The following is a 106081-nucleotide window of genomic DNA, read 5'->3' on the forward strand; positions in this document are numbered from 1 at the left end:
GTCCGGCGATTGAGGACGAGCGCGTTCAGCGCGAAAGGGGGGTCTGGGGGCGCAGCCCCCAGGGGATGGGAACGGGTAAGGGCGGCGGGGGCGAAGAAACTCCCCGCCTCAGCCACCCCCCTTGTTGGCCGTCGCCGCGTCCAGGAACGCCGGCCGCTCCCCACCGCCGTGCACCAACAGACTCGCCCCACTGATGTACGCCGCCGCGTCCGACGCGAGGAACACCGCCGCCGCGCCGATGTCGGACGGGCCGGCCAGGCGGCCCAGCGGCACCGTGCGGGCGACCGCGTCGAGGCCGTCGGTGCCGCCGTAGTGCAGGTGGGACAGCTCGGTCCTGACCATGCCGACGACGAGGGTGTTGACCCGCACGTCGGGCGCCCACTCCACGGCCATCGACCGGGCGAGATGCTCCAGCCCTGCCTTGGCGGCGCCATACGCGGCGGTCCCCGGCGACGGACGGCTCCCGCTGACGCTGCCGATCATCACGACGGAGCCCCGGGCCCGTTTCAGGTGCTCGTACGCCGCGAGGGACACAGTGAGCGGCGTGATCAGGTTCAGCTCGATGACACGCGCGTGCCGCTCCACATCAGCGCCACCGTCACCGTCACCACCCAGCGGCCGATAAGGACTGCCCCCCACGTTGTTCACCAGCACGTCGAGCCGCGGCAGCCCCCCGACGAAGTCGTGCACGGCGGTCCGGTCCCGCAGGTCCACAGCCGTGAACTCCACGCCGGGCAACGGGACTTCGGGCGGCCGACGAGCGCACACCACGACCTCCGCACCGGCCTCGACAAGGGCCCGGGCGATACCAGCGCCGACTCCACGCGTACCGCCGGTGACAAGAGCGACACGCCCCTTCAAATCAGCCACCGAGGCGTTCAAAGCCGCTCGATGATCGTCACGTTCGCCTGTCCCCCGCCCTCGCACATCGTCTGCAGCCCGAACCGGCCCCCCGTGCGCTCCAGTTCATGCAACAGCGTCGTCATCAGCTTCACGCCGGTCGCGCCGAGCGGGTGCCCCAGGGCTATCGCCCCGCCGTTCACATTGACCCTCGCCGGATCCGCACCCGTCTCCTTCAGCCACGCCAGGACGACCGGCGCGAAGGCCTCGTTGATCTCGACCAGGTCGATGTCGTCGATGGACAGGCCGGTCTTCTTGAGGGCGTGGGCGGTGGCCGGGATCGGCGCCGACAGCATCCGGATCGGGTCCTCGCCCCGTACGGAGAGATGGTGGATCCGAGCCCGCGGGCGCAGCCCGTGCTCGCGTACCGCCCGCTCGGAGGCGAGCAGCATCGCGGCGGCGCCGTCGGACACCTGGGAGGAGCAGGCGGCGGTGATGGTTCCGCCGTCGATGACGGGCTTCAGCCCGGCCATCTTGGCCAGGGAGGTGTCCCGGCGCGGTCCCTCGTCCACGGTCACCGTCTCGTAGGCCACGGTCTCGCGCGCGAAGCGGCCCTCGTCGATGGCCCGCACCGCCCGTTCGTGCGAGAGCAGCGCGAACTCCTCCTGGTCCAGCCTGCTGATGCCCCACTTGGCGGCGATCATCTCGGCACCGGCGAACTGGTTCACCGCCCGGTCCCCGTACCGCGCCCGCCAGCCGATGCTGCCCGCGAACGGGCCCTCCGTCAGCCCCAGGGGCAGGGCGGCCTGGCGGGAGGCGAAGGCGATCGGGATCATCGACATGTTCTGGACGCCGCCCGCGACGACCAGGTCCTGGGTGCCGGACAGCACGGCCTGCGCGGCGAAGTGGACGGCCTGCTGCGAGGACCCGCACTGCCGGTCGACGGTCACCCCCGGCACCTCCTCGGGCAGCCCGGCGGCCAGCCAGCAGGTGCGGGCGATGTCCCCGGCCTGCGGCCCCACCGTGTCCAGGCACCCGAAGACGACGTCCTCCACGGCGGCCGGGTCCACCCCGGCCCGCGACATCAGCGCCGTCAGCGCGTGCGCGCCCAGGTCGGCGGGATGCACCCCGCTCAGACCACCTCCGCGCCGCCCGACGGGCGTACGGACCGCTTCGACGACATAGGCCTCGGCCATGGCAACTCCCCAGACTCCCCTATGAGTTACACGAGTTGTGGACTTATGTGCGGACGGCGATCCCGTCCAGCACCATCGACAGGTACTGCCGGGCGATCTCCTCCGGGCTGTGCTGTCCGCCGGGCCGGTACCAGGACGCGGCGACCCACACGGTGTCGCGCACGAAGCGGTAGGTGAGACGGATGTCGAGGTCGGCGCGGAAGACCTCGGCGGCGACTCCGCGTTCCAGCGTGGACAGCCACGCCTTCTCGAACTTGCGCTGCGACTCGGCCAGGAACGCGAACCGCTCCTGCACCACCAGTTGCCTGCTCTCCTTCTGGTAGATCGCGACGGCTGCGCGGTGCCGGTCGATCTCCCGGAACGACTCGGTGACCAGCGCCTCCAGCGTCTCGCGCGGCCCGGACTCGGCGTCCAGGACGGCGTCGTAGCCGTGCCACAGCTCGTCGAGGAACGTGCGCAGGATCTCCTCCAGCATCGATTCCTTGGAGTCGAAGTGGTAGTAGAGGCTGCCCGCGAGCATGCCGGCGTGGTCCGCGATCTTGCGTACGGTGGTGGCGTTGTAGCCCTGCTCGGCGAAGACCTCGGCGGCGGTGTCGAGGAGTTCGCGACGGCGGGCCGGTACGGCGGTCACCTGGGGCTTCTTCTTCGTAGGAGGCACGTGTCCATTGTGGTCCCAGACATAAGTCGTCCTAAGCGTGCTGGCTGCTGACGGAGACGACTTCTCCGGTCAGGTACGAGGAGTAGCCGGACGCCAGGAACACGATCACGTTGGCCACCTCCCAGGGCTCGGCGTACCGCCCGAAGGCCTCGCGGGCCGTCAGTTCCGCCAGGAGTTCGGGGGTCGTCACCTTCACGAGGTGGGGATGCATGGCGAGGCTCGGTGACACCGCGTTGACCCGGACGCCGTACTCCGCCGCCTCGATCGCCGCGCTCCGGGTCAGCGCCATCACGCCCGCCTTGGCGGCGGCGTAGTGCGCCTGCCCGGCCTGGGCCCGCCAGCCGACGACGGACGCGTTGTTGACGACCACACCTCCGGAACCGCTCTCCCTGAAGGCCCGCAACGCGGCCCGTACGCACCGGAACGTGCCGTTGAGTGTCACGTCCAGCACCCTCGACCACTGCTCGTCCGTCATGTCGACGAGGGCCGAAGTGCCGCCGAGACCGGCGTTGTTGACGACTATGTCGAGCCGCCCGTGCGCCTCCACAGCCGCGTCGAACAGAGCCCGCACCTGACCCTCGTCGGTGACGTCGCACGGCAGCGAGTCGACGGCGCCCTCGAACTCGGCGGCCAGCTCCCCCTCGTACTCCTTGAGCCGTCGCGCGTGCGCGTCGCTGATCAGCACGCGCGCACCCTCCTCCAGGAACCGGCGGGCGGTGGCCCCGCCGATCCCCGCGCCCGCGGCTGCCGTGATCACGGCGGTGCGCCCCTTCAGCAGCCCATGCCCGGATACGTACGCCGGACTGTCGACGTCTCCCATGGAGCCACCGTAACCTACCAAACACTTGTTAGAGAAGGTCTAGTGGGAGTGATCACCGCTGGTGATCTCCTGGTACTCCTCGACCGTCGGCTTCGGAATCCGCGTGTCGGGGCCGAACATCGACCGCGCCAGCCGGGCCCGCAGCCGCTGCCCGGGGCTGACCTTGCGGCGGACGCCATTCGCGTCGACGAGCGGGCCGATCTCGTACGGCGGGGCCTGTTCGTGCTGGGTGAGGGTGAACAGCGCGTCCTGCGGGAGGGGTTCGTGGATCTCGACGTACTCGCCGTGCGGGAGGCGTTTGATCGTGCCGGTCTCCCTGCCGTGCAGCACCTTGTCGCGGTCGCCGCGCTGGAGCCCCAGACAGATCCGCTTCGTCACGACGAAGGCGAGCACCGGCACCACGAAGAACCCGATCCGTACGAACCAGGTGATCGCGTTGATCGACAGATGCAGATGCGTGGCCACGATGTCGTTGCCGCCGCCGATCAGCAGCACGGCGTACAGACTCAGCCAGGCCACACCAAGTCCCGTACGGACAGGGACATTTCGTGGCCGGTCGAGGATGTGGTGCTCGCGTTTGTCGCCGGTGATCCAGGCCTCGATGAACGGGTACACACCGATGGCCGCCATGATCAGCGGGAAGAGGGAGAAGGGGATGAAGACGCCCAGCGCCAGGGTGTGGCCCCAGGCGTTGATCTCCCATCCCGGCATCACCCGGATCAGCCCTTCGGAGAAGCCGAGGTACCAGTCCGGCTGGGCGCCGGTGGTGACCAGGTCGGCGCGGTAGGGGCCGAACGCCCATACGGGGTTGATGCTGGCGATGCCGCCCAGGACCGCCAGCACACCGAAGGTGAGGAAGAAGAAGCCGCCCGCCTTGGCCATGTAGACCGGCAGGAAGGGCATGCCGACGACCGACTTCTGGTCGCGGCCGGGCCCCGGGTACTGCGTGTGCTTGTGGTAGAAGACCAGGATCAGATGGGCGACGACCAGCCCCAGCATGATCCCCGGCAGCAGCAGCACATGGATCGGGAAGAGCCGCGAGATGATGTCGTGGCCCGGGAACTCCCCGCCGAACAGGAACATCGAGAGGTACGTCCCCACGACCGGGACGGACAGGATCGCGCCGTCGGCGAAGCGGAGGCCGGTGCCGGAGAGCAGGTCGTCGGGGAGCGAGTAGCCGGTCAGACCGGTGATGATGCCGAGGAACAACAGGGTCCAGCCGAACGCCCAGTTGAGCTCGCGCGGCTTGCGGAACGCGCCGGTGAAGAAGACGCGCATCATGTGGATGAGCATCCCGGCGACGAAGACGAGCGCCGCCCAGTGGTGGATCTGCCGGATCAGCAGTCCGCCGCGTACGTCGAAGCTGATGTCGAGCGTGGACTCGTACGCCCTGGTCATGATGACGCCGTTGAGCGGGGTGTACGAGCCGTTGTAGACGACCTCGACGCCGCTCGGTTCGAAGAAGAGGGTGAGGTAGACGCCGGTGAGGATCAGGATGAGGAAGCTGTAGAGGCAGATCTCGCCGAGCATGAAGGACCAGTGGTCCGGGAAGACCTTGCGCATGTTGGCCTTGGCGAGGGCGTAGAGGCCCAGCCGTCCGTCGGCCCAGTCGGCCAGCTTCTCGCCCTTGGGGGCCTCACCCCTGCGCGCTGAACTCCCTTTGCCCACAGCCGTGTTCATCCGTACTGCCTCCCCCTCGGATCATCCTCAGGGTGGCACGACGGAGCACCTGTGCCAACGGGTCGTACGCCGGTGTCAGCCGACGATCCCTGCCGCCCGCGCCGCGACCAGCCACTTCGGGAACTCGCCCACCAGCCGGTCGTACAACTCGTCGTCGGACACGGCGCGCGGATCGGAACCGGCGTGGAAGAACCCGGCGTTGTCGACGACCCGCCGGTCCGGCACCGCCAGTTCGTCGAGCTTCCGCAGGAAGTCGAACTGCTTGCTCGTGGCGTCCCCGAACCCGATGAACTGCCAGAACAGCGGCAGCCGGGCCGACTTGCAGACGTACCGTTCGGCGGCGAGCTTGTTGACGGGGCCGCCGTCGGTCTGGAAGACGACGAGCGCGGGGGCCGTCGACCCGCTGTCGAGGTAGTGCTCGATGACGGCGTCCATGGCGAGGTGATAGCTGGTCTTGCCCATGTGTCCGAGCCCGGCCACGATCCGGTCGACGCTCCCCGCGTGGTCGTCGAGCGCGATACCGGTCACGGCGTCGATGTCGGTGGAGAAGAAGACGACGGGAACCGTTCCGTCGTCGTCGAAATGGGCCGCCAGCCCCAACACCCGGTCGGCGAGCGCCTGCACGCTGCCGTCCTTGTAGTACGGCTTCATGGAGCCGGAGTGGTCGACCACCAGATAGACGGCGGCCGGTTGCCCGCCGAGCCCGTGCCGGTCCACGGCCGCCCCGGCGCTCTTGTACAGGCTGACCAGCGCGGGAGCGCTCTCCTCCACCTTGGTGAGACTGATCGCGGCCACGGGTTGGCTCCTTACCGGAATGCGCCGGACTGACGCAAATGCTGAGAGTACGTCACCCGGACGAGCGAGGGCCCCACGTACCCTTTGCCCATGAAACGAACCGGCGTTCTCCTCCTCGCCGTGGCACCGCTGTTGGCAACGACCGCCTGTCTGTCCGTCGCCTCGGACGACTCTCGCGGGCCCGACGCCAGGCGGATGGAGACCGGCTCGCTCGACGCGGAGGCCACGCTCGCGGACCCGGCGAAGAAGGAGCTGGCCCAGCAGATCGTGGCGAGCGCCGAGAACAGCACGCTCGACTGGCGCAGCGCATACGGCTATGTCGAGGACATCGGGGACGGGCAGGGTTACACGGCCGGCATCATCGGCTTCTGCACAGGCACCCATGACCTCCTCACCCTCGTCGAGGCCTACACGAAGGAGCACCCGGACAACGCCCTCGCGTCCTACCTTCCGGCACTGCGCGCGGTCGACGGCACGGACTCGCACGAGGGTCTGGATCCCGGGTTCCCGGCTGCCTGGAAGCAGGAGTCGAAGGTCGCCGCGTTCCGCGAGGCCCAGGACGAGAAGCGGGACAAGGGCTACTTCGAACCGGCGCTGCGGCTCGCCGTCCGCGACGGGCTGGGGCTGCTGGGCCAGTTCGTCTACTACGACGCGATGGTCTACCACGGCCCGGGCACCGACTGGTTCAGCGTGGGCGGCATCCGTACCGCCGCCCTGAAGAAGGCCGACAGCCCGGCGGAGGGCGGCGACGAGAAGGCGTACCTGGGCGCGTTCCTCGACGCCCGCCGCAAGGCGATGCTGGACAAGCGGCCGGGCGTGAACACCAGCCGCGTCGACACGGCCCAACGGCGCTTCCTCGACGAGGGGAACCTGGACCTTCGTACACCGCTGGAGTGGAAGGTGTACGGGGACACGTACAAGGTGCCTCAGTCCGAGCGGTCTTGACGCCGAACGCGCCGCGGCGCCCGCCACGTCCGGTCGGGGACTGTGGCGAGCGCCGCGGTTTGTTCGTACCGTACGCCGTTGTACGGGACGTCTTCTGAGGGGCCGTCAGGTCTCCCTCGTGACCCTCAGACCATCAGGGAACGGTCCGTCGGGCGGATCGGGGCCGGGAGTTCGCTCACGCCCGTGAGGAAGCGGTCGACTCCGCGAGCCGCCGAGCGGCCCTCGGCGATGGCCCACACGATGAGCGACTGGCCGCGGCCGGCGTCACCGGCGACGTACACGCCCGGGACGTTGGTCGCGAAGTCGGCGTCGCGGGCGATGTTGCCGCGCTCGTCGAGGTCCAGGCCGAACTGGTCGACGAGGCCGTTGTCGCGGTCGGTGCCCGTGAAGCCCATGGCGAGGGTGACCAGCTGGGCGGGGATCTTCCGCTCCGTGCCCGGATTCTGCGTCAGCTTGCCGTCGATGAACTCGACCTCGGTGAGGTGCAGCCACTGCACGTCGCCGTGCTCGTCGCCCTCGAAGTGGGTGGTCGAGACGGAGTAGACGCGCTCGCCGCCCTCCTCGTGCGCCGAGGTGACCTTGTAGAGCATGGGGAAGGTCGGCCAGGGCTGGTTCGGGTTCCGCTCCTCGCCCGGCTGCGGCATGATCTCCAGCTGCGTGACGGAGGCCGCGCCCTGGCGGTGGGCGGTACCCACGCAGTCCGCGCCCGTGTCGCCGCCGCCGATGACCACGACGTGCTTGCCCTCGGCGGAGACCGGCGGGGCCACGAAGTCGCCCTCCTGGACCTTGTTCGCCAGGGGCAGGTACTCCATCGCCTGGTAGACGCCCTTCAACTCCCGCCCGGGGACGGGGAGATTACGGGCGGTCGTCGCACCGGCGGCGATCACGACGGCGTCGTACCGCTTGCGCAGGTCGGTCGCCTTGAGGTCGCGGCCGATCTCGATGCCCGTACGGAAGCGGGTGCCCTCCGCGCGCATCTGCTCGATACGGCGGTTGATGTGCCGCTTCTCCATCTTGAACTCGGGGATGCCGTAGCGCAGGAGGCCGCCGATGCGGTCCGCGCGCTCGTACACGGCGACTGTGTGACCGGCCCGGGTCAGCTGCTGGGCGGCGGCGAGACCGGCGGGACCCGAGCCGATGACCGCGACCGTCTTGCCGGAGAGGCGCTCCGGGGCCTGGGGGGCGACATCGCCCGTCTCCCAGGCCTTGTCGATGATCGAGACCTCGACGTTCTTGATGGTGACCGCGGGCTGGTTGATGCCCAGCACGCACGCCGACTCGCACGGAGCCGGGCACAGCCGGCCGGTGAACTCCGGGAAGTTGTTGGTGGCGTGCAGGCGCTCGGACGCCGAGGTCCAGTCCTCGCGGTAGGCGTAGTCGTTCCACTCGGGGATCAGGTTCCCCAGCGGACAGCCGTTGTGGCAGAACGGGATACCGCAGTCCATGCAGCGGGACGCCTGCTTGCTGATGATCGGCAGGAGCGAACCGGGGACGTAGACCTCGTTCCAGTCCTTGAGACGTACGTCCACCGGGCGGGACTGGGCGACCTCGCGGCCGTGGTTCAGAAAGCCCTTGGGATCAGCCATTGGTCGCCGCCTCCATCATCTTCTCGGTGATCTCGGTCTCGGTGAGACCGGCCTGCTCGGCGGCGGCCTTGGCGGCGAGCACTGCCTTGTACGTACTGGGGATGATCTTGCTGAAGCGCTCGACGGCGACGTCCCACTCGGCCAGAAGCTTCTCGGCGACCGTCGAGCCGCTCTCCTCCTGGTGGCGGCGCACGACATCGTGCAGCCAGACCTTGTCGGAGTCGTCGAGGGCCTCGACGGCGTCCGCGTTACCGACGTTGACGTTGTCGCGGTCCAGGTCGATGACGTACGCGATACCGCCCGACATACCGGCCGCGAAGTTGCGGCCCGTCGTGCCGAGGACGACCGCGTGACCGCCGGTCATGTACTCGCAGCCGTGGTCGCCCACGCCCTCCGAGACCACCGTGGCACCGGAGTTGCGGACACAGAACCGCTCGCCCGTCCGGCCGCGCAGGAACAGCTCGCCGCCGGTCGCGCCGTACGCGATGGTGTTGCCCGCGATGGTGGAGAACTCGGCGAGGTGGTCGGCGCCCCGGTCCGGGCGGACGATGACACGGCCGCCCGACAGACCCTTGCCGACGTAGTCGTTGGCGTCGCCTTCGAGGCGCAGCGTGACTCCGCGCGGCAGGAAGGCGCCGAAGGACTGGCCGGCGCTGCCGGTGAAGGTGATGTCGATGGTGTCGTCGGGCAGACCGGCCCCGCCGAACTTCTTCGTCACCTCGTGGCCGAGCATCGTGCCGACCGTGCGGTTGATGTTGCGGATGGCGACCTGGGCGCGGACCGGCTGGGCGTCGGTGGCGCTGTTCGCGGCGAGGGCGTCGGCGGCGCGCTTGATCAGCTCGTTGTCGAGCGCCTTCTGCAAACCGTGGTCCTGCTTGATGACCTGGTGGAGCGGGGTGCCCTCGGGCAGCTCCGGCACGTAGAAGAGCGGGGCCAGGTCCAGACCCTGCGCCTTCCAGTGGTTGACGGCCCGCTCGACGTCGAGGGTCTCGGCGTGGCCGACGGCCTCCTCGATCGTGCGGAAGCCCAGCTCGGCGAGGATCTCGCGGACCTCTTCGGCAATGAACTGGAAGAAGTTCACGACGTACTCGGCCTTGCCGGCGAACCGGTCGCGGAGCACCGGGTTCTGGGTGGCGATGCCGACCGGGCAGGTGTCGAGGTGGCAGACGCGCATCATGACGCAGCCGGAGACGACGAGCGGCGCGGTCGCGAAACCGAACTCCTCGGCGCCGAGCAGCGCGGCGATGACGACATCGCGGCCGGTCTTCAGCTGGCCGTCGGTCTGGACGACGATCCGGTCGCGCAGCCCGTTGAGCAGCAGGGTCTGCTGGGTCTCGGCGAGGCCCAGTTCCCAGGGACCGCCCGCGTGCTTGAGCGAGGTGAGCGGCGAGGCGCCCGTTCCGCCGTCGTGGCCGGAGATGAGGACGACGTCCGCGTGCGCCTTGGAGACACCGGCGGCGACCGTGCCGACGCCGACCTCCGAGACCAGCTTCACGTGGATCCGCGCCTGCGGGTTCGCGTTCTTCAGGTCGTGGATGAGCTGGGCGAGGTCCTCGATGGAGTAGATGTCGTGGTGCGGCGGCGGCGAGATGAGGCCCACGCCGGGGGTGCTGTGCCGGGTCTTGGCGACCCACGGGTACACCTTGTGGCCGGGCAGCTGGCCGCCCTCGCCGGGCTTGGCGCCCTGGGCCATTTTGATCTGGATGTCGTCCGCGTTGACCAGGTACTCGCTGGTCACACCGAAGCGGCCGGACGCGACCTGCTTGATGCTGGAGCGGCGCGCGGGGTCGTACAGACGGTCCGCGTCCTCGCCGCCCTCACCGGTGTTGGACTTGGCGCCCAGCTGGTTCATGGCGATGGCGAGCGTCTCGTGCGCCTCCAGGGAGATGGAGCCGTACGACATGGCACCGGTGGAGAACCGCTTGACGATCTCGCTGACGGGCTCGACCTCGTCGATGGAGATCGACGGCCGGTCCGACTTGAAGCCGAAAAGCCCACGGAGGGTCATGAGCCGCTCGGACTGCTCGTTCACCCGGTCCGTGTACTTCTTGAAGATGTCGTAGCGGCGGGTGCGCGTGGAGTGCTGGAGGCGGAAGACCGTCTCCGGGTCGAACAGGTGCGGCTCGCCCTCGCGGCGCCACTGGTACTCGCCGCCTATGTCGAGAGCGCGGTGCGCGGGCGCGATGCCGGAGGCGGGGTACGCCTTGGCGTGCCGGGCAGCGACCTCCTTGGCGATGACGTCGATGCCGACGCCGCCGATCTTGGTGGCGGTGCCGAGGAAGTACTTCCCGACGAAGGCCGTGTCGAGACCGACGGCCTCGAAGACCTGGGCGCCCCGGTAGGAGGCGACGGTCGAGATGCCCATCTTGGACATGACCTTGAGGACGCCCTTGCCGAGCGCGTAGATCAGGTTGCGGATGGCCTGCTCGGGCTCGATACCGGGCAGGAAGGTACCGGCGCGGACCAGGTCCTCGACGGACTCCATCGCCAGGTACGGGTTCACGGCGGCGGCGCCGAAGCCTATGAGCAGGGCGACGTGGTGGACCTCGCGGACGTCACCGGCCTCGACCAGCAGGCCCACCTGGGTGCGCTGCTTGGTGCGGATGAGGTGGTGGTGGACGGCGGCGGTGAGCAGCAGCGAGGGGATCGGCGCGTGCTCGGCGTCCGAGTGCCGGTCCGACAGGACGATCAGACGGGCGCCGTTGTCGATGGCCGCGTCGGCCTCGGCGCAGATCTCGTCAATGCGGGCGGCGAGGGAGTCGCCGCCGCCACTGACCCGGTAGAGGCCGGAGAGGGTCGCGGCCTTCATGCCGGGCATGTCGCCGTCGGCGTTGATGTGGATGAGCTTCGCCAGCTCGTCGTTGTCGATCACCGGGAAGGGCAGGGTGACGCTACGACAGGAGGCCGCGCTCGGCTCCAGCAGGTTGCTGGCGGGGCCGAGGGAGGAGCGCAGACTGGTGACCAGTTCCTCACGGATGGCGTCCAGCGGCGGGTTGGTGACCTGCGCGAACAGCTGGGTGAAGTAGTCGAAGAGCAGTCGCGGACGCTCGCTCAGCGCGGCGATAGGCGAGTCGGTGCCCATGGAACCGAGCGGCTCGCCGCCGGTCTTGGCCATCGGCGCGATGATGACGCGCAGCTCCTCCTCCGTGTAGCCGAAGGTCTGCTGGCGGCGGGTGACCGAGGCGTGGGTGTGCACGATGTGCTCGCGCTCGGGCAGGTCGGACAGCTCGATCTCGCCGGCTTCGAGCCACTCCGCGTACGGCTGCTCGGCGGCGAGGCCGGCCTTGATCTCGTCGTCCTCGATGATGCGGTGCTCGGCGGTGTCGACGAGGAACATCCTGCCGGGCTGCAGGCGGCCCTTGCGGACGACCTTCGCGGGGTCGATGTCGAGAACGCCGACCTCGGAGCCGAGGACGACGAGGCCGTCGTCGGTGACCCAGTAGCGGCCGGGGCGCAGACCGTTGCGGTCGAGGACCGCGCCGACCTGGACGCCGTCGGTGAAGGTGACACAGGCCGGGCCGTCCCAGGGCTCCATCATCGTGGCGTGGAACTGGTAGAAGGCGCGCTGGGCCGGATCCATCGTGGTGTGGTTCTCCCACGCCTCCGGGATCATCATCAGCACGGAGTGCGGCAGCGAACGCCCACCGAGGTGGAGCAGTTCGAGCACCTCGTCGAAGGACGCGGAGTCGGAGGCGTCGGGCGTACAGATCGGGAAGACCCGCTCCAGGCCCTTGTCCCCGAACAGGTCGCTGACCAGCTGCGACTCACGCGCGGCCATCCAGTTGCGGTTGCCCTTGACCGTGTTGATCTCGCCGTTGTGCGCGACGAAGCGGTACGGGTGGGCGAGCGGCCACGACGGGAAGGTGTTCGTGGAGAAACGCGAGTGGACGAGCGCGACGGCCGACGCGAAGCGGCGGTCGGACAGGTCGGGGAAGAAGGGCTCCAGCTGGCCGGTGGTCAGCATGCCCTTGTAGACGATGGTCCGCGCGGAGAGCGAGGGGAAGTAGACGCCGACCTCGCGCTCGGCGCGCTTGCGCAGCGCGAAGGCCTTGCGGTCGAGGTCGATGCCCTTGGCGGGCACCGCGGCGCTGTCCGCGACGAAGATCTGCCGGAAGGCGGGCATCGTCGAGCGGGCGGTGGCGCCGAGGAGTCCGGGGGCGACAGGCACCTCGCGCCAGCCGAGGACGGTCAGGCCCTCGTCGGCGGCGATCGTCTCGATACGGGCGATCGTCTCGGTACGTGAGACGGCCTCGTCGATGTTCGGGTCCGCGTCGGTCGCCGTCTCCTCCGGGAGGAAGGCGATACCGACCGCGTAGGAGCCCGCCTCGGGCAGCTCGAATCCGGCCACCTCACGGAAGAACGCGTCCGGGACCTGAGAGAGAATGCCGGCGCCGTCACCGGAGTCGGGCTCGGAGCCGGTGGCACCGCGGTGCTCCAGGTTGCGAAGAACCGTGAGTGCCTGCTCGACCAGCGCATGGCTCGCCTCGCCGGTGAGGGTGGCCACGAAGCCGACGCCACAGGCGTCGTGCTCGTTACGGGGGTCGTACATACCCTGCGCAGCAGGGCGAGCATCCATGAAGGACCGCTTCTGGCCATTCTCGGAATGCTGGGACGGCTGGCGCGGCGTACGCATCGGCTCTCCCGTCGTCGTCGTGTGGCATATGCATTAAGCCGAGGGACGACGTTGGCCCTCTTGGAGTGCAAAATTTCGTGCAGGTTACATGATGGGACGGTTCTCGGGAACCGGATACTACGTACCAACATGCGGACACCGTGACGCGCGGTGTGATGACCGCGCTCCGGTGGAAGTAATGGGGGTCGAAGCGGACAGATCGATGTCCTCCGACCCATGGCAAGGGGAGCGTCGTCGCCCACCTCGCGGGTGCGCCGCAGGCTTCGTTGCCCACAGCGCTTACGGCTCATGCCCAGTGGTTAAGCGTTCGAAACCAGCGAGTAACAGCTACTTATGCGGCCCAACGCATAAGTGCACGATTTCCTATCCTACGGCCGCGCCGAACAGACCGCCCAGGGCATACGTCACACCGGCCGCCGCACCCCCCAGCGCGAGCTGCCTGAGCCCGCTGAACCACCAGGTTCGCGCGGTCACCCGGGCCACCACGGCCCCACACCCGAAGAGCCCGACGAGCGCGACCAGCACGGCGGGCCACAGCGCGGTCGCCCCGAGCAGATAAGGGAGTACGGGAAGCAGCGCCCCGAGCGCGAACGCCCCGAAGGACGAACCCGCGGCGACGACAGGCGAGGGAAGCCCACCAGGGTCGACACCCAACTCCTCACGGGCGTGTATCTCCAGCGCCTGCTCGGGATCGCGCGAGAGCTGCCGGGCGACTTCACGGGCAAGCTCGGGCTGGACACCCCGGGACTCGTAGAGCGCGGCGAGCTCACGCTGCTCGTCCACCGGATGCTTCCTCAACTCCCGCCGCTCGACATCAAGTTCGGCCTCGACGAGTTCCCTCTGGGAGGCGACGGAGGTGTACTCACCGGCGGCCATCGAAAAGGCCCCGGCGGCAAGACCGGCGAGCCCGGTGATGACGACGGTCTGATGCGCAACAGCCCCGCCGGCCACACCGGTCATCAGAGCGAGGTTCGAAACAAGCCCGTCCATGGCCCCGAAAACGGCGGGCCGCAGCCACCCCCCGCTCACATCCCGGTGGGTGTGATTGTCCCGGTGCGCCTCATGCAACACCGCCTCGTTCTCGATGATGGCCACACCGTCCCCCATCCCGCTCCGGACATTGCCGAAGCAAACCTAGACTGATTCCAACCCTCGACAACACCAAAAATACGCCGCGAATTCCTCCCTTGCCAGCAAGGAAAGGCTGCCCTCACCTGCACATTCACCGTGATCGCTCATCCGTAGGAGTGCTCGCACAAATGTCGACCGGGTGATGCTGGGGCGCCAGAGGCTCGCGCGAAGGCCTCCGGTGGGACAGTTCCGCAAAGGGTTCCGCTCCCCCGCGAGGGAGCCCCCGGAACCCTCCGGAGGAGAGGCCGCGTATGGCATCGATCGCCTGCATTCCCTCGGTCCCGGCACCCGGCGACGCCGCCGTCCTGCGCGACAGAGCACGCGGCGCCCTGCTCGGTCTGGCCGTGGGGGACGCGCTCGGCGCCCCCGCCGAGAACATGAAGCCCTCGGAGATCCGCGCCCGCTGGGGCCGCATCACCGGATACGTGGCCGAAAACCCCTCCGGCACGGACGACACGGAGTACGCGATCTTCTCGGGCCTCCTCCTGGCCCGGCACGGCTCGGCCCTCACCCCGGCCCATGTGGAGGCGGCCTGGCACCAGTGGATCGCCGACCTGGACGAGGGCCCGTTCCGGGGCGCGGGTTTCTCCGAACGCGGCACCCTGGAAAACCTGCGCCGGGGCCTGGCAGCCCCGATCTCAGCTCAACACCGCCACGCGTGGAGCGACGGTCTCGCCATGCGGGCAGCCCCCTTCGGCGTCTTCGCGGCGGGCCGCCCGGCCGAGGCGGCCCGCCTGGTGGCGATCGACGGTTCGGTGAGCCACGACGGCGAGGGCATCTACGGCGGCCAGGCGGTGGCGGCGGGCGTGGCGGCGGCGATGGCGGGCGCACCGACGATCGCGGTGGTGGCATCGGCGTTGGCGGTAGTCCCCGACGACTCCTGGACGGCCCGCTCCCTCCGCCGGGCGGTGGCGGTGGCCCACCGCGGCGAACGGGCGGTCCGCTCCGCGGTGGTGATCGGCGGCTATCCCTGGACCGACCTGGCCCCGGAAGCCGTAGCCCTGGCCTTCGGTGCGTACGCGGCGGCCGACGGCGACTTCAAGGAATCGGTCCTCACAGCCGTCAACATGGGCCGCGACGCGGACACGACGGCAGCGGTGGCAGGCGCCTTGGCGGGCGCGACACACGGCGCCTCGGCCATCCCACCCGACTGGGCGGAGGCAATCGGCCCGGCCCGCGGCACCTGCCTCCCCTCCATGGCGGGCCACCACGTACTCGACGTGGCGGAGCTACTGACTCCGGGCGAGGGCGGCAAGTGGGGCGCGAAGCCGGTCGTACGAGATGCGGTGGATGCGGTACGGGATCCCGCCCCGGCACCGGACCAGGCGGCGTACGTCCTGGCCTCGGACGAAGACCCGACGGCCAAAACCGAGGTGCTGCCGTGAACCCACGTCTCCGACGTTCGAGGACAGGACACGTCCACCGCACATTCAACCCAGCCCCTGCCATCTCAGCCCGCCCGACGTTCGAGGACAAGGCCGCCCAGGCCAAGCCATGCTCCCCACGCACCTTCACCCCAACCCCAGCCATCTCAGCCCGTCCGGCGTTTGAGGACGAGGCCGTTCAGGCCGACAGCGGGGGTCTGGGGGCGCAGCCCCCAGGGATGGGACGGGTAAGGGCGGCGGGGGCGAAACACACCACCCGAGCCAAAGCCGAGGTCCACCCATGACCACCCGCCGCATCGAGGGCCTACTCCTGGGCCTAGCCGCAGGCGACGCCGCCGGCTGGCCCGCCGCCCGCCACAGAGCCGCCCGCATGCCCGACTGGACCCGCCGCCTCACCCGAGAACTCGACACCTTCGCCGAGCAGAACGCAACAACCACCCTCCCCGTCCCCATCGCCCTCAACCAACCCCCGGAACCCCTCCGCCTCGGCCCCTCGGACGACGCCGAGTGGGCGGCATTCGCAGCCGAGGCCCTCCTACGGGCCGGCGACGACACCGTGCTCGGAGACCTGAGCCGCGAGCGCCGAGCCCGCGCCGCCATCGACCTGTCCTGGAACGCCGTCGCCAGCGAGGTTGCCGCAGCAGCGGAACGCGCCCCCGAGGTCGAGTCGGCAGTACTCCCCCTGCGCGCCCGCATCTCCGTACGGGCCGGCCTCGGCAACCTCGCCGCCGGCCTGCGCCCACCCGCCACCGGCCACGACAACCCGCACTACTTCGACGACGCGGCCTGCGTACGAGCGTGCGTGCTGGCCGTGGCCCACCCCGGCGACCCCCGACTCGCCGCCGAACTGGCCGAGTTCGACGCCCGCTACACCCAGGACGGCGACGGCGTGCACGGCGCCCGAGCGATGGCGGCGGCCCTCGCCCTGGCACTGGCCGGCGAGGAGGTCGAGGGCTGCGTGAACGCGGCCCTGGCGGAACTGCCCGAGTGCACGGAGATCGGCCGCAACACCCGCCACGCGCTGAAGCTCGCCCAGGACACGGACGGCGCGTTCGCCCTGGTCCCGCTCCTGGAACACCAGATCGTGGACCACGTCTACAGCTACGGAATCGCCGCCGCCGAGACGGTCCCGGTCGCGCTGGCACTGGCCACCGCCGCGCACGGCCGGATCGCGGAAGCGGTTCCCGCAGCGGCCTGCCTCTCCCGGGTCGCGGACTCGGCCCCGGCCCTCGCGGGCGCCCTGACCGGCGCGTTGGGCGGCGGCGCCGCGATCCCGACGGCCTGGCGGGACGCGTGCCGCACCCTCTCCGGCTGCGCCCTCCCCCGTCTGACCGGCACCGACCTGGTGGAACTCGCCGAACTCCTGGAAGCCACGCAACGGACCGCCCCAAGAGGATGATTCGCAACATGACGCCCAAAGCAACAGAAACCCACGAGGCACGCCAAGTACTGGGCCTGGACGAGCGGATCACCGCTGCCCTGGTCGGCGCGGCCGTCGGAGACGCGCTCGGCGGCCCCGTCGAGGGCTACACCCCCGAGCAGATCCTCGAACGCCACGCGGGCCGCGTCCACGGCATCGTCGGCCCCTGGAACGGGGACGCCTGGCGCACGGCCCGCCCGATCGCCCCGTACCACAAGGGTGACGGCCACGTCACCGACGACACCTTGATGACCCATGCGCTGGTACGGGTGTACGCCCAGGTCAGAGACCATCTGGACGCGTACGCGGTCGCCGGCCACCTGGTCCCGGACCTGATGACGAACCCGCGCTGGATCCCGGAGCTGGAGGCCGAGGCACTCCCCCTCCAACGCATCTTCCTCGCGGAGAAATGGCTGGTGGCCCGGATCCACTACGGCCACATCGACCCCCGCGAGGCAGGCGTGGGCAACATCGTCAACTGCGGTGCGGCGATGTACATGGCCCCGGTCGGCCTGGTCAACGCTGCCAACCCGGCGGGCGCGTACGCCGAGGCCCTCGACATCGCGGGCGCCCACCAGTCCTCGTACGGCAGGGAGGCGGCGGCGGTCTTCGCGGCAGGGGTGGCAGCGGCGTGCGCCCCTGACTCGACGCCCGACTCGGTGATCGAGGCATGCCTCTCCCTGGCGAAGGACGGCACCCGGGCGGCGATCGAGACGGTGTGCGAGGTGGCCTCCCGCTACTCGGACTTCGAGTCGGCGCTGCGCCCACTGCGGGAGGCGGTGACGCCCTACGACACGGTGGGCCCGGACTACCGCACCCCGTCGCTGGGCGCCCGTCGCCCGTCCCGTCTGCACACGATCGAGGAACTCCCGGTGGCGCTGGGCATGTTGACGGTGGCGGGCGGCGACTTCCGCCACGCGGTACTGGGTTCGGTGAACTACGGCCGCGACTGCGACTCGATCGCAACGATGGCGGGGGCGCTCGCCGGCGCGCTGGGCTCCGAGGCGCCGTCCGACTGGTCGAAGACGGTCGCGGAGGCGAGCCGCCTGGACCTCTGGGAACCGGCCCGCACACTGACCGAGGTGACCCGGGAGGTCTTCGAACGGGACGTCCACCGACGCCGTTCCCACGAGGGGGCGTTCGCCCAGCTCAGGAGCGCGGGATGCTCCGACTGACCTGGGTCCAGCCGGAGGACCTGATCGGCCACGAACTGCGCCAGGCAACCCAGGACGGCCGAGAGCCCAGCAGAATCGCCGCCCGCTGGAGGGCAGCGGGCGGCCCGGAGGCCCCGCAACGAGCAGGCGCGTCCCCAGACCGGGCATCGCGCTACTTGCGACAACTGGCAGAGGACTTGCTGGACGAACTGGCAGACCTGCCCAGCAGTTCGGCGGACGACGAGCCGACCGACCTGAACCAGATCCGGGCGCTGTGCCTCGACTGGCCTTCGGGGGGTCCGGGGGCGGAGCCCCCGGTTTCGGGAAGGGGTGGGCTTGGGGAAGAGATCCGCCCCACCTCAGCCCCCACCCCCCTCCGCCTGGAGGCAGCCTGGCTGGGCAGAGCCGCAGGCTGCCTCCTAGGCAAACCGGTAGAAAAACTCCCCCTGACCGCCATCCGCCACCTCGCCCAGGCAACCGGCAACTGGCCCCTGAACACCTGGTTCACAGCCAGAGGAGTCCCGGAGGAACTCACAACAGCCCACCCCTGGAACCGCCGCTCAGCCACAACCTCCCTCGCCGAGAACATCAACGGCATGCCCGAGGACGACGACCTCAACTACCCCCTCCTCAACCTCCTCCTGCTCCAACGCCACGGCCCCCACTTCACCACCACGGACGTGGCGAAACTCTGGCTGGACGAACTCCCCGCAGGCCGCACCTTCACGGCCGAACGCATCGCCTATCGCAACCTCCTCTCCGGCCTCGAACCCCCACTCACGGCCCGCCACCGCAACCCGTTCCGCGAGTGGATCGGCGCCCTGATCCGCGCCGACGTCCACGGCTGGACCAACCCCGGCGACCCGGCCACCGCAGCCGAACAGGCGTACCGCGACGCGACCCTCACCCACACCGCGAACGGCGTCTACGCGGCCATGTTCACGGCGGCCACCATCGCCCAGGCCGCCACCGCCACCGGCACCCACGACATCCACACCTGCCTGCGCACCGGCCTGACAGTGATCCCCCCACGCTCCCGCCTGGCGAAAGCCATCCACCACGGCATCCAACTGGCCGAAACCCAGCCCGACTTCACCACCGTCGTGGACGAACTGCACGCGACCCACTCACCCACCTACCACTGGGTCCACGCCATCCCCAACACCGCCCTGATCGCCGCCGCCCTCACCCACGCCGACGGCGACTTCACCGGCTCCATCTGCCGTGCCGTGTCCGGCGGTTGGGACACCGACTCCAACGGCGCGACGGCCGGCAGCATCGCCGCCCTCCTCGCAGGCTCCCCCGCCGCCCTCCCCGACCGCTGGACCACACCCCTGAAGAACCAACTCGCCACCTCCGTCGCGGACTTCAACGGCACCGGCTTCGACGACCTCGCCCAACTGACGTACTCCCTCACCCACTTGGAGGCAGCCCACCCATGACCCATATCGCCGTGCTGGGCAGCACGAACATGGACCTCGTCGCGTACGTCGGCAAGGCCCCGCAGCGCGGGGAGACGGTGACGGGACGTGAGTTCCGTACGATCCCCGGCGGCAAGGGCGCCAACCAGGCTGTGGCGGCGGCCCGTTCGGGCGCCGACGTCTCGATGATCGGCGCGGTGGGCAACGACACGTACGGCACCCAGCTCCGCTCCACGCTCGAGCACTCGGGCGTCGACACCGACCACCTCCGCACCGTCGAGGGCGCCTCCGGCACCGCGCACATCGTCGTGGACGACGAGGGCGGCAACGCGATCGTCGTCATCCCCGCCGCCAACGGCACCGTCACCGCCCTCGCCCCCGGCGACGAGGGCCTGATCGCCACCGCCGACGTTCTGCTGCTCCAGCTGGAGATCCCGCTCACGGCGGTGATCGAGGGCGCCCAGGCCGCTCACCGCCACAGCGTCCGTACGATCCTCACCCCGGCCCCCGCCCAACCCCTGCCACCCGAACTCCTCGCCGCCACCGACCTGTTGGTGCCGAACCAGCACGAGGCCACAGCCCTCACCGGCCTGACCGACCCTCACCAGGCAGCCACCGCACTCCTCGACCAGGTACCGGAGGTCGTGGTCACCCTGGGCCCGGCCGGCAGCCTGTACGCAACCCGAGGCTCCGAATCCATCACCGTCCCCGCGCCGCCCGTCACCGCCGTGGACTCGACCGGCGCCGGCGACACCTTCGTCGGCGCCCTCGCGGTGGCCCTGGCCGAAGGGCGCCCGATGCCCGACGCCCTGGCATGGGCCGCGGCGGCGGGCGCACTCTCCGTACAACGGCCGGGCGCGTCGGCATCGATGCCGTACCGCTCGGAGATCGAGGCCAGGTACGCATCATGAACGCACCCAAGCCCCCCACCACCGCACCCGGCACGACCACGGCCACCACACCCGGCACGGCCACCACGGCCACCGCGGCCCCCCTCACGGGCCTCCGCGTCCTCGACCTGGCCACCCTCTTCGCGGGCCCGCTCGCCGCCACCATGCTCGGCGACTTCGGCGCCGAGGTGATCAAGATCGAGCACCCGGTGAAGCCCGATCCCTCCCGGGGCCACGGCCCGTCCAAGGACGGCATCGGCCTCTGGTGGAAGCTGCTGGGCCGCAACAAGCGCACGATGACCCTGGATCTGTCGAAGCCCGGAGGCCGCGCCACCCTGCTCCACCTCGCCACGACAGCCGACGTGATCATCGAGAACTTCCGCCCGGGCACCCTGGAGAAATGGGACCTGGGCTGGCCGGAGCTGTCCGCCGCCAACCCGCGGCTGGTCCTGGCCCGGGTCACCGGCTTCGGCCAGTTCGGCCCGTACGCCCATCGCCCCGGCTTCGGCACCCTCGCCGAGGCGATGAGCGGCTTCGCCGCGATCACCGGCGAACCGGACGCACCCCCGACGCTCCCGCCCTTCGGCCTCGCCGACTCGATCGCGGGCCTGGCGACCGCGTACGCCGTGATGACGGCACTCGCCGCCCGCGACCGCACCGGCGAGGGCCAGGTCGTCGACATGGCGATCATCGAGCCGATCCTCACCGTCCTCGGTCCGCAGCCGCTCTGGTACGACCAGTTGGGCCACGTCCAGCCGCGCACCGGCAACCGCTCGCAGAACAACGCCCCCCGCAACACCTACCGCACGGCCGACGGCACCTGGGTCGCCGTGTCGACCTCGGCCCAGTCGATCGCCGAGCGCGTGATGCGTCTGGTCGGCCGCCCGGAGCTGATCGACGAGCCCTGGTTCACCACGGGCGCCGACCGCGCCCGCCACTCGGACGTCCTCGACGAGGCGGTCGGCTCGTGGATCGCCCGCCACTCCCACTCCGAGGTCATGGCGGCCTTCGAGAAGGCGGAGGCGGCGGTGGCCCCGATCCAGGACGTACGGGAGGTCATGACCGACCCGCAGTACCAGGCCCTCGACACCATCACCACGGTCGACGACCCCGACCTCGGCCCGATCCGTATGCAGAACGTCCTCTTCCGGCTCTCCGCGACCCCCGGCGCGATCCGCTGGGCGGGCCGCCCGCACGGCGCCGACACCACGGCCGTCCTCACCGAACTGGGCCTGACCGAACCCGAGATCGACACCCTGCGCACCGAGGGCGCCCTATGACAGCCACCCCTCTGACCTGGCTGTACGTCCCCGGCGACCGCCCCGAGGTGGTCACCAAGGCCCTCGCCTCCGGCGCCGACGTGGTCGTCGTCGACCTGGAGGACGCGGTCGCCCCCGACCGCAAGGAGTACGCCCGCACAGCCACCGCCGAACGCCTCACCGACCCCCAGCCGGTCCCGGTCCACGTCCGGATCAACGCCCTGGACGGCCCCCTGGCCACCCCCGACCTCCGGTCCCTCGAAGGCCTCCCCGGCGTCGCGGGCCTACGCCTCCCGAAGGTGACGACACCCCAGGACGTCGTACGAGTGGCCACCCGAACCCGCGAAAAGGCGCTCCCGCTCCACGCCCTCCTCGAAACCGCCCTCGGCATCGAACACGCCTTCGCCATCGCGACCGCCCACCCCGCCCTGCACGGCATCGCGCTCGGCGAAGCCGACCTCCGGGCCGATCTGGGAGTACGAGGAGACGCGGGCCTCGACTGGTGCCGCTCCCGGGTCGTCGTGGCCGCACGAGCGGCCGGACTCACCCCGCCGCCCCAGTCGGTCCACCCGGACACCCGGGACCTCGACACCCTCGCCGCGTCCTGCGCCCACGGCCGCGCCCTGGGCTTCCTGGGCCGGGCGGCGATCCACCCCCGCCAGCTCCCGGTCATCGAACGCGCCTATCTGCCCACCCCGGAGGAGATCGAGGAGGCCGAGCAGATCGTCAAGGCGGCGGCCACGGACGAGGGCGCCCAGGCCCTCCCGGACGGCCGCTTCATCGACGCGGCGGTGGTCGCGTCGGCCCGCAGAACCCTGTCCCTGGCCGACCGAACCCGCCCCTGACCCGCACAACAGATGAGGGCGCCCCGGTCCGACCGGGGCGCCCTCATCCTCGTACAACCAACAATCAGCTCTTCTTGGTCGGCTCCGCCTCGGCCTTGTCTTCGGCCTTGTCCTCGGACTCGGAGTCGGCCTTGTTCTCGCCCTCGCCCTCGCCGTCGTCCTCGGTCTTGGCCGTGCCGTCCGTATCGGCCTCGGCCTTCACCTCCGCCGATTCCCCGTCGCCCTCGGCAGCATCCTCCGCTGAACCGTCGGAGACATCGTCACCCGGCTCCACGACTTCCTCCCGGCCCGGCCGCATCCGTGCCGAGAGCACGAAGTAGACCACCGCGAGGATGAAGACGAGGATCGCGGTCCAGTTGTTCAGCCGCATGCCGAGGATGTGGTGGGCCTCGTCGACGCGCAGGTACTCGATCCAGAAGCGGCCTACGCAGTAGGCGGCGACGTACAGCGCGAACGCCCGTCCGTGCCCCAGCGTGAAGCGGCGGTCGGCCCAGATGACAAGCAGCGCGACGCCGACGCACCACAGGGACTCGTACAGGAACGTCGGGTGGTAGTAGCCCGGGACCCGGCCGTCGGTCGAGGAGGTGATGTGGACGGCCCAGGGGACGGTCGTCTCGCGCCCGTACAGCTCCTGGTTGAGCCAGTTGCCCCACCGCCCGCACGCCTGTGCGAGAGCGATACCGGGGGCGAGGGCGTCGGCCCACGCCGGCAGCGGGATACCGCGCCGACGGCAGCCGATCCACGCGCCCAGGGCGCCGAGGGCGATCGCGCCCCAGATGCCGAGGCCGCCCTCCCAGATCTTGAAGGCGTCCACCCAGTCGCGGCCCTCGCTGAAGTACAGCTCGTAGTCCGTGATCACGTGGTAGAGGCGACCACCGACCAGGCCGAAGGGCACGGCCCAGACCGCGATGTCGGCCACCGTGCCGGGTCGGCCACCGCGGGCGAGCCAGCGCTTGTTGCCGAGCCAGACCGCGACGAAGACACCGATGATGATGCAGAACGCGTAGCCGCGCAGCGGAATGGGTCCAAGGTGCAGCACCCCGCGCGCCGGACTGGGAATGTAGGCGATATTCATGGCAGTCCCGACGCTACCTTGACGGGCGCGGCGGATGTGAGCCGCCCCGGGCAACGGCTCCATAACGGGCGGTGCCTCCGGTTCCGCTCACGACGCCGAACCGGAGGCCCCCGGGAAACCCGGAAAGCGCCCAGGCCCTACGCCTTGTCGGCGGCCTCCACCATCTGCTTCAGCTTCGCCGGGGTCATCGTCTGGTCCTGGTAGATGTTCTTCTCGTTGAGCAGGACGGTCGGTGTGCCGCCGAAGCCACCGCTCTGGAAGGCCTGGTTCGACTTCGCGACCCAGCTGTTGTGCGTGCCCTCCTCGACACACGTCCGGAACGCGGGCGTGTCGAGTCCGTCGACCTTCGCCGCCAGCTCGATGAGTCTGCTGTCCTTCGCGAAGGCGTCGTCGGTCTCCTGCGGCTGGTTCTCGTACAGCACGTCGTGGTACGCGGTGAACTTGCCGGTGTCCTGGGCGCACGCGGCGGCGTTGGCCGCGTGCCGGGAGCCGCTGCCGCCCATGTTGCCGTCGATGATCGTCGCCAGGTGGTAGTTCACCTTCAGCTTGCCCGCGGCCGTCAGCTCATGGATGGTCGAGCGGTAGTTGGTCTCGAAGGACTGGCAGGCCGGACAGCGGAAGTCCTCCCACACCGTGAGCGTCGACTTGGCGCTCTCCTCGCCCACCGGGATCGCGAGGCTGTCCTTGCCCTGCGCACCCGAGGGCGCCACGACCGGACCGGCGCTGTCGCTCTTGCTGTCCTTGCCGGAGTTCGCGGCGACGACGCCGATCACCGCCGCGAGGCCCAGCACGCAGACGACACTGGCGCCCACGATCAACGCCCGCCGCCGCTTCTCCGCGGACTTCTGCTTCTCACGCTCGACCGCCAGCCGCTCGCGGGCGGTGCGCTTTCCGTCACGATTCTTCTCGCTCACACCCGCAGAACGAACCGGGGAGACGCATTGCGCCTCCCCGGCCCCAGGTCCACCCGTTCGGGCGACCTGTACGAAAAATGTCCGGCCTGCGTGTCCGGCTCGTAGTCCTGCCCTTTTACGCCGTGCCGCGCACGCCCTTCGCGAGGTCGGCGGCGAGTTCCCGCACGGCCTCGACACCGGCCGCGTGGTCCGGGGCGTCGAGCATCCGCTTGACGAAGGCCGAGCCGACGATCACACCGTCGGCGAAGCCGGCGACCTCGGCGGCCTGGGTCGCGTTGGAGACACCGAGCCCGACACAGACCGGCAGGTCGGTACCGGTGCCCCGGGTGCGCTCGACCAGCTTCTCGGCCTGGGCGCCGACCGACGCCCGGGTCCCCGTGACGCCCATGAGCGAGGCGGCGTACACGAACCCGCTGCCCGCCGCGGTGATCTCGGCGAGCCGCCCGTCCTTGCTGCTGGGCGCGACGACGAAGACGGTCGCGAGGCCGTGCTTCTGGGCGTGCTCCCTCCACAGCGCCGACTCCTGCACGGGCAGATCGGGCAGGATGCACCCGGCGCCGCCCGCCTCCGCCAGTTCGGCGGTGAACCGCTCGACGCCGTAGCGGTCGATCGGGTTCCAGTACGTCATGACGAGCACCGGCTTCCCGCTGGCCTCGTAGGCCTCCCGGACCGTACGGATGACATCCGCGATCTTGACGCCACCACGCAGGGCGATGTCGTCGGCGGTCTGGATGACGGGCCCGTCGAGCACCGGGTCGCTGTGCGGCAGCCCGACCTCGACGATGTCGGCGCCGCCCTCGAACACGGCCTTGACGGCGTCGATCCCGCCGTCGACGGTCGGGAACCCGGCGGGGAGGTACGCGATGAGCGCGGCCCGCCCCTCGGCCTTGGCACCGGCGAGGGTGTCCGACAGCAGCTGAATGTTCCCGCTCACTTGGCGTCCCCCTCGATCTCGGCGGTGTCGGCCGCGTTCGCGGCGACCTCGGCGTCGGTGTCGTACAGGCCGAAGTACCGGGCGGCGGTGTCCATGTCCTTGTCGCCGCGCCCGGAGAGGTTGACGACGATCAGGCCGTCCTTGCCCAGCTCCTTGCCGACCTCCAGCGCACCGGCCAGCGCGTGCGCGCTCTCGATGGCCGGAATGATGCCCTCGGTGCGCGACAGCAGGCGCAGCGCCTGCATGGCGGCGTCGTCGGTGACCGCGCGGTACTCGGCGCGGCCGGTGTCCTTGAGGTAGGAGTGCTCGGGCCCGATGCCCGGGTAGTCCAGCCCGGCGGAGATGGAATAGGGCTCGGTGATCTGCCCCTCCTCGTCCTGGAGGACGTACGACCGCGACCCGTGCAGGATGCCGGGCTCACCGGCGGTGAGGGTGGCGGCGTGCTCGCCGGTCTCGACACCGTGCCCGCCGGGCTCGCACCCGATGAGGCGGACGGAGGCGTCGGGGATGAAGGCGTGGAAGAGCCCGATGGCGTTGGATCCGCCGCCCACACAGGCGACGGCGGCGTCGGGGAGCCGTCCGGCCTGCTCCAGGAGCTGCCTGCGGGCCTCCACACCGATCACCCGGTGGAAGTCGCGCACCATGGCCGGGAAGGGGTGGGGTCCGGCGACGGTCCCGAACAGGTAGTGCGTGTGGTCGACGTTGGCGACCCAGTCGCGGAACGCCTCGTTGATGGCGTCCTTGAGGGTGCGGCTACCGGACTTCACGGCGATGACCTCAGCGCCGAGCATGCGCATCCGGGCGACGTTGAGGGCCTGGCGCTGGGTGTCGATCTCGCCCATGTAGATGGTGCATTCGAGCCCGAACAGCGCACAGGCGGTCGCGGTGGCGACCCCGTGCTGACCGGCACCGGTCTCGGCGATGACCCGGGTCTTGCCCATCCTCTTGGTGAGGAGGGCCTGGCCGAGCACGTTGTTGATCTTGTGGGACCCGGTGTGGTTCAGGTCCTCCCGCTTGAGGAAGACCCGGGCGCCACCGGCGTGCTCGGCGAACCGGGGCACCTCGGTGAGGGAGCTGGGGCGGCCGGTGTAGTGGACGAGCAGGTCGTCCAGCTCGCGGGCGAACTCCGGGTCGGACTTCGCCTTGTCGTACTCGACGGCGACCTCGTCCACGGCGGCGACGAGGGCCTCCGGGATGAACTTGCCGCCGAACGCGCCGAAGTAGCCTTCGGCGCTTGGGATTTGACCCTCGGGGTCGGGGATGAAGAACTCGCTGGGCATGACTGAACCTCACGGTGAGTTTGTGTTGGGCACTCGTCGCCGTGGGGCGGGGGGTTGTTAGTTGGCTGCGGGCCCGTTGGGGCTTGTCGCGCAGTTCCCCGCGCCCCTGAAAACCCGCCATCGCTGCCCGTTGACCTGCCCAGGCTCGTCACCGATGACGTAGCGGACCCGGCGGCCGTGCACGCGGCGTGCCGGTGCACGGCAGCCACGGGGGCGGCAGCCGCGCGCGAGGCGGGCGTACCTGTCCGTGGGCGTCATGGTGAGAGTCATCGGGGCAAACTCTAGCCGGTGATCAGCCTCGGCCGTGCCGCAATGCCGGGTGCTCGCCGGCCGCCACCAGGTCGGAGACCGCTGTCTTCGGGTCCTTGCCCGTCACCAGGGACTCGCCGACCAGGACGGCGTCGGCGCCCGCGTTGGCGTACGCGATCAGGTCGTGCGGGCCTCGGACGCCCGACTCGGCGATCTTGACGATGCTGTCGGGGATCTCGGGGGCGACCCGCTCGAACGTGGAGCGGTCGACCTCCAGGGTCTTCAGGTTGCGCGCGTTGACACCGATGACCCGGGCCCCCGCGTCCACCGCCCGCTCGACCTCGTCCTCGTCGTGCACCTCGACGAGGGGGGTGAGCCCGATGGACTCGGCGCGCTCGATGAGGGACTCCAGGGCGGGCTGGTCGAGGGCCGCGACGATCAGCAGGGCCAGGTCGGCGCCGTACGCCCGTGCCTCCCACAGCTGGTACGACGTGACGATGAAGTCCTTGCGCAGCACCGGGATGTCCACCCGCGCGCGTACGGCCTCCAGGTCGGCCAGGGAGCCGCCGAAGCGGCGCTGTTCGGTGAGGACGGAGATGACGGCCGCGCCGCCCGCCTCGTAGTCCGCCGCGAGGCCGGCCGGGTCGGCGATGGCCGCGAGCGCGCCCTTGGAGGGGCTGGACCGCTTGACCTCGCAGATGACCTTGACGCCGTCACCGCGCAGGGCGGCGACCCCGTCCTTGGCTGCGGGAGCCTTCGCCGCGCGTTCCTTGAGCTCGTCGAGGCTGACGCGCGCCTGCCGCTCCGCGAGGTCGGCACGGACTCCGTCGATGATCTCGTCGAGCACACTCACGCGAGCGGCCCCCTTCCAGACGGTAGGCGATTGACTGTTCAAGCCATTCACTGCATTGAAGCTGCACAAACTGTCAAAGCTGGTCACTCCGATGGTATCCGGAGGAGGCCATGCCCCTCACATCCGGTTGACACCGGTCCCACTACCTGGACATTCATCATTTGATCAAGGGTGTAGCCAGCCACCGAACGGCAGGTTCCGGACAACCGTGAAGACCAGCACCAACGTCCCCAGGCTCCACAGATGCACCGGCCCGAGATCGATCCGCATCGGCCGTCCGCGCACCGCGCGGACCACCCAGACGGTCCATACGGCGGCGAAGGCCAGGTATCCCGCCACGGCGAGCGCGTTGGCCCCGAGGGCCGTCACCCAGTCCCCGTGCACGAAGGCGTAGGCGCTGCGCAGACCGCCGCAGCCGGGGCAGTACACGCCGGTCAGACGCAGAAGCGGGCAGACGGGGTAGTGCCCGGGTTCGTTGGGGTCGACCGTCCCGACGTACGCGAAGGCCCCGGCGACGGCCGCGAGCACCCCGGCGGGCACGGCCACCCGTCCCAGGACGGCACCGGCGCCCGAGGGCACGCCTTGCTGAGCCCGCTCGGTGTTCACCCCACGCATTCTGCCCCCTGCGGGGCGTACACGCGCGAGAGGCGGCCCCGGCGCTGTCGCCGTGCCGCCCCTCGAAGTCCTGAAACCCACTCCCGTACGGGAGTACGGGGAATCAGCTCTCGGCGCCCGCCGGTTCACGCGTCGACGCGAGCTGCCGGGCCGTCTTCTGCTTGCCGAGGCCCATCGCGGCCATGATCCAGCCGACGACACCGCCGAGGACCACGACCACCATGCCGGCCCAGAAGCCCAGCGGCTCGGCCATCACCATGAAGGCGCCCGCGACGCAGAAGCCGATGATGGAGATGGTGACGCCGGTCCAGGCGGCCAGAGTGTGACCGTGGCTAGTGCCCGCCATGACTTGCTCCTCGTTGCTGAGTTGCTGGTTGTTGAATGCAGGACGTCGTGAGCCGGAAGCTCGTCGTCCATTGTCCCGCACGCGCGTGGGTGCAGAACCCCGGGGGTCACGCCAGCGAGTCGCGCCCCAAAGGGGCGCGGGGAACTGCGCGACCAGCCACAACGAACCCGCAGACAACACACCGCCCTCCCAGCGGAGCGCTACGCCCCGGTGGGATCCTCACCCCGGTCCAGCGCCTTCCAGATCTCCTCGGGCCGATCCGGGTCGACGGCCGCCGCCCGTCGGCGCGGACGCGGCGCACCGCCGCGCTCGTACCGCCCGGACATGGCCGGCCACAGACGGCCGTACCGCAGGGCGAGCAGGCCGGCGAGCATGATCAGCGCGCCGCCGACAGCCGCCGCATACGGCCAGGCCGTGTGGCTGAGGGTGCTCACGGTGGCCGCCGTGTCCCCGCTGGCCTGGGCGGCCTTCTCGTCGAGCGCGGAACTGTCGGAGGCGCCGAGGACGGCCGCGGCGACCGTACCGGCGCCGGACAGCGCGAGCAGGCCGGCGACCAGGAGGCGGCCGGAGCGGCGGACGGCGAAGACGGCGACGAGCGCGGCGAGGCCCACTATCGCCAGGGCCGCGGGCACGCCCGTGACGTCGCTGCCGCTGGCGGTCAGCGGGAAGGCGCCGCCGGCGACCGTCGCGGTGCCCTCCGACCAGCGCTGGCGGGTGGCGAGCAGCGCGACGGCCGCGCCGAGCGCACCGGCCGACAGGGCGACGGCGAGGCTGAGCCGGCCGGCCCGGCCGGGGAGGGGGGCGTCGGAACGCGCGGAAGGTACGGGTACGGCTGTCACGTACCCCACTATCGCCTGAACCCTGGGCGAACCGGCACCCGGGGTTGGCGTGAGAAGCGCCCCATTCGGCCACCCATCGGGCGCCTATGGGCCGAAAACTGCCGGGAAACCGCCTACTGTCCGAGCCGGTTCGCCGTGTGGACGGCGCGCAGGACCGCCGCCGCCTTGTTGCGGCACTCGTTGTCCTCCGCGACCGGGTCGGAGTCGGCGACGACGCCGGCGCCCGCCTGGACGTACGCCGTGCCGTCGCGCAGCAGGGCCGTGCGGATGGCGATGGCGGTGTCGGAGTCGCCCGCGAAGTCGAGGTAGCCGACGGCACCGCCGTACAACCCCCGCCTGGACGGCTCCAGTTCGTCGATGATCTGCATCGCGCGCGGCTTGGGCGCCCCGGAGAGCGTGCCGGCCGGGAAGCAGGCCGTCAGGACGTCGAAGGCGGTGCGGCCCGGCGCCACCCGGCCGGTGACGGTCGAGACGATGTGCATGACGTGCGAGTACCGCTCGACGGACATGAAGTCGACGACCTCGACGGAGCCGGGCTCGCAGACCCGGCCGAGGTCGTTGCGCCCGAGGTCGACGAGCATGAGGTGCTCGGCGCGCTCCTTGGGGTCGGCGAGGAGTTCCTCGGCGAGGGCCTGGTCCTCCTGCGGGGTCGCCCCGCGGTGCCGGGTGCCCGCGATGGGGTGGACCATCGCGCTTCCGTCCTCGACCTTGACGAGGGCCTCGGGGGACGAGCCGACGACGTCGAACCCGTCGAAGCGGAACAGGTACATGTACGGGGACGGGTTGGTGGCCCGCAGGACCCGGTAGACGTCCAGCGCGCTCGCCGTGCACGGGGTTTCGAAGCGCTGGGAGGGGACGACCTGGAAGGCCTCGCCCGCGCGGATGCGCTCCTTGATGTCCTCGACGGCGACCTGGTAGTCGGGGCCGCCCCACAGGGCCGTGTACTCGGGGAGTTCGGAGGGCGGGAGCACGGCGGGCGGCTGGGAGACCGCGCGCGAGAGGTCGGCCTGCATGGCGTCGAGCCGGGCCACGGCGTCCGCGTAGGCCTCGTCGACGCCCGTGTCGAGGTCGTTGTGGTTGATCGCGTTGGCGATCAGCAGGACCGAGCCCTCCCAGTGGTCCATGACGGCCAGGTCGCTGGTGAGCAGCATGGTCAGCTCGGGCAGCTGGAGGTCGTCGCGCTCGCCGGGGCCGATCTTCTCCAGGCGGCGCACGATGTCGTACCCGAGGTAGCCGACCATGCCCCCGGTGAAGGGCGGCAGTCCCTCCTGGTGGGGCGTGTGGAGGGCCTCGATGGTGGCGCGCAGGGCGGCGAGCGGGTCGCCGTCGACGGGGACGCCGACGGGCGGGGTGCCGAGCCAGTGGGCCTCGCCGTCGCGGGCGGTGAGGGTGGCGCTGGAGCGGACGCCGACGAAGGAGTAGCGGGACCAGGAGAGACCGTTCTCGGCGGACTCCAGCAGGAACGTGCCGGGGCGTTCGGCGGCGAGCTTGCGGTAGAGCGCGACCGGGGTGTCGCCGTCGACGAGGAGCTTGCGGGTGACGGGGATGACGCGCCGGTCGGTGGCCAGCTTGCGGAAGGTCTCGAGGTCCATGGCGGCTGACCTTACTGACCCTGCGGGAGTACGCCGGAATCGGCGTCCTCGAACGACACGTCGAGCAGGACGTCGGCGTCGAAGCAGGTCCGCGCGCCGGTGTGGCAGGCGGCGCCCACCTGGTCGACCCTGACGAGCACGGTGTCGGCGTCGCAGTCGAGGGCGACGGACTTCACGTGCTGGAAGTGGCCGGAGGTGTCGCCCTTGACCCAGTACTCCTGGCGGCTGCGCGACCAGTAGGTACAGCGGCCGGTGGTCAGGGTGCGGTGCAGCGCCTCGTCGTCCATCCAGCCGAGCATGAGCACCTCACCGGTGTCGTACTGCTGGGCGATGGCGGGAACGAGCCCGTCGGGGCCGCGCTTGAGGCGCGCGGCGATCTCCGGGGCCAGGGGGCTGGGGGCGCCGGTCCTGCTGGGCGGGGGCGTGCTGCTGGTCATGGGGCTATTGTGCCGCGCCCCACTGACAGTCCCCCGGGATGTCCACTGGGCGGACCTTGTGGACGGTCGTAGGCTTGCTGACATGTCGACCCATGCGAAGCGTGAACGACTTCTCCTCGCCGACCTGTTGGAAACGACGGGTCCGGACGCCCCCACCCTGTGCGAGGGCTGGCACACCCGTGACCTCGCCGCGCACGTGGTGGTGCGCGAGCGCCGCGCGGACGCCGCCGGAGGAACCTGGATCAAACAGCTCGCTCCTCGTCTGGAGCGGGTGATGGCCGAATTCGCCGAGAAGCCCTACGAAGAGCTGATCCAGCTGATCCGTACGGGCCCACCGCGTTTCTCGCCGTTCTCCCTGAAGCAGATCGACGAGGCGGCGAACACGATCGAGTTCTACGTCCACACCGAGGACGTACGCCGCGCACAGCCCGACTGGACACCCCGCGAGCTGGACCCGGTCTTCCAGGACGCCCTCTGGTCCCGCCTGGAACGCACAGCCCGCCTGACGGGCCGCGGCGCCCCGACGGGCCTGGTCCTACGCCGCCCGGACGGCCGCACAGCGGTGGCCCACCGCGGCGTCCCGGTGGTCACGGTGACAGGCGAACCGTCGGAGCTGCTCCTGTTCGCCTACGGCCGCCAGAACGCCGCAGACGTGGAGCTGGAGGGCGACAAAGAAGCGATCACCAAGCTCCACGAATCAAAGCAACTGGGCATCTGAGACGCGCCCTGTTTTTAGGGGCGCGAGGAACTGCGCGACCAGCCACGACGGACCCGCAGTCAAAAAACCACGCGTCACCGAACAGGATGCCCAGCCTCCCGCAACACATCCTTCACCTGCCCGATCCGAAGATCCCCGAAGTGAAAGACGGAGGCGGCCAGGACGGCGTCGGCCCCCGCCGCGACAGCCGGCGGGAAGTCGGCCAACCGCCCCGCTCCCCCACTGGCGATCAACGGCACGCGCACATGCTTGCGCACAGCCTCGATCATCTCGATGTCGTACCCGTCCTTCGTCCCGTCCGCGTCCATCGAGTTGAGCAGAATCTCCCCGGCGCCCAGTTCAGCGGCCTGGTGAGCCCACTCCACCGCGTCGATACCGGTGCCGCGCCGCCCCCCATGGGTGGTGACCTCGAAGGACCCGTACGAGCTGTTGCGGGAAGGGGTGCGCCGCGCGTCCACGGACAGCACCAGCACCTGCCGCCCGAACCGCTCCGCGATCTCCCGGATCAGCTCCGGACGCGCGATGGCGGCCGTGTTGACGCCCACCTTGTCCGCCCCGGCCCGCAGCAGCTTGTCGACGTCCTCGGCCGCGCGTACCCCGCCGCCCACGGTGAGCGGGATGAACACCTGCTCGGCGGTGCGCCGGACCACGTCGTAGGTGGTCTCGCGGTTGCCCGACGAGGCGGTGATGTCCAGGAACGTCAGTTCGTCGGCGCCCTCGGCGTCGTACACCTTGGCCATCTCGACGGGGTCGCCCGCGTCGCGCAGGTTCTGGAAGTTGACGCCCTTGACGACCCGGCCGTTGTCGACGTCCAGGCAGGGGATGACTCGTACGGCAAGGGTCATGCTGCGGTCTCTCCGTCTCCTCCGCCGGGGCGGTACGCCTCCACCTCGACCTCGACGACCAGGCTGGGGTCCACGAGACCGGAGACGATGATCATCGATGCGGCGGGCCGGACGGCGTCGAACAGCTCCTTGTGGGCGCGTCCGACGTCGTCCACGTCCCGCGCGTGGGTGATGTACATGCGCGTACGCACGACGTGGTCACGGCCGAGCCCGAGCTGCTCCAGCGCCGCGAACGCGACGTTGAAGGAGTTGACCGCCTGCTCGTACGGTCCGCCTCCGGCGATCTCGCCGTCGACGATGGACGTGCAGCCTGAGACCAGCACCAGGCCGTTGGGCAGCTCCACCGCGCGGGAGTAGCCGAAGGCATCCTCCCAGGGGGCACCGGTCGTGACACGCCGTACGTCGCTCACTTGGCCACCGCCTCCAGGGCCTCTTCCAGGGTGAACGCCTTCGCGTAGAGGGCCTTCCCGACGATGGAGCCCTCGACGCCGAGCGGCACCAGCTCGGCGATGGCACGGAGGTCGTCCAGGGAGGACACGCCGCCGGAGGCCACGACCGGGCGGTCGGTCGCCGCGCAGACGTTGCGCAGCAGCTCCAGGTTGGGGCCCTGGAGCGTGCCGTCCTTGGCGATGTCGGTCACGACATAGCGCGCGCAGCCCTCGCCGTTGAGCCGCTCCAGCGTCTCGTAGAGGTCGCCGCCGTCCCGGGTCCAGCCGCGTCCGCGGAGGGTGGTTCCGCGGACGTCCAGGCCGACCGCGATCTTGTCGCCGTGCTCGGCGATGACCTTGGCGACCCACTCCGGGGTCTCCAGGGCGGCCGTACCGAGGTTCACGCGCGTGCAGCCCGTCGCCAGGGCGGCGGCCAGCGTGTCGTCGTCGCGGATGCCGCCGGACAGCTCCACCTTGATGTCCATCGCGCCGGCGACCTCGGCGATCAGCTTGCGGTTGTCGCCGGTGCCGAAGGCCGCGTCCAGGTCGACCAGGTGCAGCCACTCGGCGCCCGAGCGCTGCCAGGCGAGGGCGGCCTCCAGGGGGGAGCCGTACGAGGTCTCCGTGCCGGACTCGCCGTGCACGAGGCGGACGGCCTGGCCGTCGCGGACGTCGACGGCGGGGAGGAGTTCGAGCTTCGAGGGCATCAGAGGGTTCCGATCCAGTTGTTCAGCAGCTGCGCTCCGGCGTCGCCGGACTTCTCGGGGTGGAACTGGGTGGCCCACAGGGCGCCGTTCTCCACGGCGGCCACGAAGGGCTTGCCGTGTGTCGACCAGGTGACCCCGGGGGCGCGCATCAGCGGGTTCGTGATCTCCAGGGACCAGTCGTGGACGGCGTACGAGTGGACGAAGTAGAAGCGCGCGTCGGCGTCCAGGCCCGCGAAGAGCTGGGAGTCCGCCGGGGCGTCGACGGTGTTCCAGCCCATGTGGGGCACGATGTCGGCCTGGAGCGGCTCGACCGAACCGGGCCACTCGTCGAGGCCCTCGGTCTCGACGCCGTGCTCGATCCCGCGCGCGAACAGGATCTGCATGCCCACGCAGATGCCCATCACGGGACGCCCGCCGGCCAACCGGCGCCCGACGATCCAGTCGCCGCGCGCCTCCTTGAGGCCCCGCATACAGGCGGCGAAGGCGCCGACGCCCGGCACCAGCAGCCCGTCCGCGTTCATGGCCTTGTCGAAGTCACGCGTTATCTCGACGTCGGCACCCGCGCGCGCGAGAGCGCGTTCGGCGGACCGGACATTGCCGAAGCCGTAGTCGAAGACGACCACTCGTTGCCGTTTCTTGCCGGAGCTACTCAATTCCAGACCTCCAGCCTCAGCACGCCGGCGACGAGACACATCCCGGCGCCTATCGACAGCAACACGATGAGGCTCGCGGGCATCTTCTGCTTGGCGAAGGAGTAGACCCCGCCGGCCAGGAAGAGCCCGACGACGATCAGTACGGTGGAGAGGCCGCTCATGGCTTACAGGGCGCCCTTCGTGGAGGGGAGGATGCCCACCGCGCGCGGGTCGCGCTCCGAGGCGTACCGCAGTGCCCGCGCGAGGGCCTTGAACTGGCACTCCACGATGTGGTGGGCGTTGCGTCCATAGGGCACGTGCACGTGCAGGGCGATCTGGGCCTGGGCGACGAAGGACTCCAGGATGTGCCGGGTCATCGTGGTGTCGTACTCGCCGATCATCGGCGCCATCTTCTCGGGCTCGGTGTGCACGAGGTAGGGGCGGCCGGACAGGTCGACGGTGACCTGGGCGAGGGACTCGTCCAGGGGGACCGTGCAGTTGCCGAAGCGGTAGATGCCCACCTTGTCGCCGAGGGCCTGCTTGAAGGCGGCGCCGAGGGCGAGGGCGGTGTCCTCGATGGTGTGGTGCGAGTCGATGTGCAGGTCGCCCTCGGTCTTCACGGTCAGGTCGAACAGACCGTGCCGGCCGAGCTGGTCGAGCATGTGGTCGTAGAAGCCGACACCCGTCGACACCTCGACCTTGCCGGTGCCGTCGAGGTCGATCTCGACGAGGACCGACGTCTCCTTGGTGGTGCGCTCCACGCGTCCGACGCGGCTCATGACTCGTCCTGCTCCTTCTTCAGTTCACGTACCGCGTCGAGGAACGCGTCGTTTTCGGCGGGGGTTCCGGCGCTGACCCGCAGCCATCCCGGTACGCCGTTGTCCCGGACCAGGACGCCCTGGTCGAGGATGTACTGCCAGGCGGTGTGCGAGTCGGCGAAGGTGCCGAACTGCACGAAGTTGGCGTCGGAGTCGGTGACGTCGAACCCGATGGCGCGCAGTTCGGCGACCAGCCGGTCCCGCTCGGCCTTCAGCTGCTCGACGTACTTCAGCAGCGTGTCGGTGTGCTCCAGAGCGGCCAGGGCGGTCGCCTGGGCCACGGCCGACAGGTGGTAGGGCAGCCGTACGAGCTGTACGGCGTCGACGACGGCCGGGTGCGCGGCGAGATAGCCGAGGCGCAGGCCCGCCGCCCCGAACGCCTTGGACATGGTCCGCGAGACGACGAGATTCGGCCGACCTTCGATGAGGGGCAGCAGCGAGTCGCCGTGGCTGAACTCGATGTACGCCTCGTCGACCACGACCATCGACGGCTTGGCGGCCTGCGCGGCCTCGTACAGCGCGAGGACCGTCCCGCGCGGGACCGCGTTCCCGGTCGGGTTGTTGGGCGTGGTGATGAACACGACGTCCGGCCTGTGCTCGGCGATGGCCTGCTCGGCCGCCGCGCGATCGATCGTGAAGTCGGCGTTCCGGGGGCCGGAGATCCAGCCGGTGCCCGTCCCGCGCGCGATGAGGCCGTGCATCGAGTACGAGGGCTCGAAGCCGATCGCGGTACGCCCGGGTCCGCCGAAGGTCTGCAGCAGCTGCTGGATGACCTCGTTGGAGCCGTTGGCGGCCCACACGTTGGCGAGGCCGACCTCGTGCCCGGAGGTGTCCGTCAGGTACTTGGCGAGCTGCGTACGCAGCTCCACGGCGTCCCGGTCGGGGTAGCGGTTGAGGTTCCGGGCCGCCTCGCGCACCCGCTCGGCGATCCGCTCGACGAGCGCTTCGGGCAGCGGGTAAGGGTTCTCGTTGGTGTTCAGCCGTACGGGGACGTCGAGCTGGGGCGCGCCGTACGGCGACTTGCCGCGCAGCTCGTCCCGTACGGGGAGATCGTCGATGCCAGTCACTTGCTTCCGGGTACCTTCCAACCGAACCGAGCCTTGATCGCCGCCCCGTGGGCCGGCAGGTCCTCCGCCTCCGCCAGCGTCACCACGTGCTGCGCCACGTCGGCCAGCGCGTCCCGCGTGTAGTCGACGATGTGGATGCCGCGCAGGAAGGACTGGACGGAGAGACCGGAGGAGTGGCAGGCGCAGCCGCCGGTCGGCAGGACGTGGTTGGAGCCGGCCGCGTAGTCGCCCAGGGACACGGGTGCCCAGGGGCCGATGAAGATCGCGCCCGCGTTGCGCACCCGGTCGGCCACCGCGACGGCGTCGGCCGTCTGGATCTCCAGGTGCTCCGCGCCGTACGCGTCGACGACCCTCAGGCCCTCGTCGATGCCGTCGACGAGGACGATCGCTGACTGCCTGCCGTTGAGGGCCGGGACGATCCGGTCCTCGATGTGCTTGGAGGCCGCGACCTGGGGCTCCAGCTCCTTCTCGACCGCGTCCGCGAGCGCGACGGAGTCCGTGACCAGGACGGCGGCGGCCAGCGGGTCGTGCTCGGCCTGGCTGATCAGGTCGGCGGCGACGTGCACCGGGTCGGCGGTGTCGTCCGCGAGGACCGCGATCTCGGTGGGTCCGGCCTCCGAGTCGATGCCGATCTTGCCGGTGAAGAAGCGCTTGGCGGCGACGACCCAGATGTTGCCGGGGCCGGTCACCATGTTGGCGGGCGGGCAGGACTCGGTGCCGTACGCGAACATCGCGACGGCGGTGGCGCCACCGGCCGCGTACACCTCGTCGACGCCGAGCAGCGCGCAGGCGGCGAGGATGGTGGGGTGCGGCAGCCCGTCGAACTCGGCCTGCGCCGGGGAGGCGAGGGCGATCGACTCGACCCCGGCCTCCTGCGCGGGCACGACGTTCATGATCACGGAGGACGGGTACACGGACCGGCCGCCGGGTGCGTAGAGCCCGACGCGGTCCACCGGGACCCACTTCTCGGTGACCGTGCCGCCGGGCGCGACCTGGGTCGTGTGCGTCGTACGGCGCTGCTCGCGGTGGACGAGACGGGCGCGGCGGATGGACTCCTCCAGGGCCGCGCGGACGGCCGGGTCGAGCGCCTCCAGCGCGTCGGCGATCGCGCGCGCGGGGACCCGTACGGATTCCAGCCGCACCCCGTCGAACTTCTCGGCGAAGTCGATCAGCGCCGCGTCGCCCCGATGATGCACGGCCTCGCAGATCGGACGCACCTTCTCCAGGGCGGCCGAGACGTCGAAGTCGGCTCGGGGCAGCAGGTCGCGCAGGGCGGGTCCCTCGGGGAGGGCGTCGCCGCGCAGATCGATTCGGGAGATCACGTGAGCAATTCTCTCAGACGCGGATTGGGCGCCGTCCGCGCGTATCAGTGGCTGATACAGAGCGTTGCGGTTCGCGCTGGAGGAACCCGACGCGAAATCCTCGGGAACTTGGAAGATCACCTTCACGTTTTGAGTTCAGAGAGTTACTGAGCGGGCAGAACGGCTGTACGAAACTCGCAGGTAACACTTGGTGGCACGGGGAGGAGTGGGAAAACGTCGTGACCGAGGGTGACGGCAACCGCACGGGGGGCACGGGGAACACGGGGGATCCGCCGGAGGGTCTGAGCGCTGCCGAGGTCGGCATGTGGCAGGCCTTCCGCAACGGCAGTGTGTACGACCTGAGCAGTGGCGACACGGTCGTCGACGATCCGCACGGCGGCCACCCGTGGGGCGCCGACCGGACCGTGCGGGCCCGCATCGTGTGCTGGCTGCTCCTGGACGGCCCGCCCGCGCTCGCCGGGCGCGTGTCGTCCCTCAAGCTCACCGGCCTGCAGATCAGCGGCACGCTGGACCTGGCGGGCGGCACGGTGGTGCCGTACGTCGAGCTGAAGGCCTGCCGCTTCGAGAAAGAGGTCCTGCTGCCGGAGGCCCGCTTCACGACCGTACGGCTGGTGAACTGCTCGGTGCCCCGCCTTGAGGCGGCCCGGGTGCACACCGAGGGCGATCTGCACCTCCCCCGCTGCCGCTTCCACAACGGCGCGCGGCTCACCGACGCGCACATCGGTACGGATCTGCTGCTCAACCAGGCCGTCGTCTACCGGGACCGGCGCGGGCGCTCGATCGCCGGGGACGGCATGAGCGTCGGCCAGGACCTCCAGGCCGAGATGCTGGAGTCGCACGGCGAGCTGAGCCTGCGCGGGGCGACGATCGGCGTCTCGCTGAGCCTGCGCGGCAGCCGGCTCGCCAACCCGTACGGGCGCCTCGCGCTCAACGCCCCCCAGCTGACCGTGGGCCGCACGCTGTACATGACGCCCGCGAGCGCCTGGAACCCGAGCCTGACCAGCGGCACGACCCCCGCGCGCGGGACCCGCATCCAGCGCTTCGAGTGCCAGGGCGGAATCCGGCTGGACGACGGCCGGTTCGGCGACTCCGTCGACCTGGAGCGGGCCCGCCTGAACTTCACCGACGAGCAGGAGCTGTCGCTGCGCCGGGTGCAGACGCCCGAGCTGCGCTTCCTCGGGGAGCGGCCGGAGCGCGGCAAGGTGGTGCTGTCGGGCGCGAAGGTCGTCAACCTCGTGGACCGGGCGGGCAGTTGGCCGGGACCGGGCAACCTGCACATGGGCGGCTTCGGGTACGAGAACCTCGTACCGCAGGGGCCGTTCCCGCCGGCGGAGCGGCTGGCGTGGGTGGCGGCGGCGACCGCCGAGTACAGCCCGGAGCCGTACGAGCGGCTGGCCACCGTGATGCGCAACGGCGGCGAGGACGAGGACGCGCGCGAGGTGCTGCTCGCCAAGCAGCGCCGGCGCCGCGAGACCCTGCCGCCGGCGGCGAAGCTGTGGGGGTACGTGCAGGACTGGACGGTCGCCTACGGGTACCGGCCCGGCCGGGCCGCCGTATGGATGGCGGTGCTGTGGGCGGCGACTTCGGTGGCGTTCGCGCACGCGAGTCATCCGCCGCTGAAGAGCGGGGAGCACCCGCCGTGGAACCCGTCCCTCTTCGCCCTCGACCTACTGCTGCCGGTGATCGACCTGGGCCAGGTCGGCTTCTGGCAGCTGCGCGGCGGCTGGCAGTGGCTGGCCGCGGCGATCATCATGGTCGGCTGGATCCTGGCGACGACGGTGGCGGCGGGGGCGACGCGGACGCTGCGCAGAAGCTGAGCCGCATTCATCTTTTGCCATTCCTTGACCGTCGGCCGTACAACTAAAAACAGGGTGCGCGTTTGGTCTGGCGCGGTTCCGACCTGCGCCTTTCAATGGTCGACACCATGGCTTCGCTGCGTGCGTTCCTCCGTGCCACCCGGGCGGAACGGAACACTCCGCCGTCTCCACGCCTCGCCACCGCCGGACTGCCCGCCGACGACGAGGTACTGCTCGACGCGCCCGACGCCCGGCTCGGCCCCGCGCTGGTCGCGGCGGGCCGCGGCGAGTACGGACCCGCGGCCGACCTGCTGGCCGCCACCCGTGCCACGGCCGACTGGGAGAACCGCGACCGGTACGTGGTCCGGCTGGCCGCGTTCGCGCACTCCCGCGCCGAGTGGTTCACGTCCTGGCGCGCCGCCGCCCCGCACGACCCGGACGCGCTGCTGGTCGCGGCCGAACTGGCGGTGGCCCGCGCCTGGGAGTCCCCGGCCCGGGCCGAACTCCTCCACCAGACCGGCCCGTTGGTCGAGTCGGCCGCGGCGGGCGACCCGCGCGACCCGGTGCCCTGGCGCATCGCACTGGACCGTGCCCGGGGCAGCGACGCGGGCCACGACGAGTTCGAACGGCTCTGGGGCGAGGCCGTACGCCGCTCCCCGCACCACTACGGCTGCCATGTCGCGGCGCTCCAGTACCTGTCCTCTGGCCCCTTCCGGACCTCGGGCGGGCGGGCCTCGGGCGGGCGCGGCTCGCACCGTGAGTGCCTCGACTTCGCCGAGTGGGCCGCACAGGACGCCCCGCCCGGCGCGCTCGTCCAGGCGCTGCCCCTGCGCGCGGCCTTCGCCTGTCTGACCGAGGGCGACGGCAGGGCGGTGGTGGACCGGACCCGCCTGGACGCGGCGGCCGACACGGCGATCGCCCTGTCGGCGACGCTCCCGGCGGCAGCACCGGGTCCTGCCGAGCTGCGCAACCTGCTCACGTACGTCCTGATCGCACTGAACCGCTGGCAGGACGCACTGCTGCAACTACGTCTGACCGGCCCGTACGCCTCGTCGTTCCCCTGGGACCGGTTCTCGGACGACCCCCTCGGCAGGTTCCTCGAAGCACGCGAGGAGATCCGCCGGAACGCGCCCGCCGCCCGCTGTGCGGCCTGCGCCGGTCATCCACGGAGTGAGCACGGCGGACGCGCACACTCCGGCGACCATTAGGCTTTCCCGTCGTGACCACCGTCCGGCTGCCACTCTTCCCGCTCAACTCGGTACTGTTCCCGGGACTCGTCCTCCCGCTGAACATCTTCGAGGAGCGTTATCGCGCCATGATGCGCGAACTCCTGAAGACCCCCGAGGACGAACCGCGCCGGTTCGCCGTCGTGACGATCCGGGACGGCCACGAGGTGGCGCCCAGCGCGCAGGGCATGCCCGACGGGACGCCAGTGCCCGAACGCGGGCCCGCGGCGGGCTTCGGCGACGACCCGCTCAAGGCGTTCCACTCCGTGGGCTGCGTGGCCGACGCGGCGACGATCAGGGAACGCGCGGACGGCACCTTCGAGGTCCTGGCCACCGGCACGACCCGGGTCCGGCTGGTGTCGGTGGACGCGTCGGGCGCGTTCCTGACGGCGGAACTGGAGGAGCTGGAGGAATCCCCCGGCGACGAGGCGGGCGCGCTGGCAGAGGGCGTCCTGAGGGCCTTCCGCCAGTACCAGAAGCGCCTGGCGGGCGCACGCGAACGCTCTCTGGCGACGGGCGCCGAACTCCCCGACGAACCGGCGGTGGTGTCGTATCTGGTGGCGGCGGCGATGATGCTGGACACCCCGTCCAAGCAGCGCCTGCTCCAGGCCCCGGACACGGCGTCCCGCCTCCGCGAGGAACTGACGCTCCTGCGCACGGAGACGGCGATCATCCGCAACCTCCCGTCCCTGCCGGCGTCGGAACTGACACGCGGCCCGACGAGCCTCAACTGACGGGGAGCAGGATCCGGACATGGCGAAGAAGCCGAAAAGGCAGCAACAGCAACAGTCGGGCGGCACACCGGCGACGGTGGCACTGACGACGGCGGGCGTCCCGTACACGGTGCACGCGTACGAGCACGACCCCGCGCATCCCTCGTACGGCGAGGAGGCCGCCGAGGCGATGGGGGTGTCGCCGGAGCGTGTCTTCAAGACGCTGGTGGCGGACGTGGACGGGGTCCTGACGGTCGCGGTGGTCCCGGTGGCCGGCCAGCTGGACCTGAAAGCACTGGCAACAGCGGTATCAGGCAAACGAGCATCAATGGCCGACCCCACCCTGGCGGAACGCACGACGGGCTACGTCCGGGGCGGCATCTCCCCGCTGGGCCAGCGCAAGAAGCTCCGCACGGTCCTGGACACCTCGGCGGAGGCCCACGACACGATCTGCGTCTCGGCGGGCCGCCGGGGCCTCGAGGTAGAACTCTCCCCCACGGACCTCACCACCCTCACCCAGGCGGTACGAGCCCCGATCGCCCGCGCGTAACCCCTCGACGAAGTCCCCCTGCCGGACTAAGCAGGATGGACATGTCGAAAAAAACACGCAAGCGCAAGTGGCGTACGAAGAAGGGCCGCTCGAACCACGGCCACCGCCCGGCGTAGACCCCGGCCAACCTTTCCCCCCATCCCTGGGGGCTGCGCCCCCAGACCCCCGCTACGGCCCTGAACGGGCCTTGTCCTCAAACGCCGGACGGGCTGGGTAGTCAGCCCGTCCGGCGTTTGAGGACGAGGCCGTTCAGGCCGAAGGGGGGTCTGGGGGCGCAGCCCCCGAGGGATGGGACAGGTAGGGGCGGCGGGGGCGAGGAAAGTGGCCTGGCGGCGCTACACCCCGGACGGCTGCGCCGCCCGTAACCGCTCTCGCACCCGGTCCGCGTCCACGTGGCCCAGTTGGTCCAGGAGGTCCAGGGCGGACCGCCAGCAACTCGCCGCCTCCGTGCGGTCGCCGAGGGCCAGGTGGGACTCGGCCAAGTGGTCCAGGCTCTCCGCGATCTCGCCCAGGTCACCCCGCTCGCGGCGCATACGCAGGGCGTGGGTGAGGCACACCATCGCCTCCTGGTGGTCGCCCAGGTGGTGGTGGGCGTAGCCCAGGGTGTCCCAGGTGGCGCCCTCGCCGTCGCGGTCGCCCAACTCCTGGAGGATGCGCAGGGATTGGCGGCAGTAGGCGACAGCCTGCTGGTGGTCGCCCAGGTACGAGTGGTGCCAGGCGACCTGGTTCAGGACGCGGCCCTGGCCGATCCGGTGCCCGGCGCCCTGGAACAGGCCCAGCGCCTGCTCGGCGAGGTCCAGCGCCTCCGCGTGCCGGTCGAGGCGGCCGAGCACCGTACTCATGTTGCGCAGCACCTGCGCCTGCCCCACCGGGTCGCCGAGTTCGCGGGCGAGACTCAGCGCCCGGCGCAGATGCACGAGGGCGTCCTCGTGCCGGCCCTGCCGGGAGCGGACCCGGGCGAGGTTGCGCCGGGTCCGCGCCTCGCCGACGAGGTCACCGGACCGCCGGGTCGCGTCCAGCGCCTGCTGGTGCGTGGTGACCCACTCCTGCCAGTGGCCGGCCAGGTCGAAGAACGCCACCATCGTCCAGGCCAGTTGCCAGGCGTGGGTCTCGAAGCCGGCCCTGGCCGCCCGGCGTACCGCCGCCGTCAGGTTGGGCAGTTCGGCGGTGAACCAGGCCGACGCGTGTGCCGGGCCGGTCAGTTCCTCCGGTGCGGCGGCGTCCGGGCCCGGGGGCTTCAGCGGGATCGGGTCGCGATACCAGCTGAGGATCTCGGACGCCGTGGCCGCCGTACGGAGACAGTGGTCGAGGAGGCGGTCCAGCGCGGCGCGTCTGTCGGGCTCCGGATCGTGTTCGTGGGTCAGTTCCGTGGCGTACGCGCGAAGCAGGTCGTGGAGGGTGTAGCGGCCGGGCGCATGCTGGTTCAGGAGGTGCGCCCGGGTCAGTTCGGCCAGGTGCGGGCGTACCCGCTCGGGTCTCAGACCGGTCAGGCCGGCCGCCGCCGGGGCGGTGATGTCCGGGCCGGGGTACAGTCCGAGGAGGCGGAAGAGGCGGGCGGCTGCGGGGCTCAGGCGCTGGTACGACCAGGAGAACACCGCCCGTACGTCCGTCGCGGGGTCGTCGTCCGTGAAGGGGTCCAGCCCCGTGCCGGCGCCCGTACCCGTACCCGTACCCGTGTCCGCACCCATTCCCGTATCCATGCCCATGCCCATGCCACGTAGTTCGTTCGCGAACTCCGTCAGGCGGAAATGGGGGTCGGTGGCCGCGCGGGCGGCCACGATCGACAGGGCGAGGGGGAGACGGGCGCAGCGGTTGATGATCTCCGTGACCGCCTGGGGGTCCTCGGCCAGGCGGGCGGGGCCGAGCCGGTGGGCGAGGAGTTCCCTGGCCTCGGTCATGGTCAGCAGGTCGACGCGGAGCGGGTGGGCGCCGTCGGAGGCGACGAGGCCGGTGAGCTGGTTGCGGCTGGTCACCAGGGCCAGACAGCCGGGGGCGCCGGGCAGCAGCGGTCTGACCTGTTCGGCGTCGCGGGCGTTGTCCAGCAGGACGAGCAGTCGTTTGCCCGCGCAAAGGCTCCGGTACAGGCCGAACTGGGCCTCGACGCCCTGCGGGACCCGCTCGGCGGGCACCTCGAAGGCGTCCAGGAACACCCGTACCGCCTCCGCCGACGTCATCACCGCCCCGGTCGGATGGAAGCCGCGCAGGTTCACGTACAGCTGCCCGTCGGGGAACCGGGCGGCCACCCGCGACGCCCAGTGCACGGCGAGGGCCGTCTTGCCGACGCCCGCGGTGCCCGCGATGGCGGAGATGACGACCGCGCCGGTCGCGGGAAGTTGATCCGCCTCGCCCTCCAACAGTGCGTCCAGCATGCCCAGTTGTTCGGTGCGGCCGGTGAATCCCGGGTGCGCGGGCGGGAGTTGCGCCGGTATGGACTTCACCCCCGGTATCGGCGTCGCCTCCGGGGTCGGCTTCGTGTCCGAGTGCGGCTGCTGCGACCGTTCGGGCGGCTGCGACGACGCGTCCGGGATGCCCGTCGCCGCCCGCTGGAACTCCTCAAGGTCCGTTCCCGTCAAGGCCAGCGCCTCCGCCAGCCGTCGTACGGTGGCGGGTCTCGGGTGTTCGATACGGCCCGTCTCGACATGGCAGATCGTGCGCACGCTGACGCCCGCCCGTTCCGCCAACTCCTCCTGCGTGAGCCCCAGTCGACGCCGTCGCTCGCGCAGCACCCCACCCAGCATCGGTAACCCCCCTGGCCCCCGCTGTCTGGTCGCCCCCACCCTCCCCCTCTCCGCCCCCGTCCGGCGAGTGCGCATCCGGCCACTTGCCGGGCCGATTACCGGTCAGTTGCCGGTCAGTTGCGTGCTGCGTTCCTGGTTGCGCCGGGGTCCCGCTGCGACTGTTTGCGTACGTCATCGCGCCACCTCCCAGGAGGAAAAATGAGCACAGTGTCGAAGCCTCCTGCGGCCGGACCGTGTCCGACCTGGACAGCAGGTCGTGGCCGAGGCAGACGTCGGGCGTCAGCGCCAACCAGCGCAGCGGCTCCAGCACGAGCTGTGGGGTCACCGGCTACGCCGACAACCAGAACGTCCTCGACTACCACTGCTACACCGTCAGCTCCAGCGGCTCCACCTGGACCTACCTCAGGAACGACACCGACGGAACGTACGGGTGGGTGAGCGACTCCCTCCTGCCCGACAACGGCTCCCTCGTCTACTGCGGCTTCTGACCGGAGGCCGACTGCGGCCTCACGCCCGCGGATACCGCGTGAGCCACCCCGGAGAGGACCCCGCCGGACCGTGCAGGGCCGGCCCCTGGGTCATCTCCATCGCGAAGTCGTCCGCGAGGACCAGCATCGTCGGACGCCCCTCCAGCTCCGCCAGCCAGCCGGGCGGCAGGGCCGTCTCGCCGTGCAGGGCGCCGAGCAGGCCGCCGGTCAGGGCGCCCGTCACGGCCGACTGACCGCTGTGGTTGACCGAGAGGGCGAGGCCGTGGCGGACGTCCTCGCCGACCAGCGCGCAGTACACCGCCACAGACAGGAGGCCCTCCGCCGTGCCGGCGCCGGCCAGGTCGTCAACCCGCGCGGGGGTCGGGATGCCCTGGCGTACGGCGCCCAGGGCACGTTGGAGGGCCTCCGCCACCGGTTGGTGGCCCGGTCGGGCCGACAGCAGGGCGAGGGACCGCTGCACGGCCGCGTCCATGCCCTCGCCGCGCGCCAGACCGTGCACGATCACGGCGTACGCGCCCGCCGCCAGGTAGCCGATCGGGTGGCCGTGGGTCTGCGCGGCGCACTCCACCGCCAGCTGCATCACGAGCTGCGGCTCCCAGCCGACCAGGAGCCCGAACGGGCCCGACCGGGCCGCCGCCTCCGCGCCCGCCTCGCCGGGGTTCTTGGGCGCGTCCAGGGTGCCCATCGTCTCGTCGCCGAGGCCGAGGAGGCAGGCGAGGGACGGGTCGCGGCGGGCGTACAGCCACTCCTCGTGGGCCAGCCAGCCGTCCTCCTTGCGGCGTTCGTCGGGGCCCCAGTCGCTCTGGGTGGCCGCCCAGCGGCGGTAGGCGCGGTGCAGGTCGGTCGGCGGGTGCCAGGCGCCCGTGTCGCGGCGCACCTGGGCGCGGATCAGGCCGTCCAGGGTGAAGAGGGTGAGCTGGGTGAGGTCGGTGATCGCGCCGCGTCTGCCGTACGTGAAGGCCAGGTCGGCGAGGCCCTCCGCGCCGTACGCCTCGTGGATGGAGGCGAGGGTGAGTCCGTCGAGCGGGGTGCCCAGGGCGTCGCCGAGGGCCGCGCCGAGCAGCGTGCCGCGGACCCGGCTGCGGAAGTCCTGCTGTTCCGAGCGGCCCCAGATGGCGCCGGACGCGGCACCGGTCATACCCCCGGATGTCATCACGCCCACCTCGGGCCTCCCTCACAGCACGTTCGTACGATCGACAGCTCAGCACTGTAATCGACCGGGAACGGTCTGTTCAGGGGCCTGATTGGTATGCGGAATGTGACATGAGTGGGCATGAGAGCGCACTAGTGATCCCGACTGATCACCAATTCGACAGCCGATCACCAACCCCCACACCCTCCCCATGCCATCCCCACATGCCCTCGCATATCCCCTACGCATGCATTACGTCGCCTTCACGCGGCGTACCGCCGCCTGATCCGCTCCCCCGCCTCCCGGACCCGTGCCAGCCGTACGGCGATCCGCTCGCCGTCCGCCGGCGGCACGTCCGGGGCCGCCGCCAGCTCGCCCAGCAGGTCGGCCAGCCAGGCCACGTCGGCCCACTCCCGTGTCCCCGTGAGCAGGCTGGCGAGGCGTTCGTCCAGGTCGGCCCAGTCGCCGAGGCCCGCCGCGATCACCGCGTGCAGGAAGTCGGAGGCGCCCTCGGTCAGGTCCCAGCCGGAGGCCAGCCGGTGTGCCTCGTGCCAGAGCGGGCGGGCGGCCTCCGGGCCCCGCTCCCCGCCGACCGCGAGGGCGAGACAGAAGGCGCCGCCGGCCTCGTGCAGGTCGCGCATCCGGTCCGCCGTCTCCCGGGCGGCTCCCCACTCCCCCGACTGCCGTGCGGTACGAGCCAGTTCCTCCAGCCCGGCCGGCTCCACCAGTCCGTGCCGCGCGGCCTCCGCGAGCGCCGCCGCCGCGTCCTCGGGGCGCCCGTCCAGGAGATGGATCTGCGCGAGGGTGTGGTGCGCCCAGGCCAGGTCGTCGCCGATCACCAGGAAGCGGGCGAGGTCGGTACGGGCGTCCTCGGGGCGGCCCACCGCCAGCAGGGTCATGATCCGGCGCATCAGATGCCAGGCCCCGTCCGGATCGAGCGCGACCGCCCGGTCCAGGTCGGCCAACGCCTCGCCGTACAGGCGCAGTTCGTGCAGTACGGCGCCCCGGCAGCCGATCGCCCACACGCTGTCCGGGGCCAGCGCGAGCGCCCGGTCCAGGTCGGCGCGCGCCTCCTCGAACCGGCCCAGACAGCGCAGCGCCTCGCCCCGGTTCCACAGCGCCCAGGCGCTCTCCGGCTCCAACTCCACTGCCCTGTCGGCGTCTTCGTACGACGCCTCGTAGCCGTCGACCCGCCGGTGCACCACCGACCGCTGCACCAGCGCCCACGCGTACGACGGATACAGCTCCAGCGCCTTGTCGAGATCGGCCAACGCCCCCTCGTTGCGCCCGAGTCGGCTGCGGGAGACACCCCGGCTGGCGTACGCCGACGCGTAGGCCGGGTCGAGTTCGAGGGCGCGGTCGTAGTCGGCGAGGGCATCGGCGTCGCGGTCGGCGACCCGGAGCGCGTCACCGCGCTCGCACGCGACCCAGGCCAGCTCGGGGCCGAGGACCACCGCCCGGTCCAGATCGGCGAGTTGACCGTCCCGCTCCCCGCGCGAGCGGTGCACGCGGGCCCGCCGGACCAGCGCCCACACGTGCTCGGGGTCCAGTTCGAGGGCCCGGTCGAGGTCGGCGAGGGCGTGCTCGGTGTCGCCGGTGCCGTGCCGGGTGACCCCGCGGGAGGCCCAGGCGCCGGCCAGATCGGGGCCGAGCACGACGGCCCGGTCCAGATCGCGGACGGCTTCCTCGTGGTGGCCGAGGATGCGGTGGTAGTCGCCGCGTACGAAGAGGATGCGGGCGGTGTCGGGGGCCAGTTCGTCGGCCCGGTCGAGGTCGGTGATGGCGGCGGCGTAGTCGCGCTGTTCGGCGTGGGTGACGCCCCGGCCGTAGTAGGCGCGCTCCAGCCCGGGATCGAGGGCGACGGCCTGTTCGTACTCGGCTAGGGCCTTCTCGTACTCCCGGCCCATGCGCAGTTCGCGCCCGCGCAGCATGCGTGCGACGGCCTGGCCGTGCGCGTCGAGGCCGCCCTTGCCGAGCAGCAGGGCGAGGGCGCCGAGCACTCCGCCGTCGCTGTCCTCTCCGCTGCTTGTGAGCGCCTCGATGAGATCACGGCCCCAACTGGCGACGTGCGGCGTCTCGTTGTCGTCGCCCGCCTCGACCAGCACGTGCGCCCACCGCCGGGCGACCACCTCCCCGTGGTCGCAGGCGTCGACGACGTCCCGCAGGACGACGGGCAGCGCGGTACGCGGGGACGCGCACAGCAGGTGGTACGACTCCGCCAGCCGCAGCTCCCGCCACTCCTCCGTCGCCCACAACTCGTCGGCGGGGAGCGGCGCTTCGGCCTCGGCGCGCCAGCCGGCGAAGGTGTCGGCGAGGCCGGTGTGCTGCTCGGCCCAGCGGCGCGGGGAGCGGCGGCGCTGGAGTCGGAGCATGGGCGCCCGGACGACATCGTGGTACTGGATCCGGTCGCCTCGGTCGCTCACGAACGGCAGCGACCTCAACCACCCGAAGAGCAGGTCGAGTTCGGTCTCGTCGCCCGGCTGCACGGGGGCCGGGAGGGCGGCCCGGAAGATGTCCGCGTCCAGCCGGCGGGGCAGTGCGCAGGCGAGGGCGGCGGCCTGGCGCACGGGATCGGGCTCCCACTTCAGGAACCGCCCCACGGCGGTCGCACTGGGATCACCGACGTCGTCCGGATCTGTGGGCCGGGCCTCGGCGAGGGTCGACACCAGCACCGGCAGCCCGCCGGTGAGCCGCAGCACCTCCTCGACGACCGGCTCGGCCGTCACGCCCTTGTCGGCGAGCAGTCCGCGCGCCTCGGCCTCCGTGAACGGCCCGAGCGGCACCTCGGTGACGAAGTCGGCGAAGCCTCCCCAGCGTCCGGTGTCGAAGGGCCGCTGACCTGCGGTGACGAGGACGAGGTTGGAGGGGAAGGAGAGATCGCCGTAGCGGTCGGTGGTCATGATGTCGTGCAGCCAGCCGTCGAGGAACGGCCCGGTGCGCTCGTACGTGTCGAGGAACAGGACGATCCAGGGCACGGCGGTGCAGATGCCGTCCAGCTCGGCGAGCAGCACCGGGGTGAGGACGCGCTCGGGTGCGAGGACGAGCTGGACGTCGTCCTGGTTGCGCAGCCGGGCGGCGATCCCGGCCCGCACCCGGTCGGCGCCCTGGGCGATCCGGTCGGCGTCGAGAGCGCCGGCGAACGGTCCGACGACGGGAATGAGTCCGGCGCCGACGAGCCCCATCCGGGCGGCTGTGAGACTCCCGGCGGAGGGACTCTCGGACTGCGGTTCAAGGCTTTCGAGGCTGGCGACGGCGGACTCGGCCTCGTGCCGCCGCTCCCGATGGGCCGCGAGCAGCCGCTCCAGCTCCTTGAACCGCCGTCCCTGGGCCGCGAACTGACGGCACATCACCGCCAGTGCCTCCGGCACACTGCCGATGCCCTCGTCGACGTACGCGGTGAGCGCGCCGCGTTCCTTGGCCTGCTGCTCCAACTCCCGTACCAGGAAGGTCTTTCCGACTCCGGCGTTGCCGTGCACATGGAAGCGGAAGCGGTGGCGTTCGTCGTCCGGGGGCAGCTCGAAGTTGGCCCGGAACGCGGCCCGTTCGGCACCCCGGCCGACGAAACCGGCGCGTCTGCGCTGCTCGATCAGCTGCCGCATCGACGGCCGCGCGGCCTGGGGCATCCGTGGGTCTCCTCGTGTCGGGGCGAGTCTCGTGGGGCGTACGTGGGCCTGCGCGGGACGTTTGTGGGGCGTATGTGGGACGTACACAGTCTGGCCCAACTCCCGGACGGGTAACGGGGAGACGGCGCCGGAGCCGATCCATAGAGTGGTCGCATGACCACAACAGGTACCCCCCACCCCACCCGTACTGCCCGGCCCACCCACTCCGCGCTCACCCTCGCCGCGACCCTGCTGACGGCGACGGTCGCCCTCTACATAGCCCTGGTCGCGCTCGGGAACATCACCGACTTCGACTCGAACCAGCAGTTCGTGCGCCATGTCCTCGCGATGGACACCACGTTCAAGGACGACGACCTGATGTGGAGAGCCATCACGTCCAAGGGCCTCCAGGACACGGCGTACGTGGTGATCATCGCGTGGGAGACGGTCGCGGCGCTCGTGCTCATCGCCGGTACGTGGCTGTGGGTCCGCCGCGACCTCGAACAGGCGCGGCGCGTCTCGACGTACGGCCTGCTGATGCTGATGCTGCTGTTCGGCGCCGGTTTCATCGCGATCGGCGGTGAGTGGTTCGCGATGTGGCAGTCGGGCGACTGGAACGGGCTGGACGCGGCGACGCGGGTGTTCCTGCTGAGCGGGCTGGTGCTGCTGGTGATCCATCTGCCGGTGGGTGCGGCGACCTCGAAGACCTCGCAGGCCGAGGACCGGTCCCAGGTGTAGGGAGCGGCGCTGTCTATAGGCCTACTTGACGACCGTCACCGCGGTCCCCGTGTCCCCGAAGGCCCACAGGGCGGTGCCGTCCGCCTTGGACATGCGGATACCGCCCGTCTGGACGCCGGACACGGGCTGCGGTGAGGCGCCGTCGACGGCGTTGGAGAAGGCGATCGAGAGCCCGGAGCCGGTGGCGAAGAACATGACGTGCTCGATGGCGACGCCGTCGGAGCCGGTACGGGCCTCGTCCCGCTGCCCGACCGAGTACGTCCCCGGCTCCGGGCTCACCGAGCCAGGCCACACCACGAACGTACGCCGCGTCTGCTCGCTCGCGTCAACGAGCCAGACCCGCTTCTGCCCGAGCGAGTAGACGACCCGCCGCCCGGTCCCCGACCCGTCCGGCACGGCCGGCGCGGCGGCCTGGCTGGGCTTGGCGGAGGGCTGCGCGGAGGCGGAAGCGCTGGGCCTGGCGGCGGCGGTGGCGTGGGGCTGCGGACCCTGTTCGGCCTTGACGGCCAGTACGGCGACGACAGCGACCGCGCCCACGGTCAGACCGGTGACCCAGACCGATGAGGGAAGCCGTCGGGCAGCCACGGTCACGCATCTCCTCAGCTACGGAACCCGCCGCCGGGTACTCCGCCGGGGGTCGGATCATCGTACTCCGATACGGGGTCCGTCCCCGGCCGGAAGGGGGCGGGGGACGGGCGTACGGGGGCGGGGGCCCGGGGTACGAGGGACTGGCGTCCAGCAGGCGGCGTGGGCGTCAGTCCTGGTGGACGACGTTGCGGCCGGGGCCGCCGCTGAGGGTGTCCTTGCCGGGACCGCCGTACAGCTTGTCGTTGCCGCTGTTGCCGTAGAGGGCGTCGGCGCCGCTGTTGCCGTAAAGGATGTCGTTGCCGGGGCTGCCGTAGATCAGGTCGTTGCCGGTGCCGCCGCGGACCGTGTCGATGTCGTCGCCCCCGGTCAGGGTCTGCCGGCCCGCGCCTCCATAGATGAGGTCGTTGCCCGTGCCGCCGTCCGCTCGGCTTCCCTCGCCGTCGACGGAGATGGTGTCCTTGCCGTCCTGGCCCCAGACGCACCCCTTGCCGCGCTCGGTGATGTTGTCGTTGCCAGGTCCGCCGTAGACCAGGTTGCCGTCGATACCGCCGGTCTGGATCGAACTGTCGTTTCCGGTGCCCAGGTCGATCGCGACTGCGTACATGCCCTGATCAGCGTGCCTGTTGACGGTGACGGTGTCGTTGCCGTCGCCGAGTTTCATGGTCAGCGCCACATACTCCTCGGTGCTGGCATAGGCGTACAGGTCACAGAAGACTTTGGTGCGGTCTGCGGGGTCGGGGTAGCGGCAGGAGTCCCCGGGGGCCTCGATCGGAACCACGTCGTCGATGGTGAAGTAGAGAGAGAGTGACATGCCGCCGTCCATCGTCGCGTCGACCTTCACCTTGTTGGTCTGACCCGGCTGTAGACGAAGGAGACGCCATCAGGGCCCCTCGTCACGGTGGCCGCCGGTTCCGCGGCACCGGCGGTGGCGGGCAGGGCGACCAGGGCGGTCAGTCCGGTGGTGACGGCCAGGGCCAGGGCCGAGGCCGCGCGGAGCACTTTGCGACTTACTGAGCGAGAGGGCATTGCACAACCTTCATGAGGAGCAGGCGGGTTCAAGACGCCCCGGGTGACTCGCGACGAGCACAGAGGTTTGTGCGCAAAGAATCCCCACAGCATCGCCGGAGTGATTGACGAGCACGGTGGTGCGATCTACCTTCTGATCGACTTTCCGAACCGCGTTCGAAATTTCGGCCAATTAGCCATCCTGGCTGCGTACTTCAAGTCCCCGCACCCGCTTGGAGACAAAGATGAGCGCAAGACCCCAGCCGTCCCGCCGCCTCTTCCTCGGCATGGCAGCAACTACCCCCCTGGCCATGTCCGGTGTGATGACCCTGGGCGCCGGCACGGCCCACGCGGCCGACTCGGCGTACGTGATGTGCTACTTCACCGAGTCGACGAGCCTCGGGCTGGGCACGGACTACGGCCTCCACCTGGCCGTCAGCACGGACTCGCTCAACTGGACGCCGCTGAACCAGAACGACCCCGTGGTCACTCCGACCGCGGGCGCGCTCGGCCTGCGGGACCCGTTCCTCATGCGGAAGCAGGACGGCACGTTCGTCGTCATCGCCACCGACCTCAAGGGCACGGACTGGTCGTACAACAGCCAGTACATCCACGTCTGGGACTCGGCCGACCTGCGCACCTTCACCGGCTACCGCCGCCTGAAACTGCACGACATGACGACCCACAGCTGGGCACCCGAGGCGTTCTGGGACGCGGGGCGGGGCCAGTACGCGGTGATCTACTCGTCGGTGAACTCCAGCGGCCACAACGTGATCATGGTGAACTACACGAGCGACTTCGTGACGGCGTCGGCACCGCAGGTGTTCTTCGACCCGGGCTACGACGTGATCGACGGCAACATGGCGGTAGGAGTCAACGGCTACTCCTACCTCTTCTACAAGAAGAACCAAACGCTGGTGTCGGCACGCTCGACGTCCCTCGACCCGGGCAGCTTCACGGAGTACAGCGCGGGGGTGGCGCACGGGGGCACGGAGGCGCCGACGGTCTTCAAGTCACTGACGTCTGAGAACTGGTTCCTCTGGGGAGACACGTACACACCGAACGGCGTCTTCTACGCCTGGCAGAGTTCCAGCCTGGCCTCCGGCACCTGGACGGCGCTGGACCAGAAGACGTACACGCAGCCGGTCAACTCCAAGCACTGCGGCATCGCGACGATCACGACGACCGAGTACAACAACCTGCTGGCGAAGTGGGGCGCCCCGGCCTGGAACCGCCTCAAGTCGTACAACTACCCGGCGCGTTACGTCCGCCATGCCGGCTTCGTCGGCCGCATCGACGAGTACCCCTTCGACCTGTACACGGACTCGGAGTGGAAACTGGTCCCGGGCCTGGCCGACAGCACGGGCGTCTCGTTCCAGTCGGTGAACTACCCGACCCGCTATCTCCGGCACTACAACTACGCCCTCCAACTCGACGTGAACGACGGCACGTCGACGTTCGCGGGGGATGCGACGTTTTATCGGACGGCGGGGTTGGCGGACAGCTCGTGGGCGTCTTTCCGGTCGTACAACAACCCGACGCGGTATATACGGCACTCGAATTACGTGCTGCGGATCGATCCGGTGTCTACGGCTACTGAGCGGCAGGACGCTACGTTTCGGGTGGGGTACTGACGGTCGGGGCTGTCTCCCACCCGCCTTGGGCGGCCCCTCGGGACCAGCTCCCTTACCGGTGCCGGAGCACTTCTCCGGCACCGGGTACTCCCGTATCCGCAGCACTTCTGTGGGGGGCATCCCCGCGGGTGCGGGGAGCAGTCGGTGCGCACAAGGATCGTGATCGTCGTGCTGGGGGCATCCCCGCGGGTGCGGGGAGCAGGGGGTGCTGTGCTCCATGCCGCTGAGCTTCTGGGGGGCATCCCCGCGGGTGCGGGGAGCAGACTGTATGACCTGGTGCTTTAGCTCAGGCGAGATCGGTTCCGGAGTACTTTCGCCGAGCCTGACAAATAACCTGTATCTCCATAATTTCCCTCACCCTCTGCCAAACCGCCGCCGTCTAGCCGCCCCGCTCCACCCCGAAGGCGCAGAAGTCGGTCGGCTCGCCTCCGTTGACGGAGGTTTCGGATCAGGTCGTTGGATCAGCGTTGCCCCGTCGTAGTCGACGGGGTGCCACGCATGATCGTGCGTCAAGAAGGTGAAGCCCTGTTCGGAGTTGGTCGTGTGGGCCAGTAGGGCGCGCCCCTGGTCCGCGCACTGCTGGACTTCCTGCCACAGCACCTCGCGGATGCGGGCCGACGGATTGCCCACGAACACGCCCGCCGAGATTTCCAGCAGCCAACGCGTGAGGAAGCCCCGGAGTCCCGCCGGGCAATTGGTGAGGACGATGACGGTCACCAGCTCACCCGTTCGTAATCGTCCGACGGGCCGTCGTAGTTGAAGCCGGAGGGGACTTCGCGGCCACCATCGCTCTGGAGCGTGACCACGTCCCGGTCGGCGCCAGGGTCCGAGTCCGTCGCCCCAACCTCTCCCGGCAGCAGCAAGTGCTTGATGTCCTCCACGCAGCGTTCCAGCAGCGAGGTCTCGTTGATGCGGTCACGCAACGCTCGGCGCGTGCGTGGGCCCGTGTCCTCCTCGTCCTCTGCCGCGACGTCGAAAGCCAGTGGGATACCGATCTCCGTCTTGTAGAGGTCCGCGATGTCCAGCACGAAGGACAGTTCATGGCCTGAGTGGACGAAGCCGAGCGCTGGGCTGCAGCCCAGCGATGTGACGACGGCGTGGGCGATGCCGTACATGCACTGTGCTGCCGCCGTGATGGCCTGGTTGACGGCGTCTCCGGTGGTGAAGTCGCCGGGGGTGTACTGGCGGCCACGCCAGGGGACGCCCGTTCGGGCGGCCTGGGCGCGGTAGCAGTCCTTGACCCGGCGTCCCTCGTGGCCCAGGAGTTCGTGTCGGGTCAGGCCGGCCGGGTCCTCGTCGGGGAAGCGGAGCCGGTACATCGCGCGGGCCACGGCGAGGCGGCTGCGTGCATTGGCCCACTGGCGGGCCTGCGCTTCCATGAGGGCCGAGGAGCGACTGAGGGCGCGGCCTGACGCGTAGTACCGCACACCTCGCTCACCGACCCAGCACACGGCCGCTCCCGTTTCGCCGAGGACGCTCATCGCCTGGTGGGTGATGCGCGTCCCCGGGCCGAGCAGGAGCGTGCCGATGGTCGCCGACGGGATGTGAGTGGTGCCTTCGGCGTCCTGGGCGGTGATGGCGTTCGCGTCCCGGTGGACGGTGCATCGCTCCAGGTAGATGAAGGAGATGCGGTCGGCGGCGCGGGTGAGTTGTCGCGGCGTCAGTGCGGCGCGCTGGGAGATCGTGGTCATGGTGCCTGGCGTGGGGTGAGGGGTGCCAGGGTGAGGAGGCCGCAGCCGTACGCCTTGGCCCGGCCTATGCCCTGGGTGAGCGTGCGGCGCAGAGCATCGGGGTCGGTGACTTCGAGCCGTCCGTCGAAGGTGACGGCGACGAGGGTGACCGACCGGCTCTTCCGCTGCCCGTCCGTACCCCTCGACTTGTCGAAGGAGAGGCCCTTGTGGTCGCGGACAGACAGCTCGTACCGGTCGCCGTGGTGCTCGTGTTTGCCCTGGTGCGTCGTACCGCCGGGCAGCAGCCGCTTGCCGTCCGCCTTCTCCAGGATGCGGAAGCCGCACTGCTCCTGGCGGTCCAGCAGCCAGCCCATCTGGTGTACGGGGGTGAGATGGGCGGTGATTTTGCGGGGCTCGGCGGCGTTGCGGCGGGTGGTGTGCACCGGGTTGGCGGTGAGCCGGAACGCCCAGCGGTCTCCCTGGGACAGCTTGTCGAGGAGCGGCCCGTAAGGCCTGGTCTGCCAGCCGGGTGTCTGGGGATCGGCTGCCGCCGCCGCGGGCCAACCCGCCTGTTCTACCAGGTGGGTCAGGTCGGGGCGGTCGGGGCTGACGACGTACAGCAGCACCTGGGCACGGGCCTCGTGGTCCAGGCGCCACAGCACCCGCGGTGCGTCCGGGGTGGGCACATCGGTGGGCAGCAAGGTGGGGAACGAGGACATGACGGCCGCGTGCAGGGCCTGCGGCGAGGACAGTAGACGGCGGGAACCTGGCCGTGCGGTGTTCACGCGGAAGCGGGTGAGGAACATCAACTGCTCTCCTCCTCCAGAGCATCGGGCAGAGTGTCGGGCGGGGCATCAGGCAGGGCGTCGAACGGGTCGTGCCGCGTGACACCCACCGGAACGCGCGCCACCGGCACCGGTACAGGCACCGTGGTCGTGACGACGGTGCGCAGGGCGTGGCGGCGGTGTGCGGCGGCGAAGCTGAGCGGCTGGTCGCGCAGGGTGTCGGCGGCGGCGTACTCGTCACCGGCTGCCGCCTCCCGCAGTACCGTCAACGGCTCCCGCGTACGCGATCGGTGCCGTCTGCGATACCAGGCGGACGCCTGCCACGGCACCTCTCGGAGTACGTCCTCCAGCCGTGTGCCCTCGTACAGGCCCAACTCGATCCGTTCGGCGGGCGGGCAGGAGCGACGGCCGAGAAAGGGCGGGTACGCCGGGGACCTGAGCGCCTCGTACAGCTGCACGAGCAACGCGCCCTCGCCCTCGACCGCCGCGACGAACACGGCGTCCGCGAGGTAGTAACGCTCCGACAGCGGCATCGACTTGCCGGTGACACCGTGGTGCGCGGTCTGGAAGTCCCTGATGCGGGTGCCGGGTTGGTCGATGCGTACGCCGAACCGCAGGGCGGCCAGGGGCGCGAGCGCGGTGTCGTCGCCGCGCTCGATTCCTGCCGCGGCGGCGAGCAGGCCGATGACGCCGCTCTTGGTGGGGGCGGACTCGGTCGTACGGCGGGTGAAGCGGGAGGAGGCACCCCAGGACTGGAGGGGGCCCGCCAGCCGCAGGGCGAGCACGCTGTTGCCCACGGCCCTGCTGCTCACGCGGGCTTCTCCAGCCGTTCGGTGACGGCGCGGCCCACCGCCGTGACCAGCTCGCCCAGGGTGTCGGACTCCGTACCGAGGTCGGCGAGTTTGAGGGTGTTGGGACCGACGCGCAGCACCCAGGTGAGGGTGGACTCCTGGTCGCCGTAGGCGCGTTCGATGTCCGGAATGTAGGCGGCGAGCCGGTCGGAGGCCTCCCGTACATGGCCGCCCTGGTCGCCGCGGACGGGTTCCTCGAAGGCGGCGACGAAGCTGATCGGGCGGGTGGTGCGGAGCTTGACGACGACGGCGTCGGGCAGGGTGTGGTGGCCGAAGGTGTTGATCTTTCCGGTGGGGAGGGAGGCGACGAAGCTGTGCACGAACGCCTCGACCGCCCTGCGCACCGGTTCGTTCCTCGGTTCGTCGTCCCGCAGTCCCTGGCCGAGGTTGGCGGCGAGCTGGTGGACGCCGAGAGCGGCGTAGCGGTAGAGGGTTGCGGAGTTGAAGTCGACGGTGCCGATCATTCCGGCGCCGGTCTCCTCCTCGGTGTTCTCGTCGTCGACGGCCGTGTAGTAGTCGGACTCGTTCTCCACCCGGTGGACGCTGATGGCGTGGGCGACCTGCACTGCCGCGTCGACGTTGAAGTCGGCGGCGTCGGCCACCATCCGGCCGAAGAGAGCGATGTCGACGGAGTGGCGGCTGTCCGCGATCTCCTTGGCCCGGTCCTTGTTCGCCTTCTCCCTGAGGAACGCCGTGATGTCGGCGGCACCGTCGAGAGCGAGGCGGGCCAGACCGTCGAGCTGGCGGGCGCTGAGGAAGACCAGGTACTTCGCCTCGGGCGCCGGGGCGTCTGCGGATGCCGTACCCGTTCCATCGGCCGTTCCCTTAGCGGCTTCCTTAGCGGCTTCCTTGGCGGCTTCCTTGGCCGCGTCGGCCTTCCGCTTGGGCACCTCGGTCTTCAGCCCGGTGGCCTTCACCGTCTCGTCGGCGAGCGTGAGGGCCGTCTCGCGGCTGAGGGCCGGATCGAGTGCGGTGATCCGCTGAGCGACGACTTCCACGACCTTCTTGGTCCGCACGCCGAGTTCGCTCGGTTCGAGCAGGTGCTCGTCGCCGAAGTACGTGCGGGTGGCCCGTTTCCACGCCTGGCTGGAGATCCGGGCGCGCGGCACGCCACCGTACACAGCCGTCTTCGGTGCGCCCGTGTCGTCGCGGTTCAGGTTGCTGGGCGGGACGGTCTGCAGAGCGTGTACGTCCAGGAAGATGCGGTTCACGGGGCGTCCTTGTCGCTGTCGTCGGGGCTCTGGCCAGGGATCTGTGCGGTCTGTTCCTGGTCGGGGCGGAAGGCGTGGAAGGAACGGCCCCACTCGCGGCGGACGACGGCGGCTCCGTCGGGCCACTGCCACTGGTAGAGCTGTCCGGCGAGCAGGCCGTAGTCGAGGGGGACGTCCGCGCGGCGCAGCAGGACGACCAGGTCACGCAGTCGCTGGGACAGGGCGGTCAGGTCCGGTGCGGTGCCTGCGCGGACCAGTCGCTTGAGGACGGGTTCGTCGATCGTGTCCGGCAGCATCAGGCGCCGTACGGCCGCGCCCAGTCCGGTCGGCCGCTGGTAGGTGTGGGGTCGGTGCATGCGTACGCCTCGGGACTGCTGGTGCAGCGCCCAGAGGGTGAGGGCCGCGTGCAGGGCGTCCTCCGCGCGGACGAGTTCCTCCTCGCCGAGCGGCCGGACGCCGTCGACGCGGGCGTGCAGCGGTGAGGTGTCGACCAGCGCCCACAGGTCGGGCAGGTCACCTGCGTCCCGGCCCGCGCCACGGCGCAGCCGGGCGAGCGCGGCGACGTCCTTGGAGCTGTCCCTCAGATAGCCGTTCTGCCACGGTGTGATGCGCGCCGCGGCCAGCTCGGCGACCCGAGTACGGACCGAACCGACCGTGGACGAGGCTGTGGTGGTGATGGTCATACGGGTGCCTCCGTGCCGGTCGTGGAAGGGACGCGGTCTTCTTCGCTGCTGGGCGGACCCGGCCGGGGCAGGTCTGGCCGGAACGGGTCTGGCCGGGACATGTCCACGGCGTCGCGCTCACCGCGGTCGAAGGGGTGGCCCAAGACCTTGACCAGGCGCGCGCGGAACCATTTGTCGGCCAGGTCGGCGTTGAGCCACAGCGCACCCTTCTTGTCGGTGACCGTCATGCCCTGCCAGGCGGCGTCACCCGCCTCCGCGACGAGACGGTTCCCGAGGCCGCCGACGATGCCGTGGACGTCGCGCTGCCATGCGCTGCGCCGTTCGAACGGGTCGTCGGCGCCGGCCAGGGCGGCAATCCAGGTGCGGTACTGGTGTTCCAGTGCGGTGAACCCGAGTTCGCGTGCCGCGGAGCGCGCCCCCTCGCCCTCGGAGCCGGTGGCACGGGCGAGGTCGGTGGCGAGGTCGCCGAGCGCCCGTACGGCCAGGTCCGCGTCCTCGGCGGCACCGATCGCCTGCCGCGCGTACGTACGGTCCTGGCGGTGGAGCAGTACGACGGGCATGGTGAGCCGGTCGTCGGCGATCTCGTCGATCACGGACTGCTGGGTCCCGTACTTGGCGCCGATGACACGGGCCCGGATGAGGAAGTCCCGTGGCAGTTCCCCCTCGGTGACCAGGCGGGCGACCCACTCCAGGATTCCGGGACGCAGGTAGGGGGCGGCTTCCGTGCCCTGGACGGTCTCCGAGCGGTCGGCGACCAGGGAGGCGATGCCTCGCCAGGCCGAGCGGGCGGGGTCGTGCTCCCGGGGCAGATAGACCGGCGACCGGCGCAGCTTTTTCTCCTGGGCCGGGCTGCGCCGCCATGCGGTCATCGGCTCGCGGCGGTGCATGTTCCGGGAGGCGAGCGGGTCGCCGTAACCGAGGACGACGCCGGTGACGGTGCCCTCGTCGTCCTTGTCGTCCTCGTCGTGGCGGAGTTCGTGATGGAGGCGCAGTCGGCGCGTCTGCCAGGTGTACAGGTCGCGCAGTCCGGTGGGCGCGCGTTCGGCTCCGCCGGGAGGGCTCGGTTCGCGGCGCCAGGCCGGCCGGTCGTCCGCCGTGAAGTCGAAGGCGTCGGTGTCGGCAGCCACGAGATTCAGCAGCAGTGTCTGGCGGAGGTTGTCCCCTTCGGCGAAGACGCCACCGAGGCCACCGGCCCATCCCGTGCCGAGCGGATACACCTTGCCGCTCTTGACCCGGTCGTCGCCCACGACACCGGACTTGATGCCGGAGGTGTCGTAGGCGTGGGCGTGGACGACCCAGCGGGCGGCCTCGGCGAAGGTGAGCCGTTCGACGGTGGGCATCCGCGCGGTGAAGAAGGGCTCCCCATTGGGTACGTCCGCCACGATCCGGTTGAGTGAGAAGACCTCGTCCTTCGCCGTCCGCAGTCCGGCGGTCTGGAAGAACGGGGTGGCGGGGTGGAGCAGGTCGAGGCGCTCGCGGTGCGCGTCCAGATAGGCCTCGACCGGCGCGAAGCACTCCGGGTCGGCCCAGAGTTCGCCCCAGGTCTCGATGTCAGGGGGGCCGTCGAGGGCGTCGTGGGCGACGGCCAGCAGCAGGCGTAAGAGGGCGAACTCCTGGGTGGCCAAGTCCCCCGCGAGGCGCCGCACTTGGCGAGCCTCGGCGAAGACCTGCCGCAGCGACAGCTCGTGCTGCGAGCCGTCGCACAGGAGGACCCCGATCCACGGCTGGTCCGTAAGGTCGAACGACGGAACGCACGGAACATCGGCCGCGCTGCCGAGGAGCAGTTCATTCATTTCGTTCACGGGTCACCTCCAGACCGTCCGATCGGCTGTACCGGAGTTCAAAGCCTGCCAGGTGGGTCTGACAATCCTCATCGAGCGCAAGAATCAGCTGGTCAGCGAGCCAGGGACTGTCCTTGCCCTGCCAGGCGGGCACATACAGCTGCTCCAGTTGGGCGATGGCCTGGTCGAGGGTCTCGGCGTACGAGAACTGGATGGGCAGCCGCAGCCCGCAACTCGCCGCCGCACGAGCCGCGAACGACGTGGGCGCCTGCTCCTGCGGCAGTTCGAGCCCAGCGCGCGGCCGTCCCTTCCGGTCCGCCTCCAGCCACGGCAGGGTGACGAGAGCGCCATCGGCCCGCCGCTGTACGACGACGACCTCCAGGCTCTCGCGGCTGTCGCGGACCTGGGCGCGCCCCGCCCGGGTGTCGTCGGCGTCGCCGACCCCGGCCGCCACCCACCCGAACAACGGCCGCCCGGGCCGCTGGACTTCGCCGAGCCGGAACACGGCCGCCCGCTCGGCCTGATCACCCCGGTGCCGTTCGAACCGCACGCGCGCGTGCTCCAGGGCCGGCGCCCAGTGCTCAGGGACGGCCGGGGCCTCGGCGTACGCGCCCTGCACGAGCGGACTGATGTCGTCGGGCAGCAGTACGGGGCGTTGTGGCCCACCGTCGAGATGCGGCAGCAGGACGGCAGCCGAGCGCAGCAGCGCGTAAGCCCCGTACACGGCGACCGAACCGCGCACCGGAGCGGGTACGTCCGCGTCCCAGTCGGCACCGGTGAGGAGACATCGGGCCGCGCGCAGCCGTACGGGCCGCTCCCCGCGCTGGTGACGGTGCAGTCGGCCCATACGTTGCAACAGCAGGTCCACGGGGCACAGATCGCTGACGAGGAGGTCGAAGTCGACGTCCAGCGACTGCTCGGCGACCTGACTGGCCACCACGATGTGCCGACGCTCAGGCCTCCCCGTGGCCTTGCCCGGCGGACCGAACCGCCGCAGCAGATCACGGTCCTTGGCCGCCCGGTCGACGTCGACGAAGCAGGAGTGGGCGACGGTGACGTCCTCGTCGCCGAACCTCTCCCGCAGCACACGGGCGGTCTCCAGCACGCGCTTGACTGTGTTCCGTACGACGAGAACGCACCCGCCGTCCACCAGCTCGGCTTCGAGTCGATCGGCCAACGCCTCCGGGCTGTCCGCAAGGCGCTCCAGCCGAACGTCCGTCGTACGGCCCGAGGCAGCGGGCGCACGCGCGACGGGGGTACCGCCGGGCACGACAGCGGTGAGCAGCGGATACGCGCCGTCCGGCGAACTGTCGGTCTGTGTGCCGCCCTTCCCGGAGTATGCCTCGACCAGTTGGCGCCGGCGCGCGGCGGGGAGCGTCGCGGACAGCACGACCACGGGGACCCGGTAGGCGCCGAGCCAGGCGAGCACCCGGTCGAGGTAGACGCTCATGTAGGTGTCGTAGGCGTGCGCTTCGTCGATCACGACGACTTTGCCCGCGACGGCCAGATGGCGAAGGGCAAGGTGACGGCTTTTCAGCCCGGCGAAGAGCAGTTGGTCGACGGTGCCGACGACGAAGGAGGCGAGCATCGCTTTCTTACGACCGCGCAGCCAGGCGTGTGCCACCAACTCGGCGCCCGCGAACGACACGTCTGCCCCCGGCCGCCGGGGCATCGTCGCTGCTGGGGCATCGACATCGACGGCCGCAACCCGGCCGCCACTGGCCAACAGCCCCGCGAAGTCCTCGTTGAGGGCGGCCTTGGAGTGAGCCAGGTGGACGGAGTGCCGCGAGCCTCGACCGAACGGCAGCCGCTCCAACCACTCCAGTAATCGGGGAAACATGGCATTGCCGGTTGCCATCGTCGGCAACGCGAAGAACACCCCGCCGGCTCCCGAACGGGCCGCGAAGACCTCGGCGACGGCAAGCGCCGCCTCAGTCTTCCCCTCCCCCATCGGCGCCTCGATGACCATCAGCCCGGGCGCATCCATCTCCCGGGCGAGGTCCACCGCGGCCTCCTGAACAGGCCGCACCTTGGCCTCCGCAGGGAGCCCGAACCGAGCGGCGAACAGCTCGTCGATATCCCCACCCGGCGCCTCCGCGCGCCAAGGCGCCGGCAGATCGAGCCCACGCCAAGCGGCGGCGAGCCGTTCCTCACCACTACGGGAGGCGGCGTCGGGAAAGTAGGGGAAGAGGTCGGGATTGCTGGCGATCCAGTCGGAGACGATGACGAGAGCGGTGAGCAACACCTGCGCGGGCTGCGGCAACTTGACCGCCCGCCACGCCTGAAGCCTCTCCTCCACGCCAAAGCGCTCGGCGCAGGCATCGAGCAACTCGGCCTGGACGCGCCGCCACACCGCGTTGCTCGGCCCCGGGGTACGCAGCAACTCGTCATGCCCGTAAAGGGCCTTGATCTGCCCGTTCTCCGGTGGCACCCCATGATGCCCGCCCACGGCGACGGTGAACTGCCCGGTCTGCTTCGGCAGCCACCCGTACCGCTCCTCCAGCCACTCACCGAGCAGCACCTGCCCGGCCAGCCCGTGCGGCGCCAGCCGCCGATCGGTCCCCATGGCCTCACGGGACCGCATGTCGAGCCCCTTTTCCCGCATGACATCGGCGAGTTGATCGACCTGGCAGGCGAAGGAGGGGGTGGCCTTACCGATGTCGTGCACTCCGGCAAGCCAAACGGCAAGGATGCGCCCGTCTGCTTCGCCACGGGGCAAGGCTTCACCGACCAAGCGCCGCACGCTGTCGGGCAGCCACTGGTCCCAGAGGAGACCGGCAACAGCAGCGGCATCCTCCATGTGCCGCCACAACGGCAACCAGCCGTCGGCATCCCGATCATGCTTCGCCCACACCGACCGTGCTGGTGCGTGAAGCCGCGACAGCAGGTCGGCGCGGGGAACTTCCCTACGCGTCATATGAGATGCCTACACGCAGGTCGGGGGGTTGGCGGGCGGATTCGGGGAATCGGGCGTGATGCGCGTCCGATGTGGCTGTACGGGGCACTATGGGCAGGCTGGAGGCTTACGATGGCTTGTTTACTACCGGGCGGCGCGACTCCGAGAGAGGCAGGCGCGGGATGCCCTATTTGCCGGAATCGGTGAAAGTGCGCGAAATCGTGCTCCCAGAGCGATAAACCCGCAGCTCAGCCAGTCTGCTCCCCGCACCCGCGGGGATGGTCCCTGCACGCGGCGGCCGACGACCGCCTTCTCCGTCTGCTCCCCGCACCCGCGGGGATGGTCCCCCACACGTCCGTAGGCACCCTGTCCTCGTCCGCTGCTCCCCGCACCCGCGGGGATGGTCCCGGCTGCGAGATCTGATCCTGGAACGACCACCGCTGCTCCCCGCACCCGCGGGGATGGTCCCGGCCGAAGCCCCGACGGGGATGTCGGGGCTTCCTGCTCCCCGCACCCGCGGGGATGGTCCCGAGAACGAGACCGCGGTCGCCGAACTTTCGGACTGCTCCCCGCACCCGCGGGGATGGTCCCGCCAGCAGAACCGCGTGCTTCTGGCCCGTCTGCTGCTCCCCGCACCCGCGGGGATGGTCCCTGCCCAGACAGATCCTCCAGGACGTTCTGGAACTGCTCCCCGCACCCGCGGGGATGGTCCCGTATCCGGGTCCTGTGTGGTGGCGGGGTGACACTGCTCCCCGCACCCGCGGGGATGGTCCCTTCGCCATCACCCGAAGCCCGACGTTCGCGGCCTGCTCCCCGCACCCGCGGGGATGGTCCCGACGAAGAGCTGAAGGAACAGGGCCTGAAGGTCTGCTCCCCGCACCCGCGGGGATGGTCCCGCCTCGACCGCAGCGAAGGCCACAGCCAAGGCCTGCTCCCCGCACCCGCGGGGATGGTCCCGCGCCGCCGACCGGTGGCTCCGCGAAGCCGGACTGCTCCCCGCACCCGCGGGGATGGTCTCCCTGCCCCCGGAATACCGCCGGCCCCGCCCGCCTGGCCAAGATCCGGTCCGACACGAACTGCTCCCCGCACCCCGTGGGGATGCCACGGCCTGGTTGTCCATGGCGAAGGCGACGAACTGCTCGCCGCACCCGCGAGGATGGCCCCGGTCAGGGCCGCGCCCTGGACGTGGACACCACCTGCTCCCCGCACCTAGGGGGGATCGCCCCTGCTGCTCGCGCTGACCGTGCCGATTCAGCGGTTGCTCCCCGCACCCGCGAGGGCGTATAGCTCAGCCAGCAACCCGAATCATCACCGTAAGAACCGGCGAAGCCGCCGACGGCTGGCTCTTCCCCAAGTCCTCGTATCCCCACGACCGATAGAGCGCGTGCACCTTCCCGTCCCCCGCCGCCGAGTTGACCATGAGCGTCACATACGGCTCGTCGCGTGTGGCGAGGAAGGCGTCGTGGATGCGCCGGGCGGTCCCCGTGCCCCGCCACCGGGTGCGTACGCCGATCTCCTTCAGGGCCACAGCCGGGCGCTTGGTGTATTCGTCCGCCGGAGCCGGTTCCGTGCGCTGCCAGTACCGGTCCCCGTGCTCGATGGTGTTGCCATAGACGTAGCCGACTGGATGCCCGTCCGCGTACGCGAGCACAGCCCCGAAACCCGGTTCGGTGGCGTGTCGGTCCAGGCGTTCGCCGAATGCGGTGACCGCGTAGTTCGGCAGGTGGAGCAGCGGGGCGCGTACGTCGGCGTATACGTCGAGGAGGTCGCCGCGGGCGGTGTCGAGGGTGGTGAACGTGCGCAGTTCAATGGCGGGCGCCGTGGTCATGCGGTCATCCTCCAGGTGGCGGCGTGCTCGGTCCAGGTCTGCACGGTGGTGCTGCTGGGTGCGGTGGCGCGCAGCGCGGCCCCGAATTCCTGCAGCATGCGCGCTACCCGAGCGTGTTGAGTCGCGGCGTCGGCGGGGACCTTCATCGCGGTGGCCGTGGCGGTGTCAGCGTCGCCCTGGGCGAGCTGGGCGTGTGCCAGCCGGGTGGTCGTGATGGCCCGGGAGCGGACCATGTGGGGTCGGAGGGCGGATAGGCAGCGGTGGGCGTGGTATTCGGCGGTGGAGTGGTCGCCGAGTGCCAAATACGCCGAGAGAGCCAGGGAGTCCAGCTCGGCCTGGTCGTAGAAGGCGAGCATCCACACCGGGCGGTAGTCGGCGGGGTCGGCGCGCAGCATCGCGTCCTGCGCCTGCTCGAACGCACGGCGGGTGCTGGTGCGGTCCTGCGCCGACCCGTGAATGGCCGCCTGCCGGGCCAGACCGAGGGACGCGAACAAGGGGTCGCGCCGCGTGAGGTGCAGGTTGCGCGCAACATCGTTCGCAGCAAGCGCATCAGCAGGGCGCCCCATGTGCCGGTACATGGTCCCCGCGTGACTCCAGATACGGAACTTGATCGCCTGGTCGCCGGACATCTCGGCGAGGGCCTGCGCCTCGCGCATGTGCATCTTCGCGACGTCGTAGCGGCGGCCGTCGATCGCCGCCCACATCGCCGAGGAGCGGAACGAGGCCGCGCAGGCATACAAGTTGCCGCGTACCCGCTGGCTGGCGCTGCCGGCGTTCTGAAGGTTCAGCGCCTCGTCTGCGAGCGCGGCGGCCCGCTGCTCGATGCCGAGTTGGCCGCCGTGTCGGTGGTCGCTGGCGACGATCTCGCCGAACCGGTGCTGCAGGCGGTCGACATCACCCATGCCGATACGGCGGGGTCCCGCGGTGCCGGGGACGGCTGCTGCGGCGGCGGCAGCGGCGATGCCGCCGACGAGCGTACGGCGCTTCATTTCGAGGTCCTCCTGCTGCCATGGGGCTGGGGTGGACGGAGTCCGACCCCGTGGCACGAACCCTAAAGCCGTGGCGGGCAGGCCGGTGATGTCCTCAAGGGCCTTGCGGGTAGCCGATTTGGGCCACCGCACCCGGCCTGCCTTCCAGGAACGGATCGACGACCCGTCCAGGCCGCCGGTCCGCCCGGTCAGCCGCTCTACGGCCGTATTCACCGCGTCCGCAAGGGAGTTGGAGCTGTATCCGTGCTCGTTCATCCACGCCTCAAGAACGGTGTTGCGTGTGATGCCCATGTACGCACGGTAGCCGCACGCCCCTTCATCCGTCAGGTAAAGGCGAGGTCAAAACGCCCTAGGTCTCTTCGTCGAGCACCCACCTGACCGCCCTAACCAGCTTGCTGCGAACGGGAGTTGTCTGGTCACTGGTCGCCCGTCACCTCCGTGCGGGCGGCTGTTGACGGCCCGGCCCGCCCCTGAGTCCGCCGAGGGGACGGCCGGGCGCCGAGACAACGACGAGGGCTCCACCAATGACGAGTCTCAGTACGCCAGTTCAGGCCGCCCCGATCGGGCCACCGGCCTACAGCCAGACCTTCCCGTGCGAGCCGAGGACGGCCGCGATAGGCCGCAAGCTCGTCCGTGACGCCCTCGCCGTATGGCACCTGAACGGCCTCGCCGACCCCGCCGCGCTGATCATCTCGGAGCTGATCGCGAACGCCTCCAGACACACACCGTGCCACTCGATCCGCCTGCTCGTCCGGAGGCCGAGTACGGCACGGGTACGCGTCGGCGTGGTGGACCGGGCGCCCTCGCGCCTGCCGGTGCTCGGCTCGGCCGATGTCGGCGGCGAGTCCGGCCGCGGTCTGCTCCTGGTCGACGAACTCGCGGACCGCTGGGGCTACGACCTGCGGGGCTCCGGCAGGCGCCCATGGGGCAAAGAAGTGTGGGCCGAACTCCTCGCCGAGGCCGACCGGTGACCGTACAGCCCTCGGCGCTCCCGCCCCTCCCGGGACCTCCGTCCCGTCCGGCCGCGTCGCCGCCGGACGGGCAGCCACCAAACCAGAAGTGCACCCACAGCCAAGAAGTGCACCTGCGGAAGGAACCCCAAGCCATGACCATTCCGCTCCCGAAGACAGCCGTGGACTGGACCGCACTGCAAAACTTCGCCATGCTGCGCGGCCAGCTCAGGGTCTCGCTGACCCCGAAGTGCAACGAGAAATGCTGGTTCTGCCACAACGAGGGAGACGTCCCACCGCCCTTCACGCACCTGTACCGCGATGTGCTCCCCCGCGAGCGCGAGATGACCGCCGAGGACTTCCTGAACGTCCTGGGCGGCCTGATGAACGCGGGGCTCAAGCGGGTGTACTTCACCGGTGGGGAACCCCTCTTGTCGCCCCTGGCCCGGCCGGTCCTCACCCAACTCCCCGCGCACGGCCCGGACACGACGTACACCCTGATCACGAACGGAACCCTGGTCCGTACGCATCAGGAATGGCTCTCCACGACCGCCCTGGACAAGGTGAAGGTCTCCCTCCACTACTTCTCGGGCGAGTCGCTCAAAGCCATCGCGAATACGCGCATCGGTATCGCGACCATCCTCGACGGGATCGAGGCGGCCCGCGAGATGTTCGAGCGAGTGGAACTGAACACGCTCGTACAGCGGGAGAACGAACACGAGCTGCCCGACATCCTGGCCTTCGCTCTCGACCGGCGCCTGCCCGTGCAGTTCATCAAGCTGGTGGACACCGACTTCAACACCGGCCGCAAGGGCTCCGCGATCGGCGCCAAGGGCATCATCGATCACCTGCGTACGCTGACCAGCGACGAGGAGGTCGAGATCTCCGGGGTCGGGCAGGGGCGGCGGATCTTCCGTATCGACGGCGTCGAGATCGACGTCATCCACCGTGAACTCGGGCGCCACCACGTCGGCCAGTGCGGCACCTGTCCCGTCAAGTCCAAGTGCGTGGAAGGGTTCTGGTCCCTTCGCGTCGACCACGCCGGCGGAGTGCAGCCCTGCCTGCTGCGGGACGACCTCCGCATCGACATCCGGCCTCTGCTGGCTGATCCGGAGCAGATCCCCGCGATCGTGGCCCAGCACGTCTCCGCCTTCACCGAGGGCACTCTGTGACTCCCCTGCGCGGCCCGTACACACCCGAGACCGATGGATACCAGGGGCCGTTCGTGGTCCTGGAAGGCGTCTCCGGGGTCGGGAAGTCGACGCTTGCCCGCCTGTTGACCAAGCAGCTCGGAGCCACGGTGATCCACACCCTCACCGATCCGCACACCGGCTGGTCCGGCACGGTCAACCGGGAGCTTCGGCCGCTTCCGCAGTTCGCCTTCTACCTGTCCGGTCTTCTGCATGTCACCGACGTCGTACGGCAGGCCCTCAAGATGGGGCCAGTGGTCGCGGACCGTTACGTCGCCTCGGTCATGGCCTGTCACGCGGCCGTCAACCGCGTCGGCCTGGACCAGGTGCAAGAACTGACAGCCCCGTTCCTGCCGTACCTCGTGACGCCGGACGCCACCTTCTACCTGGTCGGCTCCGACAGCTCGTTGAAAGAACGGGTGGGCACCAAGACGGACGTAAAGCAGGACGACACCGACCTGTTCGACGTCCCCGGCCGCCTCGCCAGGCTCCGGGAGAACTTCCGAGCCGTCGCCGACACGGACCCCACCGCAGTCACGCTCCCCACCGACGGCCGCAGCCCGGCCGATCTGGCCGACATCATCGTCAAGCATCTGGAGGCCGGGCGTGCTTAACCCGATCGACAGCGATGCCGTCATCCGCGACGGCCGCATCTCCGGCGCGTTCCCGGGCCAGATTCACGAGGGCGTGGCCTGGTGGGTCGCCGCCTGCTTCGTCGTGATCAGCCAGGCCCGGCAGCTGGCCGTGGCCCACGACGAGCACCCCACCACGGCCGAGTTCCACCAGCGGTTCTGCCGGGGGGCCATCAACGCCGAGCACTGGGGCTGCCAGGTCGCCAGCCTCGGCACGGCCGACGAAGTCCAACTCCTGCACGCCATGAAGGAACTCGGGGGCGTCCCCGGAGCCTTGCTGACCACGACCGACAGCGGCGGCGACCGGCAGACGATCACGATCCGCCTCTACGACGCGGACGGCCGGCCGGTCACCGAGGACACGGGTCTGGCCAGGGTACGCAGGATGATCGCCTCCGATCGGGTTCCCATCCCGGTCAACGACCAGGCCAAGGGCAACATCACCGAACGCCGCGACTTGGTGGAGGCACTGTGATCGACGCGACCGAGGCCATCCGAAGCGGCACCAGCATCCTGTTCGTCACCCTGGACTCCCTGCGCCACGACGTCGCCCGCGCAACCCTGCACGCCGGTCAGACGCCGCACCTGGCCAAGGCCCTGCCGGGCGGATTGTGGGAGGAACGCCGTACCCCCGGCACCTTCACCCTCCCCGCCCACATCGCCTTCTTCTCCGGCTTCCTCCCCAAACTCCCGCAGCCCGTACAGCCGCCACGGCTGTGGGAGTGCCGCCCGCCCACGTTCAAGACCGTTGCCCCGGGCACGTTCGTCTTCGACGCCCCGAACCTCCTCACCGGGCTCTCCCAGCACGGATACCGCACCGTGTGCATCGGCGGCGTGACCTACTTCTCGCGGGAGACGCCCCTCGGGTCGGTACTGCCCGACATGTTCGACGAGGACCACTGGCGGCCCGAGTTCTGCTCCCCTGAGCCCGACTCCACGCGCCACCAGGTCGACCAGGCCCTGACCATCGCCGACCAGCACACCGACCGGCCGCTGTTCCTGTTCGTCAACGTCTCCGCCACCCACGTCCCCCACGGTCACTACACCGGCGACAGCGCCGACTCCTGGCAGTCCCAGGCCGCGGCACTCGCGTACGCGGACGAACACCTAGGTCGCATGATCGACGGGCTCACCGGCAAGAAGAGATGGCTGATCATCATGTGCGCCGACCACGGAGACGCCTTCGGTGAGGACGGCTACCACGGCCGCGGCATCGCTCATCCGACCGTGCTGAACGTGCCGTTCGCGGCCTGGCTGTCGGAGTAGGCGGCTACGCTCCCGGGCCATGACCGACACATCCCGGCCGGAGGCTGTGCGCGACGCCTCCGTGATCGTGGCCCGAGACGCGGACGGCACGGTCGCCGTCCTGGCTGCCGAGTTCCCTCTGCACGGCGGCGAGTACGTGTTCCTGCCCGGGGGACGCAGAGAGCACGGCGAGACACCGGAGGAGTGCGCGCGCCGCGAACTGCGCGAGGAAGCAGGCGTCACCGCCCGGACCTGGCAGTCCCTCGGCTCGTACGCCATCACCTTGAACTCCGCCGCCCGCATCCACCTCTTCCTGGCCGAAGGCCTCACCTGCGGCCCACAGCAACTCACGCCCAGCGAAGAGGACTTCAAGCTCCTGTGGTGGCCGATGCCCGACGCGATCCGAGCCGCCACCGAGGGCCGGTTCCTTCTTCAAGGGGGCCCGTTGGCACTCCTGCTCGCCCAGCAGGCCACCACAACCTGACAGGAACGAATCCCCGATCCCGTCCCACCTGAGGAGCATGGGGGCGCTGCTCCTCGAAACGAGGACAGCACGCCAACGGCCGTAGCAGGCCGACTCGCCGATGCCATCCCGCCGCTACCGCCAGCGTCGGCCGTCGGCCCACCCGACAATCCCCCGGAGCCATGAACGCCCAACCCGCACAACCCATCATCGACACCCACGTCATCCTCCGCGACGGCGACAAGATCCTCATGTCGCAGCGCGGCAGCCCCTACGGCCGCTACCGGTGGCACATGCCTTCGGGAAAGCTCGACAAGGGCGAGCCCCTGAGCGTCGGCGCGGCCCGGGAATTGTTCGAGGAGACGGACGTCACCGTCGACCCAGCTCACCTTCGCCTCGTACACGTCGTGCATCACCATCAGGATGGTGATGGCGAGCGGATCGGCTTCTTCTTCGAGGCCACGGAGTGGGAGGGCGTGCCTCACAACAGGGAACCCGAGAAGTGCCTCGCCCTCGAATGGTTCCGCGTGGACGAACTGCCCGACGACATCATCGAGTACCCCGAAGCCGGGCTGCTCGGCTACCTGAACTGCGTCAACAGCCTTAGCGAGCACGGCTGGCAGTAGCTCTCGACGCCGTTTACCGCCTGGCTGTCGAAGTAGGCGGCTACGCTCCCGGGCCATGACCGGCACATCCCAACCGGAGGCTCTGCGCAACGCCTCCATGATCGTGGCCAGAGACGTGGACGGCACGGTCGCCGCCCTGGCCGCCGAATTCCCCGAATCGAGCGCAGTGTGCGTCCGCAGCCATACAGCGCGCTTCGGACATGCTGGACGCATACGATGACTTGACTACTGCCGGACAGCGCCACTCCAAGAGAGGCGGGCACCGAATGCCCCATTTGCCAGAATCGGCGAAAGTGTGCGAAACCCAGCTACCAGAGCGATAAACCCGCAGCTCAGCCAGTCTGCTCCCCGCACCCGCGGGGATGGTCCCCTCGACGCCGCCCTCCGCCGCAGCCTCTTCGCCTGCTCCCCGCACCCGCGGGGATGGTCCCGAAGAATGTGGTGTTCTGGGTGGTGTCGTCGTCTGCTCCCCGCACCCGCGGGGATGGTCCCTCGCCGAGGCCCAGCGTCGGGTCGCCCGTATGCTGCTCCCCGCACCCGCGGGGATGGTCCTACCGGTTGGTGGGCTGGCCCTCCGCCACGGCGCTGCTCCCCGCACCCGCGGGGATGGTCCCTTCTCGTACCCGGCGGTGATGCGGCGCAGCGTCTGCTCCCCGCACCCGCGGGGATGGTCCCGCCCTACGCGTCCTCTACCGGGACGACGTCGACTGCTCCCCGCACCCGCGGGGATGGTCCCCCGCCGCGCGACCTCGACGATGGTGGCCGGGCCTGCTCCCCGCACCCGCGGGGATGGTCCCTGAGTACGCCCCGGGAAAGGCAGCCCGACGCTCTGCTCCCCGCACCCGCGGGGATGGTCCCGCCAGCACCCGGTCCGTCTCCATCACCCGCTCCTGCTCCCCGCACCCGCGGGGATGGTCCCGCCAGCACCCGGTCCGTCTCCATCACCCGCTCCTGCTCCCCGCACCCGCGGGGATGGTCCCACCGAGACCACGCTCATTCACCGGGGCTTGCGCTGCTTCCCGCACCTGCGGGGATGGTCCCACCCTTCGCTCCCCGGGCAGAACGGTGACCCGCTGCTCCCCGCACCCGCGAGGATGATCCCGAGCATGGGATAGCCCGGATCTGTGCGGTCATCTGCTCCCCGCACCCGCGGGGATGGTCCCAGCCGCCGTTCGCCCCGTGGCTGGGGTTCTGCCTGCTCCCCGTACCCGCGAGGATGCCCCCCGTGAGATCGATGACGGGTCCGGGAGGGCGGTCATGACCGCCACTCTGCGATCCGGCAAGCTGCAACCTGATCGTCGAACGGGAGATGCCGACGCATGAATACGCCACCATCGACACCTGGTGCGGAGCGAACCGGCAGATCATCCGTCTCGGCCATCCAGCTCGGCGTTCTCGTCCCGCTGACCCCGCCCGGCTGGGTCGAGGCCGGTCGGCAGCTGCTCGCCGGGCTGGAGCTGGCCGTTCGCGACGTCAATGACGCCGGTGGCGTCGGTGGCGTCGGTGGCGTCGGTGGCGTCGGTGGCGTCGGTGGCGTCGGTGGAAGGCCGCTCGAGTTGGTGGTTCGGGACACCGCCGCCGATCCGCAGCGGGCCGTCGCGGCCGTGGACGAGCTGGCTCGGCTGGGCGTGGCTGCGCTCGCCGGTGAGTATCACAGCGTCGTCGCCCGCGCCGCTGCCGGGCGGGCCGACGCCATCGGGCTGCCGTACCTCTGCTCGTCCTCGGTGCTCGACGCACTCACCGAGCAGCCGACGGAGTGGGTCGCGCGTCTCTCCCCGCCGCAGTCCCGTGGGTGGCAGGTCTACGCGGACTTCCTTCTCGGCGCGGGCCATCGCCGTATCGCCGTGGCAGTCCAGCCGAGCGTCTACTGGGCCGCCGGAACCCGCATTCTGCGGGACCATCTCGCCGCATACGACGGCACCCTCGTCGAACTCGAAGTCGGCGTGAGCGCGCTCAGCCCCACAGCCGTGTGCGATGCCCTCCTCGCCCATCGCGCGACCGCCCTCCTTCTGCTGGTCGGCCACCCGGAGCCCGCCGTGCCGATCGTCAAGGCCGTCCGCCGTGACCAGCGTCTCGGCGAGATCCTGATCGGTGCTCCGGCCGGGCAGCCGGAGTTCGCCGAATGGGCGGCGCTGCTCGGCGACGACGGCGCCGGGGTGCCGTTCCTGCGCTATCTGCCCGAGACCCTCACCCCGCTCGGTACGCGAGTCGAGAAGGTCCTGCGTGAGCAGTTGGGCGACGCGCCCTCCTTCGTCGCCTTCGAGGGCTACGACACGGTCGCCGTCCTCGCCGATGTGCTGCGTTCGCACGGGACGGACGGGACGGACAGGACGGACGACCGTACTCGTACGCGCATCGCCGACGCCTGGCCGCGCGTCGCCGTCGACGGCACCCGCGGGCAGATCCGGTTCTCGCGTACGCCAGGTATCAGCGTGTGGCAGTGGGCCTGGCCGCCGATCCAGGTCGTCGACCGGGATCCGGATCCGGATCTGGCGGCACCGGATCGCTTTCGGGTCCTTCACTCCGGCTGAGCAAGCCGGGCAACGCTCCCGCACCCACCTACGGACCCACCAAACCCCACCCGTCCCCCACACATCGACCCCAGCGTTTCGGCCATCCCCGCACCCGGGGTCGACCCGTACGCCCCAAGGGTCGATGCATCGGCCACGACACGCGCGTCGCGCGATCGTACGGAATCCGCTCCGTCTCAAATACGTGTGTTCGATATCGCGGCTGCCCTCGTTGACCCGTACGTCGTCAGTTGGTCTCGTTCACAACGACCGTGCAGGGGAGCGCAGTTGACATCCGTTGACGAGGACGCCAAGAACACCCGAGCCGCGAACACCCGCCCCGAAATTCCCCCGCCCCCACCAGCCGAGATCGTCTACAGCGGCGAGCACTCGATCAACCCGCTGGGCAACGTGTCCTTCCGGCAGTTGTGCGCCAAGCTGCCGTCCGTGCTGCGGGGCATCGCGCGGATGGCCTGGCAGCTCGACCGGGCCGCCGTGGTGCTGCTCCTGGCCTGCCAGGTCGTCACGGGTGTGGCCGCGGCGGTCCTGCTGGCCGCCACCGGCCGTGCCATGCAGCCGATCCTGAGCGGCGGCGCCGTTTCGGACCGGCTCCACCAGGCCGTGCCCGCCCTGCTCGTGGTGGCGGGTGCGGCGGCCTGCGGCCGGGTGGCCGGCGCGGTGGCCTCGTACGCCGACCGGCGGATCACACCGCCGCTCACGACGCGCGCCGACACGGCCCTGGTCGAGGCCGTCTGCCGGGTCGAGGCCGCCGCGTACGCGCAGGACGGCTTCGCCGACCGGCAGGAAGCGGCGGAGATGGGCGTGGTGCGTACGCACGTCATGGTCAATGACGCCCAGCGGTTCATGTCGGCCCTGATCAGGATGGTCGCGGCCAGCGGCGTGCTGTCCATCCTCCATCCGTTGATGGTGCCGCTGCTCGTTCTGGCCGTGCTGCCCGCGGGCATCGGCGCCGTGCTCTCCGCCCGCGTCGACTACGAGATGCACTACGCGAACGTCGCCGACCGCAACGTACGGCACATGATGCGCTGGTGGGCCACGACGCCCAAGCACGGTGACGAGGTCCGTGCCAACGGGATGACGGGCTACCTGCTGTTCTGGTACCGCGCGCTGTCCGAACGTATCGACCGGCGGCTGCGGGCCGTCGCCCCGCGCACCCTGCGCATCGCGCTGGTGTCCTCCCTGGTCGGCGGGCTCTTCCTCGTGCTGACCTGGGCGGCGCTCGCCTGGCTGGCCGTGACGGGGCGGGTCGAACTCGCTGTCGCCGCCCTGGCCGTCGTCGCCGTGCAGACCACCCTGGCCGCGCTGTCCCAGGTCGTCGTCAACGGCGCCGCCCTCTTCCACACCAGCCTCTACCTCACCGACATGCAGGCCTTCCTCGACGACGCGGCACAACGCGCCCCTCAGCGCGGGGAGTCGGGCGTCGACCTCCCGGTCGAGGAGATCCGGCTCGACGAGGCGGCGTACCGGTACCCGGGCAAGGAGCGCCCCGCCGTCGACGGGGTGTCGCTCACCTTCCGCCGGGGCGAGATCGTCGCCATCGTCGGCGAGAACGGCTCGGGCAAGTCGACACTGCTCCGCCTGATCACCGGGATCTACCTGGCGGACAAGGGGAAGGTGACCTGGAACGGGGCGGATCTGGCAGCAGTGGATCAGGACGCGGTGTGGGCGCGCACCGGACTCGTCCCGCAGCTCTTCGCGCAGTGGCCGCTGCGCGTACGGGAGAACGTGACCCTCGGCCAGCCCCGCTCCGAGGACGACGCTCCCGTGTGGGAGGCCGTCGACGCCGTCGGTATGCGCGAAGCGGTCGAGGATCTCCCGAACGGGATGGAGACCCTGCTCGCCCGGGAGGTGTTCGGCGGCGCGGAGCTGTCCGGCGGTCAGTGGCAGCGGCTGGCCTGCTCGCGTGCCCTGTACCGCCTGCCGGAACTCCTGATCCTGGACGAGCCGACCTCGCAGATGGACCCGCGCGGCGAACACAGGATCTTCGAGGAGATCAAGCGCGTCGCCGCCGACCGCATCACCATCGTCGTGACCCACCAACTGGAGAACACGAAGATCGCCGACCGTGTGGTCGTGATGGAGCACGGACGGGTGACCGAACAGGGCGAGTACGAGGATCTCGTCCACGCCGGCGGTCTCTTCGCGGAACTTCTCCGCCTCGCCAAGGACCGGTAGGACCAGTAGGACCGGCCCTAATTCGCTTGCCCCGGCCACCGGGCACCGCTGCAATGTGGCCAGTCACCATGAGTCGTGGTGGTGCCGGTATCCCGAGGAGGCAGCGGCAGCGATGGAGATACGCCCCACGACCGATGAGGATCTCGACGTCTTCGTCGACACCGTCCATGCCGCGTTCGGGCTCTTCCCGGAACCCCCGGTCGAGGGCGGCGGGCTCTGGTGGTCGGCGTTCGAGATGGACCGCGGCCTGCTCGCCCTGACGGCGGACGGGCGGCCCGTCGGTACCACCTCCACGTACTCCTTCGAGCTCACCCTGCCCGGTGAGACCCTCGTCCCGGTCCCCGGGGTGACCGCCGTCGGCGTCCTGCCCTCGCACCGGCGCCAGGGCGTGCTCAGCGCGATGATGCGGCATCAGCTCGCCGACCTGCGGGCCCGCGGGGAGTTCCTCTCCGTGCTGCTGGCCTCCGAGGCCACGATCTACGGCAGGTTCGGCTACGGACCGGCGACCTACACGGCGCAACTGACGGTGGAGCGCCGCCGGGCCGCCCTCACCGTTCCCCGGGCTCGCGGAGTAGCCGACGCCCTGGCGACCGGCTCGGTCGAGGTGCTGCGTCGTGCCGAATGCGTCGAGATCCTGGAAGAGGTCTACGACCGGTACCGCCGCGCCCAGCCCGGCGCACTGTCCCGGCCGCACCGCTGGTGGGCCCTGCGCGCGGGGCAGCCCCCGATCTCGCCGGCGCCGCGCTACGTCGCCGTCCACCGCGACGCCGACGGTGTCCCGGACGGGTACGCCAGCTACTCGATCGAGTCCGGCACCCTGACCGTCGACGAGACCATCGCCACCGACGACGCCGTCTTCACGGCCCTGGCCCACTTCGTACTCGGACACGACCTCGTCTCTCAGGTCGTGTTCAAGCACGTCCCGCCCGAGCACCCGCTGCGCTGGCAGCTCGTGGACCGCCGCGCCGGCGAGGTCAGCGGCGACATGGACTGGCTCTGGGTACGGCTGCTGGACGTCCCGCGTGCGCTGACCGCGCGCGGCTGGTTCACGGACGGCGAGCTGGTCCTCGACGTCGACGACCCGTTCCTCGGCGAGCACGGCCGCTACCTGCTGACCGTCCGCGACGGCAAGGCCGACTGCGTCCCCACGGACCGCGAGCCCGACCTGTCCCTGGACATACGCGACCTGGGCTCCGTCTACCTCGGAGGCACCGCCCCGAGCACGCTCGTACGTGCCGGACACATCGAGGCCCACCACCCGGACGCGGCCACCCTCGCCGACACCCTCTTCCGCGCCGACCGCCCCCCGCACTGCCTGCACTGGTTCTGACCGCAAGGGCGGGGTCGGGGGCGGGGCGAGGACGGCCGGGCCGGAGCGGGCACCCCCTCACCAGCATCCCGCCCTGGCCCTGGCCCCGGCCCTCACTCCAACACAGGCAACAACTCCGGCAGATGCCCGTCCGAAACAGCCGCCGCCCGCTGCCGTTCCTCCGTGACCTCCCCGTAAAGGGTGGTCCGGGGCCGGGCCGGGCGCCCCGCCGCCTCCGCGACCGCGATCAGTTCCTTCACTGACTTGTACGAGCCGTAACTCGACCCCGCCATACGGGAGATGGTCTCCTCCATCAGCGTGCCGCCCAGGTCGTTGGCGCCCGAGCGGAGCATCTCCGCCGCGCCCTCCGTCCCCAACTTCACCCAGCTCGTCTGGATGTTGGGGATGTGCGTGTGCAGGAGAAGGCGGGCCATGGCGATGACCGCCCGGTTGTCGCGCATCGTCGGGCCGGGGCGGGCGATGCCGGCCAGGTACACCGGCGCGTTGGTGTGGATGAAGGGGAGGGTGACGAACTCCGTGAAGCCGCCCGTCTGTTGCTGGATGCGGGCCAGGGTGCGGAAGTGGCCGAGCCAGTGCCGGGGTTGGTCCACATGGCCGTACATCATCGTCGAGGACGAGCGGATGCCCAGCTCGTGGGCCGTCGTCACCACCTCGATCCACGTCGCCGTCGGCAGCTTGCCCTTCGTCAGCACCCAGCGGACCTCGTCGTCGAGGATCTCCGCCGCCGTGCCGGGGATCGTGTCGAGGCCGGCTTCCTTCGCGGCCGTCAGCCACTCACGGATGGACATCCCGGTGCGGGAGGCGCCGTTGACGACCTCCATCGGCGAGAAGGCGTGTACGTGCATCCCGGGCACCTTCTCCTTCACCGCACGCGCGATGTCGAAGTAGGCCGTGCCAGGGAGGTCCGGGTGGATGCCACCCTGCATACAGACCTCAACCGCCCCTACCTCCCAGGCCTGTTGGGCGCGGTCCGCCACCTGGTCCAGCGACAGCGTGTACGCGTCGGCGTCCGTGCGGCGCTGGGCGAAGGCGCAGAAACGGCAGCCGGTGTAGCAGACGTTGGTGAAGTTGATGTTCCGGGTGACGATGTAGGTGACGTCGTCCCCGACCGCCGACTTCCGTACGTCGTCGGCGACTTGGCACAGTGCGTCCAGCGCGGGACCGTCCGCGTGGAAGAGGGCCAGCGCCTCGGCGTCGGTCAGGCGAGTGGGGTCGTCGGCCGCCGTCGCCAACGCGGCCCGTACGTCCGTGTCGATGCGCTCCGGCACCATCCCGGGCGCCGCCGCCTCCCGCAGGGCGCCCCAGTCGCCGTACACCTCGTCGAAGTCGTCGCGCCGGTCGGACGTACGGCCGTCGGTGTCGATCGTGGAGTGGAGATCCGTGCGGCCCGACGCCACGAACACCTCCTCCGGCTCCTGCCACGGGTGGCCCTCGACGACCGCGTCCGGCCGCGCGAGGCCCGTCTCCGGGTCGGCGAGGGCCCGTACGTGCGGGAGCAGTCGCGGGTCCAGCCACGGCTCACCTCGCTGCACGAACTCCGGGTAGACGCAGAGGCGTTCGCGCAGTTCGAAGCCCGCCGTTGCCGACTTCGCCGCCAACTCCTCGATCTGGGGCCAGGGGCGTTCCGGGTTGACGTGGTCGATGGTGAGCGGGGAGACGCCGCCCCAGTCGTCGATGCCGGCGGCGATCAACCGCTCGTACTCGGAGTCGACCAGGTTGGGTGGTGCTTGGAGGCAGGCGCTCGGGCCCAGCAACAGCCTGGCCACCGCCACCGTCGCGATCAGCTCGTCCAGTTCCGCGTCCGGCATTCCGCGCATCGCGGTGTCCGGCTTGGCGCGGAAGTTCTGGATGATCAGTTCCTGGATGGAGTGGTACGCGCGGGACACGCGGCGCAGGGCGAAGAGGGACTCCGCTCGCTCCTCGTACGTCTCGCCGATTCCGATCAGGATGCCCGAGGTGAAGGGGACGGATGACCGGCCCGCGTCCTCCAACACCCTTAGCCGTACGGCGGGTTCCTTGTCCGGGGAGCCGTAGTGCGGGCCGCCCGGCTCGGACCAGAGGCGGGTCGCCGTCGTCTCCAGCATCATGCCCATGCTCGGGGCGACCGGCTTCAGTCGCTGGAAGTCCGTCCAGGACATCACCCCGGGGTTGAGGTGGGGCAGCAGGCCCGTCTCCTCCAGGATGCGGATCGAGATGGCGCGGACGTACGCGATCGTGTCGTCGTAGCCGTGCGCGTCGAGCCACTCGCGCGCCTCCGGCCAGCGGTCCTCGGGTTTGTCACCGAGGGTGATAAGCGCTTCCTTGCAGCCGAGGGCGGCGCCGCGACGGGCCACGTCCAGGACCTCGTCGGGGGACATGAACATGCCGTGTCCGGCCCGGCGGAGCTTGCCGGGCACGGTGACGAAGGTGCAGTAGTGGCATTTGTCACGGCAGAGGCGGGTCAGGGGGATGAAGACGCTCTTCGAGTACGTGATGACGCCCGGGCGGCCCGCCGCCTCCAGACCGGCGTTCCGCACGCGGGCCGCGGACGCGGTGAGGTCGTCGAGGGCCTCGCCTCGGGCCTGGAGCAGCACCGCCGCCTCGCCGACGTCGAGGGCGACGCCGTCACGGGCGCGTTTCAGGGCGCGACGCATGGAGTTCTCGGTCGGGCCGGTGGCGCCGGGGCGCTCGGTGGGGCCGGTTCCGGAGGTCTCGGGAGTCGTCATCCTTCGAGCATACGATCGATGTGATCAGGTCTTGCAGGGACCGCCCTGTCCGTTCGGGCGGCCGAACGTTACAGGGCGGCACTGTCGGACATGGTCTGCCGAGCTACTACGGGCTACTACGAGCCACTAGTACCTGGGTATGACCACGGGCGTACGAGTACGGAGCTACACGTACAGGGCTACAGGTACGGGGCGCAGCCGGGCTACAGGTACGGGGCGTACTCGTCCAGCAGGCTCAGCGCCTCCGCCTCGCCGACCGGCGGCAGCTGCACCACGGCCTCCTCGATCCCGAGGTCGGCGTAGTGCGCGAGCTTGCCCGGGGTGGGCTGGATGGCGTACGGCACGACCTGGAGGGCGGCCGGGTCGCGGCCCGCGTCGGCCCACACCGACCGCAGCACGGGCAGTGACTCGGACAGGCCGCGCCCGCCGATCGGCAGCCAGCCGTCGGCGTACTCGCTGATGTGGGCGAACAGTTTCGGCCCCGCCGAGCCGCCGATGAGGGTGCGGGGGCCGACGACCGGCCCGCGCGGCTTCCGCACCGGCTTGGGGTACGCCGTACTCGCCCGCACACTCCCGAACTCGCCCTCGTACGCGGTCGGTTCGTCCGACCACAAGGCGCGCATGAGCGCCATCCGGTCCCGGATCAGCGCGCGCCGCGTACGCCATTCCACGCCGTGGTCGGCGGCCTCCTCGACGTTCCAGCCGTAGCCGAGGCCGAGGGTGAAACGGCCGCCGGAGAGGTGGTCGAGGGTGGCGATCTGCTTGGCGAGGTCGATCGGGTCGTGCTGGGCGACGAGCGTGATGCCCGTGCCGAGGGCGAGCCGCTCGGTGACGGCGGCGGCCTGACCGAGCGCGACGAAGGGGTCGAGCGTACGGCCGTACTCCGGTGGCAGGTCGCCGCCCGCCGGGTACGGGGTGGTCCGCTCGACCGGGATGTGCGTGTGCTCGGGCAGGTACAGCCCGGCGAACCCGCGCTGTTCCAGCTCACGGGCGAGCCGGGTCGGGGTGATCGTCTCGTCGGTGAGGAAGATCGTGACGGCTAGGCGCATGTCCATATCTGTACCGGGCGGTGCGTCGTCTGTCCATACCGACCGGTCGGCATTATCAGTGAAAGGTCAGTGGGCGCTGCGCGCTCGAAAGACGGCGATTTCCTTCCCTTGTACGGGAGTTCACTCCCGGATACGAGAGTGGTACGCGCCACCACCGCGTCACCCACGTCACATCCCGTGCCTCACCCCGACACTCTGGGAGCAGCAGCATGTGCGAAGACGACGACCACGGACCCGGCCTCAGCCCCGGCCTCGGCAGACGCGCGCTGTTCGTGACGGGAGCCGCCGCCGCGCTTACGTTGGGAAGCGTGACCTTCTCCGACGGCACCCCGGCCGAGGCGGCCCCCGGCACCGAGACGAAGACGGTACGGGGGACGCTCCCCACCGGCTCCCCGGACTTCGTCTACCTCCCCGTCGAGATCCCGGACGGCGTACGGGAGTTGAAGGTGGCGTACACCTACGACCGCCCGTCCGTCCCGGCCGGCACCGCGGGCAACGCGCTCGACATCGGTGTCTTCGACCAGCGTGGCACCGAACTGGGCGGCAAGGGCTTCCGGGGCTGGTCGGGCGGGGCGCGCACGGAGTTCTTCGTCCGCGCGGACGACGCCACCCCCGGCTACATCCCCGGCCCGGTGAAGGCGGGCACCTGGCACATCGCGCTGGGCCCCTACACGGTCTCCCCGCAGGGTCTCTCGTACGAGATCACCATCACGCTGACCTACGGCGAGCCCGGCGAGGCCGTCGACCCGGTCTACCCGCCGGAGCGCGCGAAGGGCAGGGGCCGGGCCTGGTACCGGGGTGACTGCCACCTGCACTCCTGGTACTCGGACGGCCGCCGCACCCCGGCGGAACTCGCGGCCCTCGCCCGGGCGGCGGGCCTGGACTTCATCAACTCGTCCGAGCACAACACCCAGTCAGCACACGCCCATTGGGCCGACGAGGCGGGCGACGACCTGCTCATCATGGTGGGCGAGGAGGTGACGACCCGCAACGGTCACGTGGTCGCGCTCGGGATGGACCCAGGCACCTTCGTGGACTGGCGGTACCGGGCCCGCGACAACCGCTTCGGCAAGTACGCGCGCCAGATCCGCCGCGCCGGCGGCCTGGTCGTCCCGGCCCACCCGCACGCCACCTGCGTCGGCTGCAACTGGAAGTTCGGCTTCAACGACGTGGACGCGGTCGAGGTGTGGAACGGCGCGTACTCCCCCGAGGACGAGGTCGCGCTGGCGGACTGGGACGGCATGCTGGTGGCGTCGGTGAGAGAGAGCGCCTCGGGCTCGCGCCGGTGGATTCCGGCCATGGGCAACAGCGACGCCCACCGCGACCCCGACCCGGTGGGCGTCCCGCAGACGGTCGTCCTGGCCGACGACCTGACCAGGGAGGCGATCCAGGAGGGCCTGAAGGCAGGACGTTCCTACGTAGCCGAGTCCAGATCAATCACCCTCTCCTTCACGGCGTCCGGCCCGAAGGGCGAACACGCGGACATCGGGGGCCGGTTGAAGGTCGCCAAGGACGCCCCGGTGACGGTCCGCCTGGAGGTGTCCGGCGCCCCGCGCTGCACGGTCCGCCTCGTGACGGACCAGGGCGTGCTGTTCACCAGCGCGGTGCTGCCGGTGGCGGGCGAGGGGGTCGTGGAGTGGCGTACGACGGCTCAGTACGCGGCGTACGTCCGGGCGGAGGTGCGGCACGAGGCGGTGCTGGCACCTCTGCCCGGGGCGTTGGCCGCGTTCACCAACCCGATCTTCCTGGGCCGGTAGCAGGGTCGGGTTCGGTCAGGAGACCTCGGTGCCGGACCTCCGACGCCGTACGACGTACACGGCGCCGGCACCGAGACCCACGGCGACGGCGCCGACGCCGGCGATCACCGGGAGGGCGGAGGAGGAGCCGGTGTGGGCGAGGTCGCCGGTGGGGGTGGGGTCGGGGGTGACCGGCGCGGTGGTGCCGGTCTGGGGGGTGGGGGTGTTGCCGCCGGTTCCGGTGGTGGGCGTGGACGTGGCTTCGCCGCCGTCGTCCTCACCCGTGTCGGTTCCGGGCTTGTAGATGCTGTAGTGCCAGTACTTCACGTACCCGCACAGCCCCTCGTCCTCGGTGCCGGAGGCGTGGAGCGTGATGTAGCCGGACCCGATGACGTCGTCATCCGGGTCGGCATAGGGATAAGGGGGGAAGTCCTCTTCGACGCTCATGCGGAGAGCCAGGGTCACGGACCCGCGCGGAGCCACGTCGACAGGGGGCAGCCACCCCTCTGTCTCGTTCTCGTCCCAGGAGATGTCCGCCCAGGTACGGGACTCGGCGTCCCATCGCTGAATATTGACGTAGTCCTGGTGCTCCAAGGGCGCGTCGGGTGCCTCCTCGTACGCGAACTTCACCAACTCGACAGCGAGGTCCTTCACCGCGATGTCGGAGCGGTTCTCCACCTTGACGGTGACACCGTGCCAGGCACCGCCCGCGATGAATTTCCTGGTCTCACCCGACACGGTGTACTGAATGAACTCGTCGTCCTTGCCCGGCTCGCTGGGGCACTCCTGCTCCCCGTCAGTGGGCGAGGCGGACACGGACGGGGAGACGGACGCCGACGGAGAAGTGCTCGCCGAGGGCGACTCGGACGCGGAGCCGGACGGAGACGGGGACGGGGACGCGCTCGTCTCCGGGGCCGAGGCCGACGGGCTCGGCGACTCCGTCGCGTACGAGGCGGTCGCGACCGTCCCGGACAGCAGCGCCGCCGGGATCAGTACGGCGGCTACCGCCAGGGCAGGGCGTGCCAAGGCACGGCGAGATCTCATGAAGTGGCCCCCGGTGAAAGGAAGTTGGCAGCGCGAAACGCACGTCGTCGCGCAAGTTCTTCTGTCACCGGTGTGACCGCTGTGACGCCCCGATGGTTGTAACCGGATGCGACTCGCCGCTCTGCTCACGACTCAGGCGGACGCCAGATCCGCCACCACCGCCGCGTGATCGGACGGCCAGATGCCCTCCACGACCCCGTGCCCGGCCCGCTCGACCTTGCGCACATGCCCGAGCCCGCCCCGCCCCGGAGGCCCGACGAAGACATAGTCGATCCGCACACTGGGCCCGAACCCGGCGGCGACATACGGGTTGGCGGCGTCCCAAGTAGCGGCCGGAGCCGCAGGATCGGCCAACTCCCAGGCGTCGAGGAAGACTTGACCGGGGACAGCCGGGGCCGTCTTGTAACCACCCAACAACCGGATCTCATCGGAGTCGGGCCAGGCGTTGAAGTCACCGGTGATGACGGGCGGGAAGGCGGTCCCGCCATGCCGTTTCGCCACGAACTCCGCGAGGGCGGTGACCTGTTGGCAGCGCACGGCCGAGGCGTGGGAGGCGGAGGTGAGGTGGGTGGTGAAGAAGGGCACGTGATGGCCAGGGGCGGCAAGCCGGGCGTACAGCGCAAGCCGCCCGTCGTCCAACTCCTCAGGCGCCGGCAACCGCATCGCCTCACTCTCGACGACGGGCCACCGACTCAGCACCGCGTTGCCGACATCGACCTTCGCGCCGCCGATACGCCGCTGCCAACGTTCGGGGACGTCGGAGGGAGCCCAGGTCCAGTGCAGCCCCAGCTCATCGGCGAGCCAGCCGGCAAGGTTCTCGCCACCGAACTCCCAGACCTCCTGAAGCCCGACGACATCAGGCCGCAGATCCCTCAACACGGCCAGAATCGCCTTCTGCCGCGCCTCCCAGGGCCCGAACCGCCACCACAGGTTCCAGGTCACCACGCGCATACTCGCCACCGCCCACCCATTTCGCCCACCCACCGCACCCAGTCACTGTGCCCCTGGGTCACCATTCAAGAGCACCCAACAGCAGCGGCACGAACACAGGAGGCACAAGACCAACATGTCCCGCTTCACAGAGTTCAGATTCAAGGCCGCCACCACCTTCCAACGCCGCATCGGCAACCCCGTCACCCGCCGCCTCCCCTTCCAGACCCTCCTGGAGACCACGGGCCGCACCTCGGGCCTCCCCCGCGTCACCCCGCTCGGCGGACGCCGCATCGGCAACGAGTTCTGGCTGGTCTCAGAGTTCGGCGAGAAGTCCCAGTACGTACGGAACATCAAGGCGAACCCGCGAGTACGGGTGCGGGTCGGAGGCCGCTGGCACGAGGGCACGGCCCACCTCCTTCCGGACGACGACCCGATCGCCCGCCTGCGGACACTCCCGAAGGGCAACAGCACAGCCGTACGGGCCATGGGGACGAATCTGCTGACGGTGCGGGTGGATCTGGAGGGCTGAGGGATCGGCCTGCTCAGCTACGGGGGCGAGGCTTGCGTGTGACGGCGCCGGGTGGGAAGTGCTCGGCGCCAAGGACTTCGTCCGCCTGGTGGATGGTGATGGCGAGGTCTGTCATGTCGCGCAGTGGAGTCAGATCGACTTGCCGGTGCTTGCCGTAGCAAGTGATCGTCAGCTTCTTGATGCCGGGAAGGGCCCTGGCCACCGTAGCGAGGTCGTCTCCTGCATCCCAGCTTGCCAGGTGGAACTCCTCGATATGCGGTGCGGGAGGGAACTTGGCAAGCATGGACAAGCTGGCGCGGCCCTGGAGACTGAGGCGGCTGAGCTTGGGCAATTCCGAGACCTGGGAGAAGCCGTCCACGACGTCCCGCAAGGTCAGGGTAGTGAGATCGGGCCAGCGAGTGATGCCCTCCAGCGTGCGGAGATGCTTGCAGGAGATGGTTCCGAGCCACAGTTCGGTGAGATCTCCGCCAACCGGCAGCGCATGAAGGCTCTGGTAGGGGAGTTCCAGATTGAGGCCCAGGTTCTTGAGGCCGGTCAGCGACGTCAGCAGTGAGGCGCACTCCGGGTGACGCCGGTCGGCCGCGTTGAGCGCCGCAGCCAGGGGTCCGGTGTCCAGGACCGCGGCGATCACGCCGAGTCGCCGAAGCGCTCGCGCATCCGCTCGCGGATGTAGTCGTCGTGCCGTTCAGCCAGATCCTCTGGACCGTTCACGCTGCCGATCAGGGCCAGCAGCCCGGCCGGGACCGACTCCTCGTCCTCGTTCGCGTCGACTGCCGACAGTGACTGGGCAACCTGGGACAGTTCCTCATCCTGGGTGACGAGCAGGCGCAGGCGTCGCACCTGGGTCGGGGAGAGGCGGTCCACCATGTGGTGCATGTCCTCGTAGTCGAATGCAGCGGTCACGCCAGCACTGTAGGACGGCCCTGCGGCCCTGGACAGCTGGATCGGCAGAAGTTCACCCCCGCCGGCGGGCGGGCAGTCGCCCGAGGATTGCTGAGCGGCCTCGGTCAGCGCTCTTTTCTGACCCGAACCCCGTACGTACAACCTCATACAACCCCGTTTGGAGAACCTGATGGATGCACACACCTGGGACCTCGTCGACCGGCTCCGCGTCTGGCTGGACGCCGAGAGCCCGGTGACCGGGGACACCGCCACGGCCATGCGCGTCCTCAAGATCGGCGAGGAGTTCGGCGAGGTCGCCGAGGCCCTGCACGGAGTGATGGGGACGAACCCGAGGAAGGGTGAAAGCCATACGTGGCAGGACGTCCAGGAAGAGCTCTGCGACGTCGCGATCACGACCCTGATCGCGCTCGCGACGCTCACGCCGGACGCGCAGAAGGTGTTCGAGGCCAAGCTCCAGCGCATCGCCGACCGCTCCCTCACCTGACCGCAGAACCGGCCACCACTGGTGACCTGCGCACGACCCCTCTCGTCCGCTTCCCCCGTGGCGGACGAGAAGGGCCGTTCCGTGTACCGGGGGCTGCTGGTGGGCTACTGCCGTCGGACACTGCGCACCCTCGCGCGGTGCGTGGCGCCGGGGTCCTGCCATAAGCCGCCGCGGGTCCGACCTTCCGGGGTACTCAGTCCACCACCTGTGGATCCCGGAAGTAGAAGACGACCGTCACTCCCATCCCCGGCGTGTGCGTGTACACGACGGTGATCGCCTCCGCCGAGTCGCGAGCGAGCGGTGTCGTGTACGTGTACTCCACGGAAGGAGGGCGCCAGCCCGGAATCTCGCGGCCGGCCGCCGGGTCCCGCCCGATCACCGCGAGCGCGTCCCGTACGACTTCCCGCTCCCCCTCCGTCAGGTCGCCGAACACCTTCCTCGCGGGTTCGGCCTCCTCCAAGGGAACCTCGTTCACGTACCGCCGCCCCCGCCGCGAGCTTCCTCAAGGGCCGTCATGATCTCCGGCGAGTTCCTGATCCGAACCCGGTGGCGGTAGGCCCTGACCACAGCGGCGGGCCCCTTGAAGTCATTGGTCGGGGAGGCCCCTATGGCAGCCGCCAGCTCCTCCTCGAACCGCTCCAGGTCCCCCGGGAAGCCATAACGGCTGAGCGCACTGCGCAGGTCGTCCACTGTCCGGATCTGTGGGAGCGGCATCTCTCCCCAGGCGTGCTCGGGCTGTGCGCTCATGATCTGCTCCTGATGAACGGGCGTGGCTCCACTTCTCAGTATGGCGCCGCTCACGGAAGGCCGACAGGGCGTGATCACCCGGTCACCTCCGTCGGTCCGCAGTCGGCCCACAGCATCTTCCCGCCCTTCGACGCCCCCAGTTCCCGCAGCACCGACACACCCCACGAGTCCGCGCACGCCCGTACGAGATGCAGCCCGCGCCCGCCTTCCGCGTCGTCCGGGGGTACGGCGGCGAGGGCGCCCTTCCCCGATGCCGAGAAGCCGGGCGGGACCCGGGGGTCCGTATCCCAGACCGCGACCCGGAGGCGGTCGGGTTCCGTGGCGAGGAGGCGGAGCATGTACGGGCCCCTGGTGTGGAGGTGGGCGTTGGTGAGCAGTTCGGAGGCGAGGAGTTCTGCCGTGGGGGTCAGGTGGGTGAGGTCGTGGGCGGCCAGGACGGTGCGCAGGGTCGCGCGGGCGATGCCCGGTGCGCGGGGATCGTGCGGGAGCTGGAGGGCGTAACTCCAAGAGGGGGATGACGGCGATACGGTGGCCATCGGAAGTCTCCGATCACGGAGGGGAGTTGAGTGGTGTCGGTACGTTGTGTCGCGGTGCCCAGTGACCGTGGCCGCTCCGTCGAGCGGGGTACTGCTGGGCGGGGGCGCCTGAAGATGAAGATAGGGGGTCCGCAAAGGTGCTTTGCTGGATTCCGAAGGATCTCAGCGCTTTATCCCTCATGTGGGTGACAGACCCCTTCAGCGCCCGCGGCAAGGAGACGCCATGACGACACGGCCCACTCAGACGGCCCGACGTGTCCGGCTCGCGACGGAGCTGCGCAAACTCCGGGAGCGGGCGGGGATGACCGCGACGGAGACAGCGCCACTGCTGGGCACCAGTTCCGGTCAACTCAGCAATGTGGAGTCCGCCCGATTCGGAGTGAGCCCCGACCGCGTCCGCGCGATGGCACGCCTCTACTCGTGCACGGACCAGGCCTACATCGACGCCCTCGCCAACATGGCCGGCGAGAAGACGCGAGGCTGGTGGTGGGAGTCGTACCGCGAAGTGCTGCCGTCGGGATTGCTCGCCCTCGCCGAACTGGAGCACCACGCAACCGCCCTGCGCACCGCCTTCACGTCACACATCCCCGGAATGCTCCAGACCTCCGAGCACGCCCGTGAGATCTTCCGCCATGTGATCCCGGCCCCCACCCCGCCCGAGGTCGAGCACCGGGTCTCGTACCGCGTCAAACGACAGGACGTCGTGTACCGGGCCGACCCGAATCCGTACAGCACCGTCATCCATGAAGCCGCCCTGCACATGCGGGTCGGCGGCCGTGATGTGGCACGCGCGCAGCTCCGGCACCTGCTCGACATGAGCGAGCGGGATCACATCACCCTCCGGGTGCTGCCGTTCGACGTCGGTGCGTTCCCCGGGTCGGGGCAGTCCATCAACTATCTGTGCGGACCCGTACCGCAGCTGGACACCGTCCAACTCGACCAGTTCCACGGCCCCATGCTGTTGGATGCCGAGGCCCATCTGGAGAAGTACCGGCGTCTCCTGGACACTGTCGAGGCCGTCGCCCTCGGCCCGGAGAAGTCCCGGGACCTGATCCTTGCCATCGCCCAGAACCTGTAGAGGAGCCCTCATGTCCCAGCACGTCTGGACGAAGTCGTCCCACTGCCAGGAAGGCGAGGCCTGCGTCCATATATCCGTCACCGCCGAAACGGTCCTGCTGGCCGATTCAGCAACCCCCTCCCCCGCAGCCATCCTCTCCATCAGCCACCCCGCCTTCACGAACCTCATCCGCATGCTCAAGGCCGACGGATGAACCTGTGTAGACGACCTGCAGGACCAACTCCCAGGCCTCGCCCTGTGGATCGCCCGGGTACGGCTCGCGCTCGCCCACAACTCCAAGGCAAGCGTTCAGACCACCCGGACTCTACGAGTCGGAACTGAGGATGGAATAGGCCCACACGCGGCTACCGCAGCGATCCCACATCCTGAGCCACATAGCGTGCGTGCGGATGCGCTAGATCAGGCCGGGGGCGCACCCGCGGGAAGGTCAGGAGCCAGAGCCTCGAAGACCTTCTGCATGAATTCATCCGAATACCCCGTCAACATCTCTGACGCCTGCAACAACGCACCACCCGCCCGCAGTGGAATCACTCGGTAAAAAAGCACGGGACGCAATTAGTGCTTCGTATCCACCCAGCCGTTCCATCAACTCCTATGGACACACCGCCACCTACGCATAACCCCGCAGGAAATAACGGCTTTCCCGTAGCGATCTCCTTAGCCTACAGTGAAGTGCAATGTCGAGGTTGGCACGTTTAAAGGAGAGATCCTGCTCAATCCGCCTGGACGCCGGATTCACCTCGTCCAGCGCAGAGTATGCACTACCTGCAAATTTTTGCACCCAGGGCAGACCGACGACGGCATTGCCGTATGCCTCGTATGCGGATTGAACACTTCCCGCCCAACCTAGAGTGACATCCCTAGTGACGTAGTCAAGTTCCGCCCACCACGGATATTTGGCTAGTTGTACCTCAAAGTTGTTGCAGTTCTGGCCCGGCTGACTGATTCTAAAGGAGGGACTATCCACGTCAGCAACCACCGACGCGCGGGAGACGATGTTGCCTTCGCCTGTCGCCTCCGACTCAGCTGCGACAGAAAAGAATCGGGTCTGCACCTCGCGGAACCACCAGGGCAGTACTTCCCCTTGACTCACTGCAGCCACCTGATCGAACGTAACCTCCATATAGACATCCACGCTGGAGCCAAGCCTGCCTACTGAGCCGCTCCGGGCCTGATAAAAGCAGCCGTTGACGCCGAGCGCCCGTTTTCGGGCGCCGGATCAGGGCCAAGTGAGCCGAGATGCGGCCAAATAAAATTACGGCGGCCGTATTCCCGAGCTCCGCGATTCGAGATGCCCGTCACAAGGCAATGGGCTTATAAGACAAGGCGGTGTCGACGACTTGTTCAGCCGTCACTTCGTCTGGCAAGCCCTCTAGTTCAGGATGGAATATCAGACCAAGAACCCGAGGGTGGGGCACATTACCCTCCAGGATTTCAATCATCCTGTCGACTTCTTCTTCAGCGCCCTCCGAAGCCATGATTTTTCGAACTAGCTCGACGAGTTGGTCACGCGTCATGCTCACCCATCCTCCACTCCCCGCGAGATGTTTCACTGATGATACCCAGGATCCAGCACCTCCGCATGAAAGCGAGGAGTTACAACTATCAGGTTATCCAGGTCATACACGCCACCACCCCGCTGAATCGGCGTAACGTGATGCAGGACATAGTTAGCGTTTTTACCTACGGCTTGATTCGGGGCAACGAATGGTGATCTCCCAACCCCCATGCGGGTTCTATTTGACTTGCTAAACTGACTGGCCAATTCTGGAACGTTGGCCACTTCTTTCCAGAATGCTTCACGAAACGCATCGAAGTTATTGAACTCTCGCCCTTGCAGTTGACGGGCAACCTGTCCTGGAATTTTTCCAGCGTTACCGTGACTCCCCTTAAGCCACGCACCGGAAATATCACCAAGGAGCGATCCTCCCGTGACAGCTCCAGCGGAGTTTCTGAGTTGCGTAGAAGTCTTAGATCCGGCAATTGCGAGGCGCTGCTCCGCCGTACGCGCAAAGCCGAAAAATATACTCGCAGCCCACGTTGCACCACCTGACGAGAAGGCCGAACCCGCAATGTTGCAAGCCGTCTCATCGTGATGAAGCGTACAGGTCCAGTAATCATCGAATACCGTCATTTTCCTGTAGTCGTCAGCCACACGCTGGCGAAATTCTGCATCGCATCCGTTACTCGTAGATACGCCGCAGATATCAAGCTGTGACGGAGAGCTTATCTTCCCGCTCTGCACATCCGCGCATAGGCCGGTGCACCAATCATCATCGGATCCTGTTTCGCCGCCACCGGAGCCACTGTCGTTGTAATTGCTGTTCGACTGCCCAGGATTGACGACGCCGTCTCCATTGGAGTCGTTCTTGGGGCAATCAGCCTCCTTCCCCATCCCGCAAGCGATCATGAGCCCACTGGGGTCGGCTTTGGACACCGGATTGGCATTCGCGTACGTGTACCCGTTCATCTGGAGCGGGTCGGCGATGTCCATCACCGGGTCGGCAGAGACGAAGCGCCCCGTCGACTGGTCGTACTCCCGAGCCCCGATGTGAGTGAGCCCAGTAGTAGCCGCATCGTCGATGCCGACGCCGAGGTAGGTGCGGCGGTTGGGCCAGGCCGTGGCCGGGGTGCCGCGGGATTCGCCGTACGGCTTGAAGGCGCGGCGCGTCAGCGGCTGGCCTGCGGATTCCTCGACGGCGGTGGTGGCCGTGCCGAGGGGGTCGTTGAGCAGGACCGTGAGTTTGTGGCCGGTGGGCGTGCCTGCGGTTGTGCGGACGACGGTCGGGGCGCCCGGGTGGGAGTAGGAGCGGACGGCGCGGGTGATGGTGCCGGCGGTGTTGGCGGTCACCTCGGTTTCGCCGAGGAAGAGCGTGGCGCCGGACTTGGTCCGCTCCAGGAGGCGGTTGCCGCTCGCGTCGTAGACGTAGTCGGTGCGGTCGGTGACGATCCAGCGCTGGGCGGTGGAGTTGTTGCAGGTGTAGATCTGGAGGGCGGTGCCGGATGCCGCGTTGGAGCTGGGGATGTCCAGGCAGCGGGCGGAGGCCGTGTTCTTGAGGCTGCCGTTGGCGCCGAGAGTCCATTTCTGGGCGTCGGAGTTGTCGCAGGTCGAGAGCTGGACCGCGCCGCTGTTGGCAGTTCCGACGGCGGTGGCGCATTTGCCGAGTGCCTTGAGCTGGCCGCCCAGGCCCAGCGTCCACTTCTGGGCGTCGCCGCTGTTGCAGGTGGAGAGCTGGATGACCGTGCCGTCGGCCGTGGCCGCGTTGCGGACATCGAGGCAGAAGTCGCCCAGCCCGGTGATGGCGGCGGGGTTCTCCTTGCCGTCGGAGGCGGTGGCGAGCTTGCCCTGGGCGGTCCAGACGAGGGACTGGCCGGTGACGCTGCCGGGGCGGGCCGTTGTGTTGCCTGCGGCGTCGTAGACGTAGGTGCTGGTGACGGGGGTGGTGCTGGGCTTGGTGACCGTGCGGGAGGTGAGGAGGTGCGGGCGGGTGGTCGTGTTGGTGGTGCCGTAGGCGTAAGCGGTGGTCGCCGTCGCGGTCGTCGCGCCGAGCGCGTGTTCGGTCAGCGAGATGCGGTTGCCGGTGAAGTCGAACGTGTAGGCGTCCCAGTAAGCCGTAGAGCCGGTGGAGACCGTGCCCGAGGCAGGGGCTGTTCTGGAAAGGGAAGCCGTCAGGTCACTGTCCGGGGCCGTGGTGTCCGTCGCGGTGTCGGCGGCCTCGGCAATGGGACCGGCGGAAGTCTGACCGTCCGTGCGATAGCCCCAGTTGGTGCCGGAGGCCGACCTGCAGCCGGTACCGCCGCTGGCCACCGTGTCGAAGTCGAGGTTGGAGGTCCAGGCGTGGACGAGTTCGCCGAGCTGGTCGTAGGTGAAGCACTGGTTGTCGGTCGTGCCGACGGTGCCGTCCATCTGCTGGCGGGCGGCGGAGGTGACGTTGCCGGCCCGGTCGTAGGAGAAGTAGGCGTCGGTGATGCGGTGGGAGGCGTCGGTCTCACGGTCCCAGACGCTGCGCTGGACGCGGCCGGTGTGCTCGTCGACGAAGTTGGTGGTCCACACACGGTAGGGCTGGGGGCCGCTGACGGTACGCAGGACTTCGCCGTACGGGGAGTAGGTGACGTCGGAGGTGTACCAGCTGAGGCCGGACGTGGACTCTGCGAGGCCGTCGCTGTCGTAACGGGTGACGACCTTCTCCTGGGCCAGCCCGCCGACCGCCGGGAGAGTGGTCGTCAGCGGCTTGCCGGTGGGGGTGTACGTGTAGGCATACGCGTACTTTCGCGCCAGACCGGCAGTGGCGGCGCCGTCCGGGATCGTCACCTCACGGCCTGTGGGGCGGTAGTCGGTGTCGTAGCCGGTGACTCGGTCGACGAAGTCGCCGTACCGGTCGTGGCGGGTCGTGGACGACAGCTGGCCCAGCGCGCCCGTCGGGTCGTACGCGTACTCGATGATCGGGGACGAGGTCGCCGATCCTTCGCGGACCGCCTTCACCCGGCCGGTCGTGTCGTACTCCGTGAAGGTGGTGAGGTTGCGGGAGTCCGTGGCGCTGGTGCGGCGGTCGAGGTCGTCGTAGGCGAAGGACGACGTGCCGACATCAGGGTCGGTGGAGTCGGTCATCCGGCCGCGGGAATCGTAGTTGTACGCCCACACGTTGCCGGCCGGGTCCGTGACCTGTCGGCGGTTGCCACGGGAGTCGTAGGAGTAACGGGTACTGCGCCAGTGGCTGAGGCCGCTGTTGGTGTAGTGCTGGACGAGGTTGACGCGGCCGAGGGCGTCGGTCCAGGTCTTGACGGGGGGTGTGGCGCCGCCGGCCGGGCGGGTGAGCGTCCAGTCGTCGCCGTAGCTGGCCGAGCTGGAGTAGGCCGCCTTGCCGCTGTGCAACGTCGTCGTCTTGATCGCCCGCTCCAGGCCGTCGTACACAGTCCGGGTCATGGTGGGCACGAGCGAGTCGGACTTGCGCTTGAACTGCGTGGCCTGCGGCTCGCCCTGGACCAGGTAGCCGCCGGTCTGCTCCCTGACCAGGCCGTGGTCGTCGTAGCGGGTGTCGGTGATGATGCGGCCCCGGCCGTGGGCTTCGGCCTGGGTCTGGAAGGGGCGCGAGAGTCCGTCGTAGATGGTGACCTGCTTGGCGTAGTTGCCGTCGTCCTTGAGGGTCTCGACGGTCACCGTGCTGGGCTTGGTCACGCTGTCGGTGGCCTTGGCCATCTGGTAGGTGATCTTGACGTTCGGGGTCTGGCTGCCCGAGGAGCGGGAGGCGGACCAGCCCTTGACCAGGCGGCCGAGCGCGTCGTACTCGGTGCGGGTGACACGGTTGTTGGTGTCCGTGACGGTGAGCGGAAGGCCACGGCCCGGGTCGAAGGTGGTGAGGGAGGTGTGGCCTGCCGGGTTGATCGTCTTGACGGCGGTCACCGGGCCACCGGAAGCGGGGGTGTACTGCGTCTCGGTCTTGACCACGCCCACGGAGTCGGGGGCGGTCACGACGCGGATTCGGCCCAGGTCGTCGTAGGTGGAGGTGGTGACGACGGAGTAGCCGGAACCCGAGGCGGGGTTGGTCGCCACGCTGGTGGGCAGGCCCTTGACCGGCGCGGCGCCGTAGGTGAGGGAGTCGTAGCTGGTCCGGGTGGCGCTGATCAGCTGGGTCGCCGGGTCGGCGGAAGCGTAGGACGCGCAGGAGGTCGCCGTCGTACGGACCTGCTTGGGCAGGCCGATGATGTTGGCGGCCGTCGTGTTGTTGGCGTACTCGGTCTTGGTGCAGCGGTACTCGCTGAAGGTCTCGGCGCCGCCGGACACAGGCTCGACCACGGATGTCTGCACCTGGACGGGAAGGCCGTGGTCGGGGTCGACCTCGGTCTCGGTGCGTACCGCCTGCCAGCTGTCGGTGCCGAGCGTCTGGATGGCGTCGGTGCGCCGGACGCCGGTCCGGTGGGCGAGCAGGGGCGAGGTGTCGTTGTCGCGGGTGCGGGAAGCGGTCTGCTTGGACCAGGGGTAGTTGAGGGTCCGCTTGACGACGGTGCCGTCAGCACCCGTGTAGCTGATGGTCTCCGCGACCATGCCCGCGTACTGGGGTGCGTCGTCGGCGAGGAGCGTCACTTCGCCCTTGGAGTCCTTGACCGCACCGCCCGCGCCACGGAAGTAGCGGACGACCGAGTAGGACTGGGTCTGGGTGACACCCGCAGCCGCGCCACCGTTCTTGGAGCCCTCGGCCGTGGCCACCTGCTGGTAGCCACGCCACACACCGTAGGTGCGCAGCGACGGCTTGGAGAACTCGTCGTCGTCCTTGCCCCAGGCAGGGTCCTTGTAGGTGTAGCTGGTGAGTATTCGGTCGGAGACGCCGGAAATCCGGTCGGTCTCGGTCACCGTGGCAACGACGTACTTGTTGAACCACTCGATCCGCGGGGTCTCCACCTCACCGTCCGGGGACCACCTGACCGGGTAGCAGGTGCCGTGGTTGTTCTCGGGCGAGACGGTCGGCTGGGTCTGGCAGCCACCTTTGTATGTCACCGCGATGGAGCCGCCCTGCTCGGTTGCGACACTGCCGATGCGGGGGCGGATGAAGCCCGGACGCGCGTCGCTCTTGCTGCGGGGGACGAGGTTGGGGAGCTGCTCGTCGGCAAGGTAGCCGCTCAGCGGCTCGGCCTGCTTGGCGACGACGTAGGGGGCGAAGCTGACGCCGTCCGCCGACATCACGGTGCCGACGGTGTCGCCGGGAGCGAAGCCGGTACGGGCGATGGAGTTGAGCCAGAGGGCCGGCGAGGTGTCGTACCAATCGCGCGGGAAAGACTGGCGGAGCGTGTACGTGTCGACCTTGGTCAGCCCGGAAGTGCCGGGGCGGGCAGCCTCGGTGGTCACGGACGCCAGACGCATCCGGGTCCAGAAGGAGGGGAAGGCCGGGCAGAGTTTGGACGTGGACTTGCAGTTGAGGTTGCCGGGACTGTCCCACCAGGGTTGGTACGAGGCCGGGTCGTCGGTGACGTCGAACTTCGCCGCGGCGCAGGATCCGTCGGTCTGAAGGCACCGCTGCTGGGCGTTGAAGAGGACCCTCGCGGAGGGCGAGTTGAGGTCGCTGGTGCGCAGGCCGTATTCGATGGAGAGCGGGTAGCCACCGCGGTCGTACGGCACAGGAGTTTTGGACTTCTTGTTGGCCGCGTAGTAGTTCGTCTCCCGCTTCCAGTTGACGATCATCGCGTTGTCGTTGACGTCGACGACCTTGTCCAGACCCCAGTGCCAGGCCTGGTCGCAGCGGGAGTCCGCGAAGGCGGCCTGGTGGCAGGGCTCACCGGGGTGGTTGCCGTAGACCGGGACAGTGAAGACGGAGTCGGTGTCGGCGTGCGAGCCGCCCACCTTGTTCTGGCCGAAGTAGTACTTCGTGCCGTCGGGGGTGGTGACGAGCCAGTACTCGTCGTTGTTGTCCTTGTTGTCTCCGTCGGTCCTCAACTCGACGCGGGTGCCGTCGTCGTTCTGGGGGCGGTAGATCTCGGAGGTGGAGCTGACCCGCACCAGCTCGACCGTCCGGCCGCCGAGTGACATGACCGCGTTGTACGAGACCCAGCACAGGTCCGAGGTCTTGTACTTCTTCTCCTTGTTGTTGGCCGCCCCGTCGGTGACGTCGTCGCGGTCGTCCTTGCAGCTGCGGTATCGGCGCTCGATGTGGCCCGGGTCGTAGTCCCAGCCCTCGCCGATCCAGGACACCTGTGGGGAGGAGGTGGCGGTCTTGCCGTCCACGGTCTGCGAGTTGTAGCCGAAGGAGATCTGCGGCGCGGGCCCTGCGGGCGCCGGCGGGACCGTGATCGGGTAGGACCAGGTGAACGCACCCGACGAACTGCCGGCCGCCCATTTGCCGCTGGAGGCCAGAGGGGTCGCCTTGAACGAACCGCCCCCGCTCACACCGGAGTCCATGGCACCGATGACCGCCTTGTCACCGGTGGCGGCTGCCGGTCGGGCCTGGGTGTACGAGGCCTGGATGACGCCGGAGGAGTCGGCGGGGGCAGCGGAGGCCGCGGAACTGGAGACGGTGCCGTCGGCGGCGGTGTCGACAGTGGCGGTGATGGTCTTGGCGCTGGTGTCGTTGTCCGTGTCCAGTTCGGTGTACGCCTGGCACTCTTCCAGGTCGGGGGTCGAGAGGTAGCACTCGGGGAACTGGACGAAGTGCAGGCGGGAGGCCCAGTCGGCCCCGTAGAGATTCTCGAACGTCTTGTAGCTGAGCTGGACGGAGATCGGCACCGAGCCGGTGGCGGGCGCGGCCACCGTGACCACCGCGCCGTCGACGCCGGCCGACACGGGCGCCGTACGAGGGGAGACGGTGACCGACCAGGAGCCGGTCGGTGCGGCGGCGTCCGGGGCCTGGCCCAGCTTCACCGGCAGGTTGCCGGCGGGTTTGTAGGCGGCCTGGGTCGCAGCGGAGCCGGTCTGCAGAGCGGCCGTTGACGTGGCGCTCCCGAAGTCGACCGGTTGGGTGCCGGAGGTGGCCGGGGTGGTGGTACCGGCCGGGGCTTGGTCCCGGTTGGCCGGAGCGGACAGCCCGATGCGGCCGAGCTTGGCGTCGACGTTCGTACCCACGACGAGCTGTTCGTCGGGGAGTTCCTCCAACGGGACGTCGTCGCGGGGCACTTCCGCGCTCGCCGGATCCGGAGGCGTGGCCAGGGCCTGCGTCGGCAGCATGGCGATCGACAGTGTCAGCACCGCGGTGGAGAGCAGGACGGACCGACGGCCTCTGAAACGCGCGGACGAAAAGAATGACACTGCTGGTCCCCCCGGACGGCATGGAGCGGCCGCCTGGGAAGGCCGCACGCAGGTAAAGCCACGTCAAAGAACGTGGTGATTCTTTGTCGCAGTTGTAAGGAAAACCAGAGTTCCCTGTGACTTAGTGGTGATGATCACATCATGTACGGGTCAAGAACCTCCAAAGCGGGACTCTTCGGCACACCAAGGAGCCGTGCTCCGCTTCGCGCCGAAAACCGGCGCGTGACGGCAGCCGCACATTGGGTCATGCTCTGGTCCCGTTGTCCCAGGGGGAAGGAAAACTCGCGCATGTCGAGCACACGGCCGAGCACATGGCGCCGCAGACCCGGTCGCCGGATCATCGCGGCGGCCGTCGTGGCTGCCATCGCGGCTTCCGGCCTGACGTACGCCGGGTTGAGTGACAGCGGAGAGCAGTCACAGCCGGAGGCAAAGCCCCGGCACAGCGCGCCGCTGAGTCAGGCCGAGGCCGCGGCGAAGGCGGCGCGGACCGGAAAGACGGTCGAGATCACGGGGCTGCGCACGGCGTACGAGACCACGTGGGCACGGCCGGACGGCCTGTTGCAGCGGCGAATCCACGCGACGCCCATCCGGGCCAAGGTGGACGGGACTTGGCGAGCGATCGACACCGCGCTCGGGCAGACCGAGGACGGCTGGTCCCCCAGGGCGACGAACGTGCGGATGACGTTCTCGGCGGGTACGGATGCCCGTGGACAGGACGACCGGGCCGACCGTGGCGCGGGCGCGCTCCGGGTCCCCCTGCTGGCGCAGGCGGACACCACAACGACCGGCAACGCACTGGTGACTCTCACCACCGGCGGCCACGACATCGTTCTGACCTGGCCGTACGACATTCCGACACCCGTCATCGACGGTTCGCGAGCGCTCTACCCGGAGATCCTGCCCGGCGCCGACCTGGTGCTGACGGCGGACGACGGGGGCTTCGCACAGTTGCTCGTCCTCAAGACCCGTGCGGCAGCGGCCGATTCCCGCGTGGCGCAGCTGTCGTACGGTCTGTCCTCCCCCGATCTCAGCTTCTCCCTGGATCCGACCACCGGCATCATCAGCGCCGAGGACGGCGACGGCGAAGAGGTGGCGGTCTCCCCCACCCCGTTGATGTGGGACAGCTCGGGCACCCCGGCGCTCACCAACGGCCAGGCAGGCAGCAGCGCTTCACCGACCACCTCGGAATCGTTGTCCGAGGACGAGTCGAGCGCACCCGACGACTCCGAGTCCCCGACGGAGTCCCCCGAACCGAGCGACACCTCCGACTACGTCGACTCGGGGGACACAGCCGCCGAGGTACTCCCGGACGCCACCGACGAGGCCCCGGACCCGTCCGCTTCGGAAGGCGAGGGCGCCAATCCCTCCGTACCCGCGGAGGCTTCGCCGGATCCGACGCATTCGGGTGCGAGCGCGACGTTCGATCTGCCTTCGCTGGCCGGCCCGCAGCCGGACTCGAAGGGCACGCTCATCGAGACCGACCTGAACGGCTCGACCTGGACGCTGACGCCTGATCAGGAGTTTCTCGACGAGGCGGACACGGTGTACCCGGTCTTCGTCGACCCGTCGATCCGCAAGCACCACAACGAATGGACGACGGCCTACAGCCGTCATCCCAACGCGAACTTCTACAACGGCCGGAACTTCAACCAGGGGACGAGCGAGGCGCGGGTCGGCTTCGAGTCGGACACCTGGGGGACGTCCCGGTCCTTCTTCACCATGGACTGGAACCCTGACCTGAAGGGTTCCACCGTCACGACCGCGAAGCTGCACATTCTGGAGACCTACTCCTGGTCGTGCAGCCCGCGCAGTGTGAACGTGTACGTCACCGGGCCGATCAGCAACAAGACGACCTGGCGAAACGCGCCCAGCATGACGGCCGGCAACAAGCTGGCGAGCAAAAGCTTCGCCCATGGGTACAAGGCGGCGACCTGCCCGGACGCGTACGAGGAGTTCGACGTCAAACGAGCCGCCCAGAAGGCGCTTTCGGACGGCGCGGACTCCCTGACCCTCGGTCTGCGCGCAGGTGATGAGGGCTCCGCGTACTCCTGGAAGAAGTTCGCGGCCGACAAGGACAACGGCCCGTACATCGAGCTGGTCTACAACCGCCCGCCGAGCGCGCCCACCAGGCTGGACCTCGACCCCGACCTGTCGTGCGACACTATCGCGCCGTACGTCAACGTCGGCGCCTCCTCGATCACGTTCTGGGCGAGCGCGACCGACAAGGACAACAACCTGGCCTCGCTGCGCTTCGAACTGTGGCCGACGAACGGCAGCGGCAACCTGCTGGGCTCCAAGAGCAAGGTGCCGATAGACGGCCAGTCCGGTTCGACCCGGGAACACACCGAACCGTTCTCCACCAGCGGGCTGACGAACGGCACCATGTACTCCTGGCGAGTGCGGGCCATGGACAAGGCGGGGGCCACCTCCGCGTTCGCGCCCGCGAAGTCGCCCTACTGCCGCTTCGTCTTCGACAGTTCTCGGCCGACGCCACCCGTCGTCACCTCGGTCCAGTTCCCCAACGCGGACGCGAACAACAACGGTCTGCACAACGAGGCCGAGGACGCGATCTGGAGCAAGGTCAAGTTCGGCACGGCGGGGTCCTTCGTCTTCAGGGCCACACAGACGGATGTGGTGAAGTACGAGTTCGCCTTCAACACGCCCACGTACACCGCTTCTCTCCCCCGCCTGAACGGCGCCACGACCCCGACGACGACCACCTGGAACGGCGCCAAACCGCCACTCGCCGGGCCGAATGTGCTGTACGTACGGGCAGTTGACGACGCGGGACATGTATCGGATCCCCGGAAGTACTTCTTCTACGTCACCCCCAGAGACAAGGCCGACGCGGCGGGCGACCTCACCGGGGACGAGTTCGCCGACCTGATGGTGGTGACTGCCAGTGGCGACCTCTGGATGTATCCCAGCAGGGGCAACTCCGACCTGACCAAGGGAACCGGGACGTTCGGGCCCGCGATGTCCGGCTCCTACCGGGAGAACCCGGAGAAGGACCCGAACGGCAACGTGGCCGACGGCAACCCGCCGTACGTCGGTCCGGTCTCGGGGTACTGGAAGAACACGATGCTCGCGCACCTCGGCGACATCTACGGGGGCGACGGTCTCCAGGACCTCGTCGCCGTGCGCGAAGGCAAACTGTGGGTCTACCCGGGCGACGGCTACGGCGCGGTCAACATCGACAAACGGCAGGAGATCCTGCTCCCGGCAGGCGGGCCCAACCTGGCCGCCGTCACCCAGATCGTGTCGTCCGGCGACGCCACGGGAGACGGCAAGCCCGACTTCTTCCTCACCGTGAAGGACAGCGACACCGTGGAGACCCTGTGGGCCCTCACCGGCTACAACGGGGCCATGGTCGAGACTGCCAGGGCGCTGAACTCCGGCCCTGCGTGGGCGACCCGTGACCTGATCAGCCTCCAGGACATCACCGGGGACGGGGTCACGGACATGCTCTACCGGGTCGTCAGCAGCGGCCGACTCGCACTGCGTACGGGAATCAAGGACAGCGCGACCGGCGGCGTCAGCCTCGACTCGTTGTCCACCTCGGGGAGTTCGGCCGGCGGTGTGGACAACACCGACTACGCGACGTCCGGCTGGACAACCACCGACATCAGACTCGCGTTCGGCACGGCCGACGCCAACGGTGACGCCATCCCGGACATCTGGGCGGTCACGGGAACCGGCTCCGTCCGCTTCTACCCCGGAGGCCGTTCAGCCCTCGGGGCATATACAGCAGTCCCCAGCGGTGGCTGGTCGGGCATGCTGACCCTTGGCTGAGGCTCCCTCAGGGGCAGCAGGTTCATCCCCGAGGGACCTCAGTCCAACCACTGCAAGGCGAACCACAGTTCCATCCGCACCCCGGCATCCTGAAGATCGACACCCAGCGCCTCCGCCACCCTCGCCAGGCGGTGGCGGACCGTGTTGCGGTGGACCTGGAGGGTCGCGGCCGTGCGGTCCCAGCTGCCGTGGTGGGTCAGCCAGGTGTGGAGGGTGTTCAGGAGGATCGCGGGGCCCGGGGGGCCGGCCTCGTCGAGGGGGGCGAAGCGGGCTCGGGCCAGGTCCCGGGCGTCCGCCGGGGGGACCAGGGCGTGCACGGTGAGCGGGTCCTCGGTGTGGATGGTGGCCGGTAGCTCGGCGGCCAGTGCGCGTTGGAGGGCTCGTTCCGCCTGGCGGTCGGCGTGGGGGAGGTCCGCGGCGGATACCGGTGTGCTGAAACCCAGGGTCCAGCCCAGTTCGGCGGCTTGTGCCGGAGCCTCGGGGCGGGCTTCCGGCGTGCTGGGGATCAGGGCCTTCAGGTCGGGGCCGTCCACGTACAGGTACGGGGTGCCCAAGGCCGTGCCCAGGGTGGCGAGTTGGGCCGGGTCGTCGTCGTCCGGGGAGCCTGTGAGGGCGTGGTGGTCGTTGCGGCCGTGGACCACTGTCCAGTGGCCGGCACCGAGGGCGGGGGCCACCTCCGCCGGGGTCGCTCCCAGCATCAGCCGTACCAGCGCGCCCGCGCCGCGGGTGTCGGTGCCCAGGGCGTGCCGGGGGCTTGTGAGCAGGGCCAGCAGGACGGTTGCCGTGCTGGTGACCTGGCGGTGGACCGGGGTCGGGGCCGTGGTGGCAGCCTGGCCGAGGGCCAGCGTTGTGGTGGTGCCGTCCGGGCCGGGCAGGGTGTGGACGGTCAGGTGGGTTCCGGTCCGGTGGTCGGCCGCCGCGGCCGGTACGGAGCGGGCGGCAGCGGCTGTGCGGACGCGGGCTGTGGTCCGTACGGCCAAGGCGCGCAGGCGTTCCGGGGTCGGGGACGCGGGTCGGGGGCCCGCGCTGAAGAGTTCGCTGCCGTGGGCGTCGTAGAGGGCCGCCCAGGCGCTGGTGTGCGCGCTCAGTCGGTCGAGTACGGCCCGTAGCGCGTCCGGGCGGGCCGCTGCCGTGGCCAGCGCCGACTGGGCGCGGGAGATCTCGCGCAGTTCGCGGTTGCGGGCCTCGGAGATCGCCGTGTACGTGGCCCGACCGACCGCCACGAACGGGGTGGCCGGCGGGATGCGCAGGAGCGGGAGTCCGTGGCGGTCGCAGGCGGCGATCAGGTCCGGCGGCACCTCCTCGTGCACGGGGGCCACGCCGAACCCGAGCGCGCTCACTCCGGCGGCGACGACCTGCCGTACGTACGTGTCGATGCCGTCCGCGTCACGAGGCAGCCGTACGCCCGCGGTGAGGAGCAGCTCGCCGACCACCAGATACGGTGCCGGGTTCTCGATCTCCGTCGTGCCGACCGTACTCACGCGGCGGTCCTCGGCGGGGCCCGCGACCTGGCGCAGGCCGAGGGCCGGATCGGCCAGCAGCGCGCTCAGCGGTACGGACGGCTGCTCGGACTCGGTCATCAGCAGACGTCCTTCTTGCCAGACGGCTTCACGTGGGAGTGCCGGATTCATCTAATAGAACGCTCCATATTGGACAGAAACGCCACTTCGGCGCCAGTACCGTCGCCGCTATCGTCGTGCCACCCACAGGGCACCACCCCCCGCCCTCGCACTCCCCCCTCGCACCCCCCGCGCGCACATCCCCCTTCTCCGGCCCGGCCCGCACCCGGTCGCCGGCATCCCCTCTCCCTCGTTCCCCGGAGGATCTGATGACCGTCGACTACCTCGTCATGGGCGTATACCTGCTCGGCATCATCGGTGTCGGCTGGTGGGGCAAGAAACGTGCCGCCTCCAAGAGCGACTTCCTCGTCGCCGGGCGGCGGCTGGGTCCGCTCATGTACACCGGCACGATGGCCGCCGTCGTCCTCGGCGGCGCCTCCACCATCGGTGGCGTGCGCCTCGGCTACACGTACGGCATATCCGGCGCGGCCATGGTCTTCGCGATCGGGCTCGGACTGCTGGCGCTGAGCGTCTTCTTCTCCGCCCGCATCGCCCGTCTCAAGGTGTACACCGTCGCCGAGATGCTCTCCCTGCGCTACGGCGACACCGCCGCCGTGATCTCCGGTGTCGTGATGTGGATCTACACGCTCATGCTGGTCGTGACCTCGACGATCGCGTACGCCAGTGTCTTCGACGTCCTGTTCGACGTGCCGAGCTGGGTCGCGGTGCTCATCGGCGGGACGATCGTCGTCGGCTACTCGGCGCTCGGCGGGATGTGGTCCATCACGCTCACCGACATGGTGCAGTTCGTGGTCAAGAGCCTCGGGGTGCTGGTCCTGCTGCTGCCCATCGCCGTCGTCAAGGCGGGTGGCTTCTCCGCCATGGCCGACAAGCTGCCGGACGGCTATCTCTCCCCGACCTCCATCGGCGGGCAGACCATCTTCACCTTCGTCCTGATCTACACCTTCGGCATGCTCATCGGGCAGGACATCTGGCAGCGGGTCTTCACCGCCCGCTCGGACAGGGTCGCCGCCTGGGGCGGTACCGTCGCCGGCGTCTACTGTCTGGTCTACGCCCTGGCCGGAGCCGTCATCGGCATGGCCACCAAGACCCTCTACCCGAGCCTCGCCGCCGCCGACCAGGCGTTCGCGACGATCGTCCAGCACGCCCTGCCCACCGGTGTCCGGGGCCTGGTCCTGGCCGCCGCGCTCTCCGCGATGATGTCCACGGCGAGCGGCGCGCTGATCGCCTCCGCGACCGTCGCCAACAACGACATCTGGGCGCGGCTGAGCCGCCGTACCCGCTCCACCGCCAATGGCTCGGAGGACTCGAAGGACGGGGACGAGATCAGTGCCAACCGGCTCGCCATCGTCGTCCTCGGGGTGGCCGCCATGGCCATTGCCTGTGTCCTCGGCGATGTCATCGAAGCCCTCACCGTCGCCTACAACCTGCTCGTCGGCGGGCTGCTCGTGCCCATCCTCGGCGGGCTGCTCTGGAAGCGCGGAAACCTCCAGGGCGCCATGGCCTCGATGATCGCGGGCGGTACGACCGTCATCGCCTTCATGGTGACCGACGGACTCCTCGCCAACGAGCCGATCTACTACGGCCTGCTCGCCGGCCTCGTCGCCTACGTGGCCGTCAGTCTCCTCACCGCCCCGACCGAGGAAGCCGTCGTCGAGGCCTGGCACCGCCGCCTGGCGGGCGAACCGGCCCCCGTCGCACCGGAGTTGAGCACGGTCTGACAGGCCGGTACGGCCGGACCGCCCGGACCAGAAGCACCCCCCAGCCCCGTTATGTTTTCCGCGGCTCCGCAACGGGGCCGCTGGCCTCCGGGCCCGGCATGACTGTTGCCCCCTGTCGAAGGCATGACCTGGGGGGTG

At 69.9% G+C, this 106081-nt stretch carries 90 protein-coding genes, 1 pseudogene and 2 CRISPR repeat arrays; of the genes and pseudogenes, 34 read left to right on the forward strand and 57 right to left on the reverse strand.

The features are described from left to right. Positions 1-108 precede the first annotated feature (108 nt). The 6 genes from ACWDR4_RS26765 to ACWDR4_RS26790 form a co-directional block, all read right to left on the reverse strand. Positions 109-861 (reverse strand): SDR family oxidoreductase, encoded by a 753-nt coding sequence (locus ACWDR4_RS26765; RefSeq protein WP_450412526.1) that lies wholly within the window; start codon positions 859-861, stop codon positions 109-111. Between the two features lie 17 nt (positions 862-878). Continuing rightward, positions 879-2036, reverse strand: coding sequence for an acetyl-CoA C-acetyltransferase (locus ACWDR4_RS26770; RefSeq protein ID WP_450412376.1), 1158 nt, complete (start codon positions 2034-2036; stop codon positions 879-881). 43 nt (positions 2037-2079) lie between these two features. After that, a complete protein-coding gene (locus ACWDR4_RS26775) occupies positions 2080-2694 on the reverse strand; it encodes a TetR/AcrR family transcriptional regulator (protein ID WP_450412378.1) in 615 nt (204 codons plus the stop codon). A gap of 31 nt (positions 2695-2725) precedes the next feature. After that, complete coding sequence (locus ACWDR4_RS26780) at positions 2726-3514, reverse strand: SDR family oxidoreductase (protein ID WP_450412380.1); 789 nt, start codon at positions 3512-3514, stop codon at positions 2726-2728. A 39-nt stretch (positions 3515-3553) separates the two neighbouring features. Continuing rightward, on the reverse strand, positions 3554-5194 hold the full coding sequence (gene qcrB / locus ACWDR4_RS26785; protein ID WP_450412382.1) for a cytochrome bc1 complex cytochrome b subunit: 1641 nt from the start codon (positions 5192-5194) through the stop codon (positions 3554-3556). Between the two features lie 75 nt (positions 5195-5269). After that, the gene (locus ACWDR4_RS26790; protein WP_450412383.1) at positions 5270-5989 is read right to left on the reverse strand and encodes a vWA domain-containing protein; all 720 of its coding nucleotides are present in this window, start codon (positions 5987-5989) and stop codon (positions 5270-5272) included. A 90-nt stretch (positions 5990-6079) separates the two neighbouring features. On the opposite strand from ACWDR4_RS26790, the gene ACWDR4_RS26795 reads away from it, so the two are divergent. Beyond that, positions 6080-6934 (forward strand): chitosanase, encoded by an 855-nt coding sequence (locus ACWDR4_RS26795; protein WP_450412385.1) that lies wholly within the window; start codon positions 6080-6082, stop codon positions 6932-6934. A gap of 125 nt (positions 6935-7059) precedes the next feature. Here the strand turns inward: ACWDR4_RS26795 and ACWDR4_RS26800 are convergent, their stop codons facing one another. From ACWDR4_RS26800 to ACWDR4_RS26810, 3 genes are all read right to left on the reverse strand, one after another. Continuing rightward, positions 7060-8520, reverse strand: a complete 1461-nt coding sequence (locus ACWDR4_RS26800; RefSeq protein WP_450412387.1) for a glutamate synthase subunit beta — start codon at positions 8518-8520, stop codon at positions 7060-7062. Then, positions 8513-13153, reverse strand: a complete 4641-nt coding sequence (gene gltB / locus ACWDR4_RS26805; protein ID WP_450412389.1) for a glutamate synthase large subunit — start codon at positions 13151-13153, stop codon at positions 8513-8515. The genes ACWDR4_RS26800 and gltB overlap by 8 nt, the downstream gene beginning before the upstream one ends. A gap of 363 nt (positions 13154-13516) precedes the next feature. Beyond that, entirely contained in the window at positions 13517-14248 is a 732-nt protein-coding gene (locus tag ACWDR4_RS26810; RefSeq protein ID WP_450412391.1) for a VIT1/CCC1 transporter family protein, read from the reverse strand. Between the two features lie 287 nt (positions 14249-14535). Between ACWDR4_RS26810 and ACWDR4_RS26815 the strand changes: the two genes are divergently transcribed. The 7 genes and pseudogenes from ACWDR4_RS26815 to ACWDR4_RS26845 all read left to right on the forward strand — a co-directional run bounded on the left by ACWDR4_RS26815 (position 14536) and on the right by ACWDR4_RS26845 (position 22658). Then, the gene (locus ACWDR4_RS26815) at positions 14536-15669 is read left to right on the forward strand and encodes an ADP-ribosylglycohydrolase family protein (protein ID WP_450412393.1); all 1134 of its coding nucleotides are present in this window, start codon (positions 14536-14538) and stop codon (positions 15667-15669) included. Between the two features lie 220 nt (positions 15670-15889). Continuing rightward, positions 15890-17068 (forward strand): annotated as a pseudogene (locus ACWDR4_RS26820) (ADP-ribosylglycohydrolase family protein); the annotation flags it as partial. Between the two features lie 8 nt (positions 17069-17076). After that, positions 17077-18264 (forward strand): ADP-ribosylglycohydrolase family protein, encoded by a 1188-nt coding sequence (locus ACWDR4_RS26825; RefSeq protein ID WP_450412395.1) that lies wholly within the window; start codon positions 17077-17079, stop codon positions 18262-18264. After that, a complete protein-coding gene (locus ACWDR4_RS26830; RefSeq protein ID WP_450412397.1) occupies positions 18252-19685 on the forward strand; it encodes an ADP-ribosylglycohydrolase family protein in 1434 nt (477 codons plus the stop codon). Before ACWDR4_RS26825 ends, ACWDR4_RS26830 begins: the two co-directional genes overlap by 13 nt. Beyond that, positions 19682-20575 (forward strand): ribokinase, encoded by an 894-nt coding sequence (rbsK, locus tag ACWDR4_RS26835; protein WP_450412398.1) that lies wholly within the window; start codon positions 19682-19684, stop codon positions 20573-20575. Before ACWDR4_RS26830 ends, rbsK begins: the two co-directional genes overlap by 4 nt. Beyond that, on the forward strand, positions 20572-21834 hold the full coding sequence (locus ACWDR4_RS26840) for a CaiB/BaiF CoA transferase family protein (RefSeq protein ID WP_450412400.1): 1263 nt from the start codon (positions 20572-20574) through the stop codon (positions 21832-21834). Before rbsK ends, ACWDR4_RS26840 begins: the two co-directional genes overlap by 4 nt. Then, positions 21831-22658: an HpcH/HpaI aldolase/citrate lyase family protein gene (locus ACWDR4_RS26845; RefSeq protein ID WP_450412402.1), complete on the forward strand. Its 828-nt coding sequence runs from the start codon at positions 21831-21833 to the stop codon at positions 22656-22658. Before ACWDR4_RS26840 ends, ACWDR4_RS26845 begins: the two co-directional genes overlap by 4 nt. 64 nt (positions 22659-22722) lie before the next feature. On the opposite strand, the gene lgt is transcribed toward ACWDR4_RS26845, so the two are convergent. The 11 genes from lgt to hisI all read right to left on the reverse strand — a co-directional run bounded on the left by lgt (position 22723) and on the right by hisI (position 31792). Next, on the reverse strand, positions 22723-23733 hold the full coding sequence (gene lgt / locus ACWDR4_RS26850) for a prolipoprotein diacylglyceryl transferase (protein WP_450412404.1): 1011 nt from the start codon (positions 23731-23733) through the stop codon (positions 22723-22725). A 137-nt stretch (positions 23734-23870) separates the two neighbouring features. Then, positions 23871-24647: a DsbA family protein gene (locus ACWDR4_RS26855; RefSeq protein ID WP_450412406.1), complete on the reverse strand. Its 777-nt coding sequence runs from the start codon at positions 24645-24647 to the stop codon at positions 23871-23873. Positions 24648-24762: 115 nt separating this feature from the next. Next, positions 24763-25581, reverse strand: coding sequence for a tryptophan synthase subunit alpha (gene trpA, locus ACWDR4_RS26860; protein WP_450412408.1), 819 nt, complete (start codon positions 25579-25581; stop codon positions 24763-24765). Beyond that, a complete protein-coding gene (trpB, locus tag ACWDR4_RS26865; RefSeq protein WP_450412410.1) occupies positions 25578-26861 on the reverse strand; it encodes a tryptophan synthase subunit beta in 1284 nt (427 codons plus the stop codon). The genes trpA and trpB overlap by 4 nt, the downstream gene beginning before the upstream one ends. A 57-nt stretch (positions 26862-26918) precedes the next feature. Further along, the gene (gene trpM / locus ACWDR4_RS26870; protein ID WP_450412412.1) at positions 26919-27131 is read right to left on the reverse strand and encodes a tryptophan biosynthesis modulator TrpM; all 213 of its coding nucleotides are present in this window, start codon (positions 27129-27131) and stop codon (positions 26919-26921) included. A gap of 22 nt (positions 27132-27153) precedes the next feature. Continuing rightward, entirely contained in the window at positions 27154-27963 is an 810-nt protein-coding gene (gene trpC / locus ACWDR4_RS26875; protein ID WP_105975727.1) for an indole-3-glycerol phosphate synthase TrpC, read from the reverse strand. A gap of 165 nt (positions 27964-28128) precedes the next feature. Continuing rightward, positions 28129-28578: a DUF2752 domain-containing protein gene (locus ACWDR4_RS26880; RefSeq protein WP_450412414.1), complete on the reverse strand. Its 450-nt coding sequence runs from the start codon at positions 28576-28578 to the stop codon at positions 28129-28131. A gap of 103 nt (positions 28579-28681) precedes the next feature. After that, entirely contained in the window at positions 28682-28924 is a 243-nt protein-coding gene (locus tag ACWDR4_RS26885; protein ID WP_450412416.1) for an HGxxPAAW family protein, read from the reverse strand. A gap of 200 nt (positions 28925-29124) precedes the next feature. Continuing rightward, on the reverse strand, positions 29125-29772 hold the full coding sequence (locus ACWDR4_RS26890) for a TIGR02234 family membrane protein (RefSeq protein WP_450412418.1): 648 nt from the start codon (positions 29770-29772) through the stop codon (positions 29125-29127). Between the two features lie 104 nt (positions 29773-29876). Beyond that, positions 29877-31355: an anthranilate synthase component I gene (locus tag ACWDR4_RS26895; RefSeq protein WP_450412420.1), complete on the reverse strand. Its 1479-nt coding sequence runs from the start codon at positions 31353-31355 to the stop codon at positions 29877-29879. An 11-nt stretch (positions 31356-31366) separates the two neighbouring features. Beyond that, positions 31367-31792, reverse strand: coding sequence for a phosphoribosyl-AMP cyclohydrolase (gene hisI / locus ACWDR4_RS26900; RefSeq protein ID WP_450412422.1), 426 nt, complete (start codon positions 31790-31792; stop codon positions 31367-31369). An 82-nt stretch (positions 31793-31874) separates the two neighbouring features. On the opposite strand from hisI, the gene ACWDR4_RS26905 reads away from it, so the two are divergent. Next, complete coding sequence (locus ACWDR4_RS26905; protein ID WP_450412424.1) at positions 31875-32510, forward strand: TIGR03085 family metal-binding protein; 636 nt, start codon at positions 31875-31877, stop codon at positions 32508-32510. Positions 32511-32584: 74 nt separating this feature from the next. On the opposite strand, the gene hisF is transcribed toward ACWDR4_RS26905, so the two are convergent. From hisF to hisD, 8 genes are read right to left on the reverse strand one after another with little or no spacing between them, the layout of a single operon-like run. Next, positions 32585-33355 carry an imidazole glycerol phosphate synthase subunit HisF gene (hisF, locus tag ACWDR4_RS26910; RefSeq protein ID WP_450412426.1) on the reverse strand — a complete coding sequence of 257 codons (771 nt, stop codon included), beginning with the start codon at positions 33353-33355 and terminating at the stop codon, positions 32585-32587. Beyond that, positions 33352-33765, reverse strand: coding sequence for a RidA family protein (locus ACWDR4_RS26915; protein ID WP_450412428.1), 414 nt, complete (start codon positions 33763-33765; stop codon positions 33352-33354). Before ACWDR4_RS26915 ends, hisF begins: the two co-directional genes overlap by 4 nt. Beyond that, the gene (gene priA / locus ACWDR4_RS26920; RefSeq protein WP_450412430.1) at positions 33762-34490 is read right to left on the reverse strand and encodes a bifunctional 1-(5-phosphoribosyl)-5-((5-phosphoribosylamino)methylideneamino)imidazole-4-carboxamide isomerase/phosphoribosylanthranilate isomerase PriA; all 729 of its coding nucleotides are present in this window, start codon (positions 34488-34490) and stop codon (positions 33762-33764) included. Before priA ends, ACWDR4_RS26915 begins: the two co-directional genes overlap by 4 nt. Next, the gene (gene hisH, locus ACWDR4_RS26925; protein WP_450412528.1) at positions 34490-35149 is read right to left on the reverse strand and encodes an imidazole glycerol phosphate synthase subunit HisH; all 660 of its coding nucleotides are present in this window, start codon (positions 35147-35149) and stop codon (positions 34490-34492) included. Before hisH ends, priA begins: the two co-directional genes overlap by 1 nt. Beyond that, complete coding sequence (locus tag ACWDR4_RS26930; RefSeq protein WP_369035095.1) at positions 35140-35304, reverse strand: hypothetical protein; 165 nt, start codon at positions 35302-35304, stop codon at positions 35140-35142. Before ACWDR4_RS26930 ends, hisH begins: the two co-directional genes overlap by 10 nt. A gap of 3 nt (positions 35305-35307) precedes the next feature. After that, positions 35308-35901: an imidazoleglycerol-phosphate dehydratase HisB gene (gene hisB / locus ACWDR4_RS26935; RefSeq protein WP_105975738.1), complete on the reverse strand. Its 594-nt coding sequence runs from the start codon at positions 35899-35901 to the stop codon at positions 35308-35310. Then, positions 35898-37007, reverse strand: coding sequence for a histidinol-phosphate transaminase (locus tag ACWDR4_RS26940; RefSeq protein WP_450412433.1), 1110 nt, complete (start codon positions 37005-37007; stop codon positions 35898-35900). The genes hisB and ACWDR4_RS26940 overlap by 4 nt, the downstream gene beginning before the upstream one ends. Beyond that, on the reverse strand, positions 37004-38329 hold the full coding sequence (gene hisD, locus ACWDR4_RS26945) for a histidinol dehydrogenase (RefSeq protein WP_450412435.1): 1326 nt from the start codon (positions 38327-38329) through the stop codon (positions 37004-37006). Before hisD ends, ACWDR4_RS26940 begins: the two co-directional genes overlap by 4 nt. A gap of 218 nt (positions 38330-38547) precedes the next feature. Between hisD and ACWDR4_RS26950 the strand changes: the two genes are divergently transcribed. The 4 genes from ACWDR4_RS26950 (at position 38548) to ybaK (ending at position 42614) form a co-directional block, all read left to right on the forward strand. Continuing rightward, entirely contained in the window at positions 38548-40146 is a 1599-nt protein-coding gene (locus ACWDR4_RS26950) for an oxidoreductase (protein WP_450412437.1), read from the forward strand. Between the two features lie 95 nt (positions 40147-40241). Beyond that, complete coding sequence (locus tag ACWDR4_RS26955; protein ID WP_450412439.1) at positions 40242-41333, forward strand: hypothetical protein; 1092 nt, start codon at positions 40242-40244, stop codon at positions 41331-41333. A gap of 11 nt (positions 41334-41344) precedes the next feature. Next, positions 41345-42085: an LON peptidase substrate-binding domain-containing protein gene (locus ACWDR4_RS26960; protein WP_450412441.1), complete on the forward strand. Its 741-nt coding sequence runs from the start codon at positions 41345-41347 to the stop codon at positions 42083-42085. Between the two features lie 19 nt (positions 42086-42104). Then, complete coding sequence (gene ybaK / locus ACWDR4_RS26965) at positions 42105-42614, forward strand: Cys-tRNA(Pro) deacylase (protein ID WP_450412443.1); 510 nt, start codon at positions 42105-42107, stop codon at positions 42612-42614. A gap of 335 nt (positions 42615-42949) precedes the next feature. Here the strand turns inward: ybaK and ACWDR4_RS26970 are convergent, their stop codons facing one another. Then, on the reverse strand, positions 42950-45352 hold the full coding sequence (locus ACWDR4_RS26970) for an ATP-binding protein (protein ID WP_450412445.1): 2403 nt from the start codon (positions 45350-45352) through the stop codon (positions 42950-42952). Between the two features lie 233 nt (positions 45353-45585). On the opposite strand from ACWDR4_RS26970, the gene ACWDR4_RS26975 reads away from it, so the two are divergent. Further along, positions 45586-45840: an SH3 domain-containing protein gene (locus ACWDR4_RS26975; RefSeq protein WP_450412447.1), complete on the forward strand. Its 255-nt coding sequence runs from the start codon at positions 45586-45588 to the stop codon at positions 45838-45840. 19 nt (positions 45841-45859) lie between these two features. Here ACWDR4_RS26975 and ACWDR4_RS26980 read toward each other — a convergent pair whose 3' ends face one another. Both ACWDR4_RS26980 and ACWDR4_RS26985 read right to left on the reverse strand, forming a co-directional pair. Continuing rightward, entirely contained in the window at positions 45860-46993 is a 1134-nt protein-coding gene (locus ACWDR4_RS26980; RefSeq protein WP_450412449.1) for an ADP-ribosylglycohydrolase family protein, read from the reverse strand. A 242-nt stretch (positions 46994-47235) separates the two neighbouring features. Then, positions 47236-50595, reverse strand: a complete 3360-nt coding sequence (locus ACWDR4_RS26985) for a tetratricopeptide repeat protein (protein ID WP_450412450.1) — start codon at positions 50593-50595, stop codon at positions 47236-47238. A 153-nt stretch (positions 50596-50748) separates the two neighbouring features. Between ACWDR4_RS26985 and ACWDR4_RS26990 the strand changes: the two genes are divergently transcribed. Then, positions 50749-51312, forward strand: coding sequence for a DUF2165 domain-containing protein (locus ACWDR4_RS26990; protein WP_450412452.1), 564 nt, complete (start codon positions 50749-50751; stop codon positions 51310-51312). A 21-nt stretch (positions 51313-51333) separates the two neighbouring features. On the opposite strand, the gene ACWDR4_RS26995 is transcribed toward ACWDR4_RS26990, so the two are convergent. The 3 genes from ACWDR4_RS26995 to ACWDR4_RS27005 all read right to left on the reverse strand — a co-directional run bounded on the left by ACWDR4_RS26995 (position 51334) and on the right by ACWDR4_RS27005 (position 52899). Then, positions 51334-51903, reverse strand: coding sequence for a hypothetical protein (locus ACWDR4_RS26995; protein ID WP_450412454.1), 570 nt, complete (start codon positions 51901-51903; stop codon positions 51334-51336). Between the two features lie 163 nt (positions 51904-52066). Next, complete coding sequence (locus ACWDR4_RS27000; RefSeq protein ID WP_450412456.1) at positions 52067-52711, reverse strand: calcium-binding protein; 645 nt, start codon at positions 52709-52711, stop codon at positions 52067-52069. A 26-nt stretch (positions 52712-52737) separates the two neighbouring features. Beyond that, positions 52738-52899: a hypothetical protein gene (locus tag ACWDR4_RS27005; protein ID WP_450412458.1), complete on the reverse strand. Its 162-nt coding sequence runs from the start codon at positions 52897-52899 to the stop codon at positions 52738-52740. Positions 52900-53150: 251 nt separating this feature from the next. Here ACWDR4_RS27005 and ACWDR4_RS27010 point away from each other — a divergent pair, with 251 nt between their 5' ends. Beyond that, positions 53151-54539, forward strand: a complete 1389-nt coding sequence (locus ACWDR4_RS27010) for a glycoside hydrolase family 43 protein (protein ID WP_450412459.1) — start codon at positions 53151-53153, stop codon at positions 54537-54539. A 354-nt stretch (positions 54540-54893) separates the two neighbouring features. Here the strand turns inward: ACWDR4_RS27010 and cas2e are convergent, their stop codons facing one another. The 10 genes from cas2e to ACWDR4_RS27060 form a co-directional block, all read right to left on the reverse strand. Continuing rightward, positions 54894-55256, reverse strand: a complete 363-nt coding sequence (cas2e, locus tag ACWDR4_RS27015; RefSeq protein WP_450412461.1) for a type I-E CRISPR-associated endoribonuclease Cas2e — start codon at positions 55254-55256, stop codon at positions 54894-54896. Then, positions 55253-56230, reverse strand: a complete 978-nt coding sequence (cas1e, locus tag ACWDR4_RS27020; protein WP_450412462.1) for a type I-E CRISPR-associated endonuclease Cas1e — start codon at positions 56228-56230, stop codon at positions 55253-55255. The genes cas2e and cas1e overlap by 4 nt, the downstream gene beginning before the upstream one ends. After that, complete coding sequence (gene cas6e, locus ACWDR4_RS27025) at positions 56227-57015, reverse strand: type I-E CRISPR-associated protein Cas6/Cse3/CasE (protein ID WP_450412464.1); 789 nt, start codon at positions 57013-57015, stop codon at positions 56227-56229. The genes cas1e and cas6e overlap by 4 nt, the downstream gene beginning before the upstream one ends. Further along, positions 57015-57806: a type I-E CRISPR-associated protein Cas5/CasD gene (gene cas5e / locus ACWDR4_RS27030; protein ID WP_450412466.1), complete on the reverse strand. Its 792-nt coding sequence runs from the start codon at positions 57804-57806 to the stop codon at positions 57015-57017. Before cas5e ends, cas6e begins: the two co-directional genes overlap by 1 nt. Further along, positions 57803-59056 (reverse strand): type I-E CRISPR-associated protein Cas7/Cse4/CasC, encoded by a 1254-nt coding sequence (gene cas7e, locus ACWDR4_RS27035; protein ID WP_450412467.1) that lies wholly within the window; start codon positions 59054-59056, stop codon positions 57803-57805. Before cas7e ends, cas5e begins: the two co-directional genes overlap by 4 nt. Next, positions 59053-59739, reverse strand: a complete 687-nt coding sequence (casB, locus tag ACWDR4_RS27040; RefSeq protein ID WP_450412468.1) for a type I-E CRISPR-associated protein Cse2/CasB — start codon at positions 59737-59739, stop codon at positions 59053-59055. Before casB ends, cas7e begins: the two co-directional genes overlap by 4 nt. Continuing rightward, a complete protein-coding gene (gene casA, locus ACWDR4_RS27045; protein WP_450412530.1) occupies positions 59736-61532 on the reverse strand; it encodes a type I-E CRISPR-associated protein Cse1/CasA in 1797 nt (598 codons plus the stop codon). The genes casB and casA overlap by 4 nt, the downstream gene beginning before the upstream one ends. Further along, positions 61525-64437 (reverse strand): CRISPR-associated helicase Cas3', encoded by a 2913-nt coding sequence (gene cas3 / locus ACWDR4_RS27050; protein WP_450412470.1) that lies wholly within the window; start codon positions 64435-64437, stop codon positions 61525-61527. Before cas3 ends, casA begins: the two co-directional genes overlap by 8 nt. Before the next feature lie 236 nt (positions 64438-64673). Beyond that, positions 64674-65434: direct repeats of the CRISPR family, unit length 29 nt; unit sequence CTGCTCCCCGCACCCGCGGGGATGGTCCC. Between the two features lie 270 nt (positions 65435-65704). Next, the gene (locus ACWDR4_RS27055; RefSeq protein ID WP_450412472.1) at positions 65705-66244 is read right to left on the reverse strand and encodes a GNAT family N-acetyltransferase; all 540 of its coding nucleotides are present in this window, start codon (positions 66242-66244) and stop codon (positions 65705-65707) included. Beyond that, positions 66241-67524, reverse strand: coding sequence for an XRE family transcriptional regulator (locus ACWDR4_RS27060; protein ID WP_450412473.1), 1284 nt, complete (start codon positions 67522-67524; stop codon positions 66241-66243). The genes ACWDR4_RS27055 and ACWDR4_RS27060 overlap by 4 nt, the downstream gene beginning before the upstream one ends. 233 nt (positions 67525-67757) lie before the next feature. Between ACWDR4_RS27060 and ACWDR4_RS27065 the strand changes: the two genes are divergently transcribed. From ACWDR4_RS27065 to ACWDR4_RS27115, 11 genes are all read left to right on the forward strand, one after another. After that, on the forward strand, positions 67758-68204 hold the full coding sequence (locus tag ACWDR4_RS27065) for an ATP-binding protein (RefSeq protein WP_450412475.1): 447 nt from the start codon (positions 67758-67760) through the stop codon (positions 68202-68204). A gap of 134 nt (positions 68205-68338) precedes the next feature. Next, positions 68339-69355: a radical SAM protein gene (locus ACWDR4_RS27070; RefSeq protein WP_450412477.1), complete on the forward strand. Its 1017-nt coding sequence runs from the start codon at positions 68339-68341 to the stop codon at positions 69353-69355. After that, on the forward strand, positions 69352-69987 hold the full coding sequence (locus ACWDR4_RS27075; RefSeq protein ID WP_450412479.1) for a dTMP kinase: 636 nt from the start codon (positions 69352-69354) through the stop codon (positions 69985-69987). Before ACWDR4_RS27070 ends, ACWDR4_RS27075 begins: the two co-directional genes overlap by 4 nt. Then, a complete protein-coding gene (locus tag ACWDR4_RS27080) occupies positions 69980-70480 on the forward strand; it encodes a hypothetical protein (protein WP_450412480.1) in 501 nt (166 codons plus the stop codon). Before ACWDR4_RS27075 ends, ACWDR4_RS27080 begins: the two co-directional genes overlap by 8 nt. Beyond that, on the forward strand, positions 70477-71271 hold the full coding sequence (locus ACWDR4_RS27085; protein ID WP_450412482.1) for an STM4013/SEN3800 family hydrolase: 795 nt from the start codon (positions 70477-70479) through the stop codon (positions 71269-71271). Before ACWDR4_RS27080 ends, ACWDR4_RS27085 begins: the two co-directional genes overlap by 4 nt. 19 nt (positions 71272-71290) lie before the next feature. Continuing rightward, a complete protein-coding gene (locus ACWDR4_RS27090; RefSeq protein ID WP_450412484.1) occupies positions 71291-71734 on the forward strand; it encodes an NUDIX hydrolase in 444 nt (147 codons plus the stop codon). Positions 71735-71895: 161 nt separating this feature from the next. Then, positions 71896-72339: an NUDIX hydrolase gene (locus ACWDR4_RS27095; RefSeq protein WP_450412486.1), complete on the forward strand. Its 444-nt coding sequence runs from the start codon at positions 71896-71898 to the stop codon at positions 72337-72339. A gap of 55 nt (positions 72340-72394) precedes the next feature. After that, on the forward strand, positions 72395-72559 hold the full coding sequence (locus ACWDR4_RS27100; RefSeq protein WP_450412488.1) for a hypothetical protein: 165 nt from the start codon (positions 72395-72397) through the stop codon (positions 72557-72559). A 121-nt stretch (positions 72560-72680) separates the two neighbouring features. Beyond that, positions 72681-73563: a CRISPR direct-repeat array (repeat unit 29 nt; unit sequence CTGCTCCCCGCACCCGCGGGGATGGTCCC). Positions 73564-73658: 95 nt separating this feature from the next. Beyond that, positions 73659-74870, forward strand: a complete 1212-nt coding sequence (locus ACWDR4_RS27105) for an ABC transporter substrate-binding protein (RefSeq protein ID WP_450412490.1) — start codon at positions 73659-73661, stop codon at positions 74868-74870. Positions 74871-75317: 447 nt separating this feature from the next. Next, positions 75318-77045, forward strand: a complete 1728-nt coding sequence (locus tag ACWDR4_RS27110; RefSeq protein WP_450412532.1) for an ATP-binding cassette domain-containing protein — start codon at positions 75318-75320, stop codon at positions 77043-77045. A gap of 112 nt (positions 77046-77157) precedes the next feature. Then, the gene (locus ACWDR4_RS27115) at positions 77158-78375 is read left to right on the forward strand and encodes a GNAT family N-acetyltransferase (protein WP_450412492.1); all 1218 of its coding nucleotides are present in this window, start codon (positions 77158-77160) and stop codon (positions 78373-78375) included. A gap of 92 nt (positions 78376-78467) precedes the next feature. Here ACWDR4_RS27115 and ACWDR4_RS27120 read toward each other — a convergent pair whose 3' ends face one another. Further along, the gene (locus ACWDR4_RS27120; RefSeq protein ID WP_450412494.1) at positions 78468-81080 is read right to left on the reverse strand and encodes a bifunctional FO biosynthesis protein CofGH; all 2613 of its coding nucleotides are present in this window, start codon (positions 81078-81080) and stop codon (positions 78468-78470) included. A 203-nt stretch (positions 81081-81283) separates the two neighbouring features. Beyond that, positions 81284-82129 carry an LLM class F420-dependent oxidoreductase gene (locus ACWDR4_RS27125; protein WP_450412496.1) on the reverse strand — a complete coding sequence of 282 codons (846 nt, stop codon included), beginning with the start codon at positions 82127-82129 and terminating at the stop codon, positions 81284-81286. A 209-nt stretch (positions 82130-82338) separates the two neighbouring features. Between ACWDR4_RS27125 and ACWDR4_RS27130 the strand changes: the two genes are divergently transcribed. After that, positions 82339-83886, forward strand: a complete 1548-nt coding sequence (locus tag ACWDR4_RS27130) for a CehA/McbA family metallohydrolase (protein WP_450412498.1) — start codon at positions 82339-82341, stop codon at positions 83884-83886. 15 nt (positions 83887-83901) lie between these two features. Here ACWDR4_RS27130 and ACWDR4_RS27135 read toward each other — a convergent pair whose 3' ends face one another. Together ACWDR4_RS27135 and ACWDR4_RS27140 are read right to left on the reverse strand one after the other, a co-directional pair. Further along, on the reverse strand, positions 83902-84891 hold the full coding sequence (locus ACWDR4_RS27135; protein ID WP_450412500.1) for an LAETG motif-containing sortase-dependent surface protein: 990 nt from the start codon (positions 84889-84891) through the stop codon (positions 83902-83904). Positions 84892-85041: 150 nt separating this feature from the next. Next, on the reverse strand, positions 85042-85860 hold the full coding sequence (locus tag ACWDR4_RS27140) for an endonuclease/exonuclease/phosphatase family protein (RefSeq protein ID WP_450412502.1): 819 nt from the start codon (positions 85858-85860) through the stop codon (positions 85042-85044). Positions 85861-85975: 115 nt separating this feature from the next. On the opposite strand from ACWDR4_RS27140, the gene ACWDR4_RS27145 reads away from it, so the two are divergent. Then, the gene (locus ACWDR4_RS27145; protein WP_450412504.1) at positions 85976-86371 is read left to right on the forward strand and encodes a nitroreductase family deazaflavin-dependent oxidoreductase; all 396 of its coding nucleotides are present in this window, start codon (positions 85976-85978) and stop codon (positions 86369-86371) included. A 13-nt stretch (positions 86372-86384) separates the two neighbouring features. Here the strand turns inward: ACWDR4_RS27145 and ACWDR4_RS27150 are convergent, their stop codons facing one another. Both ACWDR4_RS27150 and ACWDR4_RS27155 read right to left on the reverse strand, forming a co-directional pair. Next, a complete protein-coding gene (locus ACWDR4_RS27150; protein ID WP_450412505.1) occupies positions 86385-87002 on the reverse strand; it encodes a hypothetical protein in 618 nt (205 codons plus the stop codon). Further along, positions 86999-87274 (reverse strand): hypothetical protein, encoded by a 276-nt coding sequence (locus ACWDR4_RS27155; RefSeq protein WP_450412506.1) that lies wholly within the window; start codon positions 87272-87274, stop codon positions 86999-87001. The genes ACWDR4_RS27150 and ACWDR4_RS27155 overlap by 4 nt, the downstream gene beginning before the upstream one ends. Before the next feature lie 169 nt (positions 87275-87443). On the opposite strand from ACWDR4_RS27155, the gene ACWDR4_RS27160 reads away from it, so the two are divergent. Beyond that, positions 87444-87758 (forward strand): MazG-like family protein, encoded by a 315-nt coding sequence (locus ACWDR4_RS27160; protein WP_450412508.1) that lies wholly within the window; start codon positions 87444-87446, stop codon positions 87756-87758. 193 nt (positions 87759-87951) lie between these two features. Here ACWDR4_RS27160 and ACWDR4_RS27165 read toward each other — a convergent pair whose 3' ends face one another. From ACWDR4_RS27165 to ACWDR4_RS27175, 3 genes are all read right to left on the reverse strand, one after another. After that, entirely contained in the window at positions 87952-88233 is a 282-nt protein-coding gene (locus ACWDR4_RS27165) for a hypothetical protein (protein ID WP_235477724.1), read from the reverse strand. Beyond that, positions 88230-88505 (reverse strand): hypothetical protein, encoded by a 276-nt coding sequence (locus tag ACWDR4_RS27170; protein WP_450412510.1) that lies wholly within the window; start codon positions 88503-88505, stop codon positions 88230-88232. Before ACWDR4_RS27170 ends, ACWDR4_RS27165 begins: the two co-directional genes overlap by 4 nt. Positions 88506-88579: 74 nt before the next feature. Then, positions 88580-89041, reverse strand: a complete 462-nt coding sequence (locus tag ACWDR4_RS27175) for an ATP-binding protein (RefSeq protein ID WP_450412511.1) — start codon at positions 89039-89041, stop codon at positions 88580-88582. 223 nt (positions 89042-89264) lie between these two features. Between ACWDR4_RS27175 and ACWDR4_RS27180 the strand changes: the two genes are divergently transcribed. Further along, on the forward strand, positions 89265-90119 hold the full coding sequence (locus ACWDR4_RS27180; protein ID WP_450412513.1) for a helix-turn-helix domain-containing protein: 855 nt from the start codon (positions 89265-89267) through the stop codon (positions 90117-90119). A gap of 10 nt (positions 90120-90129) precedes the next feature. Beyond that, complete coding sequence (locus ACWDR4_RS27185) at positions 90130-90312, forward strand: DUF397 domain-containing protein (protein ID WP_450412515.1); 183 nt, start codon at positions 90130-90132, stop codon at positions 90310-90312. Between the two features lie 417 nt (positions 90313-90729). Here the strand turns inward: ACWDR4_RS27185 and ACWDR4_RS27190 are convergent, their stop codons facing one another. The 3 genes from ACWDR4_RS27190 to ACWDR4_RS27200 form a co-directional block, all read right to left on the reverse strand. Further along, positions 90730-91221 carry a hypothetical protein gene (locus ACWDR4_RS27190; protein WP_450412516.1) on the reverse strand — a complete coding sequence of 164 codons (492 nt, stop codon included), beginning with the start codon at positions 91219-91221 and terminating at the stop codon, positions 90730-90732. A 196-nt stretch (positions 91222-91417) separates the two neighbouring features. Continuing rightward, positions 91418-91642, reverse strand: coding sequence for a bacteriocin immunity protein (locus ACWDR4_RS27195; protein WP_450412518.1), 225 nt, complete (start codon positions 91640-91642; stop codon positions 91418-91420). Positions 91643-91668: 26 nt separating this feature from the next. Continuing rightward, positions 91669-98769 carry a ricin-type beta-trefoil lectin domain protein gene (locus ACWDR4_RS27200; protein ID WP_450412534.1) on the reverse strand — a complete coding sequence of 2367 codons (7101 nt, stop codon included), beginning with the start codon at positions 98767-98769 and terminating at the stop codon, positions 91669-91671. A gap of 369 nt (positions 98770-99138) precedes the next feature. Between ACWDR4_RS27200 and ACWDR4_RS27205 the strand changes: the two genes are divergently transcribed. Further along, entirely contained in the window at positions 99139-102642 is a 3504-nt protein-coding gene (locus ACWDR4_RS27205; RefSeq protein WP_450412520.1) for a DNRLRE domain-containing protein, read from the forward strand. A 38-nt stretch (positions 102643-102680) separates the two neighbouring features. Here the strand turns inward: ACWDR4_RS27205 and ACWDR4_RS27210 are convergent, their stop codons facing one another. Further along, entirely contained in the window at positions 102681-104222 is a 1542-nt protein-coding gene (locus tag ACWDR4_RS27210) for a PucR family transcriptional regulator ligand-binding domain-containing protein (RefSeq protein WP_450412522.1), read from the reverse strand. A 248-nt stretch (positions 104223-104470) separates the two neighbouring features. Here ACWDR4_RS27210 and ACWDR4_RS27215 point away from each other — a divergent pair, with 248 nt between their 5' ends. Next, positions 104471-105943: a sodium:solute symporter gene (locus ACWDR4_RS27215; protein ID WP_450412524.1), complete on the forward strand. Its 1473-nt coding sequence runs from the start codon at positions 104471-104473 to the stop codon at positions 105941-105943. Positions 105944-106081: the final 138 nt, after the last annotated feature.

The sequence above is a fragment of the Streptomyces sp. NPDC000878 genome (assembly GCF_053599695.1).

Coding starts and splice junctions, on each gene's coding strand:
- ACWDR4_RS26780 (WP_450412380.1), bottom strand. CDS start 3,514: ATGGGAGACGTCGACAGTCCGGCGTACGTATCCGGGCATGGGCTGCTG.
- ACWDR4_RS27185 (WP_450412515.1), top strand. CDS start 90,130: ATGTCCCAGCACGTCTGGACGAAGTCGTCCCACTGCCAGGAAGGCGAG.
- hisB (WP_105975738.1), bottom strand. CDS start 35,901: ATGAGCCGCGTCGGACGCGTGGAGCGCACCACCAAGGAGACGTCGGTC.
- trpB (WP_450412410.1), bottom strand. CDS start 26,861: ATGCCCAGCGAGTTCTTCATCCCCGACCCCGAGGGTCAAATCCCAAGC.
- ACWDR4_RS26905 (WP_450412424.1), top strand. CDS start 31,875: ATGTCGACCCATGCGAAGCGTGAACGACTTCTCCTCGCCGACCTGTTG.
- ACWDR4_RS26800 (WP_450412387.1), bottom strand. CDS start 8,520: ATGGCTGATCCCAAGGGCTTTCTGAACCACGGCCGCGAGGTCGCCCAG.
- ACWDR4_RS27055 (WP_450412472.1), bottom strand. CDS start 66,244: ATGACCACGGCGCCCGCCATTGAACTGCGCACGTTCACCACCCTCGAC.
- ACWDR4_RS27105 (WP_450412490.1), top strand. CDS start 73,659: ATGAATACGCCACCATCGACACCTGGTGCGGAGCGAACCGGCAGATCA.
- ACWDR4_RS26985 (WP_450412450.1), bottom strand. CDS start 50,595: ATGCCCCAGGCCGCGCGGCCGTCGATGCGGCAGCTGATCGAGCAGCGC.
- ACWDR4_RS26990 (WP_450412452.1), top strand. CDS start 50,749: ATGACCACAACAGGTACCCCCCACCCCACCCGTACTGCCCGGCCCACC.
- ACWDR4_RS26795 (WP_450412385.1), top strand. CDS start 6,080: ATGAAACGAACCGGCGTTCTCCTCCTCGCCGTGGCACCGCTGTTGGCA.
- rbsK (WP_450412398.1), top strand. CDS start 19,682: ATGACCCATATCGCCGTGCTGGGCAGCACGAACATGGACCTCGTCGCG.
- ACWDR4_RS27115 (WP_450412492.1), top strand. CDS start 77,158: ATGGAGATACGCCCCACGACCGATGAGGATCTCGACGTCTTCGTCGAC.
- cas1e (WP_450412462.1), bottom strand. CDS start 56,230: ATGACCACGATCTCCCAGCGCGCCGCACTGACGCCGCGACAACTCACC.
- ACWDR4_RS27010 (WP_450412459.1), top strand. CDS start 53,151: ATGAGCGCAAGACCCCAGCCGTCCCGCCGCCTCTTCCTCGGCATGGCA.
- priA (WP_450412430.1), bottom strand. CDS start 34,490: ATGCCCTCGAAGCTCGAACTCCTCCCCGCCGTCGACGTCCGCGACGGC.
- ACWDR4_RS26770 (WP_450412376.1), bottom strand. CDS start 2,036: ATGGCCGAGGCCTATGTCGTCGAAGCGGTCCGTACGCCCGTCGGGCGG.
- ACWDR4_RS27060 (WP_450412473.1), bottom strand. CDS start 67,524: ATGGGCATCACACGCAACACCGTTCTTGAGGCGTGGATGAACGAGCAC.
- ACWDR4_RS27125 (WP_450412496.1), bottom strand. CDS start 82,129: ATGCGCCTAGCCGTCACGATCTTCCTCACCGACGAGACGATCACCCCG.
- ACWDR4_RS26840 (WP_450412400.1), top strand. CDS start 20,572: ATGAACGCACCCAAGCCCCCCACCACCGCACCCGGCACGACCACGGCC.
- ACWDR4_RS27215 (WP_450412524.1), top strand. CDS start 104,471: ATGACCGTCGACTACCTCGTCATGGGCGTATACCTGCTCGGCATCATC.
- ACWDR4_RS27100 (WP_450412488.1), top strand. CDS start 72,395: ATGACCGGCACATCCCAACCGGAGGCTCTGCGCAACGCCTCCATGATC.
- casB (WP_450412468.1), bottom strand. CDS start 59,739: ATGACCATCACCACCACAGCCTCGTCCACGGTCGGTTCGGTCCGTACT.
- ACWDR4_RS27205 (WP_450412520.1), top strand. CDS start 99,139: ATGTCGAGCACACGGCCGAGCACATGGCGCCGCAGACCCGGTCGCCGG.
- ACWDR4_RS27110 (WP_450412532.1), top strand. CDS start 75,318: ATGGCCTGGCAGCTCGACCGGGCCGCCGTGGTGCTGCTCCTGGCCTGC.
- ACWDR4_RS26815 (WP_450412393.1), top strand. CDS start 14,536: ATGGCATCGATCGCCTGCATTCCCTCGGTCCCGGCACCCGGCGACGCC.
- ACWDR4_RS27000 (WP_450412456.1), bottom strand. CDS start 52,711: ATGTCACTCTCTCTCTACTTCACCATCGACGACGTGGTTCCGATCGAG.
- cas3 (WP_450412470.1), bottom strand. CDS start 64,437: ATGACGCGTAGGGAAGTTCCCCGCGCCGACCTGCTGTCGCGGCTTCAC.
- ACWDR4_RS27145 (WP_450412504.1), top strand. CDS start 85,976: ATGTCCCGCTTCACAGAGTTCAGATTCAAGGCCGCCACCACCTTCCAA.
- ACWDR4_RS26955 (WP_450412439.1), top strand. CDS start 40,242: ATGGTCGACACCATGGCTTCGCTGCGTGCGTTCCTCCGTGCCACCCGG.
- ACWDR4_RS26830 (WP_450412397.1), top strand. CDS start 18,252: ATGCTCCGACTGACCTGGGTCCAGCCGGAGGACCTGATCGGCCACGAA.
- ACWDR4_RS27170 (WP_450412510.1), bottom strand. CDS start 88,505: ATGAGCGCACAGCCCGAGCACGCCTGGGGAGAGATGCCGCTCCCACAG.
- ACWDR4_RS26845 (WP_450412402.1), top strand. CDS start 21,831: ATGACAGCCACCCCTCTGACCTGGCTGTACGTCCCCGGCGACCGCCCC.
- ACWDR4_RS26980 (WP_450412449.1), bottom strand. CDS start 46,993: ATGACATCCGGGGGTATGACCGGTGCCGCGTCCGGCGCCATCTGGGGC.
- gltB (WP_450412389.1), bottom strand. CDS start 13,153: ATGCGTACGCCGCGCCAGCCGTCCCAGCATTCCGAGAATGGCCAGAAG.
- hisI (WP_450412422.1), bottom strand. CDS start 31,792: ATGACCAGCAGCACGCCCCCGCCCAGCAGGACCGGCGCCCCCAGCCCC.
- ACWDR4_RS27175 (WP_450412511.1), bottom strand. CDS start 89,041: ATGGCCACCGTATCGCCGTCATCCCCCTCTTGGAGTTACGCCCTCCAG.
- casA (WP_450412530.1), bottom strand. CDS start 61,532: ATGAATGAACTGCTCCTCGGCAGCGCGGCCGATGTTCCGTGCGTTCCG.
- ACWDR4_RS27160 (WP_450412508.1), top strand. CDS start 87,444: ATGGATGCACACACCTGGGACCTCGTCGACCGGCTCCGCGTCTGGCTG.
- ACWDR4_RS27090 (WP_450412484.1), top strand. CDS start 71,291: ATGACCGACACATCCCGGCCGGAGGCTGTGCGCGACGCCTCCGTGATC.
- ACWDR4_RS27140 (WP_450412502.1), bottom strand. CDS start 85,860: ATGCGCGTGGTGACCTGGAACCTGTGGTGGCGGTTCGGGCCCTGGGAG.
- ACWDR4_RS27200 (WP_450412534.1), bottom strand. CDS start 98,769: ATGCTGCCGACGCAGGCCCTGGCCACGCCTCCGGATCCGGCGAGCGCG.
- cas6e (WP_450412464.1), bottom strand. CDS start 57,015: ATGTTCCTCACCCGCTTCCGCGTGAACACCGCACGGCCAGGTTCCCGC.
- ACWDR4_RS27120 (WP_450412494.1), bottom strand. CDS start 81,080: ATGACGACTCCCGAGACCTCCGGAACCGGCCCCACCGAGCGCCCCGGC.
- ACWDR4_RS27130 (WP_450412498.1), top strand. CDS start 82,339: ATGTGCGAAGACGACGACCACGGACCCGGCCTCAGCCCCGGCCTCGGC.
- ACWDR4_RS26930 (WP_369035095.1), bottom strand. CDS start 35,304: ATGAGCGGCCTCTCCACCGTACTGATCGTCGTCGGGCTCTTCCTGGCC.
- ACWDR4_RS26880 (WP_450412414.1), bottom strand. CDS start 28,578: ATGCGTGGGGTGAACACCGAGCGGGCTCAGCAAGGCGTGCCCTCGGGC.
- trpM (WP_450412412.1), bottom strand. CDS start 27,131: ATGACTCTCACCATGACGCCCACGGACAGGTACGCCCGCCTCGCGCGC.
- ACWDR4_RS26825 (WP_450412395.1), top strand. CDS start 17,077: ATGACGCCCAAAGCAACAGAAACCCACGAGGCACGCCAAGTACTGGGC.
- ACWDR4_RS27065 (WP_450412475.1), top strand. CDS start 67,758: ATGACGAGTCTCAGTACGCCAGTTCAGGCCGCCCCGATCGGGCCACCG.
- ACWDR4_RS27070 (WP_450412477.1), top strand. CDS start 68,339: ATGACCATTCCGCTCCCGAAGACAGCCGTGGACTGGACCGCACTGCAA.
- ybaK (WP_450412443.1), top strand. CDS start 42,105: ATGGCGAAGAAGCCGAAAAGGCAGCAACAGCAACAGTCGGGCGGCACA.
- ACWDR4_RS27210 (WP_450412522.1), bottom strand. CDS start 104,222: ATGACCGAGTCCGAGCAGCCGTCCGTACCGCTGAGCGCGCTGCTGGCC.
- hisF (WP_450412426.1), bottom strand. CDS start 33,355: ATGACCCTTGCCGTACGAGTCATCCCCTGCCTGGACGTCGACAACGGC.
- lgt (WP_450412404.1), bottom strand. CDS start 23,733: ATGAATATCGCCTACATTCCCAGTCCGGCGCGCGGGGTGCTGCACCTT.
- qcrB (WP_450412382.1), bottom strand. CDS start 5,194: ATGAACACGGCTGTGGGCAAAGGGAGTTCAGCGCGCAGGGGTGAGGCC.
- ACWDR4_RS26895 (WP_450412420.1), bottom strand. CDS start 31,355: ATGGACCTCGAGACCTTCCGCAAGCTGGCCACCGACCGGCGCGTCATC.
- ACWDR4_RS26970 (WP_450412445.1), bottom strand. CDS start 45,352: ATGCTGGGTGGGGTGCTGCGCGAGCGACGGCGTCGACTGGGGCTCACG.
- ACWDR4_RS27180 (WP_450412513.1), top strand. CDS start 89,265: ATGACGACACGGCCCACTCAGACGGCCCGACGTGTCCGGCTCGCGACG.
- ACWDR4_RS27095 (WP_450412486.1), top strand. CDS start 71,896: ATGAACGCCCAACCCGCACAACCCATCATCGACACCCACGTCATCCTC.
- ACWDR4_RS26885 (WP_450412416.1), bottom strand. CDS start 28,924: ATGGCGGGCACTAGCCACGGTCACACTCTGGCCGCCTGGACCGGCGTC.